The sequence below is a fragment of the Dactylosporangium salmoneum genome (assembly GCF_039532525.1).
GTDB classification, from domain to species: Bacteria; Actinomycetota; Actinomycetes; order Mycobacteriales; family Micromonosporaceae; genus Dactylosporangium; species Dactylosporangium salmoneum.
The window spans coordinates 24944-135902 of sequence record NZ_BAAARV010000093.1 but is presented as its reverse complement, the minus strand read 5'-3'; the positions used below and the strand labels follow the sequence as shown (position 1 = coordinate 135902).

At 72.9% G+C, this 110959-nt stretch carries 111 protein-coding genes and 4 pseudogenes (1 of these 115 only partly in view); 52 read left to right on the top strand and 63 right to left on the bottom strand.

The window, feature by feature from the left end:
• Together ABD352_RS46505 and ABD352_RS46500 are read left to right on the top strand one after the other, a co-directional pair.
• Window positions 1–1286 carry the 3' portion of a sensor histidine kinase gene (locus ABD352_RS46505; protein WP_344619040.1) on the top strand. The gene continues 301 nt to the left of window position 1, outside the view, so the window shows 1286 of its 1587 coding nt (coding positions 302–1587); the start codon falls outside the window, past its left edge; the stop codon is at window positions 1284–1286.
• Complete coding sequence (locus tag ABD352_RS46500) at window positions 1283–1936, top strand: response regulator transcription factor (RefSeq protein ID WP_344619039.1); 654 nt, start codon at window positions 1283–1285, stop codon at window positions 1934–1936. Before ABD352_RS46505 ends, ABD352_RS46500 begins: the two co-directional genes overlap by 4 nt.
• A gap of 30 nt (window positions 1937–1966) precedes the next feature.
• Here ABD352_RS46500 and ABD352_RS46495 read toward each other — a convergent pair whose 3' ends face one another.
• The 5 genes from ABD352_RS46495 to ABD352_RS46475 form a co-directional block, all read right to left on the bottom strand.
• Window positions 1967–3193, bottom strand: coding sequence for an FAD-dependent oxidoreductase (locus ABD352_RS46495; RefSeq protein ID WP_344619038.1), 1227 nt, complete (start codon window positions 3191–3193; stop codon window positions 1967–1969).
• 62 nt (window positions 3194–3255) lie between these two features.
• Window positions 3256–3864 carry a PadR family transcriptional regulator gene (locus ABD352_RS46490; protein ID WP_344619037.1) on the bottom strand — a complete coding sequence of 203 codons (609 nt, stop codon included), beginning with the start codon at window positions 3862–3864 and terminating at the stop codon, window positions 3256–3258.
• A gap of 19 nt (window positions 3865–3883) precedes the next feature.
• Window positions 3884–4741, bottom strand: coding sequence for an oxidoreductase (locus ABD352_RS46485; protein WP_344619036.1), 858 nt, complete (start codon window positions 4739–4741; stop codon window positions 3884–3886).
• A 12-nt stretch (window positions 4742–4753) separates the two neighbouring features.
• Window positions 4754–5638, bottom strand: a complete 885-nt coding sequence (locus ABD352_RS46480; protein WP_344619035.1) for a diacylglycerol kinase catalytic domain-containing protein — start codon at window positions 5636–5638, stop codon at window positions 4754–4756.
• Complete coding sequence (locus ABD352_RS46475; protein ID WP_344619034.1) at window positions 5635–6660, bottom strand: SPFH domain-containing protein; 1026 nt, start codon at window positions 6658–6660, stop codon at window positions 5635–5637. Before ABD352_RS46475 ends, ABD352_RS46480 begins: the two co-directional genes overlap by 4 nt.
• An 80-nt stretch (window positions 6661–6740) precedes the next feature.
• Here ABD352_RS46475 and ABD352_RS46470 point away from each other — a divergent pair, with 80 nt between their 5' ends.
• Together ABD352_RS46470 and ABD352_RS46465 are read left to right on the top strand one after the other, a co-directional pair.
• A complete protein-coding gene (locus tag ABD352_RS46470) occupies window positions 6741–7457 on the top strand; it encodes an NUDIX hydrolase (protein WP_344619033.1) in 717 nt (238 codons plus the stop codon).
• A 55-nt stretch (window positions 7458–7512) separates the two neighbouring features.
• Window positions 7513–8085, top strand: a complete 573-nt coding sequence (locus ABD352_RS46465) for a hypothetical protein (RefSeq protein WP_344619032.1) — start codon at window positions 7513–7515, stop codon at window positions 8083–8085.
• A gap of 79 nt (window positions 8086–8164) precedes the next feature.
• On the opposite strand, the gene ABD352_RS46460 is transcribed toward ABD352_RS46465, so the two are convergent.
• Complete coding sequence (locus tag ABD352_RS46460) at window positions 8165–8332, bottom strand: hypothetical protein (RefSeq protein WP_344619031.1); 168 nt, start codon at window positions 8330–8332, stop codon at window positions 8165–8167.
• Window positions 8333–8401: 69 nt separating this feature from the next.
• On the opposite strand from ABD352_RS46460, the gene ABD352_RS46455 reads away from it, so the two are divergent.
• A complete protein-coding gene (locus ABD352_RS46455) occupies window positions 8402–8848 on the top strand; it encodes a MarR family winged helix-turn-helix transcriptional regulator (RefSeq protein ID WP_344619030.1) in 447 nt (148 codons plus the stop codon).
• Window positions 8849–8894: 46 nt separating this feature from the next.
• On the opposite strand, the gene ABD352_RS46450 is transcribed toward ABD352_RS46455, so the two are convergent.
• Entirely contained in the window at window positions 8895–9161 is a 267-nt protein-coding gene (locus ABD352_RS46450) for a DUF6289 family protein (RefSeq protein WP_344619029.1), read from the bottom strand.
• Window positions 9162–9217: 56 nt separating this feature from the next.
• Window positions 9218–10540 carry an FAD-dependent oxidoreductase gene (locus tag ABD352_RS46445; RefSeq protein ID WP_344619028.1) on the bottom strand — a complete coding sequence of 441 codons (1323 nt, stop codon included), beginning with the start codon at window positions 10538–10540 and terminating at the stop codon, window positions 9218–9220.
• A gap of 76 nt (window positions 10541–10616) precedes the next feature.
• On the opposite strand from ABD352_RS46445, the gene ABD352_RS46440 reads away from it, so the two are divergent.
• The gene (locus ABD352_RS46440) at window positions 10617–11075 is read left to right on the top strand and encodes a MarR family winged helix-turn-helix transcriptional regulator (protein WP_344619027.1); all 459 of its coding nucleotides are present in this window, start codon (window positions 10617–10619) and stop codon (window positions 11073–11075) included.
• The gene (locus ABD352_RS46435) at window positions 11076–12083 is read left to right on the top strand and encodes a zinc-binding dehydrogenase (RefSeq protein ID WP_344619026.1); all 1008 of its coding nucleotides are present in this window, start codon (window positions 11076–11078) and stop codon (window positions 12081–12083) included.
• On the opposite strand, the gene ABD352_RS46430 is transcribed toward ABD352_RS46435, so the two are convergent.
• From ABD352_RS46430 to ABD352_RS46420, 3 genes are all read right to left on the bottom strand, one after another.
• Window positions 12073–12885, bottom strand: a complete 813-nt coding sequence (locus ABD352_RS46430) for a class I SAM-dependent methyltransferase (protein ID WP_344619025.1) — start codon at window positions 12883–12885, stop codon at window positions 12073–12075. The genes ABD352_RS46435 and ABD352_RS46430 overlap by 11 nt on opposite strands.
• Window positions 12886–12986: 101 nt before the next feature.
• Complete coding sequence (locus ABD352_RS46425) at window positions 12987–13658, bottom strand: phosphonatase-like hydrolase (protein ID WP_344619024.1); 672 nt, start codon at window positions 13656–13658, stop codon at window positions 12987–12989.
• Window positions 13652–14761: a TIGR03364 family FAD-dependent oxidoreductase gene (locus ABD352_RS46420; protein ID WP_344619023.1), complete on the bottom strand. Its 1110-nt coding sequence runs from the start codon at window positions 14759–14761 to the stop codon at window positions 13652–13654. Before ABD352_RS46420 ends, ABD352_RS46425 begins: the two co-directional genes overlap by 7 nt.
• Window positions 14762–14888: 127 nt before the next feature.
• On the opposite strand from ABD352_RS46420, the gene ABD352_RS46415 reads away from it, so the two are divergent.
• Both ABD352_RS46415 and ABD352_RS46410 read left to right on the top strand, forming a co-directional pair.
• Window positions 14889–15953, top strand: coding sequence for a serine hydrolase domain-containing protein (locus ABD352_RS46415; protein ID WP_344619022.1), 1065 nt, complete (start codon window positions 14889–14891; stop codon window positions 15951–15953).
• A gap of 245 nt (window positions 15954–16198) precedes the next feature.
• A complete protein-coding gene (locus ABD352_RS46410; protein ID WP_344619021.1) occupies window positions 16199–16912 on the top strand; it encodes a hypothetical protein in 714 nt (237 codons plus the stop codon).
• A gap of 20 nt (window positions 16913–16932) precedes the next feature.
• Here the strand turns inward: ABD352_RS46410 and ABD352_RS46405 are convergent, their stop codons facing one another.
• Genes ABD352_RS46405 through ABD352_RS46395 form a run of 3 tightly spaced genes read right to left on the bottom strand, consistent with a single transcriptional unit; the run spans window position 16933 to window position 19629 of the window.
• Window positions 16933–17838: an NAD-dependent epimerase/dehydratase family protein gene (locus ABD352_RS46405; RefSeq protein ID WP_344619020.1), complete on the bottom strand. Its 906-nt coding sequence runs from the start codon at window positions 17836–17838 to the stop codon at window positions 16933–16935.
• Between the two features lie 19 nt (window positions 17839–17857).
• On the bottom strand, window positions 17858–18517 hold the full coding sequence (locus ABD352_RS46400) for a response regulator (RefSeq protein WP_344619019.1): 660 nt from the start codon (window positions 18515–18517) through the stop codon (window positions 17858–17860).
• The gene (locus tag ABD352_RS46395) at window positions 18514–19629 is read right to left on the bottom strand and encodes a sensor histidine kinase (RefSeq protein ID WP_344619018.1); all 1116 of its coding nucleotides are present in this window, start codon (window positions 19627–19629) and stop codon (window positions 18514–18516) included. Before ABD352_RS46395 ends, ABD352_RS46400 begins: the two co-directional genes overlap by 4 nt.
• Here ABD352_RS46395 and ABD352_RS57890 point away from each other — a divergent pair.
• From ABD352_RS57890 to ABD352_RS46375, 4 genes are read left to right on the top strand one after another with little or no spacing between them, the layout of a single operon-like run.
• Window positions 19543–20184 (top strand): DUF6223 family protein, encoded by a 642-nt coding sequence (locus tag ABD352_RS57890; protein ID WP_425553927.1) that lies wholly within the window; start codon window positions 19543–19545, stop codon window positions 20182–20184. The genes ABD352_RS46395 and ABD352_RS57890 overlap by 87 nt on opposite strands.
• A 43-nt stretch (window positions 20185–20227) precedes the next feature.
• Window positions 20228–20989 (top strand): arsenate reductase/protein-tyrosine-phosphatase family protein, encoded by a 762-nt coding sequence (locus ABD352_RS46385; protein ID WP_344619016.1) that lies wholly within the window; start codon window positions 20228–20230, stop codon window positions 20987–20989.
• A gap of 13 nt (window positions 20990–21002) precedes the next feature.
• Complete coding sequence (gene chrA, locus ABD352_RS46380) at window positions 21003–22196, top strand: chromate efflux transporter (protein WP_344619015.1); 1194 nt, start codon at window positions 21003–21005, stop codon at window positions 22194–22196.
• Window positions 22197–22247: 51 nt separating this feature from the next.
• Complete coding sequence (locus tag ABD352_RS46375; protein ID WP_344619014.1) at window positions 22248–22715, top strand: group II truncated hemoglobin; 468 nt, start codon at window positions 22248–22250, stop codon at window positions 22713–22715.
• An 8-nt stretch (window positions 22716–22723) separates the two neighbouring features.
• Here the strand turns inward: ABD352_RS46375 and ABD352_RS46370 are convergent, their stop codons facing one another.
• From ABD352_RS46370 to ABD352_RS46355, 4 genes are all read right to left on the bottom strand, one after another.
• Window positions 22724–23527, bottom strand: coding sequence for a sensor histidine kinase (locus ABD352_RS46370; protein ID WP_344619013.1), 804 nt, complete (start codon window positions 23525–23527; stop codon window positions 22724–22726).
• Window positions 23524–24642, bottom strand: coding sequence for a DUF418 domain-containing protein (locus ABD352_RS46365; RefSeq protein ID WP_344619012.1), 1119 nt, complete (start codon window positions 24640–24642; stop codon window positions 23524–23526). Before ABD352_RS46365 ends, ABD352_RS46370 begins: the two co-directional genes overlap by 4 nt.
• A 66-nt stretch (window positions 24643–24708) precedes the next feature.
• Window positions 24709–25359: a response regulator transcription factor gene (locus tag ABD352_RS46360; protein WP_344619011.1), complete on the bottom strand. Its 651-nt coding sequence runs from the start codon at window positions 25357–25359 to the stop codon at window positions 24709–24711.
• Between the two features lie 4 nt (window positions 25360–25363).
• A complete protein-coding gene (locus tag ABD352_RS46355) occupies window positions 25364–25927 on the bottom strand; it encodes a TetR/AcrR family transcriptional regulator (RefSeq protein ID WP_344619010.1) in 564 nt (187 codons plus the stop codon).
• An 87-nt stretch (window positions 25928–26014) separates the two neighbouring features.
• Between ABD352_RS46355 and ABD352_RS46350 the strand changes: the two genes are divergently transcribed.
• The 4 genes and pseudogenes from ABD352_RS46350 to ABD352_RS57885 form a co-directional block, all read left to right on the top strand.
• Complete coding sequence (locus ABD352_RS46350; RefSeq protein WP_344619009.1) at window positions 26015–26710, top strand: SDR family oxidoreductase; 696 nt, start codon at window positions 26015–26017, stop codon at window positions 26708–26710.
• A 5-nt stretch (window positions 26711–26715) separates the two neighbouring features.
• Window positions 26716–26886 (top strand): annotated as a pseudogene (locus ABD352_RS46345) (glutathione S-transferase family protein); the annotation flags it as partial.
• A 5-nt stretch (window positions 26887–26891) separates the two neighbouring features.
• Window positions 26892–27623 (top strand): glucose 1-dehydrogenase, encoded by a 732-nt coding sequence (locus ABD352_RS46340; protein ID WP_344619008.1) that lies wholly within the window; start codon window positions 26892–26894, stop codon window positions 27621–27623.
• A gap of 167 nt (window positions 27624–27790) precedes the next feature.
• Window positions 27791–28012: pseudogene (locus ABD352_RS57885) on the top strand (hypothetical protein); the annotation flags it as partial.
• Here ABD352_RS57885 and ABD352_RS46335 read toward each other — a convergent pair.
• The 3 genes from ABD352_RS46335 to ABD352_RS46325 all read right to left on the bottom strand — a co-directional run bounded on the left by ABD352_RS46335 (window position 27981) and on the right by ABD352_RS46325 (window position 31873).
• Window positions 27981–28526, bottom strand: coding sequence for a hypothetical protein (locus tag ABD352_RS46335; protein ID WP_344619007.1), 546 nt, complete (start codon window positions 28524–28526; stop codon window positions 27981–27983). The pseudogene ABD352_RS57885 and the gene ABD352_RS46335 sit on opposite strands and share 32 nt — an antisense overlap.
• 69 nt (window positions 28527–28595) lie before the next feature.
• Window positions 28596–30305, bottom strand: coding sequence for an ABC transporter ATP-binding protein (locus ABD352_RS46330; protein WP_344619006.1), 1710 nt, complete (start codon window positions 30303–30305; stop codon window positions 28596–28598).
• On the bottom strand, window positions 30302–31873 hold the full coding sequence (locus ABD352_RS46325) for an ABC transporter transmembrane domain-containing protein (protein ID WP_344619005.1): 1572 nt from the start codon (window positions 31871–31873) through the stop codon (window positions 30302–30304). Before ABD352_RS46325 ends, ABD352_RS46330 begins: the two co-directional genes overlap by 4 nt.
• Before the next feature lie 318 nt (window positions 31874–32191).
• Here ABD352_RS46325 and ABD352_RS46320 point away from each other — a divergent pair, with 318 nt between their 5' ends.
• Together ABD352_RS46320 and ABD352_RS46315 are read left to right on the top strand one after the other, a co-directional pair.
• Window positions 32192–33292, top strand: a complete 1101-nt coding sequence (locus ABD352_RS46320; protein WP_344619004.1) for a DNA glycosylase AlkZ-like family protein — start codon at window positions 32192–32194, stop codon at window positions 33290–33292.
• Between the two features lie 50 nt (window positions 33293–33342).
• Complete coding sequence (locus ABD352_RS46315; protein ID WP_344619003.1) at window positions 33343–33786, top strand: TetR/AcrR family transcriptional regulator C-terminal domain-containing protein; 444 nt, start codon at window positions 33343–33345, stop codon at window positions 33784–33786.
• A gap of 23 nt (window positions 33787–33809) precedes the next feature.
• Here ABD352_RS46315 and ABD352_RS46310 read toward each other — a convergent pair whose 3' ends face one another.
• Window positions 33810–34535: a TetR/AcrR family transcriptional regulator gene (locus ABD352_RS46310; RefSeq protein WP_344619002.1), complete on the bottom strand. Its 726-nt coding sequence runs from the start codon at window positions 34533–34535 to the stop codon at window positions 33810–33812.
• Between the two features lie 24 nt (window positions 34536–34559).
• Between ABD352_RS46310 and ABD352_RS46305 the strand changes: the two genes are divergently transcribed.
• Window positions 34560–35690, top strand: coding sequence for an FAD-dependent oxidoreductase (locus ABD352_RS46305; protein ID WP_344619001.1), 1131 nt, complete (start codon window positions 34560–34562; stop codon window positions 35688–35690).
• A gap of 64 nt (window positions 35691–35754) precedes the next feature.
• Window positions 35755–36750 carry a zinc-dependent alcohol dehydrogenase family protein gene (locus ABD352_RS46300; RefSeq protein ID WP_344619000.1) on the top strand — a complete coding sequence of 332 codons (996 nt, stop codon included), beginning with the start codon at window positions 35755–35757 and terminating at the stop codon, window positions 36748–36750.
• Here the strand turns inward: ABD352_RS46300 and ABD352_RS46295 are convergent.
• The gene (locus tag ABD352_RS46295) at window positions 36737–39424 is read right to left on the bottom strand and encodes a tetratricopeptide repeat protein (protein WP_344618999.1); all 2688 of its coding nucleotides are present in this window, start codon (window positions 39422–39424) and stop codon (window positions 36737–36739) included. The two genes, ABD352_RS46300 and ABD352_RS46295, sit on opposite strands and share 14 nt — an antisense overlap.
• Entirely contained in the window at window positions 39421–39996 is a 576-nt protein-coding gene (locus ABD352_RS46290; RefSeq protein WP_344618998.1) for a hypothetical protein, read from the bottom strand. The genes ABD352_RS46295 and ABD352_RS46290 overlap by 4 nt, the downstream gene beginning before the upstream one ends.
• A gap of 48 nt (window positions 39997–40044) precedes the next feature.
• Between ABD352_RS46290 and ABD352_RS46285 the strand changes: the two genes are divergently transcribed.
• Window positions 40045–40455, top strand: coding sequence for a nitroreductase family deazaflavin-dependent oxidoreductase (locus tag ABD352_RS46285; RefSeq protein WP_344618997.1), 411 nt, complete (start codon window positions 40045–40047; stop codon window positions 40453–40455).
• Window positions 40456–40461: 6 nt separating this feature from the next.
• Window positions 40462–40815, top strand: coding sequence for a VOC family protein (locus ABD352_RS46280; RefSeq protein ID WP_344618996.1), 354 nt, complete (start codon window positions 40462–40464; stop codon window positions 40813–40815).
• A gap of 1 nt (window position 40816) precedes the next feature.
• On the opposite strand, the gene ABD352_RS46275 is transcribed toward ABD352_RS46280, so the two are convergent.
• Complete coding sequence (locus ABD352_RS46275) at window positions 40817–41440, bottom strand: CPBP family intramembrane glutamic endopeptidase (protein ID WP_344618995.1); 624 nt, start codon at window positions 41438–41440, stop codon at window positions 40817–40819.
• 52 nt (window positions 41441–41492) lie between these two features.
• Between ABD352_RS46275 and ABD352_RS46270 the strand changes: the two genes are divergently transcribed.
• From ABD352_RS46270 to ABD352_RS46255, 4 genes are all read left to right on the top strand, one after another.
• Window positions 41493–42590, top strand: coding sequence for an endonuclease/exonuclease/phosphatase family protein (locus ABD352_RS46270; RefSeq protein WP_344618994.1), 1098 nt, complete (start codon window positions 41493–41495; stop codon window positions 42588–42590).
• Between the two features lie 109 nt (window positions 42591–42699).
• On the top strand, window positions 42700–43674 hold the full coding sequence (locus tag ABD352_RS46265; protein WP_344618993.1) for a hypothetical protein: 975 nt from the start codon (window positions 42700–42702) through the stop codon (window positions 43672–43674).
• The gene (locus tag ABD352_RS46260) at window positions 43671–44162 is read left to right on the top strand and encodes a hypothetical protein (RefSeq protein WP_344618992.1); all 492 of its coding nucleotides are present in this window, start codon (window positions 43671–43673) and stop codon (window positions 44160–44162) included. The genes ABD352_RS46265 and ABD352_RS46260 overlap by 4 nt, the downstream gene beginning before the upstream one ends.
• Complete coding sequence (locus ABD352_RS46255; protein WP_344618991.1) at window positions 44159–46057, top strand: DNA recombination protein RecN; 1899 nt, start codon at window positions 44159–44161, stop codon at window positions 46055–46057. The genes ABD352_RS46260 and ABD352_RS46255 overlap by 4 nt, the downstream gene beginning before the upstream one ends.
• Here the strand turns inward: ABD352_RS46255 and ABD352_RS46250 are convergent.
• On the bottom strand, window positions 46030–47697 hold the full coding sequence (locus ABD352_RS46250; protein WP_344618990.1) for an outer membrane protein assembly factor BamB family protein: 1668 nt from the start codon (window positions 47695–47697) through the stop codon (window positions 46030–46032). The genes ABD352_RS46255 and ABD352_RS46250 overlap by 28 nt on opposite strands.
• An 82-nt stretch (window positions 47698–47779) precedes the next feature.
• Window positions 47780–48202 (bottom strand): MarR family transcriptional regulator, encoded by a 423-nt coding sequence (locus tag ABD352_RS46245; RefSeq protein ID WP_344618989.1) that lies wholly within the window; start codon window positions 48200–48202, stop codon window positions 47780–47782.
• Window positions 48203–48258: 56 nt separating this feature from the next.
• Here ABD352_RS46245 and ABD352_RS46240 point away from each other — a divergent pair, with 56 nt between their 5' ends.
• Window positions 48259–49032 (top strand): alpha/beta fold hydrolase, encoded by a 774-nt coding sequence (locus tag ABD352_RS46240; RefSeq protein ID WP_344618988.1) that lies wholly within the window; start codon window positions 48259–48261, stop codon window positions 49030–49032.
• Window positions 49033–49040: 8 nt separating this feature from the next.
• Here ABD352_RS46240 and ABD352_RS46235 read toward each other — a convergent pair whose 3' ends face one another.
• Window positions 49041–49790, bottom strand: a complete 750-nt coding sequence (locus tag ABD352_RS46235; protein WP_344618987.1) for an alpha/beta fold hydrolase — start codon at window positions 49788–49790, stop codon at window positions 49041–49043.
• A 50-nt stretch (window positions 49791–49840) separates the two neighbouring features.
• Window positions 49841–50515, bottom strand: a complete 675-nt coding sequence (locus tag ABD352_RS46230; RefSeq protein WP_344618986.1) for a hypothetical protein — start codon at window positions 50513–50515, stop codon at window positions 49841–49843.
• A gap of 217 nt (window positions 50516–50732) precedes the next feature.
• Here ABD352_RS46230 and ABD352_RS46225 point away from each other — a divergent pair, with 217 nt between their 5' ends.
• On the top strand, window positions 50733–54068 hold the full coding sequence (locus ABD352_RS46225; protein ID WP_344618985.1) for a glycoside hydrolase family 3 C-terminal domain-containing protein: 3336 nt from the start codon (window positions 50733–50735) through the stop codon (window positions 54066–54068).
• Window positions 54069–54122: 54 nt separating this feature from the next.
• Here ABD352_RS46225 and ABD352_RS46220 read toward each other — a convergent pair whose 3' ends face one another.
• The 3 genes from ABD352_RS46220 to ABD352_RS46210 form a co-directional block, all read right to left on the bottom strand.
• The gene (locus ABD352_RS46220) at window positions 54123–55364 is read right to left on the bottom strand and encodes a L,D-transpeptidase (RefSeq protein WP_344618984.1); all 1242 of its coding nucleotides are present in this window, start codon (window positions 55362–55364) and stop codon (window positions 54123–54125) included.
• A 157-nt stretch (window positions 55365–55521) separates the two neighbouring features.
• Window positions 55522–55899, bottom strand: a complete 378-nt coding sequence (locus ABD352_RS46215) for a DUF427 domain-containing protein (RefSeq protein ID WP_344618983.1) — start codon at window positions 55897–55899, stop codon at window positions 55522–55524.
• A gap of 10 nt (window positions 55900–55909) precedes the next feature.
• Window positions 55910–56464, bottom strand: a complete 555-nt coding sequence (locus ABD352_RS46210) for a TetR/AcrR family transcriptional regulator (protein WP_344618982.1) — start codon at window positions 56462–56464, stop codon at window positions 55910–55912.
• Window positions 56465–56564: 100 nt separating this feature from the next.
• On the opposite strand from ABD352_RS46210, the gene ABD352_RS46205 reads away from it, so the two are divergent.
• From ABD352_RS46205 to ABD352_RS46175, 7 genes are all read left to right on the top strand, one after another.
• Window positions 56565–57782: an MFS transporter gene (locus ABD352_RS46205; RefSeq protein WP_344618981.1), complete on the top strand. Its 1218-nt coding sequence runs from the start codon at window positions 56565–56567 to the stop codon at window positions 57780–57782.
• 67 nt (window positions 57783–57849) lie between these two features.
• Window positions 57850–58032: a hypothetical protein gene (locus tag ABD352_RS46200; RefSeq protein ID WP_344618980.1), complete on the top strand. Its 183-nt coding sequence runs from the start codon at window positions 57850–57852 to the stop codon at window positions 58030–58032.
• A gap of 4 nt (window positions 58033–58036) precedes the next feature.
• Entirely contained in the window at window positions 58037–58669 is a 633-nt protein-coding gene (locus ABD352_RS46195) for a VOC family protein (protein WP_344618979.1), read from the top strand.
• A gap of 32 nt (window positions 58670–58701) precedes the next feature.
• Entirely contained in the window at window positions 58702–59019 is a 318-nt protein-coding gene (locus ABD352_RS46190; RefSeq protein ID WP_344618978.1) for a PadR family transcriptional regulator, read from the top strand.
• Window positions 59016–59645, top strand: coding sequence for a permease prefix domain 1-containing protein (locus ABD352_RS46185; RefSeq protein ID WP_344618977.1), 630 nt, complete (start codon window positions 59016–59018; stop codon window positions 59643–59645). The genes ABD352_RS46190 and ABD352_RS46185 overlap by 4 nt, the downstream gene beginning before the upstream one ends.
• Window positions 59646–59739: 94 nt before the next feature.
• The gene (gene gsmA / locus ABD352_RS46180; RefSeq protein ID WP_344618976.1) at window positions 59740–60417 is read left to right on the top strand and encodes a sporangiospore maturation cell wall hydrolase GsmA; all 678 of its coding nucleotides are present in this window, start codon (window positions 59740–59742) and stop codon (window positions 60415–60417) included.
• 111 nt (window positions 60418–60528) lie between these two features.
• Entirely contained in the window at window positions 60529–60708 is a 180-nt protein-coding gene (locus tag ABD352_RS46175; protein WP_344618975.1) for a hypothetical protein, read from the top strand.
• A 76-nt stretch (window positions 60709–60784) separates the two neighbouring features.
• Here the strand turns inward: ABD352_RS46175 and ABD352_RS46170 are convergent, their stop codons facing one another.
• On the bottom strand, window positions 60785–62245 hold the full coding sequence (locus ABD352_RS46170) for an arabinofuranosidase catalytic domain-containing protein (RefSeq protein WP_344618974.1): 1461 nt from the start codon (window positions 62243–62245) through the stop codon (window positions 60785–60787).
• Window positions 62246–62380: 135 nt separating this feature from the next.
• Complete coding sequence (locus tag ABD352_RS46165; RefSeq protein WP_344618973.1) at window positions 62381–62548, bottom strand: hypothetical protein; 168 nt, start codon at window positions 62546–62548, stop codon at window positions 62381–62383.
• A 118-nt stretch (window positions 62549–62666) separates the two neighbouring features.
• Here ABD352_RS46165 and ABD352_RS46160 point away from each other — a divergent pair, with 118 nt between their 5' ends.
• Complete coding sequence (locus tag ABD352_RS46160) at window positions 62667–62861, top strand: hypothetical protein (protein ID WP_344618972.1); 195 nt, start codon at window positions 62667–62669, stop codon at window positions 62859–62861.
• Window positions 62862–62920: 59 nt separating this feature from the next.
• On the opposite strand, the gene ABD352_RS46155 is transcribed toward ABD352_RS46160, so the two are convergent.
• The 3 genes from ABD352_RS46155 to ABD352_RS46145 are packed head-to-tail and all read right to left on the bottom strand — an operon-like array spanning window position 62921 to window position 65375.
• Window positions 62921–63682, bottom strand: coding sequence for an ABC transporter permease (locus ABD352_RS46155; RefSeq protein ID WP_344618971.1), 762 nt, complete (start codon window positions 63680–63682; stop codon window positions 62921–62923).
• Complete coding sequence (locus tag ABD352_RS46150; protein ID WP_344618970.1) at window positions 63679–64455, bottom strand: ABC transporter permease; 777 nt, start codon at window positions 64453–64455, stop codon at window positions 63679–63681. The genes ABD352_RS46155 and ABD352_RS46150 overlap by 4 nt, the downstream gene beginning before the upstream one ends.
• Entirely contained in the window at window positions 64452–65375 is a 924-nt protein-coding gene (locus tag ABD352_RS46145) for an ABC transporter ATP-binding protein (protein ID WP_344618969.1), read from the bottom strand. Before ABD352_RS46145 ends, ABD352_RS46150 begins: the two co-directional genes overlap by 4 nt.
• Window positions 65376–65703: 328 nt before the next feature.
• Here ABD352_RS46145 and ABD352_RS46140 point away from each other — a divergent pair, with 328 nt between their 5' ends.
• The 5 genes from ABD352_RS46140 (at window position 65704) to ABD352_RS46120 (ending at window position 72039) form a co-directional block, all read left to right on the top strand.
• Complete coding sequence (locus ABD352_RS46140; protein WP_344618968.1) at window positions 65704–66552, top strand: alpha/beta hydrolase; 849 nt, start codon at window positions 65704–65706, stop codon at window positions 66550–66552.
• A gap of 99 nt (window positions 66553–66651) precedes the next feature.
• The gene (locus tag ABD352_RS46135) at window positions 66652–67866 is read left to right on the top strand and encodes an SPFH domain-containing protein (protein WP_344618967.1); all 1215 of its coding nucleotides are present in this window, start codon (window positions 66652–66654) and stop codon (window positions 67864–67866) included.
• 8 nt (window positions 67867–67874) lie between these two features.
• Window positions 67875–68945, top strand: coding sequence for a hypothetical protein (locus ABD352_RS46130; protein ID WP_344618966.1), 1071 nt, complete (start codon window positions 67875–67877; stop codon window positions 68943–68945).
• A gap of 74 nt (window positions 68946–69019) precedes the next feature.
• Window positions 69020–69934 carry an ROK family protein gene (locus ABD352_RS46125; RefSeq protein ID WP_344618965.1) on the top strand — a complete coding sequence of 305 codons (915 nt, stop codon included), beginning with the start codon at window positions 69020–69022 and terminating at the stop codon, window positions 69932–69934.
• Complete coding sequence (locus ABD352_RS46120; protein WP_344618964.1) at window positions 69934–72039, top strand: alpha-galactosidase; 2106 nt, start codon at window positions 69934–69936, stop codon at window positions 72037–72039. Before ABD352_RS46125 ends, ABD352_RS46120 begins: the two co-directional genes overlap by 1 nt.
• Window positions 72040–72117: 78 nt before the next feature.
• On the opposite strand, the pseudogene ABD352_RS57880 reads toward ABD352_RS46120, so the two are convergent.
• Window positions 72118–72186 (bottom strand): annotated as a pseudogene (locus ABD352_RS57880) (DUF6334 family protein); the annotation flags it as partial.
• Window positions 72187–72384: 198 nt separating this feature from the next.
• Here ABD352_RS57880 and ABD352_RS46115 point away from each other — a divergent pair.
• Together ABD352_RS46115 and ABD352_RS46110 are read left to right on the top strand one after the other, a co-directional pair.
• On the top strand, window positions 72385–73131 hold the full coding sequence (locus ABD352_RS46115; RefSeq protein WP_344618963.1) for a tyrosine-protein phosphatase: 747 nt from the start codon (window positions 72385–72387) through the stop codon (window positions 73129–73131).
• A gap of 343 nt (window positions 73132–73474) precedes the next feature.
• Window positions 73475–75601 carry a hypothetical protein gene (locus tag ABD352_RS46110; RefSeq protein ID WP_344618962.1) on the top strand — a complete coding sequence of 709 codons (2127 nt, stop codon included), beginning with the start codon at window positions 73475–73477 and terminating at the stop codon, window positions 75599–75601.
• A gap of 369 nt (window positions 75602–75970) precedes the next feature.
• Here the strand turns inward: ABD352_RS46110 and ABD352_RS46105 are convergent, their stop codons facing one another.
• The 7 genes and pseudogenes from ABD352_RS46105 to ABD352_RS46075 all read right to left on the bottom strand — a co-directional run.
• Window positions 75971–76567 carry a hypothetical protein gene (locus ABD352_RS46105; RefSeq protein WP_344618961.1) on the bottom strand — a complete coding sequence of 199 codons (597 nt, stop codon included), beginning with the start codon at window positions 76565–76567 and terminating at the stop codon, window positions 75971–75973.
• Window positions 76567–77466 carry a hypothetical protein gene (locus tag ABD352_RS46100; RefSeq protein WP_344618960.1) on the bottom strand — a complete coding sequence of 300 codons (900 nt, stop codon included), beginning with the start codon at window positions 77464–77466 and terminating at the stop codon, window positions 76567–76569. Before ABD352_RS46100 ends, ABD352_RS46105 begins: the two co-directional genes overlap by 1 nt.
• Window positions 77463–78317, bottom strand: a complete 855-nt coding sequence (locus tag ABD352_RS46095) for an ATP-binding cassette domain-containing protein (protein ID WP_344618959.1) — start codon at window positions 78315–78317, stop codon at window positions 77463–77465. The genes ABD352_RS46100 and ABD352_RS46095 overlap by 4 nt, the downstream gene beginning before the upstream one ends.
• Window positions 78314–79132, bottom strand: a complete 819-nt coding sequence (locus tag ABD352_RS46090) for an anti-sigma factor family protein (RefSeq protein ID WP_344618958.1) — start codon at window positions 79130–79132, stop codon at window positions 78314–78316. The genes ABD352_RS46095 and ABD352_RS46090 overlap by 4 nt, the downstream gene beginning before the upstream one ends.
• Window positions 79129–79683 (bottom strand): RNA polymerase sigma factor, encoded by a 555-nt coding sequence (locus ABD352_RS46085; protein ID WP_344618957.1) that lies wholly within the window; start codon window positions 79681–79683, stop codon window positions 79129–79131. The genes ABD352_RS46090 and ABD352_RS46085 overlap by 4 nt, the downstream gene beginning before the upstream one ends.
• A 790-nt stretch (window positions 79684–80473) precedes the next feature.
• Window positions 80474–81442 carry a DUF1707 domain-containing protein gene (locus ABD352_RS46080; RefSeq protein WP_344618956.1) on the bottom strand — a complete coding sequence of 323 codons (969 nt, stop codon included), beginning with the start codon at window positions 81440–81442 and terminating at the stop codon, window positions 80474–80476.
• Between the two features lie 376 nt (window positions 81443–81818).
• A pseudogene (locus tag ABD352_RS46075) lies at window positions 81819–81956 on the bottom strand (DNA-binding response regulator); the annotation flags it as partial.
• A gap of 101 nt (window positions 81957–82057) precedes the next feature.
• On the opposite strand from ABD352_RS46075, the gene ABD352_RS46070 reads away from it, so the two are divergent.
• Window positions 82058–82948 carry a DUF2716 domain-containing protein gene (locus ABD352_RS46070; protein ID WP_344619071.1) on the top strand — a complete coding sequence of 297 codons (891 nt, stop codon included), beginning with the start codon at window positions 82058–82060 and terminating at the stop codon, window positions 82946–82948.
• Window positions 82949–83281: 333 nt separating this feature from the next.
• Here ABD352_RS46070 and ABD352_RS46065 read toward each other — a convergent pair whose 3' ends face one another.
• From ABD352_RS46065 to ABD352_RS46055, 3 genes are all read right to left on the bottom strand, one after another.
• A complete protein-coding gene (locus ABD352_RS46065) occupies window positions 83282–83833 on the bottom strand; it encodes a DUF4304 domain-containing protein (protein WP_344618955.1) in 552 nt (183 codons plus the stop codon).
• Between the two features lie 373 nt (window positions 83834–84206).
• Complete coding sequence (locus ABD352_RS46060; protein WP_344618954.1) at window positions 84207–84857, bottom strand: response regulator; 651 nt, start codon at window positions 84855–84857, stop codon at window positions 84207–84209.
• The gene (locus ABD352_RS46055) at window positions 84845–86053 is read right to left on the bottom strand and encodes a sensor histidine kinase (protein ID WP_344618953.1); all 1209 of its coding nucleotides are present in this window, start codon (window positions 86051–86053) and stop codon (window positions 84845–84847) included. Before ABD352_RS46055 ends, ABD352_RS46060 begins: the two co-directional genes overlap by 13 nt.
• A gap of 83 nt (window positions 86054–86136) precedes the next feature.
• Between ABD352_RS46055 and ABD352_RS46050 the strand changes: the two genes are divergently transcribed.
• The 3 genes from ABD352_RS46050 to ABD352_RS46040 are packed head-to-tail and all read left to right on the top strand — an operon-like array spanning window position 86137 to window position 89311.
• Entirely contained in the window at window positions 86137–86310 is a 174-nt protein-coding gene (locus ABD352_RS46050) for a hypothetical protein (RefSeq protein WP_344618952.1), read from the top strand.
• Window positions 86307–87023 (top strand): ABC transporter ATP-binding protein, encoded by a 717-nt coding sequence (locus ABD352_RS46045; protein WP_344618951.1) that lies wholly within the window; start codon window positions 86307–86309, stop codon window positions 87021–87023. Before ABD352_RS46050 ends, ABD352_RS46045 begins: the two co-directional genes overlap by 4 nt.
• Window positions 87024–87025: 2 nt before the next feature.
• Window positions 87026–89311, top strand: coding sequence for an FtsX-like permease family protein (locus ABD352_RS46040; protein WP_344618950.1), 2286 nt, complete (start codon window positions 87026–87028; stop codon window positions 89309–89311).
• Window positions 89312–89494: 183 nt separating this feature from the next.
• Here the strand turns inward: ABD352_RS46040 and ABD352_RS46035 are convergent, their stop codons facing one another.
• From ABD352_RS46035 to ABD352_RS46015, 5 genes are read right to left on the bottom strand one after another with little or no spacing between them, the layout of a single operon-like run.
• The gene (locus tag ABD352_RS46035) at window positions 89495–90337 is read right to left on the bottom strand and encodes a sugar phosphate isomerase/epimerase family protein (RefSeq protein ID WP_344618949.1); all 843 of its coding nucleotides are present in this window, start codon (window positions 90335–90337) and stop codon (window positions 89495–89497) included.
• 3 nt (window positions 90338–90340) lie between these two features.
• Window positions 90341–91420 carry a Gfo/Idh/MocA family protein gene (locus ABD352_RS46030; RefSeq protein ID WP_344618948.1) on the bottom strand — a complete coding sequence of 360 codons (1080 nt, stop codon included), beginning with the start codon at window positions 91418–91420 and terminating at the stop codon, window positions 90341–90343.
• Window positions 91417–92274 carry a carbohydrate ABC transporter permease gene (locus ABD352_RS46025; protein WP_344618947.1) on the bottom strand — a complete coding sequence of 286 codons (858 nt, stop codon included), beginning with the start codon at window positions 92272–92274 and terminating at the stop codon, window positions 91417–91419. Before ABD352_RS46025 ends, ABD352_RS46030 begins: the two co-directional genes overlap by 4 nt.
• Window positions 92264–93148: a carbohydrate ABC transporter permease gene (locus ABD352_RS46020; protein ID WP_344618946.1), complete on the bottom strand. Its 885-nt coding sequence runs from the start codon at window positions 93146–93148 to the stop codon at window positions 92264–92266. The genes ABD352_RS46025 and ABD352_RS46020 overlap by 11 nt, the downstream gene beginning before the upstream one ends.
• Window positions 93145–94482, bottom strand: coding sequence for an ABC transporter substrate-binding protein (locus tag ABD352_RS46015; protein WP_344618945.1), 1338 nt, complete (start codon window positions 94480–94482; stop codon window positions 93145–93147). Before ABD352_RS46015 ends, ABD352_RS46020 begins: the two co-directional genes overlap by 4 nt.
• 165 nt (window positions 94483–94647) lie before the next feature.
• Here ABD352_RS46015 and ABD352_RS46010 point away from each other — a divergent pair, with 165 nt between their 5' ends.
• Window positions 94648–95676 carry a LacI family DNA-binding transcriptional regulator gene (locus ABD352_RS46010; protein ID WP_344618944.1) on the top strand — a complete coding sequence of 343 codons (1029 nt, stop codon included), beginning with the start codon at window positions 94648–94650 and terminating at the stop codon, window positions 95674–95676.
• 16 nt (window positions 95677–95692) lie between these two features.
• Here ABD352_RS46010 and ABD352_RS46005 read toward each other — a convergent pair whose 3' ends face one another.
• The 7 genes from ABD352_RS46005 to ABD352_RS45975 form a co-directional block, all read right to left on the bottom strand.
• On the bottom strand, window positions 95693–96625 hold the full coding sequence (locus ABD352_RS46005) for an aldo/keto reductase (protein ID WP_344618943.1): 933 nt from the start codon (window positions 96623–96625) through the stop codon (window positions 95693–95695).
• A gap of 70 nt (window positions 96626–96695) precedes the next feature.
• A complete protein-coding gene (locus ABD352_RS46000; protein ID WP_344618942.1) occupies window positions 96696–97517 on the bottom strand; it encodes an SAM-dependent methyltransferase in 822 nt (273 codons plus the stop codon).
• Window positions 97518–97544: 27 nt separating this feature from the next.
• On the bottom strand, window positions 97545–98366 hold the full coding sequence (locus ABD352_RS45995; protein ID WP_344618941.1) for an ABC transporter permease: 822 nt from the start codon (window positions 98364–98366) through the stop codon (window positions 97545–97547).
• Entirely contained in the window at window positions 98326–99120 is a 795-nt protein-coding gene (locus ABD352_RS45990) for an ABC transporter ATP-binding protein (RefSeq protein ID WP_344618940.1), read from the bottom strand. The genes ABD352_RS45995 and ABD352_RS45990 overlap by 41 nt, the downstream gene beginning before the upstream one ends.
• Window positions 99117–99932 (bottom strand): MarR family winged helix-turn-helix transcriptional regulator, encoded by an 816-nt coding sequence (locus ABD352_RS45985; protein WP_344618939.1) that lies wholly within the window; start codon window positions 99930–99932, stop codon window positions 99117–99119. Before ABD352_RS45985 ends, ABD352_RS45990 begins: the two co-directional genes overlap by 4 nt.
• A 49-nt stretch (window positions 99933–99981) precedes the next feature.
• Window positions 99982–100605, bottom strand: coding sequence for a hypothetical protein (locus ABD352_RS45980; protein ID WP_344618938.1), 624 nt, complete (start codon window positions 100603–100605; stop codon window positions 99982–99984).
• Window positions 100602–100940 carry a MazG nucleotide pyrophosphohydrolase domain-containing protein gene (locus ABD352_RS45975; protein WP_344618937.1) on the bottom strand — a complete coding sequence of 113 codons (339 nt, stop codon included), beginning with the start codon at window positions 100938–100940 and terminating at the stop codon, window positions 100602–100604. Before ABD352_RS45975 ends, ABD352_RS45980 begins: the two co-directional genes overlap by 4 nt.
• Here ABD352_RS45975 and ABD352_RS45970 point away from each other — a divergent pair.
• Window positions 100939–101532 carry a DUF4291 domain-containing protein gene (locus ABD352_RS45970; RefSeq protein ID WP_344618936.1) on the top strand — a complete coding sequence of 198 codons (594 nt, stop codon included), beginning with the start codon at window positions 100939–100941 and terminating at the stop codon, window positions 101530–101532. The genes ABD352_RS45975 and ABD352_RS45970 overlap by 2 nt on opposite strands.
• A gap of 101 nt (window positions 101533–101633) precedes the next feature.
• Window positions 101634–102743: a ricin-type beta-trefoil lectin domain protein gene (locus ABD352_RS45965; RefSeq protein ID WP_344618935.1), complete on the top strand. Its 1110-nt coding sequence runs from the start codon at window positions 101634–101636 to the stop codon at window positions 102741–102743.
• A gap of 52 nt (window positions 102744–102795) precedes the next feature.
• Here ABD352_RS45965 and ABD352_RS45960 read toward each other — a convergent pair whose 3' ends face one another.
• Window positions 102796–103464, bottom strand: a complete 669-nt coding sequence (locus ABD352_RS45960; protein WP_344618934.1) for a copper homeostasis protein CutC — start codon at window positions 103462–103464, stop codon at window positions 102796–102798.
• An 87-nt stretch (window positions 103465–103551) separates the two neighbouring features.
• Here ABD352_RS45960 and ABD352_RS45955 point away from each other — a divergent pair, with 87 nt between their 5' ends.
• Window positions 103552–104532 (top strand): fatty acid desaturase family protein, encoded by a 981-nt coding sequence (locus tag ABD352_RS45955; protein WP_344618933.1) that lies wholly within the window; start codon window positions 103552–103554, stop codon window positions 104530–104532.
• Window positions 104533–104553: 21 nt separating this feature from the next.
• On the opposite strand, the gene ABD352_RS45950 is transcribed toward ABD352_RS45955, so the two are convergent.
• Both ABD352_RS45950 and ABD352_RS45945 read right to left on the bottom strand, forming a co-directional pair.
• Window positions 104554–104955 (bottom strand): hypothetical protein, encoded by a 402-nt coding sequence (locus ABD352_RS45950; RefSeq protein ID WP_344618932.1) that lies wholly within the window; start codon window positions 104953–104955, stop codon window positions 104554–104556.
• A gap of 32 nt (window positions 104956–104987) precedes the next feature.
• Window positions 104988–110924 carry an RHS repeat-associated core domain-containing protein gene (locus tag ABD352_RS45945; protein WP_344618931.1) on the bottom strand — a complete coding sequence of 1979 codons (5937 nt, stop codon included), beginning with the start codon at window positions 110922–110924 and terminating at the stop codon, window positions 104988–104990.
• Window positions 110925–110959: the final 35 nt, after the last annotated feature.

Here is a 110959-nt window from a genome sequence, read left to right as displayed (position 1 = left end):
TCGGGCGCCTGCAGGGCCGGCTGGACCGGGCGACCGCCCTGGCCGGGTACCTGTTCTGGCCGGCGGCCCTGCTGGCCTGGTGGCTCGTGCCGGGGCACCCGCCGGGGATCGGGGGCCTGCTGGAGGTGCGCGCGCTGGCCTATCCCGTGGTCGGGGCCGCGCTGCTGCTGTTCCTGCTGCGGCGGTACCGCATGGCCAGTCCTGTCTACCGCAACGCCTACACCCCGTTCTGGATCGCGAACCTGCTCGACGTCGCCGCGACCGCGGTCGTCAGCGCCGGCTGGTACGTGCCCGGCGCCGCGACGCAGATCGTCTACTACGCGGGCAGTGCGGCCGTCCCGGTCGGGGCGGCGCTCAGCCTCGCCCGCAGCCAGCCCCCGCCGCCGGCGATCCGCTCGCTGGTCGCGGCCCTCGGCGCCGCGGCGGCCGGCCCGGCGGCGCTGCGCGACGCGCTGCGGGCCGGCCTGGGCGACCCGACCCTCGAGGTGCTGGGCCCGGGCGAGGCGCCGCCGGCCGGCACGGTGCTCACGCCGCTGCGCCACGCCGGGCGGGAGGTGGGCGCGCTGGCCCACGACCCGGCGCTGGCCGCCTCCCCCGATGTGCTGCACGCGGTCCTGCGGATGGCCGCCCTCGTCCTGGACCACCGCGACCAGCTGGCCGAGGTGCGCCGCTCCCGCCTCCGGATCGTCGAGGCCGCCGACGCCGAGCGCCGCCGCATCGAGCGCAACATCCACGACGGCGTGCAGCAGCGCCTCATCGCCGCCTCCCTGCTGCTGCGCCGGGCCGAACGCGCCGGCGGCGACGGGCCGCTGCTGCGCCAGGGCCTGAGCGAGCTGGACACCGCCGTGGCGGAGCTGCGCGAGATCGCCCGCGGCATGAACCCGCCGGCGCTGGTCCTGCACGGCCTCGCCGGCGCGCTGGAGTCCCTCGCCGAGCGGTCCCGGGTGGCCGTGCACGTCGACGACCGCGTCGGCGGCGCGGCGCTCGGCGAGGAGACGGCGGCGACCGCGTACTACGTCGCCCTGGAGGCGGTCACCAACGCCGAGAAGCACGCCGGCGCCGACGCGGTCGAGCTGACCCTGACCGCCGGCGAGACGGACCTGGTCCTGCGGGTCCGCGACACCGGCGCCGGCGGGGCCGCGTTCGTGCCCGGCGGCGGCCTGGAGGGCCTGCGCGACCGGGTCGAGGCCGGCGGCGGCACCCTGTCGCTGCACAGCCCGCCCGGCGGCGGCACCCGCCTGGAGGCCCGCCTGCCGCTCGTCTTCGCCGGAAAGGACACGCCGTGACCGCCCGCCTGGTGCTCGCCGACGACTCGCTGCTGCTGCGGGCCGGCCTCGAGCGGCTGCTGGCCGCCGAGGGCTTCGAGATCGCCGCCTCCGTCGGCGACGCCACCGAGCTGTCCGGCCTGGTCGCCGACACGCGCCCGGACGCGGTCATCGTCGACATCCGCATGCCGCCGACGTTCACCGACGAGGGCCTCAAGGCGGCGCTGCGCCTGCGCCGGGAGGCGCCGGGGCTGGCCATCCTGCTGCTGTCGCAGTACATCGAGACCCGCGACGTGGTGACCATCCTGGAGCAGGGCGAGGCCGGCGTCGGCTACCTGCTCAAGGACCGCATCACCGACATCGACCGGTTCCTGGCCGACATCCGCCGCGTCCTGGCCGGGGGCACCGCGATCGACCCGCTCGTGGTGGAGCGCGTGATGCGCCGCCCCCGCCGCCGCGGCGAGGGCCTGGACGCCCTGTCCGACCGCGAGCGGGAGATCCTGGCCCTGATGGCCGAGGGCCTGTCCAACGTGGCCATCTCCGAGCAGCTGTTCCTGGCCGAGCGCACGGTGGAGGCCCACATCCGCAGCATCTTCGTCAAGCTGGGCCTGCCGGCCCTGCCCGACGTCAACCGGCGGGTCCTCGCCGTGCTGACCCTCCTGCGCTCCTGATCTCACCGGGCCAGGCCGGCTCCGGGGAGGTCAGGCCGGCAAGGCGACGCCCTCGGGCGCGGCGACCCGGGCCGCCCAGTCGATCGGGTGGTCGAACTGCCAGGTGAACTTGGCGGGGTCGACGAAGCGCATCGCCAGCGGCATGAGCAGGTCGCGCAGCACCCGCGCGACCGGCCCGGCGGCCTTGTCGCTGTTGGTCCGGGCGGCCATCTTGATGATCCGCTCCACCCGCTCCCGGCGCAGGCCCTCGTAGGCGGCGAACGCCTGCGCCACGGGCAGGTCGCGCAGGCAGCGGGCCAGCTGCACGCCGCTCTCCATGGCAAGGGAGGCGCCCTGGCCCGAGCTCGGGGACGTCGGGTGGGCGGCGTCTCCGAGCAGGACGACCCGGCCGGAGTGCCACACGGGGACGCTCGGGATGTCCTCCATCCCGCCCGTGATGACCAGGTCCTCGGGGGCGGTGTGGCGGATCATCCGCGCCGCCGGGGTGCGGTCCTCGGCGAACACCTCGGCCAGGCGGCGCAGCCACTCCTGCGCCCCGACGGCCTTCGCCTCGGCGGCGCTCATCGGGGTCTTGTGCGGGAGGTTGGCGAACCAGCCGCTCTCGTCGGGCGCGACGACGTAGCCGAAGAAGGCGCGCTTGCCGAAGACCATGTGCATCTTGCCCGCCGTGTCCTCAAGGCCCTCGCCGCCGGAGCGGGCGCCGAAGCCGAGCAGGCCGGCGTAGCGGGGCTGCGGGGCGGACGGGTCGATGAGGCCGCGCACGGTGGAGCGGATGCCGTCGGCGCCGACGAGGACGTCCCCGGCGGCGGTGGTGCCGTCGGCGAAGCGGGCCACGACCCGGCCTTCGGCGGCGTCGTCGGTCAGGCCGGTCAGGCGCTTGCCGTGCTCGATGCGGACCCCGCGCCGCACGGCCTCGGCGTAGAGGGTGCGGTACAGGTCGGAGCGCCACACCAGCAGCTGCCCGGGCAGGCCGGGGAGGTCGCCGAACTCGCCGAGCCGCTTGCCGGTCCAGCTCTGCATGACCATCCCGCGCATCGGCCGGCCGGCCGCGGCCACCGCCGCCTCCAGCTCGGCGTCGATCGCGGCGAGGGCGGTGCGGCCGTTCGGGGCGATGCTCAGGGCGCCGCCGACCCCGTCCGCCGTGCCGTCGTACGCCTCGTAGACCGTCGCCTCGATGCCCGCCTTCTGCAGCGCCATCGCGGCCACCGGCCCGCCGATTCCGCCCCCGATGACGATCGCGTTGTGGATCCCGGCCATGGTCAGCCCCGCTCTCTGGAGTAGTTGAGAACAACTATCCAGGAGCGATTAGTCAGAGTCAACTATTCGGTTTTGAACTCCACCCCGTGCGCGGTCGCCCACATGGGGCCCCAGCCCTCCTCCGGGTCGCAGATCTTGCCGATGAACTCCTCGACGAAGGACCGCTCGGCGTCGAGCAGGCGCAGGCGGTACGACTCCTCGACCAGGAACAGCGGGTGCACCCCTTCCGCCTGGGACTTCTCGATGACCCCGGCGGCCTCGGCCCGCTGCGCCTCCAGGCCGGCCAGCCGCTCCCGCAGCAGCGTGACCACCTCGCCCGGGGTCAGCGCGGCCACCATCGACAGCGCGGAGACGAACGCCGGATACTCGTGCTGCGGCTGCCCGACCAGCTCGCGCAGCCAGTCGTGCAGCTCCGCGCGGCCGGCGTCGGTGATGCCGTAGACGGTGCGCTCCGGCCGCGCCCCCTCCCGGTTGACCTCCTGCTCGGCCACGAAGCCGGCCTTGGCCAGCTGCTGCACCACCATGTACAGCGACCCGTGGTTGAACTTGATGCTGCGCTCGTCGCCGTAGCTGCGCAGCGTCTTGGACAGCTCATACGGGTGCATCGGCGCGCGGCTCAGATACGCCAGCACGGCCAGGGCCAGCAGGTTGGATACCTGACGCCGCGTCACTTGGCCACCCGACGCCGCTTCACGCCCTTACCGCCGGCAGGGCCAGGGCGGCCCGGGCCTCATCGTCCAGCGCGAGCCGGCCGGCGGCCACGTTCTCCTCCAGGTGCTCCAGCGACGCCGTGCCCGGGATGAGCAGCGTGTTGGGCGCGACGGCGAGCACCCAGGCCAGCGCCACCTGGGCCGGCGTGGCGTCCAGCCGCGCGGCGATCGCCTTCACCTGCGGGTGGCCGAGCACCCGCTCCCGCCCGAACGCCGCCCCCAGCGGGAAGAACGGCACGAAGGCGATGCCGCGCCGCAGGCACAGGTCCAGCACCGGCCGGGACTGCTGGTCGACCAGGTTGAACGGGTTCTGCACGCAGACGATCTCGGTGCGCTCGAGGGCCTGGCGCAGCTGCTCCTCGTCGACGTTGCTCATCCCGATGCCCGCGATGAGCCCCTCGTCGCGCATCGCGACCATGGCGTCGAGCTGCTCGGCGAGCACCTCGGGCGCGGACTTCGAGTGGATGCGCAGGTTGACCGCGTGCAGCCGCTCGACGCCCAGGGACCGCAGGTTGTCCAGCACCCCGGCGCGCAGCTCCTCCGGGGTCTGCGCGGGCAGCCACCCGCCCTTGTCGTCGCGCTTCGCGCCGACCTTGCTGACGAGCACGAGCTGGCTCGGGTACGGGTACAGGGCGCTGCGCAGGATCTCGTTGGAGACGTCCGGCCCGTAGTACTGCGCCGTGTCGATGTGGTCGACGCCCAGGTCAACCGCGCGGCGCACCACCGCGAGGGCCTCCGCCCGGTCGCGGGGCGGGCCGAAGGCGCCACGGCCGGGCAGCTGCATGGCGCCGAACCCGACGCGATGAACCTTGCGCTTGCCGAGCGGGAACGTGTTCACGCGTTCACTGTTTCACACGACGAGATTGAGCCGTCGGCCCGCGACCCCGATCGTCACTCGCTGCCCCCAGGACAACTCCAGTCGGTCACCCTCGAGCCCGTCGGCGAACACCACCAGCCGGTCGCCCTCGCACGACAGCTCCAGCTCCTCGCCCGCCCCCAGCCGCCCGCTGGTCAGCGACACGCCCGTGGCCGGGGACGGCCAGGCCTCGCGGACGAACCAGCACAGCGCCGCCTCGCGCGGGCCGGGCAGGCCGGGCGCGCCGGCCCGCTCGCGGGCGATCGACGAGCACCAGCCGGTGGCGCCGGTGCCGGTGCCGGCCACGACGCCGGAGGAGGACTGCCGCTCGCGGGCGCCCTCGGGGGTGGACAGCGTGTAGCGGGCCGACTGGTGGCTGACGTGGCCGAAGTACACCTCGTTGAGCCCCAGCAGCTCCTGCCCGTCGTCGAGGCGGGCCGACACCATCGTGCGCTCCTCGGTGGCGCGCGGCCGGCGCAGCAGCCGGTGCAGCGCGGCCGCCTCGTGACGCACCAGCACGCCCGGGTTGCGCCCCGGCTCGGGGTCGATGCCGATGACCGGCTGCCCGTCGAGGTACTTGGCGACGTTGGCCACCAGCCCGTCCTGGCCGACGGCGATCACCAGGTCCTCCGGCCCGAACAGGAACCGGGGCAGGTCCTCCCGGTCGATGTGCCCGCGCCGCCAGTCGGCCGGGATGGCCGCCCCCGCCGCGGTCAGCGCGGCCTGCAGGGCGGCGTGCCGGGCCGCGACCTCCCCCAGGTCGCGGCCCCGCTGGCGCAGGTAGTAGTCGGCCGCGGCCCGGGTGCCGTGCCGCGCCAGCAGCTCGTCGAGCTCGCTGCGGCGCGACACCAGTACCGCCCGCGGGGCGAGGGTGCTCACTTCCCGAGCCGGTTGAGCAGCCCGGTGACCACGTCCGGGGTGATCGTGAGCTGGCCGATCTCGGGCAGCTGCCCGGCCAGCTCACGCAGGGCGAGGGCCTGCAGCACGGCGGGCGGCAGGTCCCGGTACGCGGCCAGCTTCGCCGCCTCCGCCTCGCCCTCGGCCAGGCCGAGCGCCCGCACGCCGGCCGCCCGCGCCTCGGCCCGCACCCGGTCGGTCTCGGCCTCCGCGGCCGCCGCCACCCGCGCGCGCTCGGCCTCCGCCTGCGCCGCGACCAGCGCCGCCGCCGCGTCCAGCTCCGCCTGGCGCTGGTCGTTGGCGCCCTTCTGCTCGACCAGCTGCTGCTCCCGGCGGGCCAGCTCGATCTTGTTCTGCAGCTCGTTCTCGGCGATCGCCCGCTCCTGCTCCACGGCCCGCGCCCGGCGCGCGTACGTCGCCCGGTCGGCCTCCTGCTGTACCGCCTCGCGGGTCGGGGTCTGCAGCGCCCGCTCGAGGTCCGGCTCCGGCCGGATCGCCACGACCCGGGCGCTCACCACGCTCACCCCGGTGTCGGTGAGGCGCGGATCGCTGCCCAGCGCGGCGGAGACGGCCTCCCGCACGGGCGCGATGCCGGCGGTCAGCGCCTCGGTCAGCGGCAGCCGGGCCAGCAGGTCCAGCGCCGGCTGCTGGGCCAGCTCGGCCAGCAGCGTCGCCACCTGGTCGAGCGGCTGCCCCCGCCACTGCCCGCCGGCCGGGTCGAGGGAGAAGTCGAGCCGCTCGGCCGCCACCTCCGGCGCGCTGATCCGGTAGGTCACGGTCGCCTGCACGGTGACGTCGGCGAAGTCGCTGGTCCGCGCGTGGAAGAGCAGCGGCAGCTCGCGGTCGTCGACGGGCACCTCGGACAGGACGGCGGTCAACGGGCGGTACCAGAACGACTGCCCGATCCCCTCGTGGCGCACCTTCCCGTTACTGCGGTGGCGAATCCAGCTGGTGGGTGTGCCGCGCAGGTGCCGCCAGAAGAAGCGGCGAGTCACGTCCGCCATAGCTCGTGCCCTCCCCATGAGTTATCGTCACGATGACGATATAAACGCCCGGCCTTTCTCGTCAATGTGGTGATAAAAACATGACATTCACCGTGACCGTCGACCTCGTGGTGCTCACGATCCGCGATGCCGCGTTATCGGTACTGCTCATCCGCCGCGCCGTCCCGCCGTTCGAGGGCGACTACGCCCTCCCCGGCGGCTTCGTCCTGGAGCACGAGGACCTCCTCGACGCGGCCGTGCGCGAACTGCAGGAGGAGACGGGCGTGGGCGGCGCCGGCCACCTGGAGCAGCTGGGCACCTACGGAACCCCGGACCGCGACCCGCGCGGCCGCGTGGTCACGGTCGCCTACCTGGCCCTGCTCCCCGACGCCCCGGCCCCGCAGGCCGGCAGCGACGCCGCCGCGGCCGAGTGGCGCCCGTTCGCGTCCCTGCCGCCGCTGGCCTTCGACCACGCGCGGATCCTGGCCGACGGGGTGGAGCGGGCCCGGGCCAAGCTGGAGTACTCCCCGCTGGCCACCGCCTTCTGCCCGCCGGAGTTCACCATCGCCGAGCTGCGCCAGGTCTACGAGGCGGTGTGGGCCACCCCGCTCGACCTGCGCAACTTCCACCGCAAGGTCAGCAAGACCCCGGGCTTCGTCACTCCGACGGGCCGCACGACGGCGGGCGAGCGAGGCCGCCCGGCCCGCCTCTTCACCCGCGGCCCGGCCGAGTTCCTCGTCCCCCCGATGCTGCGCATCGGCCCGGATGACCACATCGGCCCGGGGCACCACATCGGCCCAGAGGACCACGAGGACTGACCGACGGCCCGGGGCGGGTGACGGGATTGGTGCGGCACCGCTACGGTCTACGGGCATGAGCGCACCGCAGGAGGCCGCTGCCGGGCCGGCCGAGGAGCCCGTCGCGCCGGTGGCTCAGGCCTCCACCGCCGGGATCGGCAGCCGGGTGGTGGCGCTCGCCGGGGCGCTCGCGGCGTTGTTCGCGCTGGCGTTGCCCTGGGCGCGAGAGGACAACACAGTCACCGTGGCCACCGATGTCGGTGGCACCGCCACGCTGCTGCAGCGCGGCGGCGACCAGTGGAGCGGGTGGGCGTTGCACGGGGCCAGCCACCTCGACGGGCACCGGCCCGTCACCGTGGCGATGGCGATGCTGCTCATCACGTCCACGGCGGTGCTCGCCGGCGGTGCCTGGGCGACGTTCGAGCGGCCCCGGTCCGTCTGGATCGCGCCAACCATGGCGGCGGTGGCGATCCTGACGCTGCTCGTGAGCATTCCGGGGCTGGACGGGGTCGCGAGACGGTTCGGCGCCGGGCACGTCACGACCGTGGAGTACGGGGTCACGGTGTGGCGCATCGCGCTCGCCGTCGTCGCCGTCGGGGCCGCCCGGCTGGCGCTGCTGCAGGAGGCCGCCCGGCGCCGGCAGCGGTAGCCGCGCCGCGCGGACCGCGCCCTCACCACACCCGGCCGGCGCGGACGCGGCGAGGCCGGCGCGGCCGGCGGCGCCGGGATCAGGAAGAGCGGCGCTGGGCGGCGCGCATCTGCTTGTACTGGTCCTGCGCCTCCCGGCTCCACCCCTGGATGGCCCCCTCGACGGTGGCCGGGCCGAAGATCCGGAAGAAGAAGTTGCCCACGCGGTCCTCCTTGGCGCGCTTGGCGCGACGCTTGAACCCGAACACGGCCACCCTCCTCGTTAGTGGTCCAATCGTTGGTGTACCAACCATTGGGGTATCGCTAGTATGGCACACGTGCCCGAGAACGCAGCACCCACCGACCCGCTCGCGCTGGAGCAGCAGGTCTGCTTCGCCCTGGCGGTGGCATCGCGCAACGTGATCGCGCTCTATCGGCCGCTGCTGGAGCCGATGGGGCTGACGCACCCGCAGTACCTCGTGATGCTCGCGCTGTGGCAGCACTCGTCGCTGTCGGTCAAGGACCTCAGCCGGCTCCTGCAGCTCGACCCGGGCACGTTGTCGCCGCTGCTCAAGCGGCTCGAGTCCGCGGGGTACATCGACCGGCGCCGGGCACCGCACGACGAGCGGGTGCTCGAGGTCACCCTCACCGAGGCGGGGAAGCTGCTGCGAGCCGACGCCGAGCGCATCCCGCCGGCCGTCGTGGAGCGGCTCGGCATGCCGGTGGAGGAGCTGCTCCACCTGCACGCCGAGCTCACCAAGGTGATCGAGAAGACGACGACCTGAGGGTTCCGTGCCCGTCCCGTCAGCAGGCTCCCCCAGGATGGGGACGTCACACCGGGCCGGGGCCGTCCCCGCAGCCCTGCACGATGTAGGTGGAGTAGCCGGCCTTGATGCCCCAGTCGAGGACGACACCCTGACAGTTCGTGGTGTGCCCGCCCTGCTGGTGGGTGCGCGCGGCGTCGGAGAAGTAGAGCCAGCCACACATCGTGCCGGCCGGACACGCACTGTACGCGGCGGCCGGTGTGACCGGCGCGAGCACGAGCGCGCCTACGCCGACCGCGGAGGCGAGCGCGAAGCGACGGAGCAGCGAAGTCATGTAATGATGGTTGCCAATGTATTGCCGAAGCGCAAGAGTCCGGGACCCTGGCCGCTTCACGGAGAAGCCACTGCACCGCGCGTGTCGTACAGCTGCGCCTCGAAGCGCCGCTTCAGCGACGGGATGCGGTCGGTGGCGCGCAGGAAGGTGCGGGTCGCGGCCAGGGCGGCCCGGCCGATGACCGGCCGGTGCACGAGCTGGTCGCCGCCGGTCTGCTTCTTGGAGGCCTCGACGGCGGCGAAGCCGTACTCGAGCATGTCGCGCTCATAATCGCGCACCGCGTCGAGCAGCGGGCGGCCGCTCGTCAGCGCCAGCACGAGGTTGTGCGCGTCGCGCAGGGCCGTGTTGGCGCCGACCCCCTGGCCCGGGGTCATCGTGTGGATGGCGTCGCCGAGCAGCGTCACGTTGTCGGTGGGCCACGGGTCGACGCGGACCGACGTGCGGATGTTGATGGGGAAGCACGTGCTCGGATCGGTGAGCGCGAAGAGCCGATGCAGCCGCGGGTCCCACCGCGGCGTCATGCGGATGGCCAGGTCCACCAGCGAGGCGCCGCCGCGGGACATGACGTCGGCCGGGAACTTGCCGGTCGCGGCCGACAGGCCCCAGTTCAGGTAGTCGCGGGTGTTGTCGTAGAGCAGGCCGGGCCACGCCGCGACGAGGGCGGCGTCGTTGCCGCCGATGCCCTCCTTCGGGCGGCCGTCCGCGCCCCACGGGAACTCCATCCAGTGCAGGATGCAGGCCATCCCGCGCGGGGCGAGCACCATGCCGATGCCGGGGAACAGGCCCGCCGGCAGCGTCGCGACGCTCTCCGGGGTGACCGGCACCTTCGCCGCGATCGCGATGATGCCGGCATCCTCCAGCCGGGCGTGCGGCAGCCGCTGCTGACGGACCGGCGAGTTGACGCCGTCGGCGCCGACCAGCAGATCACCCGTGTCGCTGGTGCCGTCGGCGAAGTGCGCGGTGACCCGGCCGCCGGGCTCGTGCGAGTACCGGACAAAGGTCCTGGAGAAATGCAGGACGTCCTCCATGCCGGTGAAGAGGACCTGCCGCAGCGTCATGCGGCTCACCGATTTCTCGTCGTTGACGTCGTCGGCCGGCTCACGCAGCGTGATGGACAGGGTCCGCCGGAGGCGCTCGTCCAGGAAGGCGAAGCGCTCCGGCGGGCGGGCGCAGGTGGCGACGAAGGTGCGGTACAACTCGGGCGGCAGGCAGGCCTTGAGCGCTCGTGATCCGTGCGGGTCGATGCCGACCCGGTATCCGTGCAGGCCGCTGGCGCGGGTGCGGTCGCGCTCGTGCACGGCGACGTCGATCCCGGCACGCCGCAGGCCGTGCGCCAGGCACATGCCGCCGGTCCCCGCACCGATGATGATGACCTTCACTTCCGGTTACCTCGCAGATCTAGTCGCTAGAACTTCTAGTTACTTAGCGTACGAGCGATCCGGTAGCATCGCAAGGGTGGGTTCCGAGGAGCTGGTCGGCGCGTTCGGCCGGGCGATGCAGGCGTACCAGCGCGCGGTGGACACGCTGGACCAGCAGGCGGCGGACCGGCTCGGGCTGAACCGGACCGACCTGCGCTGCCTGGAGATGCTGTTCGGGCCGGAGGCGGCCCCGATGTCGCCGGGCGAGCTGGCCACGGCGGCGGGCATGACCACCGGCGGCGTCACCACCGCCATCGACCGGCTGGAGCGGGCCGGCTACGTGACCCGCGAGCGCGACTCCGGCGACCGCCGCCGGGTGACCGTCCGCCCGACCGAGCTCGCGCTGCGCAGGGCCGGCGAGATCTACGGCCCGGTCGTGCGGGAGGGCACCGCGTTCCTGCGCCGGTACGACGACCAGGCCCTCGCCGCCATGATCGAGGTGCTGGAGTTCGCCACGAGGCAGCACCTCGACCACGCCGCGCGACTGGCCCCCTGAGTGCGCGCGCTGGCGGTCGAGGGCCGCGCACTCGCCCTGCGCGACGGGCCCGACCCGGTGCCCGCGGCCGGGGAGCTGCTCGTCGAGGCGGTCGCCCTGGGCATCTGCGCCACCGACCGCGAGATCGTCGCCGACGGCCGGGTCGAGGGGCTGATCCTGGGTCACGAGTCGCTCGGCCGCGTGGCCGGCACCGGCGAGCTCGTCGTCGGCCGGGTGCGCCACCCGGACCCGGAGCCGTGCGGCGCCTGCGCCCGCGGCCAGCAGGACATGTGCCGCAACGGCGGCTACACCGAGCGCGGCATCAGGGGCCTCGACGGCTTCGGCAGCACACTGTGGACGAGCCATTTCCTGGACGTCACCCACCTCGCGCCCGAGCTGGGCCGCGACGACATCGGCGTGCTGGTCGAGCCGTGCAGCATCGCGGTCAAGGCCTGGGAGCAGGTCCGCCGCATCGGCGCCCGCGCCTGGTTCGAGCCCGGCACCGTGCTGGTGACCGGTGCCGGGCCGATCGGGCAGCTGGCCGCGCTGCTGTGCCGGCAGTTCGAGCTGGACGTGCACGTGCTGGACCGCCACGCCGGCGGGGTGAAGGCCCGGCTGGTCCGCGAGCTCGGCGCCACGTACCACCACGACCCGGCCGACGAGGTGCTGCGCCGCCTGCGCCCGGACGTGGTGATCGAGACGACGGGCGACCCCGGCGTGGTCCTGGCTGCCCTGACCGGCACGGCGGCCTTCGGCGTCGTGTGCCTGACCGGCGTCCCGCGCGACGGCCGGGACCTGACGTTCGACGCCGCCGCGGCCGCCCGCGAGCTGGTGCTGCGAAACGTCGCCGTGGTCGGCTCGGTGAACGCCGGCGAGGCCCACTACGCCGAGGCGGCCGCCGCGCTGCAGGCGGCGGACCCGGACTGGCTGGCCGGCCTGATCACCCGGCGGGTCCCGCTGGCGCGGGCCGCCGCCGAGGCCCTGGAGCCGCCCGGCCCGGACGACGTGAAGACGATCGTCACCTTCTGAGCGTGCCGCGCGTGATCCAGGTCAGGTTGGACGGCCGCAGCGCGTCGTCGCGATCGCCCAGCAGCTGTTCCTGCGAGACGTGGTCCGTGGCGAAGCCGGACAGCACCCCGGCCATGTCGGCCGGCGAGAAGAACGACACCCAGGGCTCGCCGTGCGAGGCGTTGACCGGGCCGACCGCCTCGACGTAGGCGCTGGCGGCCGCGTCGCGGTCGGCCTCGGGCACCATGTGGTCGAGCACCAGGATGCTGCCGGGGGCGAGCCGGGCGACGGCGGCGACGGTCCGCGCCACCGACGACGGGGTGAGGTACATGGTCACGCCGAGCCAGGCCACGACCGCGGGCAGCGCCGGGTCGAACCCGTGCGCCGTGAGGCGCGCGACGAGGTCGTCCCGCTCGAAGTCGACGGCGACGTACTCCACGGCGCCGCCGAGCCCGGCCGACCGGACCGCGTCCCGCTTGTACTCCTGGGTGGCGGCCCGGTCGACCTCGAACACCCGCACCGCCGAGCCGCCGGCCCGGTGGGCGTAGCTGTCGAGGCCTGCGCCGAGCAGCACGTACTGGGTGTGCCCGGACGCGTGCAGCGTGTCCTCGGCGAAGCGGCTGCGGCACACCACCTGGGCCCGCGCCCCGGCCAGCACCGGGTGCTCCCCGTGCAGGCGGTGGTAGGCGAGCAGCTCCTCGGCCCGCTCCCCGAGCAGCGGCGCGGCGAGCGGGTCCGAGAACACGTAAGGCTGGTCGTCGACGATGAGATGGGCGGCGCGGGCGGCGGCGGCCATGAGCGCCGTGCGGCTGATGTCGGTCACCCGGTCACGCTATGTCGGCGATTCGGACATCATATCACATATATGAATATTTATCCAGTGCCTCACCGGTCGACCTTGCAGTACAGATGGGTGACGTTGTTTCAGAGACCGATTGCCGCCGGGAGGTCCCGCACGGACGCGAGCACGTGGGTGGCGCCCGCCGCGCGCAGGGCCGCCTCGTCGTGGGCGCCGGTGAGCACGCCCGCGGCGATCCCGGCGCCGGCGCGCAGGCCGCACAGCACGTCGTACGTCGTGTCGCCCGCCGTCGCCACCGTCCGCACGTCCTCGATGTCGAGGCGGAGCACCGCGGCGAGCACGAGGTCCGGGAAGGGGCGGCCGCGACCGGCCTCGGACGGCACGAGGGTCAGGTCGGCGATGTCCTTCCAGCCCAGGGCGGCGAGGATGCGGTCCGCGGTGTCCCGGGAGAAGCCGGTGGTCAGGGCGACCTTGATGCCGGCCGCGCGCAGGGCGCCGATGACCTCGGCGGCGCCCTCGATCGGGGCGCAGTGACCCTCGTCGACCAGTCCGGCGTACGCGCGCTCGAAGGCGGCGTTCCCGGCCCGGGCGGCCGCCTCGTCGCCGCCCAGCAGGTGACGGAACACGCTGATCTTCGACTCGCCCATGGTGGCCCGCACGTGCGCGAGCATGGCGTCGTACGCCGGGTCGCCGGGGTGCACCCCCTGCTCGCCGATGGCGGCGGTGAACGCGCGCTCCACGAGGCCGCCGTCCTGCACGGTGGTGCCGGCCATGTCCAGGACTACGAGACTTACCACGACAGCTCCTCGGCGGTCTGCTCGGCGATGGCGGGGGAACAGGTCATGCCGCGGCCGCCCGGGCCGGTCACCAGGTGCACACCCGGCGCGACCTCGCGGCGGTAGGCCACCGCGGCGGGGTCGAGGCACTGGGCGTACACCCCGTTCCAGCGCCGCTCGATGCGCGGCAGTGGGCGGCCCAGCAGGGCGGAGGCGACCTCGACGAGGTGGTCGTACGGCGCCTCGACCTCGTCGAACGGGAACGGCTCGGCGTAGGCGTGGGTGTCGCCGATGGTCAGCCCGCCGTCGAGGCGCTGGACCATGAGCAGCTGCATGCCGTGCTCGGCGGCGACCGGCGGCTGCGGCTGCTCGGTCCGGAGGCTTTCCGTGTCGTACGCCGGGTAGTACCGGAAGCTGTCGGCGTCCGCGACGGAGGTGGCGAGCGGCTCGCCCAGCGGCGCCGTCTGGGCCATCTGCAGCCAGACCCGGCGCACCGGGACCGGCCCGGCCAGCTCCTTCACCAGGCCGCCCAGCGCGGCCCCGGTGGCCAGCACGACCGCGTCGGCGCCGTGGACCTCGCCGGTGTCGTCGCGCACCGAACCGGTGCCGGCGGCGCGCACCTCGCGGCCGGGCAGCCAGGTGTAGCGGCCGGTCGGCGCGAGCGCGGCGCGCAGGGCGGGCAGCGCGACCCGGGACTCCACGGCGCCGTCGAGCGTGCAGTGCAGGCCGCCGAGGAAGTCCCCGCGCAGGGCGGGGTTGACCGCGCGGACCTGCTCGGCGTCCAGCAGCCGCCAGCCGCGCTCGGCGGCGTCGGGGGCGGCGGCCGCCGCCTCGGCCACGAGCCACTCGGCCTTGGTGCGCACCAGGGTCAGCGAGCCGTTGCCGCGGAAGCCCACGCCCGGGACCTCGGCGCCGATCTCCTCCCACAGCTGCCGGGCCCGCAGCGCGGTGGCCAGCTCCGGCCCGCCCGATCGGCCGGAGACCCAGACGAGGCCGAAGTTGCGCACCGAGGCGCCGCGGGCCTCGGCCTCGCGCTCCAGGTGGACGACGTCGTGGCCGCGCCGCACGGCGTGCCAGGCGTGCATGGTGCCGAGCACCCCGCCGCCGACGATGACGATCCTCACGGACCCTCCGCTACGTGAATTGGTTCGGACCTTTAACCTAGCCGCAACATCCCACGAAGCCAAGACGCGGTCCGATGTGTTCATTTTCCGTTGGTACTGGGCCAGGTGGCCGGTACTGTGACGCCCCGTGGACGACCTCGTACAGGGCACCGTGGCCCCCGGCTTCGAACCGGTCCTGGAGACCTTCCGCGGCCTCATCGAGTCCGGCGAGGAGACCGGCGCGGCGGTCGCCGCCTACGCCGGCGGGCGGCTCGTCGCCGACCTGTGGGGCGGCTGGGCCGACGCGGCCCGCACCCGGCCCTGGGCCCGCGACACGCTCGTCACCGTCTTCTCCGCCGGCAAGCCGGCGGCCGCCCTGGCCGTGCTGACCCGGATCGCCGACGGCCGGATCGGCCTCGACGAGCCGGTGGCCCGCTACTGGCCGGCCTTCGCCGACCCGGACGGCACCGTGCGGCACGCCCTCGCGCACCAGCTCGGGCTGCCCGCCATCGCCGAGCCGCTCACCCCCGCCGAGGCGCTGGACTGGCCGCGCTGCACCGCCGCCGTCTTCGCGAGCCCGCTGGAGTGGGCACCGGGGACCGCGGTCGGCGAGCACGCCCTGACGTACGGCAACATCCTCGGCGCGATCCTGCGCGGCGCGACCGGCGAGACGGTCGGCGAGGTGGTCCGCAGCCTCGGCCACGACGTCCACTTCGGACTGTCCACCGAGGACACCGCCCGCTGCGCCGAGGTCGAGCACGGCACCCCGGACTGGGCGCAGCAGGCGGTACACGGCCACGGCGAGCTGTGGGCCCGGGCGCTGGGCAACCCGGCCGGCCTGCTCGACCCCGCGGTGCTCAACGGCGACGCCTGGCGCCGCGGCGAGCTGCCGGCCGTGAACCTGCACACCACCGCGCGCGGGCTGGCCGGGCTGTACCAGGCGCTGCCCGCCCTGCTGCCCGCGGACCTGCTCGCCGAGGCGCTGGGCCCGCAGGCCGTCGGCCTCGACCGGCTGCTCGAGGAGGACGCCGTGTGGACGCTGGGCTGGCGGCGCGACGGGGAATGGATCGGCATGGGCGGCATCGGCGGCTCCTCGGCCGGCGGACTGCTCGCCGACCCGGACGGCTACCGGATGGCCTACGTGACCCGCCGCCTGGCCAACCACGACCGCGGCGACGCCCTCTACGACGCCGTGGAGGCCTGCGTGGCCTGACCGCCAGCCCAGGGCTGGCCCTGTCGGCGTACAAGCCGTGATCGTCGACGGCCGGATCGTGCAGCGCGACGGCCGCCTGACCGCCTTGGACCTGCCCAAGCTGCGCGCTCAGGCAGCGTTCCTGGCTACGCGGCCGATCAAACGCTGAAGGGGCTGGGTGTCGGGATGACGACCCGGCGGCGGTATCAGCGGCGGCAAGCGGGCGTCTCTCATGCGACCGAATCGGCGCAGAGAAGGAGAGGCACATGCCCGTCTTCGAGACGATCACCGGCAGGGACGGCAAGCAGTACCAGCTCGTCGAGACCGACATCAGCGGCACGGAGCGGTACCTCGCGCGGCCCGTCGACAAGACCAAGCCGGACATCGACTTCAGCGACTTCGACAATCCGGTGTGGCGGACCTGGTCGGACAAGACCGGGGCGGCCGCGCGGGACGAGGTGCCGTCCTCGACCGCGTCCATCCCGGCCACGCTCTTCAAGAAGGTGCAGGTCAAGCACCTCGACAGCATCGCCACCGAGGGGCTGGTCTCCACGCCGGAGCGGGTGACCTTCTACGGGTTCTCGGCGGGCACGACCTACGCCACGCGCGACCGGGCCCTCGCGGCGATCTGGCTGAGCACGAACGGCAAGCCCGGGGAGCTGATGAAGCCCGACCACGGAGTGTGGATCGACCTGGAGATCAAGGTTTCGCCGATGTTCGCCACGCTGTTCCTGCGCGACGTCAACGCGGTGCTCAACGAGGACGACCGCACCCCCAGCGACACGGTCCTGTCCTTCGGCCCGATCCCGCCGGCCGCGATCTGGCTGCGGCTGCCGGCGGCGACGATCAAGCAGATCGAGCCGTACTACGAGGGATCGGTGCCGACGACGGCCCGTCCGCTGGCCCGGGTTCCCGGCTACGAGCTGCGGGCGCTCTCCGTCGCGATGACCAAGGCCGTCGAGGAGCGCAAGGAGAAGTAGTGGTAGAGCACGCCCATCGGTCAGGCGAAGGTCTCGCGGATGACGTCGTCCAGCGGGCGGCCGGTGGGCGGGTCGACGTACAGGTCGGCGGTCAGCAGGGCGCCCAGGTGGCGCAGGTTCAGCCCGGACTCCTTGCGGGCCAGGGACTGCGAGACGTCGGCCAGGCGCAGGGTCGCGCCCAGGGCCGCGGCGGGCAGGCGGCCCGCGCGGCGGGGGCGGCCGGTGGCGGCGGCGATGCGGGTCATCAGGTCGCGCCAGGCGATGTTCTCGTCGGCGACCGCGATGTCGGCCCCGCTCGCCTGCTCCAGGGCGTCGGCAGCGGCCTCCCCCACGGCGCGGGCCGACGTGGCCGCGGTGCCCCCGGGCGGGGCGAGCAGCGGGGAACGCGAGCGGGCCCAGCGGTCCAGCGGTCCGGCCCAGTTGGGCAGCCGGTCGCCGGCCCGGCCGAAGACGAACGGCAGCTCCAGGACGGCGACCGGCAGGCCCGGGCCGGCCGCCGCCCGTGCCTCGTCGGCCTGCTCCAGGCGGCAGCGCACGTACGTGTGGCGGGCCGGAAGGTCCCACTCGGGGTGCTTGCGGTGGAAGTAGGTGTAGTACGACCCCATGACCACGCCGCGGGTGAGGCCCTCGGCGCGGGCGGCGGTGAACAGGCGCACCACCGGCTCGACCATGTCACGGCGCAGCACCGGGTGGATCGGCTTGCGCAGCGGGCGCTGCTCCTCGGTGCGGGCGGCGAAGACGACGCCGTCGTGGCCGGCCAGCAGCGGGCGCAGCTCGTCCACGGGGGCGGGCCCGAGGTCCAGGGCGTGGTCGACGCCCGGCCCCTTCGCGCGGGCGGTGGACGTCACCTCGTGGCCGCGCTCGCGGAGCACGGCCGCGACATGCGCGCCGATGAGACCGGTGCCGCCCACGACAAGAATTCTCACCCGTGGATATTAACCAGGATCAGCGCCGCTGCGGGGTGACGAGCCCGCCTTCGTAGGCGATGACGACGAGCTGGGCGCGGTCTCTGGCGTGCAGCTTGGTCATGGCCCTGTTGATGTGGGTCTTCGCGGTCACCGGGCTGATGCTCATGCGGGTGGCGATGTCGCCGTTGGACAGCCCGTACGCGACGAGCGTGACGGCTTCGCGTTCGCGGGCGGTCAGTTCGCTCAGCGCGGGGGCGCCGGTGTGGGGTGGGTGGGTGACGTACCGGTCGATGAGCTTGCGGGTGATCGACGGCGCGAGCAGCGCGTCGCCGCGGGCGGCGACGCGGACGGCGTGCAGGAAGTCCTCCGGGAGGATGTCCTTGACGAGGAAGCCGGCCGCGCCCGCGCGAAGCGCCTCGAAGACGTACTCGTCGAGGCCGTAGTTGGTCAGCACGACGACGTGCACGCGCTCGAGGGCGGGGTCGGCCGCGATGCGCCGGGTCGCCTCGATGCCGTCGACGACGGGCATGCGGATGTCGACGAGGACGACGTCGGGCAGGTGCCGGCGGGCCAGGGCGAGGCCCTCGTCGCCGTCGCCGGCCTCGCCGACGACGCTGATGTCGTCCTCGGCGTCGAGCAGCGCGCGGAACCCGCTGCGGATCAGCGGCTGGTCGTCGACGAGCAGCACCCGGATCACGGGGCGGCATCCGCGGGAAGCTCGGCGTGGACGGTGAAGCCGCCGCCCGGTCGGGGCTCGGCGCGCAGGCGGCCGCCGAGGGCGCTGACCCGTTCCCGCATCCCGAGCAGCCCGACGCCGGGGGTCGGCGGCCGGTCGGGGGTGGCGGTGCCGTCGTCGTCGACCTGGACGACGACCGCGCCGGAGCGGTAGCCGACGTGGACGGCGGCGGTGGTCGCGGCGGCGTGCCGGGCGACGTTGGTGAGCGCCTCCTGCACGATCCGGTAGGCGGTCCGGCCGACCACGACCGGGGCCGGCGTGGGATCTCCGTCGATCGTCAGCGTCGCGTGCAGGCCGCTCGCCCGGGCCCGCGCCACGAGGCCGGGGATGTGGTCGAGGCCGTGCGGCGGGGCGTGGTCGTCGTCGCGGAGGGCTTCGAGGGTGGTCCGCAGCTCGCGGGCGGCCTCGCGGCCGGCGTCGCGGATCGCGAGCAGCGCATCGGGCACGGCTTCGCCGCGCTTCTGGGCCAGGTGTACCGCGGCCTCGGCCTGCACCTTGATCACGGAGATCTGGTGGGTGAGGGTGTCGTGCAGCTCGCGGGCGATGTGCAGGCGCTCCTCGCCGGCGCGGCGCCGCGCGGTCTCCTCGCGGGTGCGCTCCGCCTCGTCGGCGCGGCGTTCGGCCTGGCGCAGCGCCTCGCCGGCCGTGGCGGCGGCGATCAGCCAGGCCAGCTCGAGCACGCCCCGGGCCTGCGCGAGCGCCGCGCCGGTGTCGTGCTGGCCGGAGGCGATCGCCGCGAACGGCAGCGCCGCCAGCATCGCCACGCTCACGACCGCGGTGGCGATGCGATGCCCGGCGCGCATCGCGGCGTAGACGGCGACGAGGTAGCCGACGGCGAACACGTTGAACCCGGCCGCCTGGTAGCCCGCCGCGCACGCTCCGGTGACGACGAGCACCGCGACCGGGGCCCGGCGGCGCACGGCGAGCGCCAGCCCGCCGGCCGCGAGCAGCGCGTAGCCGACCGGCTCGAGCCCGGCCGGCGCGCGATGCTCGGACAGGCCGGCGACCACCAGCACCGCGGCCACGCCGACGGCGATCGCGCAGTCCTGGACCCCGATCCGCGCACCGCTCATCCGGGCACCTTAGCCGCCCGGGCGCCGCGACGACTCGTCCTGCGGCAGCGCATCCGGCTACTACGCCCGCAGTACCCGGCCGGGTCCTGCCACGCCCGCAGCAGCGCAACTGCGCGTCCGCGGCACCGCGGAATGCCGACGCCGGCACGACGACGGACGGGGGTGCGGGCGGACAGGATCACAAGCGTTCAGACCCCGTGGAGACGAGGAGCACGTCATGTCGAAAGGTTTCCTGCTGCTGGCGGCCGACGTCGGCGCGTACACCCTGACCGCCGACCGGGTGGTGGCCAGCGTGGCCGCGCTGGTGGCGCTGGCCGCCGTGTCGTCGGCGGCCTCGCGGTCGCGCGCCCCGGCCGGGTCGGCCGAGGGGGGTCCACCGCCGTGCTCGCGGCGGGGATCGCCGCAGCGGTCGTCGGCGCGCTCGTGCTGGCCACCGCCGACGGCGGACCCGGCACCGGCAACGGCGTGGTGGGCGCCGGCATGGCCGTGGTGCTCGGGCTGGCAGCGGTCGTCCTCGGCTGGCTCGCGCTGACCCGCGCCCGCCGTACCGCCTGAGCCTCGATTTTACATCAAATCGATTTGATGTATTGTCGGGGACGTGGGCCGGGCTCGGAGTACAGGCGGTGCGGACCTGCCGGCGTTCCTGCAGGCGGCGGGGCATCCGGTGCGATGGCGGCTGCTCGGCGAGCTCGCCCGCAGCGACCGGCAGGTGCATGAGCTCACCGCCCTGCTGGGCGAGCAGCAGAGCCTGGTGTCGTACCACCTGGGCCTGCTGCGCAAGGCCGACCTCGTGCGCACCCGGCGCAGCGCCGCCGACGCCCGCGACATCTACTACCGCCTCGACCTCACCCGGTGCGGGCACCTGCTGGCCACGGCCGGCGCCGCGCTGCACCCGGCGCTGCACTACACGCCACCGGCAGCACCCGCGCCGACGCCGGCGCGGGTGCTGTTCCTGTGCACCGGCAACAGCTCCCGGTCGCAGATGGCCGAGGCCCTCCTGCGCCGGCGCTCCGGCGGCGCCGTCGAGGCGTTCAGCGCCGGCAGCAAGCCCAAGCCGATCCACCCGGACGCCGTCGCCGTCCTGGCCGAGCGCGGCATCGACCTGAGCGCCGCCCGCCCGAAGCACCTCGCCGAGTTCACCGGCGAGCGGTTCGACCGGGTGATCACGCTGTGCGACCGGGTCCGGGAGGTCTGCCCCGAGTTCCCCGGCCATCCGGTCGCCGCGCACTGGAGCATGCCCGACCCGGCCGCCGACCCCGCCGGCCGCCCGGCCTTCGACCGCGCCGCCGACGAGCTCACCGAGCGCATCGAGTTCCTGCTGCACGCCCTCGCCGCCGGACCCGACCTGGAGACGTCATGACCGGAGGCACCGCGTGAGCGGCGAACCGCGCGCGGCCGCCGCACCGGCCGTCGACCGGCCGGTGGTGAGCCTGGCCACCGTGCTCAAGGAGTGGGGGCGGATCGGCTGCGTCGGCTTCGGCGGCCCGCCGGTCCACATCGCCCTGCTGCGCAAGCTGTGCGTCGAGGACCGCAAGTGGCTCGACCCGCAGGAGTTCGAGGACGCCATCGCGGCCTGCAACCTGCTGCCCGGGCCCGCCTCGACCCAGCTGGCGATCTTCTGCGCCTGGCGGGTCCGGGGCAGGGTCGGCGCGCTGGTCGGCGGGGCCGCGTTCATCGTGCCGGGGCTGATCGTCATCCTCGGCCTCGCCGTGCTGTTCCTGGGCGACCCGCCGGTCTGGGTGAAGGCCGCCGGGGCCGGCGCCGGTGCGGCCGTGGCCGCGGTCGCCGTGCAGGCCGGGGTGAGCCTGATGCCCGCCGGCTGGCAGCGTGCGCCGCAGCAGAGCAACCGCTGGCGGTGGGTGCTGTATCTACTGCTGGGGACGGTGGCGGCGGCGACGATCGGGCCGTGGCTGGTGCTGCTGCTCGTCGCCTGCGGCATCGCCGAGGCGATCGCGCAGCGCGTCCCGCCCCCGGCGCGGCGCGGCGCGGCCCGCGGGCTGCCGATGCTCGCCGCGGCGGGGCTGGGCGGCGGGGTGCTGCTGTCGGTCGCGTGGGTGGCGATCAAGGTCGGCGCCCTGTCGTACGGCGGCGGCTTCGTCATCATCCCGCTCATGCGCGCCGACGCCGTCGACAACTACCACTGGATGACCGGCGAACAGTTCCTCAACGCCGTCGCGCTCGGCCAGATCACCCCCGGCCCGGTCGTGCAGACCGTCGCCGTGGTCGGCTACGCGGCGGCCGGCATCGGCGGTGGCCTGCTCGCCTCCGCCGTCGCGTTCAGCCCGTCGTTCGCGTTCGTCCTGCTCGGCGCGCACCGCTTCGACCGCCTCCGCGACAACCGGGCCGTCCGGGCGTTCCTCGACGGCGCCGGCCCGGCCGCGATCGGCGCGATCCTCGGCTCCGCCATCCCGCTCGCCCTGACGCTCACGCAGGTCTGGCAGTACTGCGTCCTCGCCGGCGCCGCCGTCCTCATGCTCGCCCTGCGCCGCGGCCCGGTCCTGACCCTGCTGACCGCCGCCGCCGCGGGCGTCGTCATCGTCCTCGCCGGCGGCGCCCTGCCCCACTGACCGCCGCCGCCCCGGCCGCCAGCTGTAATCATGTAATGGTGTAATCAAGGCATGGCCGATAGCGAGACACCAACGCTGTTCGACTGGGCCGGCGGGACGCCCGCGATCCGCCGCCTCATCGATCGCTTCTACGACCGCGTCGAGCACGACGACCTGATCAGCCCGCTGTTCCCCGGCGGCGTCAGCGAGCAGCACCGCGCCCACGTCACCATTTGGTGGAGCGAGGTCTTCGGCGGCCCGCCCGCCTACACCGAGCTGGGCGGCTACGAGCGGATGCTCGCCCACCACCGCAACCTCGGCATCACGCCCGAGCAGCGGTACCGCTTCGCGTCCCTGATGAGCCTCGCCGCCGACGACGCCGAGCTGCCCGCCGACCCCGAGTTCCGCGCCGCGCTCGTCGGCTACCTGGAATGGGGCACCCGCATCGCGCTGTCGAACTCGCAGCCCGGGGCGAACCCGCCGCCGCACGCGCCCGTCCCGCATTGGGGCTGGGGCGTCGCGCCGCCCTATCAGCCGTGACCGTCCCGCTATCCGACTCCGGCCAGCGGGAGCCGCAACGTCACGCGGGTCGGGCCGCCCGCGGGGCTGTGCACGCGCAGGGTGCCGTCGACGGCGTCGAGGCGCTCGGCGATGCCGCGCAGGCCGGTGCCGGACGACGCGTCGGCGCCGCCCTTGCCGTCGTCCTCGACCTCGATGCGCAGGGTCCCGGCGGACACCGCGAAGGCGACCGAGGCGCGGGTGGCGGCGCTGTGCTTGACGACGTTGCCGAGGCATTCGGCGACGGCGAAGTACGCGGCCGTCGCCACCGCGGCCGGCAGCGAGGCCGGCGGGGCGCCGGTCACCGTGACCGGCACGGCGAGGTCCAGGGCCAGCGCGCGGACGGCATCGCCGAGGCCCCGGTCGGCGAGCACGGGCGGGTGGATGCTGTGCATGACGGACCGCAGGTCGTCCAGGGCCGCGACGGCGGTGGTACGGGCCTCCTCGACGAGCTTCGCGGCGGCGTCGGGGTCGTTGCGCAGCAGGCTGCCGGCCAGGCCCAGGGTCAGCGACAGGGAGGCCAGCCGGGCCTGGGCGCCGTCGTGCAGGTCCCGCTCGACCCGCTCCAGCTCGGCCGCCTGCCGGTCCACGGCTCCCCGCCGGGAACGCACCAGGGCACTGATGCGCTCCCGCCGGTCCAGCCACAGGTGCCCGGCGAACAGCAGCGACATGCCGAGCATGGTCCAGGCCGGCCAGAAGTAGCCGCCGCCGGTGACCGCGTACACGGTCAGGTCGGCGGCGGCCACCACCGCGCAGGCCACGCCGGTCTGCACGGGCCGGAACGGCAGCCTCATCGGTAGGCGAACTTCCGCAGCAGGGTCTCGGCGGGACCGCGGCCGCGCATCGCGTGGGCGGCCAGGGCGGACACGACCCACACCGCCACCGCGGCCAGGATCGCCGTCCACGTGCCGGTGAGGTGCAGCGCCCACGGGGAGAACAGCGTGACCCAGCAGATCGACTGGAAGAGGTACCCGCTGAGGGAACGCCGGCCGAGCGCCACCACCGGCGCCAGGAAGCGCGGCACGCTCGAGACGAGGCCGAACAGCGCGACGTAGCCGACGCCGCCGTATTCGCCGGTCACCGCGTGAAGTCTGGCCATGGCCTCGACGGTACCGGGGTCGGCGTGCACCATGCCCGCGCACATCAGGGCGTAGGGCAGCGCGCCGAGCGTGGAGATGCCGAGCGACCACGCGGCGGCGCGCACCAGCAGGCGGCGGTGGGCGGCCGGGTCCTCCAGCACGCGGCGGCGGCCGGCCCAGATGCCGAGCCAGACGATGACGACGAAGCCGAGCACGGTGGCGGTGTGCAGCGGCCACTCGGCCAGCCTGTCGAGGATCGAGCGGGCGTAGGAGTGCGCGGCCAGCGACGGGTTCGGGCTGTTGACGATCCCGGCGGTACCGCCGCGCCAGCCGATCGCCGCGGTGACGGCCAGGAAGGCGGCGTACGCCGTCTGGTAGGCCCAGAGCCAGAGCACGACCTTGTGGAAGCGGTCGCCGCGGCGGACGAGCAGCAGGGTGGCGACGATCCCGACGATGCCGTACGCGCCGAGGAAGTCGCCGAAGTACAGCAGCGTGGCGTGCACGGCCCCGAAGGCGATCAGCAGAGCGTTGCGGCGCAGCAGGACCCGGTTCGGGTTGCGCCGGGCCAGCTGGACCAGGCCGTAGCCGAACATGACGGCGAAGACCGGGTAGGCCCGGCTGTCGACGAACGTGGCCATGAGGAAGTTGGCGATCCGCTGCAGGCCGTGCGGCGCCGGGTCGAGGCCGGGCTGGCCGGCGAAGGCGAAGTTTGCCGCGTTGGCCAGGGCGATGAACAGCAGCATGGCGCCGCGGGCGAGGTCGGGGGCGAGGGCCCGCTCGCCGTTGCGAACCGGGCCGGGGGCCGGCGTTTCGAGGACCGTCGTTGTCATGCCCTCAGCCTGGCCGGGCGCGGTGGCGGTTTCGAGGACGCTGCTATCCCACCAGTGGGGGTACTACTACCCCTCTCCCTCGAGGTAGGCCAGCACGGCGAGGACGCGGCGGTTGTCGTCCTCGGAGGACTGCAGGCCGAGCTTGGCGAAGATGTTGTTGGTGTGCTTGGCCACGGCCTTCTCGGTGATGAACAGCGCGGTGCCGATGGCGGCGTTGGAGCGGCCCTCGGCCATGTGGGCGAGGACCTCGCGCTCCCGCGCGGTGAGCCGGTCCAGCGGCAGCACCCGCTCGCGGCTGTCGAGCAGCCGGGCCACGACGGTCGGGTCGAGCGCGGTGCCGCCGGCCGCGACCCGGCGCACGGCGTCGACGAAGTCGCCGACGTCGGAGACGCGGTCCTTGAGCAGGTAGCCGATGCCGCCCCGGCCGTCGGCGAGCAGCTCGCGGGCGTAGAGGCGCTCGACGTACTGCGACAGGACGAGCACCGGCAGGCCGGGCACCTGCGACCGGGCGGCGAGCGCGGCCCGCAGGCCCTCGTCGGTGTGCGTCGGCGGGAGCCGCACGTCGACCACGGCGACGTCGGGCGGGTCGTCGGTGAGCGCGCGCAGCAGGTCGGGGCCGGTCTCGACGGCCGCGACGACGTCGAAGCCGTGCGCCTGCAGCAGCCGGATCAGCCCATCTCGCAACAAGGCCAGATCCTCGGCCACCACCACCCGCACCGGGTCACCCTACAGCGGCGTCGAGGAGGGCGTCGGCCGCGCGGACCGCGAGGCCGTGCAGCGGCTCGGCCCGCATGACGGCGCGCACGGCCGAGCCGTCGAAGAGCATCGTGAGCTGGGCGGCCAGGAAGTCCGGGTCGGGGGCGCCGAGCGTCGTCGCGTGCTGCTGGAAGTACGCCTCCAGGAGCTTTTTGAAGTGCAGTGCGACGGCGGCGGCGGGGTGGCCGGGGTCGTGCAGCTCGATGGCGGTGTTGACGAACGGGCAGCCGTGGAACGCCGGGGTGCCGGCCAGCTCCTCCAAGCGGGCGAAGACGTGCAGGATGCGCTCGCGCGGCGGCATGTCCGCGGCCGGGTCGGGGAAGTAGCTCGCGACGGCCGCCGGGCCGTGCGTGCGCAGGCTCTCCGCGATGACGTCGTCCTTCGTCGCGAAGAGCTGGTACATCGAGCGCTTCGACACGCCGGCGGTCTGGCACAGCCGCTCCACGCCGACGGCGGCCGGGCCCTCGGCGTAGAAGAGGTCGGCGGCCGCCCGCAGCAGGCGCTCGCGGGGCGGGGCGATGGAGGTCACAGGAGCAGGTTAGCGCGCGGCTCGACAGGTGGAAACCGAGCGGTTTACCGTGGTGGAAACCGAACGGTTTCCAAGAGAGGAACTCCCATGCAGATCGACGACGCGGTGGTCCTGGTCACGGGCGGCAACCGGGGCCTGGGCAAGGCATTCGTGCAGGAGGCGCTGGCCCGCGGCGCCCGCAAGGTCTACGCGGCGGCCCGCGACGCGCGTTCGGTGGACACGCCCGGCGCCACGCCGCTGGCCCTCGACGTCACGGATCCGGAGTCGGTACGGCGGGCCGCCGCCGAGGCCAGCGACGTGACCCTGGTGATCAACAACGCCGGCATCAGCGCCCGGGCCAGCATGCTCGACGGCGACCTGGGAGACATCCGCCGCGAGTTCGAGACCAACTTCTACGGCACCGTGAACGTGACCCGCGCGTTCGCCCCGGTGCTCGCGGCCAACGGCGGCGGCCACCTGCTCAACGTGCACTCGGTGCTGTCCTGGATCAGCCAGGGCACCTCGTACAGCGCCAGCAAGGCGGCCGTGTGGCAGGCCACCAACGCGTTCCGGCTGGAGCTGGCGCCGCAGGGCACCGGGGTGACCGGGCTGCACGTGGGGTACATCGACACCGACATGACCACCGGCATCGACGGGCCGAAGGTCTCCGCCGCGGAGGTCGCCCGCCAGGCCCTCGACGGCGTGGAGACGGGCGCCTTCGAGGTGCTCGCCGACGAGGTCACCCGCACCGTGAAGCGTGGCCTGTCCGCCGACCCCGCCGCGCTGTACCCGCAGCTGGTCTAATGGGACCGGTGCTGTGGGAGTACGCCCGCCGCCTGTTCCAGACCCCGGGCTTCGGCGACACCGTCGACTTCGACCACATCAAGCGCCACTACTACGTGGTGCACCGCGATATCAACCCGTCGGGCATCGTGCCCGTGGGACCGGACCTCGCGGGCTGGCTCGCTCCGCTAGGTTGATCCGCGTGGACAACGTGACGATCGTGACCGGCGGCAGCAGGGGAATCGGCGCTGCGACGTGCGTGCGGCTCGCGCGTGACGGCCACCGGGTGGTGGTCGGCTACCGCAGCGCCGCCCACGCCGCCCACCAGGTCGTCGACGCCGTCGCCGGCGCCGGCGGCCAGGCCGTCGCCGTGCAGGCCGACACCGCCGTGGAGGACGAGGTGGTCGCCCTGTTCGCCACGGCCGCCGACCAGCTCGGCCCGGTCACCGGCCTGGTCAACAACGCCGGCATCGCCGCCCCGCTGACCCGCCTGGCCGACGTCGACACGGCCGACCTGCGCCGCGTGATGGACGTCAACGTCATCGGCGCCTTCCTCTGCGCCCGCCAGGCCGCCCGGGTGATGACCGCGGGAGGCGCGATCGTCAACGTCTCCTCCACGGCCGCCACCCTGGGCAGCCCCGGCAACTACATCCACTACGCCGCCAGCAAGGCCGCCGTCGACGCCCTCACCCTGGGCCTGGCCAAGGAGCTCGCGGCCGACGGCATCCGGGTCAACGGCGTGGCCCCCGGCTTCGTGCACACCGAGATCCACGAGCAGACCGGCGACCCGGACCGCGCCGCGAACGTGGTCTCCCGCATCCCGGTCGGCCGGCTCGGCAACCCGGAGGAGATCGCCGAGGCCATCGCCTGGCTGCTGAGCCCCGCCGCCTCCTACACCACCGGCGCGACCCTGCGGGTGGCCGGCGGCCTGTAGGCGTTCACCGGGTCAGGAACGGCCGGCCAGCTCCCGCCGCAGCAGCGGCGCCAGCTGGTCCATGGCCGTGCCGAGCCAGTCGATGAGCCCGTCCGGCAGGGTGTCGTGCACCCACACCAGCCGGCTGCCCGTTCACGAACGCCGCCGCGGAGTACCCGGACCCGTCCCACCCGGTCCGCCAGACCATCGCCGACTACCACCGCTGGAACCGCACGCTGTTCCGCGACCTGCTGGCCGCCGCCGCCCACCCGGCCCCGGAACCCACCGCCACGATCCTGATGGCGCTGCGCGACGGCATCGTGATCGGCGGCTCCCTGGACGACCCGGCCGAGCTGCAGCCCCACATCCGCACGACGGTCACCGCAACGGGATCGTGCCGTCGACCGTGAGGACCCGGTAGCCGGCGGCGCGGGCCTGGGTGGCGATCAGGCGGGCAAAGGCGGCGTCGCGCCGCATCCAGCGGTCGAAGGACGCGTCCGGGTCGGGGGTCGCGGCGAGCAGGGCGCGGGCCCAGGGGCGGCGGGCGTAGTACCGGCGCTGGAAGGGCTCGGTGGGCACGATCCACACGGCGTGGGTGGCGGGGACCTTGTGGGCGGCCAGCAGCTCCGGCAGCAGGGCCGCGCCCTCGGCGAGGACCGGACCGGGCACGGCCGCCAGGTCGCGCAGGATGAGCGGGAACTCGTCGCGGTACAACTGCAGCACGTCGGCGACCTGGACCTCGACGGGCTGGGCGAGCCGCGCCGCCACGCCCATGGCGGCGACCTTCGCGAACGCCGGGCCGGCCGCGTGCCGCTCGAAGGCGTCGTCGCACGAGTACAGCGTCGCGCCCCTCGCCGCCGCGAGCAGCCCCGCGACCGTGCTCTTGCCCGAGCACGGCGAACCGCCGATCCACCAGCTCGTCATGCGCGGCTCCTTCCCTTCCTCGACGGCCTCGGCCATGGCGGCCGAGATCGCGCGCGGGACGTCGAGGACCTAGCCGTGCCACTGTCGCCAGAGTTTGGCGTACGGGCCGCCGTGGGTGATCAGGTCGTCGTGGGTGCCCAACTCGATGATCCTGCCCGCGTCCATCACCGCGATCCGGTCCGCGTCGTGGGCCGTCTGCAGGCGGTGGGCGATGGCGATCACCGTGCGGTTGTGCAGCACGGCGGCCAGCGCCCGCTCCGCCACCCGGGCCGCGCGCGGGTCCAGCAGCGCGGTCGCTTCGTCGAGGATCACCGTGTGCGGGTCGGCCAGCAATACCCGGGCCAGTGCGAGCTGCTGCGCCTGGGCACCGGTCAGCGGGTGCTCGCCGAGGTCGGTGTCCAGGTCCCGGGCCCAGTCCGCGCCGACCGTGCGCAGCGCCTCGGCCAGGCGGTCGTCCGACGCCGGCACCATGAGGTTGTCCCGGACCGTCTCGCGGAAGACGTGGTGCTCCTGTGTCACCAGGACCACCTGCCGGCGCAGCAGATCCGGCGGAAGCTCGGCCACTGCGACGCCGCCGACGGTGACCGCGCCGGTGTGCGGCCGGTCCACGCCGGCCAGCAGCCGGCCGAGGGTGGACTTGCCGGCCCCGGAGAGGCCGACGATCGCCAGCCGCTCGCCGGGCTGGACCGTGAGATCCACGTCGTGCAGCACGTCCGGCCCGCCGGGGTAGGCGTAGCGGACGCCTTTCACCTCGATGCGGTCGCTTCCCGGGGCGGCCGTGGCCGTCGCCGGGGCGGCCGGCACGGCGGCCAGCCCCTCGACCCGGGCGAACGATGCGCTGCTGCTCTGCAACTGCTCCAGCCAGATCAGGATGGTGTCCATCGGTCCGATCAGCTGACGCAGGTACAGGGCGGCCGCGACGACCGTGCCGAGCGTGATCCGGTCGCCGCGGTAGAGCAGGCCGCCGATCAGGAGCACCAGGACGACCGGGATGTTGTACGAGCCTTCGGCCACCGGGAAGTACACCGACCTCAGCCGCAGCGTAGCCAGCCGGCTGCGCCTGGTCCGGGCGATGGCGGCCCGGCCCACCGCCAGCCGGGACCGATGCAGCCGGAAGGCCTCGATGGTGCGCGCCCCGGCGGCGGTCGCCGCCAGCTCCTCCGCCAGTTCGGAGTTCGCGGCGCCCTCCTCCAGGTAGGCGTTGCGGGCCCGGCGCAGGTACCAGCGGCCGGTGATCACGATGCCGAACAGCCCGAGGAGGCCGGACAGCCCGAGCAGCGGGTCGAGCACGAGCACCGCCGCGAGCAGGAACACCAGATGGATGCCGGCCACGAACGCGCCTGGCAGCACATCGCGCAGCGTGCCGGCGATCGCGTCCACATCGGTCGTGCCACGGGCGGCCAGGTCGCCCGGCGGCACCCGCTCGATCACCGAGGCGGGCAGGCTCAGCGCGCGGCTCAGGAAGCCGATCCGGATGCGGGCCGCGGTGCGCTCGCCGAACCGGTATCCGAGCAGCAACGCCCACCGGGCGAGCAGCGTCTGGGCCAGCGCGCACAGCAGCACCGCGCCGGCCAGCAGGTCGATCCGGGCGGCGGCGCGGGGTCCGGTGACCGCGTCGATGATCCGGCCCAGCAGGTACGGCGCGCCCAGGGCGGCCACCGCGGCCAGCACGTTCAGCAGGAGGATGGCGGCCGCGGCCCGCCTGTCGGCGGCGATCAGCCGGCCGGCTGCCCGGGCGACCTGACGGGTGTCCGCGATCGGCAGCGTCGGGGTGCTCACAACGCCTCCTGCGCCGCGGTGAACGTCCGGCTCACCAGGTCGCGGTACCCGGGCTCGCGTTCCAGCAGCTCGCGGTGCGTCCCGGAGGCGGCGACCCGGCCGTCGACCAGGTAGATCACGACGTCGGCCCGGTCCAGCAGCACCGGCGAGGTCGTGGACAGCAGGGTGCCCCGTCCGGCGCGGGCCGCGGTCAGCCGCTCGGCGATGGCCGCCTCGGTGTGCGCGTCCACCGCCGAGGTCGGCTCAGCCGCGAGCAGCATCTCCGGGTCGGCGGCCAGCGCCCGGGCCAACCGGACCCGTTGCCGCTGGCCGCCGGAGAGGTTTCGGCCGTCGCGTTCGATGCGGTGGTCGAGCCCGGCGATGTCGGTTGCCACCGCGGACCTGATTGCCTGCCGTACCGCGTCGTCGCCGACGTCGGCACGGCCCGCGACCACCTCCCGCAGCGTCCCGGCGAACAGGTCCGCCTCGTGGTCGGCCACCAGAATGCGCTCGCGTACCGCCGGTTTGGCGACCTCGGCGATCCTGTGCGGGCCCCAGGCGGCGGCGGTCTCCCCGTACCGGCCGAGCCGGTCGATGATCGCGGCCGCATCGCCGGGGCGCCTCGAGACCAGCATGGTCAGCCGGCCCGGTTCGGCGACGACGCCGGACTCCGGGTCGCGCAGGGTCGCCGGGCCGTGTGGGGCCGTGCCACTGCCCGGCTCCTCGACGGGTAACCGCAGGAATGCGATGATCCGCCGGGCAGCGATCACCCCGCGGCTGGCATCGCCGGCGCTGAAGATCAGCATCCAGGTGGGCACGACGAGGATCGCCACCTCCCCGTACACCGCGACCAGTTCGCCTGCGGTGAGGTCGCCGCGGACCGCCAGGCGCGCGGCCAGCCAGGTAACCCCGGCCAGAAAGATCGTCGGAAGGCCGTCGCCCAGCGCGGTGATCCAGCTCAGCGCCCCGCCCATCCGGTAGCCCTCAGCCCGGACTCCGTCCGACTGGGCGGCGAACCGGCGCAGGTGGGCTTCCTTGCCGCCCAGGCCGTTGAGGATGCGCAGCCCGCCGAGCACGTCGACCAGCCGCGCGGCCAGCCGACCCTGCCGCTCCCGGTACTCCCCGCCGGCGCTGTTGAGCCGGTGCAGCAGCGGTCCGAGCACCACCGCCAGCACCGTGACCCCGGCCGCCACCACCAGCGCGAGCATCCCGGACACCCGCGCGAGCAGGGTCATCACGACCGCGTATGCGACGACCGCGCCCACACCCGGCCCCGTCACGGTGAGCGCCCGCGCGACCAGCCACACGTCCCCGATGCCGATGGTGACCACCTCACCCGCGGTGATCCGGCGGGGAAGCGCGGCGCCCAACTCCACGCCATGGGCCATGACCGCGTCAGCCGTGCGCAGCGCGCCGTCCAACCGGATTTTCGTCATGGTCCGGTGCCGGAGGATGCCGAGCACCGCGTTCGCCACACCCACCACAAAGATCGCGCCGACCCAGGCGACCAGCGGTCCAACCCGCCGCGGGTGCAGGCCCCGATCGATGGCCTGGGAAATCAGGTACGGCGTGACCGCCAGACTGATCATCCAGAGCGAACTCCACAGCGCGCCGAAGGCGATCCGCCGTTTCTGTTGCCACACCAGCCAACCCAGATATCGTCCCGGCCCCCGTGTCCGCATCCACTCATCATCTCCGATGAGCACCCCGCGGCCGAACCGCTATTTCGCCGGCCCGGCGCGCGGCGTTGTCCGTGAGTGAGTTGCTGTCATGGCGGATGGAGCGACTCCGGGCCGCGAGGTTGTGGACCCGGTCTACAGGACGACCCTGTTCGCCACGAGACGGCTCTGACCCACCCGTCGTCCGGGACGCCGATTATTGTCGTACCCTCCGCCTAGTCTCGGTTCGTGACTGTGCGCACGCTGTCCCGCACCGACGCCCGCCGCCTTGCCGTGCGCGCCCAGCTGCTGGACGCCCACCGCCCGCATGGGATGTTCGACGCTGTACGGCGGTTGACGCTGCTGCAGAACGATCCGACCGCGGCCGTCGCACCCAACGCCGACCTCGTCCTGTGGAGCCGTCTCGGCTCCGGCTACTCCCCCACGCAGCTGCGCGACGCCATCGACGAGCAGGCCCTGCTGGAGCTGCGCGGCCTGATCCGGCCGCCGGAAGACCTCGCGCTGTATCGGGCGGACATGGCCGAGTGGCCGGGCCGTCCTCCGCTTCGTGACTGGCAGGAGAGCGTGCGGGGCTGGGTGGATGCCAACAATGGCTGCCGGCTGGACATCCTCGCCCGGCTCCGCGCCGACGGGCCGCTGCCCGCGCATGAGCTGCCGGACACGTGCGTGATCCCGTGGCGCTCCTCGGGCTGGTCCAACGATCGCAACGTCCTGAGGATGATCGACTTCCTCGTGCAGCGCGGCGAGGTCGCGGCCGCCGGCCGGCGCGGCGCCCACCGGCTGTGGGACCTCGCCGAGCGGGTGTACCCGGACGACGTGGTGCCCTACGAGGACGCGGTGCGGATCCGTGACGAACGCCGGCTGCGCGCGCTGGGCATCGCGCGCGCCCGCGCCCCGGAGAACCCGGTCGAGCCGATGGACGTACGGGCCGCGGGCAAGCCGGCGGTGGTCGAGGGCGTGAAGGGCGAATGGCGCATCGACCCCGAGCTGCTGGACCGGACGTTCACCGGCCGCGCCGCGTTGCTGTCCCCGCTGGACCGGCTCGTCTACGACCGCAAGCGGATGACCGAGCTGTTCGAGTACGACTACCAGCTGGAGATGTACAAGCCGGCCGCCAAGCGCCGGTGGGGCTACTGGGCGCTGCCGATCCTGTACGGCGACCGGCTGGTCGGCAAGCTCGACGCCACCGCCGACCGCAAGGCCGGTGTGCTTCGGGTGGACGCCGTCCACCAGGACGTACCGTTCAGCAAGGCGATGACCGCTGCGTTGCAGTACGAGATCCATGACCTGGCGGACTGGCTCCACCTGACCCTGGCCTCGACGACCTGAACACTTGCCGGCGGCTGCTCGACCTGATGGCGCAGGAGCTTCAGGCATCCATGCCTACGAGCCCGCCGCGCGACGACGAGTCCTGGTCGCAGTGGACCGCCCGGCGCGCCCGGGAGCGCCGCCAGCTGCTGCTGTCCCGCCGCGACGGGGCGCGACTGGTCGTCGGCACGCGACCCGGGCCGGCCATCGCCCGGCAGGCCGAAGCGGAACTGCGGCCCCTCGTCGGCGCCGGGTTCACACCCGCCCAGGCGCTCCGCTCGATCACCGCCATCGGCCACTACGTCACGGGGTTCGTCATGGAGGAGCAGTCCGCGCGACACCGGCCCGAGCCGGACCCGCCGGCATCACCAGGCCTGGCGATCCAGGACACCCCCACCCTGGTGGCGGCCATCCGCGAAGGCGGACCACCCGAGAGCAACGAAGCGTTCGAGCAAGGCGTCGCGATGCTGATCGACGGCATGCAGGCGCTGCTGCAACGCACCACCGGCCGGTAGCGCCGGCCGCCACGAGCGGCAGGTCACGCGTGGGGATGACCGGTGACGCCGTCCAGGATGGCGATCAGGTTGTGGTCGAAGGTTTCCTCGGCGTCGAGGTGAGCGCCGTCGATGACGAGCCGGGCGACGGTGGGAAAGTGGCCCGTGTCGAGCATGCGTGTCAGGTAGGGCCCGAGGGCGGCCTGCCAATCGGACACGTCGGTGCCGGTCGAACGGGCGGTGCGTCGCTCGGTGATCTCCCTGCGGAGCGCCCCGACCATGAACGCGTTGAGGGCACCCAAGGCCCGCTGGAGATCGTCGATATCGCGGACGCCAGGGGCCTGGCTGAGCGCCGCCGCGGTCGATTCGCCCACGGCGAGCGCATGAGGTCCCAGGTGCGGCCTCGCGCCGAGCAGGTCGGCGAACCACTCGTGAGCAAGAGCGGCATCGCGGGTCCGGTGCACGATGGCCAGCACCGTGGCGCGCCACTCGGAGTGCTGGCCGGCCTCCGCGATCTGGGCATACACGGCGTCGACCATCAGATCGAGCAGTTCGGATCTGTTGGTCACGTAGTCGTAGAGCCGCATCGGACCGACGCCGAGCTCTTTGGCGATCTTGCGTACCGATAGCGCCTCGAGGCCGTCCGCGTCGGCGAGCCGGATCGCCGTGGCGGCGATCTTCGCGCGGCTCAGCGACACCGGCGCCGCCCGCGGCTGCGGCTCGGGCCGTTCCCAGACGGGCAGAGGTGCGCTACCGTACGGTGTATCCATGAGATACAGCGTACGGTAACGGAGATGAAGATGCGAATCGCCATCGCCGGCGGTGGCCTCGGCGGCCTGACGCTGGCCCGAATCCTGCACCGGCACGGCATCGGCGCGGTGGTGTACGAACGCGAGGCAAGCCGATCCGCGCGGTCCCAGGGCGGCATGCTCGACCTGCACCCGGAGTCCGGGCAACAGGCCCTGGCCGATGCGGGACTCACCGCCCGATTCCGGTCCGAGGCACGGCCGGAGGGCGAGGAGCATCGCATCCTCGACCCGGCCGGACGCACCCTCGTGCACCACAAGCCACAACCCGGCAACTTCTCCGGGCGCCCCGAGATCGACCGCGCCGCGCTGCGCGATCTTCTGCTCGATTCGCTCCCCGCCGACGCTGTCGTGTGGCAGCGCCGGCTCGTCGCGGCGACGCCACGACCCGGCGGAGGCTTCGGGCTGACATTCGACGGCGGCCACAGCGCCGGCTGCGACGTCCTCATCGGCGCCGACGGCGCGCGCTCGGTCGTCCGGTCGCTGCTGACCGACGCGACACTGTCGTACGTCGGCACCTTGGTGGAGCTCAGCATCAGCGACGCCGACCGGCGCCACCCGGACCTCGCCGAGCTGGTCGGCCCCGGAAACTTCTGGTGCATCGGCGTGAACCAGATCCTGGCAGCACAACGCCTCGCCGACGGCGGCATCCGAGTCGGGATCTCCCTGCGCGCGGAGGATCGGCACCCGGACACCTACCGCAGCAAGCGCGCCCTGCTGGACATGTTCGATGGCTGGAACCCCAGGCTCACCGCACTCATCGAAGCCGGCGACGGCCCGCCAGCCCCACGCAGGATCGAGGCGATGCCCGCCGATACCCGCTGGGACCACCAGCCGGGCATCACCCTCATCGGTGACGCCGCGCACCTCATGCCGCCGGTCGGCGAGGGCGCCAACCAGGCCATGCTCGACGCCGCCGAACTCGCCGCCGAGATCGCCACCAACCCAGCCGACCCCGACTCGGCGATCCGGGCGTACGAGGAGGCGATGTTCACGAGAATCCACCCGATCGCCGAGATGTCCGCACGAATCCAGGCGATGATGCTGTCCCCCACCGCGGCCGACGACATCGTCCGCTTCTTCACGCCGCGGCCCACCGAGCCGGCCCCCGCGGACTGATACCACCTGACGAAGGCAGGTGGTTCCCTCAACGCAGCCGAATGATGCGGCGGAGGCGGGGCACATGCCGGCCATGTCGCAGCTACTCGTCACGTCGTACGGCGACCCGCGCGAGTCCGTATCGCTGGCGCCGGGGTCCGATTCGGTGCTGGGGACCGACGACATCCTCGTCGAGATGGAGGCCGCGCCGGTCAACCCGTCCGACTTCCTGCTCGTGCGGGGTGACTACGGGGTGCGGCCGCCGCTGCCGAGCCCGCTCGGCGGCGAGGGAGTCGGGCGGGTGATCGACGCCGGTGTGGGCGCGGGTCGGCAGCTCGTCGGGCGGAGGGTGGTCATCCTGCCCAACTACGAGCAGGGGACCTGGGCGGACCGGGTGGCGACGTCGTACCGCAACGTCGTGCCGATCCGCGACGACGGCGACCCGCTGCAACTCGCCATGCTGCCGATCAATCCGGCGACCGCGTACCTGTTGCTGCACAGGTTCGCCAAGCTGGCCCCCGGCGACTGGGTCGGCCTGAACGCCGCCAACTCTGCCGTCGGCCTGTGCATCATCGCCCTCGCCCGGCTGCAGGGCCTCCAGACGCTCAACATCGTGCGGCGCGAGGCCGCGGCCCAGACGGTGCGTGACGCCGGCGGGGACCGCGTGATCGTCGCCGGGGACGACCTGCCCACCCAGATCGCCGACGCGCTGGACGGTGCGCAGCTCGCCCTGGCGCTGGATGCCACGGCCGGCCCGGTCGTCGCCGACCTCGCTGCGGCGCTGAGGTTCCGGGGCACGATCGTCAGCTACGCCTACGTGACCGACGCGCCACCGGCCGTCCGCGCCCACGACGTCATCTTCAAGGAAGTGACGCACACCGGGTTCTGGCTGCTCAACTGGCTGCGCCACGCCCCGCGCACCGAGATCGAGCAGACCTACCACGCACTCAACGACCTCGTCGCCAGCGGCGAGCTGGCCGTCCCGGTCGACGCGACCTACCGCCTCGACCACTACCACGAGGCGATCGAACACGCGATGACGCCGGGACGCAGCGGCAAGATCCTGTTCACGTTCTCCTGACGCCCGTTTGGAGGCTGCCCTCGATCTGCGTGACGAGGCCGGCGCAGGTCCGCGCGTACATGCCGTACATCTGCTCGTCGCGCTGGCTGAGCCAGTGGAAGATCTCGGCGGCCTCGCGGGCCGCGGCGAGCGCCTTCGCGGGCTCGAGACCGCGGTCGTGCCGGATCTTCGCCGCGTACCCGAGGGAAAGCGCGAGGTCGGGCAGGTTGGCGGGCTGCCGCTCGACAAGGCTGCGGAAGTGTGCGGCCGACTCCTCGGCCCACCGCAGCGCCGACAGATGGTCGGACATCTGGTTCTGGGCGAGCGCGAGCTGGTAGCACGAGCGCCCCGCCTGTTCGTCCCTGGCCGGGCCCGTGAGCTTCCGCGCCTCGGCGACGGCCTCTTCGCACGCCGTGACCGCCTCCGGAAGCCGCCCGGCCGCTGCCGCCCGCTTGCCCGCGACCCGCAGCGCGTCGGCGAACTGGGAGCGGTACAGACCGGGATTGGCCCGCACCAGCGGCCGGTAGAGCGCGACGGCCTCTTCGGCGGCGGCCAGCGAGCCGGCGTGGTCGCGCCGCCGGTCCAGGTCTTCGCTGCGCGAGACCAGTAGGTTGGCGAGCGCCGGGAGATAGCGGGCCGGATCGGTGCGGGCGAGCTCCCGCAGCTGTGCCTCGCTGTGCGAGGACTCCTCGGCGCTCTGGTCGGACCGGCCCGCCATCCGGTGGATGTACGCGATGGTCTCCGTGGCCGACGCCTCCTGCGCGGCGTAGCGCGCGGGGTCCCGGCGGAAGAGGGCCAGCGCCTCCTGCGCGCGGTTGAGGGCCTCGTCGAGCCGGTCGAGGCGGGCCATGATGACGGCCTGCCGGATCAGCAGGTTGCCGAAGGTGCCGGCGTAGAGGTGGGCCGGCAGGTTCGGCAGCACCGCCAGCAGCGTGCGGTAGCGCTCGACGGCCTCGTCGACGTAGGGCAGCGCCTCGGCCGGGCGTCCGAGGGAGTCAAGGCGCGCGGCGACGCCGCTGAGCGCTGCGGCGAGATCGGGCAGGGCCTCCGCGCGGTCGCCGGCGAAGGCGCGCCAGTGTCGCAGCGCCTCGGTGGCCACGTCGAGCGCCTCGTGGTCCTCGCCGACGTACGCGAGCCGCACGGCGAGCATGCTGAGCGCGCGGGCGTTCTCCCGAGGGTCGTCCCGGGTCGCCACCAGGTGGGGCGTGATCTTGCGAAGGACCGCCACCGCGCCGACGTCGAGGTCGATGTGCGGCCGCTCGGGGGTGGGCAGCCGGGACGCGACCGCCTCCAGGACGGCCATGTCCACGTCGGGGATCGAGGCCAGCGCCGTCAGCGCGGCGCTGCCGGCGTCGACGGCGATCCGCGGATCGCGGCGCAGGACCGGGAACAGCGAGGCCGGGCCGAGGTGCGGCCAGCGACGTGCGGCCTCCGCGAGGAAGGTCACGGGGCGCGCCGGAGCGACGTGGGCCAGCACCGTCGCGGCCATGCCGGCGGCCCAGTGCTGCGCGGGATAGTCGGCGGTGTGCCCGGTCGTGGTCAAGGCGAGGAAGTCCTCGGCGAGCCGGTCCGGGTACAGCGGTTCGAGCACCGTCGAGTCGTCTCCGCCGAGGGACGGATAGCAGCGGCGGTGGTCGTCGAGGATGCCGTCGCGGCGCTCGCCGAGGCCGACGCGATCCAGCACGGCCGACCCGGCTGCCCGGTTCACCGCCCCGGTGAGCGCCGCGGCGAAGACCGCGCGGCCCATCGTCGCCGGCGGCGTCGCGTAGTGCTCCGCGCCCGGCCCGGTGCGGCTGGTGCCGTCGTTGTAGAGGTTGGCCCAGTGCAGGTGCTCGCGGTCGAGCAGGTAGATCGTCAGCCCGGCCATGTCGCCCGGCGGCGGCTTCCCCCGGCTGTACGCGTCGACCGCGACCAGCGCGGCCATGTGCAGGCCCAGCGTCAGCCCCATGTCGGGGTCGTCCAAGGACGCGGGTGGAGCGATGGCACTCCCGTCGGGCAGCCCGTACCGGTCGGCGAAGCCGTCGCGGGCGGCGCCGAACATCTCCGCCCGCCGCTCGCCGGTGGCCGGCAGCGGCTCCAGCGCCTGGCCCGACGTGCCGGCCTGATAGTTGGCGAGGGCGGCACGCACGGCCGGCCAGCCGTCGGCGGAGCGCGCAAGAAGCAGGACCCGGACCGGCAGCTCCGGGCGGTGCAGCAGGGCGTTGCTCAGCAGCCAGGTCAGGTGCGACAGCGGCCAGCGGTCGGCGTAGTCGACGATCAGCACCAGCCCGCGATGGCCCTCGGTACGCAGGTCCTGGCTGCCCGGCGGCGGCAGCACGCTGCCCGGGCCGTGCACGGCGACGACCGCCAGCCAGCCGTCCTGCTGTGCCTCGGCCGCGAACTGCGCCGCGAGGCGGCTCTTCCCGGCGCCGCCCGGGCCGTGCAGCCAGCGGACGGCCAGCCGGGGACCCGTGGTGCGCCACTGGCGCAACTGGGCCAGCTCCGCCTCCCGGCCGGTGAACTCGACGAGCGCGTACCTCGCGTTGAGCATCCGGCTCGGCAGCTCTCTGAGCCACTCGGCGTCGGCCTCCGGGGCGGGCTGCCAACGCTGCAGGACGTAGAGCGGGGTGCCGTCGCCGAAGACGTGGATGTCGGCACCGATCGCGCCGTACGCGAACCCCGCGGTGGACGTGATGTTCTGCTGCGGCGCGCTCACGGATTGCCGGGGTGGTTGATGATGTTGCCGAACATGACGCCCTGCGCCGTCGCGCCCTGCGCCGAGGCGTTGATGTTCTGGATGTACTGCTGCTGCGGCGCGGGCAGGGCCTCTCGCACCCGCGTCGTCAGGCCCTGCAGCTCCTCGGCCGCCTCCGGGTATTCGGCGAGCAGGTCGGCCAGCCGCGTCTGCCAGGTGCTCGCCAGCCGCTGCCGCAGCTCGTCCCGCGCGACGCCGTCGGCCGCCGTGATCGCCGCGGCGTCCTCGTCGAGCCAGCCCGACACGAGCGTCGCGCGGCGCTCGCCGGCGTGCCTGAAGAGCCTCGCGATGCCGTCGCGGGCCACGTTCCAGACGTCGGTGGCGACCGCGGTCATCAGCGTCGTGCCGCCCGTCGTGACAATCGGCAACAACCAATCGGCAACCATGCCATCCCCCTCCGTGTCGCACGGATCCAACACCGAACCGCCTGGCCGCACAAGGCCGGTCCCGGCGACCCGGCCGACCACAGTGGACACCTGACCAGGGTTAGCCCAGGTGCGCTCACCCCGATGCACCGACGCGACGGCGGTCACCTCGCCGTGTTCCGGCGCCGCGGCCGGAGCCCTGGAATGATGGATCGTATGAGTGACTGGAATGACAAGATCATCGAGGAGTTTCGCGCCAACGAGGGGCAGGTGGGCGGCCAGTTCGCGGGCGCGCCGCTGCTGCTGTTGCACACCGTGGGCGCCAGGAGCGGGCAGCCGCGGGTGAACCCGATGATGTACCAGAAGATCGACGACGGCTACGCGGTCTTCGCCTCCAAGGCCGGGGGGCCGACCAACCCCGACTGGTACCACAACGTGCTCGCCCACCCGTCCGTGCGCGCCGAGATCGGGGCCGGCGAGGTCGACCTCGTCGCCCGGGTCGCCACCGGCGAGGAGCGGGAGCGCATCTGGAGCGCGCAGAAGGCGGCGTACCCGGGCTTCGCCGACTACGAGCGCAAGACCGACCGCCAGATCCCGGTCGTCATCCTCGAACCCGCCGGAGCCTGAGCCGCCATGCGCGCGATCCGGATCATGCCGAACCTGCGGGTGGACGACGTCGAGGCGGCAAAGGGGTTCTACACCGGGTTTCTCGGCCTGAGCACCGAGGAGTTCAACATGGGCTGGGTGGCGCGCTACACCTCACCCGAGACCGGCGCCATCGTGCAGCTCGTCACCCGGGACCAGACGTCGCCGGAGGATGCCGCGATCTCGATCCACACGCCCGACGTCGAGGCGGCCTACGCCGAGGCACAGCGGCTCGGCTACGAGATCGTGCACCCGCTGACCACGGAGGAGTGGGGCGTGCACCGCTTCCTGGTGCGCGCCCCCGACGGCACCGTGGTCAACATCGTGGGGCACGACTCGTAGGTCAGGACGCGAAGTGGGTGCCGTGGTAGAAGAAGCGGCCCAGGCCCACGGTGAAGATGAGCAGGCCGTAGGCGGCGTGTTCGACGCAGACGGTGAACAGCGAGCGGGTCTGCTGGTAGCGGCGGGCGAAGAGCCAGCCGCCCAGCAGGGTCAGGATCACCGCGATCGGGTTGCCGAACAGCAGGTGGGCCAGGCCGAAGGAGACGGCGCTGGCCCCTGCGGCGATCTTCTCGTTGCGCAGCAGCGGGGCGTAGCGGTGCAGCAGGAACGCGCGGAAGAGCAGCTCCTGCGGGTAGACGGAGACCACGGGGTACGCCACCACGATCAACGCCCACAGGGCCGGGTTGTGCCGCGGCAGGTCGAACAGGTGCGCACGGTCGAAGAGGAACACGGCGGCGACGGCGAGGACCGCCGCGACGGCCCAGAGGCGCAGGATCCGCGGCCACGCGGGGCGCAGGGCCGAGGCGCGCCAGAGATCACGGCGGTCGAAGTCCGAGACCCGGCGGAAGTACCACACCACGCCGATCGTCAGCACCAGCAGGATCGGGATCGGGCCGCCCGGCACGTGCACGAAGGCGAACGTCACGGGAAGCGCGACGAACAGCAGGATGAACTCGGCCGCCATCCGGGGGACGGTGTCACCCACAGGTGACGATCTGCTTCTAATCTCGTGGACGATGCGCATCGCGAGCTACAACGTCGAGAACCTGTTCAACCGGGCCAAGGCGCTGGATCAGCGCACGTGGGCGGCCGGGCGCCCGGTGCTGGAGGCGTTCGCGCGGGCCGGAGAGCTGCTCGAGGAGTCCGTCTACACCGACGAGGTCAAGCGGGAGATCCTGCGCGAGCTGGCCCGGCTCGGGCTTCGCAACGGGGACCTGGCCAAGTTCGCGCGGCTGCGGCAGAACCGGGGCCGGCTGCTGAGGCGGGCCCGGGACGGGCGGGTCGAGGTGGTGGCCGGCGGGCGGGCCGACTGGATCGGGTGGGTGGAGCTGACCACCGACCGGTGCGACGAGCAGGCGCTGCTCAACACCGCCCGGGTGATCCTCGACGTGCGCGCCGACGTGCTCGGCGTGATCGAGGCGGAGAGCCGCCACGCGTTGAAGCGGTTCACCGAGGGCGGCCTGCGCGGGCTGTACCACCACATCATGGTCATGGATGGCAACGACGAGCGGGGCATCGACGTCGGGGTGATGTCCACTGGGGACTTCCCGCTGGTCGGGCAGCGGACCCACGTCGACGACGCGGACGAGCGCGGAAGGGTCTTCAGCCGCGACTGCCCGGAGTACCACTTCGACATCGGCCGGACCGAGCACCTGGTCGTGCTGGTGAACCACCTCAAGAGCAAGGGCTACGGCGGCAAGGTCGCCTCGGACGCGACCCGGCGCCGGCAGGCGGCCCACGTGAAGCGGATCTACGAGGCGCAGCGCTCGCCCTACGTGGTGGTGCTCGGGGACCTCAACGACACGCCGGAGAGCGATCCCCTCGCCCCGCTGCTGCGCGAGACCGACCTGCGCGACATCTCGGCCCACCCGGGCTTTTCCGACGGCGGGCGGCCCGGGACGTACGGCTACTGCACCGCCCGCAACAAGCTCGACTACGTGCTGCTCTCCCCCGCCCTGTTCGACGCCGCGACCGGCGGCGGGATCGAGCGCAAGGGCGTGTGGGGCGGCCGCAACGGGGTGCTGTGGCCCATCTACGACACCATGACGAGGGCGGTGCACGCGGGCTCCGACCACGCCGCGATCTATGCGGACATCGATCTGAACGAACTGTGATCCCACATACGGTGAAATTTGCGCTCAGAGTAGCCGTAACATCGCCCCGCGTGAAACTCTTGACTGCAGGTGAAGATCACACCAGCCGGGGGTCGGAAGCGGAGGGGAGATGACGGCGACTGCGGCCACCACCAGCCTCGCCTCTGGCGAGCCGCCGATCAACTTCGCCGCGCACCAGCTGCGGGCCGGCAACCTCGCCGGCGCGCGCGACGACTTCGAGCAGATGCTGGCCATGCTGCTCGCGGCGATCTACCCCGGCGCCCGGGCGATCAGCGCCAATCCCGGCGACTGGGGCATCGACATCCTCCTCGGCGAGCTGTCCGGGCTCGTGGTGATCTGGCAGTCGAAGTACTTCTGGCCGATCGTGACCCGCTCGCACCAGGGCCAGATCCGCGAGTCCTTCGACTCCGCGGTCGCCGCCGCCACGCGCAACGGCTACCGGCTGGCCCAGTGGGTGCTGTGCGTGCCGGCGAGCATGGACGCGCCGACCGCGCAGTGGTGGGACAACTGGCGGGCCCGCCGGCACCGCGAGACCGGCGTGCAGATCGAGCTGTGGCACGAGAACGCGCTGCGCAACCTGCTGATCAAGCCGGACTGCGCGCACGTGCGCCGACACTTCTACGACCCCTACGCGGCGCCGGCGGGGCCGGTCCAGCCTCCGCGCGTACCGCTGCACGACCTCGCCGCCGAGGACGCCGACACGCTCGAGCCCGCGCTGTTCGTGCGGCAGCTGCGCGCGGCCGGGCACCTGGAGGTCGGGGCGGCCAAGCGGGAGTACTTCAACGCCGACCTCCTGGCCCGCGAGATCCTCGACAAGCGGGTCCCGGCGGAGCTGGAGGCCCTCGACGAGGCCGACGGCGTGGTGCACGGCATCTGGGAGGCCGACTTCAACGCGCACGTGACCCGGCACCCCGGCAACCAGCTGCTGCCCGGCCTGCACGCCTCGGTGATGCACGAGATCCGGGAGACGGGCGCGTTCCCGGCGGGGCTGCGGGCCGGGCCGGTGCACCGCTGCGGGCTCATGCACCGGGTGGTCGAGCAGCGCCGGGCCGGCTGGGTGACGCACTGGCGGGAGCTGCTGTGACGCCCGACGATCTCACCCGCTTCCGGCAGGCGCGGCTGCTGCTCGTGCTGGCTTGCGCGGGCGAGCCGATCGACGCCGAGCGGCTGGGCGTCTACGAGTTCCTCGCCGGGCACCCGCTGCTGCTGGCCCGGGCCGACGACGACCCGGACCGCACGGCGCTGCGGCTGGCCGGGTTCGACGACCGGACGGTCGGCTACGCCAGCCCCGCGCAGCGCTTCGCCACCGCCCAGCTGCACCTGGGCCGCGACCTCGGCGCGCTGGTCGCCCGCGGGCTGGTCGACGTGGCCGCCGCCGGGCGGGTGACCTACGGGCTCACCGAAGAGGGAGCGATCATAGCCGGACGATTCACGGCGATGTATGCTCAGTCATACATCACAGCGGTACGCATCGTCATCCGGCGGCTCCGCCGCCTCAGTGGTCGTAAACTTCGGGAGGGCCTGCGCATCTGGCTCGTCCCGGTCATTCTCCCCATCGAGGATCGGCCATGATTGGTCTGCGCACCCACGGCATCCGGATCAGGCGGCTGCGCCTGCACGGCGACGACCGCGGCTACGACGTCGACTTCCGCGCCCCCGACGATGCGCCCCGCCCCCTGTCGATCCTCGCCGGGGCGTTCAGCACCGGCAAGACCACGATCCTCGAGTTCGTCGACTACTGCCTCGGCGCGGGCGACCACCCGCGGCACCCGGAGATCACGCCCAAGGTCAAGTCGGCCACGCTCGAGGTGGAGCTGTCCGGCTCGCCGTACCTCATCGAGCGCGCCGTCGGCGAGCCGTCGATGTTCGCCTACGTGCGGGCCGGCCGCCTCGACGAGCCCGGCGCCGCGCCGCGGGTGCGCCGGCCGCTGCGCCCCGCCGGCCACCCCGAGAGCCTCTCCAGCCTGCTGCTGTCGCACTGCAAGCTGCAGGGCGTGCGGCTGTCCCACGACGTCGACGACCCGCTGAGCTTCCGCGACCTCATGTGGCTGTGCCTGCTGCCCAACGAGCGCCTCGACGGCAAGGACCTGCTGTTCGAGAGCGTGCCGATGAAGCACCTCAAGCTGCGCCAGGTCGTCGACGTGGTCTTCGACGTGCACGACGACCACACCGTGGAGATCGGCCGGCGCATCCGCGCGGTCGAGGCCGAGCTGGCAACGGCCCGCACCGCCTACCGCGCGGCCGAGCAGCTCGTCGACGAGCAGCACGTCGGCACCCGGGACGACCTGGAGACCCTGCACCACTGGGCCAAGGAGGAGCTGGCCGCCTGCGCGGAGGCCCTCGCCGGCCTCGACGCCCGGGCCCGCGCCGCCACCGGCTTCGCCGCCGAGCTGCGCGAGCGGCACCGGGAGGCGGCCCGCGCCGCCCAGCGGGCCGACCACGAGCTGCGCGACCGCGAGACGCAGCTGCAGCGGATGATCCCACTGCGCGGCAGCTACGCCGACGACGTGAGCAAGTGGACCATGATGAGCGAGGCCGACCGGCTCTTCGAGACCGGGGCGAGCGCCTGCCTGAGCTGCCAGGCCCCGCTGGCCGCGACCGACGAGCGCTGCCCCGCCTGCCGGTTCCCGGTCGGCCCGGTCGACGTCTCCGGTGAGCTGCGCGCGGCCAAGACCCGCCTCGGCGAGCTGACCCGGCACCTGGAGGAGCTGGAACGGGAGATCCCGCGGCTGCGCTCGGCCGCCTCCCGGGCCCAGGAGGCCGAGTCGCGGGCCGCCGCCGAGGTCGACGCGGCTACCGCCCACGCGGTCACGCCGTTACTGGCCGAACGCGACGCCATCGCCCGCCGCCGCGAGGAGGCCGCGGCCACCCTGCAGCGCACCGTGAGCGGCCTGCGGCTGGTGCAGGGCCTGGAGCGGCGGGCCCAGGGCATCCTGCAGATGATGGACCAGATCGCGGCCGACCGGGGGGAGCTGGCCGCGGGCGGCACGCAGGCCCGCCGGGCCGACCGGTCGGCGGTCGTGCGCCGGGTCGGCGAGCGCTACCGCGCGATCCTGGCCGAGTTCCGCTACCCGAAGCTCGCCGACGCCTACCTGGCCGAGGACCTGACGCCGTACGTGCGCGGCGAGCCGTACACGGCCGCGTCCTCCGGCGGGCGCACCCTCATCGCGCTGGCCTGGCAGCTGGCGATGTTCGAGACGGCGTGGGAGTTGCGCTCGTCGCACCCCGGGTTCCTGCTGCTGGACAGCCCGCAGAAGAACCTGGGCGCGCTCGGCGACCTCGAGGACGGCGAGACCATCGAGCGCATCTACCGGCACATCGAGGACTGGCTGGCCGGCCGGGGCGTCGGCGCGCAGGTGGTGGTGGCCGACAACGCGCCCCCGCCGACCGCCGCCGACGACGTGATCGTGCGCTACTCGCGCCGCCCCGACCAGCCGCCCTACGGCCTCATCGACGACGACTTCTGAGGGGTCACCGCCACCACCACGGTGCCGAAGCGCTTCGCGTCGGCGTTGCCCATCATGCGGTACCGCTGGATCGCCTGCGCCTCGTCGGTCCCGGCCCACAGGACGTCGACCCGCAGCGTGGTCTTCGGCGACGAGAGGGTGCACGTGGCGTCGCCGTCGCGCTGGGCGGTGACGGGCTTGCCGGCGAAGCGGTCCCGCAGCTCGGCCGGGGGCAGCACCTTGCACGGGTCGGGGCGCTGCGCGGCGCCGCCGAGGTAGCCGGCCGGGCGGGGCACCGGGCGGATGCGGTACCAGGCCAGCTCCCCGCCGTCGCGGACCAGCAGCGCCGAGCCCGGCTGCGCCGTGGCGGTCGCCGGCAGCGCCGTGGCGTAGGACGCCGACGGCCCGTCCTCGGCGACGCCGCTCACGGCCATGAAGGGCACGGGCGCGGGGGCGGGGCCGACGGCGTACAGCCGGCCACCCTCGCGCACGAGGACCCGGACGGTCCGCTCGGCCCGCCACCGCTGCTTGCCGTCGGAGAGCGCGAACGCCTCGAGGGCGCCGTCGGTGTGGTCGCTCGCGCCGCCGGACTGGGCCACGACCGCGACGCCGCCCTCCACGGCCAGGTCGCAGAACTCGGCGCAGCCGTCGCCGGACCGCTCGACGAGGCGCTTGCCGCCGGGGCCGAAGACGCTGAACGTGCGGGTGCCGCGGACCAGGGTGGCGCCGTCGCGGACCAGCAGGCCCAGGCCGCCGTCGTCGGCCTCCGGGTCCAGCTCGGCGGCGGCCCGCAGCTTGCCGCCGCGGGCCTCGCGCAGCTCCAGGCGGTCGCCGTCGGCGCAGGCCAGGCGCACGGCCACGGTCCGGCCGTCGCCGGCGGCGGCGCGCAGGTCGCAGCCGTCGGGGAGCTCGGCGCTCCACAGGCGGCCCCCGTCGCCGGCCGCGAGCGCGTTGATCGTGCCGGGGGTAGGTGTGGTGCGGGCGGCCGCCTCGGCGCCGTCGTCCCCCGCTCCGAGCCTGGCCCTTCCGGGCTGCGCGCGCGGTGGCGCCGCCTGCGGCCCGAAGACCATGCGGTCCGGGCGTCCGGCCCGCGGCTTCGGCGTTTCCGGCTTGTCGGCCTTGTCCGGGGCGGTCGCCCACCGCATCGGGGATGCCTGTTGCGCCGGCTCGGCGACCAGCACGGCCGGGCCGGCCGCCATGGCGGTGGTGCGCGTGGTCAGCGGCATCCGCCAGCGCACCTCGCCGGTGCGGGTGGACAGCGCGGTGAGCTCCCCGGCCTTGGTGTCCCTGTGGAACGTGTTCACGAGCACCGAGCCGCCGCTCAGGTCGGACTGGGCCCACAGCACCGTGCCCAGCGCCCCGCCCGCATCCAGCGGACGCCGCCACCGCTGGGCGCCGGTGTGCGCGTCCAGACCGGCCAGTTCGGTCCTGGCCTGCGGCTGGGCGACGAGGACGTCCGCGGCCGGGTCGTACCCGACCACGTCCGGCATCGACGCCCCGAAGGCGGCGCCGCGCACCAGGTCGCCCGGGCGAGGCGCGCGCTCGGCCGTCGCCGGCCCGGTGGGCGGCGTGGGCGCCGGTTCCGGATGCGCGGCCACGCTGGCGGTGAGCACCGCCGCCGGAACGACCAGCAGCCCCGCCGCGACCAACGGCCTCCTCAAGACGCCTCCCCGTGTCTTCGGCCATGTCCGACATAACGCTAATTCCGGACATATCGGAAGGCACGCAGCGACATGCGCCGGTTCAGCCGGACGAGGGCACGAGGTGCCGATACAGGGTTTCGAGCGCCCGCTGTACGTCGGGCAGCGCCCGCGGATCATCCAGCGCCTCGAGCAGCGCATCGTCGGCCGGCTCACTGCCGATCACGAGGAACCCGCCGCGCGGGTCGGGCGCGGGCCGCACGAGCGTCCGCCGCCGGTCCCGCGGATCGGCCTCGGCGACGAGCAGCCCCTGCTCCTGCAGCCGGGCGATGGAGGCCGACACGTGACTCTGCGGAAACCCGGTCCGCGCCGCGACCTCCCCCACCGAGCTGTCCGGATGGTGGTGCACGTCGACGAGCACCGACCGCACGCTGGCCGGCAACCCCTCGGCCCCGAGCGAGGGCATGGCGGTCCCGGCCAGCTTGACGAGCGTCCGCCCGAGCACGAGCAACTGCAGTCCGTTCACGATCCAACAATACAGCATTCTTGATGCATCAGAACTGATGGTTTAACGTCGGCCCCATGCACACGTCCATCCACGGCACCGGCCCCCACCACCTCGTGATCGTCCAGCCCGGCGACGGCGACGCGGACGCGAGCGCCGCCCTCGTCCAAGAGCTCGTGGCCACGGGCGAGTTCACCGTGCTCACCTACGACCGCCGCGGCCTGTCCCGCAGCCCGGCCGGCGACGACCCCGTCACCATCGAGTCCCACACCGACGACCTGGCCCTGCTCCTGGCCAAGCACGCCTGGCCGCCGGCGGACTTCCTGGGGATGAGCATCGGCGCGCTGATCGGGCTGGACCTGGCGGCGCGGTACCCGGCGCTGGTGCGCACCCTGATCGCCCACGAGCCCCCGCTGACCCAGGTCCTGCCCGACCCGGCGCCGTTCGTCGCCCGCCAGCGAGCGGTCGAGGAGGCCTTCGCCGCCGAGGGCCTCCCGGCCGCCATGCGGCAGTTCCTCGCCCTGACCGCCCTGGACCTGGGCGACCGCGAGCCGGACGCGCAGATCCCCCGCCCCGGCCCGGAGCGAGCCGCCAACCTGACGTTCTTCCTGACCCACGATGCCCCGGCCGCCCGCCGCTTCCGCCTCTACCTGGAGCCGTTGCTGTCGGGCCCTCCCCCGCGGGTCCTGCCGGCGGTGGGCACGAGCACCTCCACGCGCCCGCACGCGGAGCCGGCGCACGCCCTCGCCCGCCTGCTGGGCACCGCGGCGGTCGAGTTCCCGGGCGGCCACTCGGCCCACGTCCTGCGCCCGAAGGCCTTCGCCGCCCGGCTGCTGGAGGTCCTGCGGTAGGCCTCAGCTCAGCAGTACGCCTCGAGCAGTTCCAGGCACTGCCGCGGGCTTTCCACGTGGGCGTTGTGGCCCAGCCCGGCGAGCGTGACGGCCGGAACCCCCAGCCGCGCGAGCTGCTCGTCGGTGTTCATGGGGTCGCGCTCGCCCCGGGCCAGGACGACCGGCGACCGCGACCCCGCCAGGAGGCCGGCCATGTCGGGCGCGCCCACCCCGAACGCGGCCGGGTCCAGCGCGAGCCGCCACCGGCCGTCCTCTTCGCGGATGCCGTCCCGCACCGCACCGTCCCGGTCGGCGAGGAGACCCGCCAGCCCGGACACCCGCAGGTGCCGGGCGGTGGCCTCCTCCTGCGAGCCGAACCAGGCCACCGGACGCCGGGCCAGCGCCTGCGCGCGGTCCAGCTCCTCGTCGCTCCAGGCGACCTTGATGCCCAGCCCGACGACCGCCGCCGCCGGGAACCGGGCGGCCAGCGCCAGTGCGACCACGCCGCCGAGCGAGTGCCCCAGCACGACCGTGCGGCCGGCCGACTCCACCAGCGGGCGCACCGCCTCCGCGAGACCATCGAACGTGTACTCGGACAGCGCCGCCGACCGGCCGTGACCGGGCAGATCCGGCGCCAGCCAGCGGCCGGGCCAGCGCTGCGCCAGGACCGGCTCCCACCCGGACCACACCGCACCGGTCGCGCCCAGCCCGTGCAGCAACAGCAGCAACGGGTCGCCCTCGCCGCCGCCGCGCACCCGGAGCTCCTGGTCCTGGTTCATTCCTGGAGTCTGCCATCCCGCAGGGTGCGAAGCCGCGCCGCGGCGAGTCCCTACGGCTCGTCCAGCACGATTTCGATACGCGTGGCCAGCACGATGTCCATCACGCCTTCGATCTGGACGCAGACCGCGGTGCTGCCCGGCGATCGGGCCAGGCGGACCGTCAGGGCCGGCGTGCCCGCGAGGGGGTACTCGAACCAGCCGTCGGCGCGCTCGTCGCTGGTGTTGTCGAGCGCACCGGTCAGTGCCGCCTCGTCCAGGTCGTCGTAGCGGTAACCGATGCAGGCACTGAAATGCCGGAGCGCCGGTACGAGGCGATCCTCGTCAACCCGACCGGCAACCCGCGTCACAAGCTCCGGCACACCGGCGTCCGCGGCTCCCGGGCGGGGCGGCGTCAGCCGATCAGATTGCGGGTCGTACACGTCGAGCCCATACGCACCGGCGACCAAGGGCAGCGCGGTGACGGCATCCCACCCGTAGGACAGCGTCAGCGTGATGAAGCGATCCGCGAGATCGGTTCGCCCCCACGGCTGCCGCCAGCCCAGGTCGTGGTGCCACGGCGCGATGTGGTCCGCCAGTTCGGGCCAGCGACGCAGGAGCTCGGCGCGCAACGCCAGCACCCGCGCATCCGGCGCCAGTCCCTTCGCCCGTTCATCCGCGAGCCGTCCGGCCAGCCGACGAGGATTCCTCGCCGCTCCGGACGGCCAGAAGTACAGATCGAAGCTCACCGGAAGCAGTCTAAAAGGGGCCCGTCGCCAGCCGAATCCCGAGGCGCTGGGCTCGCCGGCGCTCGTCGCGGGATGTCCTCGGATAGACGGGCTTGACAGTGGCCGCGGGGCGGGCAAAGCTTCTCGGAGAGCGCTCTCCCACGCCCGGCCACCGCCATCGTCCGGGCTACACACCCCCTTTCCGGCGGCCGCCGCGCGGCCGCACGATCGGAGCCTCATGCTGTCCCGCAGACGTGTGCTGTTCAGTGCTGCCCTGGCGGCGGTGCTGACCGGCGGCCTGGTCGTCGGCGTCCGCGCCGCCGACGCCGCCGACCAACCGTGGCGCGATGCCACCCAGACCCCCGCGCAGCGAGCCGACGAGCTGCTCGCCGCGATGACCCAGGCCGAGAAGCTCACCATGCTGCACGGCGGCGCCAGCTGCGGCTTCGCCGGCTGCGTCGACGCGAACACCCGGCTCGGCATCCCGCAGATCCGGTTGCAGGACGGGCCGGTCGGCGCCGGCGACGGGTTCACCGGCGTCACGCAGCTGCCCGCCCCCGTCGCCGGCGCGGCGAGCTGGGACACTGCGCTCATCCGCCAGTACGGCGAGGTCCTGGGCGCCGAGCAGTGGGGCAAGGGCACCAACGTGGTGCTGGCCCCGACGGTCAACATCGTGCGCGACCCGCGCTGGGGCCGGGCGTTCGAGTCCTTCGGCGAGGACCCGTACCTGGCCGGGCAGAGCGCCGCCGCCGACATCCAGGGCATCCAGAGCCAGGGCCCGATGGCCCAGGTGAAGCACTACGCCGCGTACAACCAGGAGACCAACCGCAACACCATCGCCGACAACGCGGTCGTCGCCGCGCGCACCGAGCGCGAGATCTACCTGCCGGCGTTCGAGGCGGCCGTCAAGCAGGGCCAGGTGGACTCGGCCATGTGCTCCTACTCGGCGATCAACGGCGCCTTCGCCTGCGAGAACGGGCCGCTGCAGAACGACGTGCTCAAGCGCGACCTCGGCTTCACCGGCTTCATCACCTCGGACTGGGGCGCCACCCACTCGACGGTCGCCTCGGCCAACAACGGCCTGGACATGGAGATGCCCGGCAGCCAGTACTACGGCTCCGCCCTGACCACCGCCGTGGGCAACGGCCAGGTGTCGGCGGCCACCATCGACGACCACGTGCGGCGGATCCTGGTCTCGATGTTCAGGCGCGGGCTCTTCGACAAGACCCAGACCGTCGACACCGCCGCCGTGGTCACCACCGCGGCCCACGCCGACGTGGCCAAGCGGGTCGCCCAGGAGGGCTCGGTCCTGCTGAAGAACGCCGGCAACGCGCTGCCCATCGCCGGGGGCGCGTCCGTCGCGGTGATCGGCCCCGGCGGCGGCACCCGGGCCATGGTGCAGGGCGGCGGCAGCGCGGCGGTCAACGCCCCCTACCTCGTCACCCCCTACGACGCGATCCACGCGCGCAACGCCTCGGCCACCTACGCGCCCGGCATCGCGTCCGCCGACGGGGCGCTCCCGCCGGTGCCCGCCGCCGCGTTCACCGGCCTGCAGGCGTCGTACTACAACAACACCGGCATGACCGGCACGCCGGTGCTGACCCGGGCCGAGTCGAACATCGACAAGGTGTGGGGCGGCGCGTCGCCGGCCGCCGGGGTGGCCACGACCAACTGGTCGGCGAAGTACACCGCCACGCTGCACCCGAGCGTCACCGGCACCTACCAGTTCTCGCTGACCAGCGACGACGGCAGCCGGCTCATCGTCAACGGCCAGCAGGTCATCAACAACTGGTTCAGCCAGGGCAGCACGACCCGCACCGGCAGCATCGCGCTGACCGCCGGGCAGAACGTGAGCCTCGAGGTCGACTACTTCCAGGGCGGCGGCGCGAGCAACCTCACCCTCGGCTGGAGCGTGCCCGGCCAGACCGTCCACGACCAGGCGATCGCGGCCGCCCGCGCCGCCACGACGGCCGTGGTCTTCGTCGACAACTTCGAGAGCGAGGGCTCGGACCTCGCGGGCATCGACCTGTCCGCCGCGCAGAACCAGCTCGTCGCCGACGTCGCGGCGGCCAACCCCAACACCGTCGTGGTCGTCAACAGCGGCTCCGCGGTGACCATGCCGTGGGTGGGCTCCGTCAAGGCCGTGATCGAGGGGTGGTACCCGGGCCAGGAGGACGGCAACGCGATCGCCTCGCTGCTCTACGGCGACGTCAACTTCAGCGGCAAGCTGCCGGTGACCTTCCCGCAGCGCCTCGCCGACGGGCCGGTGACCACCGCGGCCCAGTGGCCGGGGCAGAACGGGCAGGTGCAGTACTCAGAGGCGCTCAAGGTCGGCTACCGGTGGTACGACAGCCAGAACATCGCGCCGCTGTTCCCGTTCGGCCACGGCCTGTCGTACACCACGTTCGGCTACGCCAACCTGGCCGTCGGCGCCCCGGACGCGGCGGGCAACGTCACCGTCGCCTTCGACGTGACCAACACCGGCACCCGCGCCGGCACCGAGGTCGCGCAGGTCTACGTCGGGCAGCCGGCGGCGACCGGCGAGCCGCCGAAGAACCTGCGCGGGTTCTCCCGGGTCACGCTCGCCGCGGGGCAGACCCAGCGGGTCAGCGTCACGCTGGACGCGCGCAGCTTCCAGTACTGGACCAACGCCTGGACGACGGCGAACGGCACCCACCAGATCTACGTCGGCTCGTCCTCGCGCGACGTGCGCCTCACGGGTCAGGCCACCATCAACGGCGGCAGCACGCAGAACCCGGCCGAGACGCCGCTGCCCCGCACCGGCTGGACGGTGACGGCGTCGTCCACCGCCGGCGCCGACGTCCCGGCCCGCACCATCGACGGCGACACCGCCACCCGCTGGAGCACGGGCACCCCGATGGCCAGCGGCCAGTGGCTGACCATCGACCTGGGCTCGGCCCAGACCTTCGACCAGCTGCGGATGGACTCCGCGGGCAGCGCCAACGACTACGCCCGCGGCTACCAGATCCTGACGTCGAACGACGGCACCACCTGGAGCGCCCCGGTCGCCAGCGGCACCGGCACCGCGGCCCTGGTCACCGCCACGTTCCCGGCCCAGACCGCCCGCTACGTCCGCGTGGTGCAGACCGGCACCTCCACCAGCTGGTGGTCGGTCGCCGAGCTGAACCTGGACACCGCCGGCACGGTCCAGACGGGCGGCCCGCTGCCCCGGACCGGCTGGACGGCCACGGCCTCGGCCACGGGCGGCACGGACGTCCCGGCCCGCGTCCTGGACGGCGACACCGGCACCCGGTGGAGCACAGGCACCCCGATGGCCAGCGGCCAGTGGCTGACCGTCGACCTGGGCGCCCCGAAGACGTTCAAGCAGCTGCGGATGGACTCCGCGGGCAGCGCCAACGACTACGCCCGCGGCTACCAGATCCTGACGTCGAACGACGGCACCACCTGGAGCGCCCCGGTGGCCACCGGGACCGGCACGGCGGCCCTGATCACGGTCGCGTTCCCGGCCCAGACCGCCCGCTACGTCCGGGTCGTGCAGACCGGCACGTCCACCAGCTGGTGGTCGATCGCCGAGCTCAACCTGGACAACTGACGGCAAGAGGGGGTGGGCCGGCGATCCCGGCCCACCCCCTCTCGGCGGTCGTGCTTACCAGGAGCCCCAGGCCACGTTCCAGTCGCCGAGGCCGTCGGTCAGCGGGAGCTGCTTCGGCGTGTTGCGCACCTCGACGACGTCGCCGGTGTCGAAGGTGTCGTAGAACCACTGGGCGTTGGCCGGGGCCACGTTGATGCAGCCGTGGGAGGTGTTGGCCTTGCCCTGCGAGGGGATGTTCCAGTCGGCCAGGTGCACGTACTCGCCGGAGAGCGAGATGCGGCAGGCCAGCTTGACCTGCTCCTCGTAGTAGTTCGGGTTCTTCTTGTCCGTGATGCCGTAGGTGGCCGAGCCCATCGTGACGACCGGCTCCTTGGTCATGAGCACGTGCACGCCGGAGCGGGTGAAGAAGTCGATGGTCTCGCCCTTGGAGCCGGTGGTCGTGCCGCCCTTGCCCATGCTGATCGGGATCTGCTTCACCATCTGGCCGTCGATGAAGCACTGCATCTGGTGCGTGTTGGAGTCGGCGATGGCGATCCGGGACGGGCCGATGGAGAAGCTGGCGCTGGAGTTGCCGCCGCCGTAGACGCCGCCGCCCAGGTCGACGCCGAGGACGTTGACGCTGACCTTGACCTGCGTGCCCTTGGCCCAGTACTTCTCCGGCCGCCAGTGCGCGCTCTGGTTGGTGACCCAGTGCCACTTGCCCTCGACCTCGGGCGAGGTGGTGACCTTCATCGCCTTCTCGGCGGCGGCCTGGTCCTTGATGGCCTTGTTGAAGAACACGATGACCGGCTGGCCGACGCCGTAGACGGCGCCGTTCTTCAGCGCGAGCATCGGGTTGGCCTGGAAGGTGACCGACGCGACCGAGGCCGGCTTCAGCGTGGTGAAGCTGCTGCTCTCGTTGACGTCCTTGCCGCCGCCGTCCTGCCCGGCCACGGTGACGGTGTACGTCTGGCCGTACGACAGCGTCCCGCTCGACGTCCACGTCTTCTTGTCGTCGGAGAGCTTGCCGTCGAGGTTCTTGCCACCCGCGGCGACGGTGACGGTACTGAGGGTGCCGTTCTCGATCGCGACGGTGACCTCGCTGCCCGGCGAGACGTCCTTGCTGTCCGCGGCCGGCTGGATGGTGACCTTGGCGGCCGCGCCGCCGCCACCCTCGCCGCCCCCGCCCTGGGCGCCGGGCGAGCCGGAGCCGTTGGACGACCACTTGCTCTTCTGGTCGCCCTTGTCACACGCGGCGAGCGAAGCCGCCGCGGCGACTCCGACTCCGGCGGCCAGCATTCTGCGACGACTCAACATGTCTGTGCCCTCCCCGTTCGCGAACGGTACTCACTTCGAGCGGCTGCGCAAAACCCCCAGCCGGTATTGCGAGCTTTGTCCGTTCGTGTCGCTCCACTGCAGGTCCGCAGCTTAGACGGGGAGAAGGCCCGGCCGGGTTGACCGTCCGGGCCGTCGGTTACTGGACAGAGACAACCGTGATTTCGAGCTTGTCCGGGTAGAAGGCGACCCGGTTCGCGATCGGCGCCACGGCCTGGTACGGCTCCTCGTAGCTCCACACCGCGTTGTCGAGGGTGCCCTCGGGCGTCACCACGGAGTAGTACGACGCGTCGCCCTTGTACGGGCAGTACGTGGCGTGGTCGGTGCGCTGCAGCAGGCTCTGGTCGACGTCGGCGAGCGGCACGTAGTACGCGACGGGATAGGTGGCTTCCTGCAGCGCGAGGGCGTCGGTGGTGTCGGCGACGACGCGCTCGCCGGCGCGGACCACGACCCGCACGCCGGACGGCTCGACCGTGATCGGGTGGTCGGGCCCGGGAATCAGCTGTGGACGACTCATGCGCTCCACGCTATTGCGGCAGCAGCCGGTCGACCAGCCGGGTGGCCAGGTCCGCGTCGAGGGTCCACGGCAGGAAGATGGCCCGGTACACGATCGGGGCGATCAGCCCGTCGATCACCTCGTCGGCGCCGACCGGGCTCGCACCGTCGTTGGCCTGCCTGACCCGCTCGACGATGAGCAGCGCCTCGGCCCGCCGGTTGCGCAGGCAGTCGGTCTCCTGCTCGCCGGCCATGGCCGAGCCGCCGCGCAGGATGGAGGCGTTGAGCGGCTTGCGGTAGTGCTCGACGATCTCGGCGGCCCAGGCGGCCAGGTCGGCCCGCAGGTCGCCGGAGTCCGGCAGCGGCCGCTCGGGGTCCAGCCGGTACGTCGCGATGTCGTTGAGCAGCGCCGGCGCGTCGCCCCAGCGGCGGTAGATGCTCGTCGGGTTGACCCCGGCCCGCTCGGCGACCATCGGGATCGTCACCTTCTCCGCCCCGCGCTCGCGGACGAGATCCTCCACGGCGTACCGGATCGCGGAGAGCACGGCGGCGCTGCGACCGCCGGTGCGGCGCGCTGGGGCAGACATGGTGTGACCATCCTTACTAAAGCAATGATTTTTGCTTTAACGGCGTTGTGTCGGCGTACCTTCAGCGTAACGCAAAGATCGTTGCTTTAGGAGTCGCGCAGTGTCTACCGCAACACTCGAGCGCCCGATCGCCGCCGCCGGCCGGCGCACCCTCTCCCCGGGCGTCGCGTTCGCCGGCGCCGCGCTGGCCTTCGCCTCGCTCTACCTCGCCGCCGGCGCGCCCACCCCGCTGCTCGTGCTCTTCCAGCGCGAGTGGGGCTTCGCGCCGTGGGTGCTCACCGTGGCCTTCGCCGCCTACGCCTTCGGCCTGCTCGCCTCGCTGGTGGTGGCCGGCTCCCTGTCCGACCACGTCGGCCGCCGCCCGGTCCTCATCGGCGCCCTCGCCGTGGAGCTGGCCGCCATGCTCATGTTCGTCTTCGCCCCCGGCATCGGCTGGGTGATCGCCGCCCGGATCGTGCAGGGCGTCGCCACCGGCGCGGCCAGCAGCGCCTTCACCGCCGCCCTCGTCGAGCTCGCCCCGCCGGCCCACAAGCGGCTGGGCGGCATCCTGGGCGCGGTCGCCCCGGCCGGCGGCCTCGGCCTCGGCGCCCTGCTGACCGGCGCCGCGGTGCAGTTCACCCACGAGGCCAATCTCATCGTCTTCACCAGCCTCGCCGTGGTCATGGCGCTGGGCACGCTGACCGCAGCGCTGTCGGCCGAGACGGTGACCCGCACGCCGGGCGGCCTGGCCGCGCTGCGCCCGCGGGTCTCGGTGCCGCGCGCCGCCCGGGCCGACTTCCTCGCCCACGCCCCGGCCCACCTGGCCTCGTGGATGCTGGCCGGCCTGTTCATGGGGCTGTCGCCGATCATCCTGCGCGACGTGTTCCACCACAGCAGCGGCCTGCTGGGCGGCGCGACCGCCTTCGTGCCGCCGGCCACCGCTGCCACCGCCGCCTACCTGCTCAGCCGCTACCCGGCGCGGGGCGTGGTGCGGTACGGCACCCTGGGGGTCCTCATCGGCACCGCCGTGGTGCTGCTGGGCATCGGCACCGGCACCCTGCCCCTGCTGTGGGTGGGCGGCCTGATCGGCGGGGCCGGCTTCGGCTCCACCTTCTCCGGCGCGCTGCGCGCCGTCGGCCCGCTCGCCGAGGCCCACCAGCGGGCGGGGCTGTTCGCCGCGGTGTTCCTGGTGGCGTACCTCTCCTTCGGGGTCCCGGCGATCGTCGCCGGCCAGCTGGTGGCGCCGCTGGGCCTGCTGAGCACCGTCATGTGGTACGGCGCCGCCATCATCCTCGCCGCGCTGGCCGCCCTGGCCGCGCAGTCGCGCCTGGCGAGGTAACCCTCACGGACGCGGTCCCCTTGCCGATGGCAGGGGGACCGCTTCGCTTCGAGGAAGGGCCACCGTCATGCGCATCGGCGACAGCGTCACGTTCAGCGTCCCCGCCGCCGGCACCCCGGTCGACCCGGCCACCCGCCAGGCCCAGGTCAACGCCCAGGCCGACACCCTGTCCCAGCTGATGGGGACCAAGCACAACCTCCAGGTCGCCGCCAACGTCTCCGACGGCAAGGGCGTCGACCTGTATATGTGAGCGGGTGAGCACTCACCTCTTCCAGGCCGCCGTGGCCGGCCTCGGCTGGCGCTACGTCCTGGGCACCCTGCGCACCACCGTCGCCGTGACCTCCCTCGCCGAGGCCGCCCGCGCCGCCGCGGCGTGCGCCGCCGTGACCGGCGACGCCCGGCTCGACCTGCGCCCCGACCGGCTGGTGCTGACGATCGAGCCGTGCACGCCGGAGACGGTGTCGCTGGCCGGCCGGCTGACCGAGGCCATCCGCGGGCTGGATCTGGAGACGGCACCGGCACAGACCCAGCGCATCGAGGTCGGCGTCGACGCCCTCGACATCCCGGCGGTGCGCCCGTTCTGGAAGGCGGCCCTCGCCTACGTCGACACGCCGGAGGGCCCGGACGCGCACGGCGCCCCGCTGATCGACCCCCTGGACCTCGCCCCGGCGGTGTGGTTCCAGCAGATGGACGCCCCGCGCCCGCAGCGCAACCGCCTGCACCTGGACGTCTCCGTCCCGCACGACGAGGCCGAGTCCCGCCTGCAAGCCGCCCTGGCCGCCGGCGGCACCCTGGTCTCGGCCGCCCACGCCCCGGCCTTCTGGGTCCTCGCCGACCCGGAGGGCAACGAACTGTGCATCACCACCTGGCAGGGCCGCGACGGTTGACGCCCACCGGCCCAATACCTAGATTCCTAGGTATGGACCTTCGGGGGCACCTGGACCTGTTACTTCTCGTCACGCTCCAGCGGGCCGGACCCGTGCACGGCTACGCGCTCATCGCCGCCCTGCGCGAGGGGTCGGAGGGGGCGTTCGACCTGCCGGAGGGCACCGTGTACCCGGCGCTGCACCGCCTCGAGCGCGACGGGCTGGTGCACAGCGAGTGGAGCCAGGAGGCGGGGCGACGGCGGCGGGTGTACCGGCTGACCGACGCCGGGGGCGCCGCGATCCCCGTGAAGCGGCAGGAGTGGAGCGTCTTCCAGCAGGGTGTGCGAGCCGTCGTGGAGGGGTGGGCGTGAACGAGATCGACCGCTATCTGGATGACCTGTTCGACCGCCTGGCCGGGCAGGGTGCGGCCGGCCGGCGCATGCTCGAGGAGGCCGAGGGCCACCTGCGCCAGACCGTGGCCGGCAAGGTGGCGGCCGGGCTCTCCCAGGAGCAGGCCGAGCGCGAGGCCGTGGCCCAGTTCGGCGAGGCCGGCCACGTCGCCGGCCTCCTCGAGGACGTGCACGGCGGCGGGCGCCTGTCCGCGGCCGTCGCGGTCGCCGGCCGGGCCCTGCTGATGCTCGGCGCCATCTATCTCATCGCCGCCGGTGCGCTCGCCGCCTGGGGCAGCAGCGGGCCGATCATGCGCCAGACGACGACCATCGGCGCCGTCTTCGTGGTAAGCGCCGCGGTGGTACTGGTGACAGCCCGCCATTCCCGGCCGCCCCTCGCGTGGCTCGCAGCGGCCGCCGTCGCGCTCGCCGGGGTGATCGCGCTGATCGACCTGCCGCTCGTGGTCGGGCTGGCCTTCGGCGAGACGAAGCTGCACCGGCAGGCGGCCGTGCTCATCACGGCGCTGGCCGTCGCGAACCTCGCCGTGTCCGCGGCCGGGAGCGCCATCGCCGTGCGCCGGGAACGGCGGGCCGTGGCGACGGCCTGAGCAACGCGTTCGCACCGCCCCGGGCAACCGGGGCGCTCCCCGGCCCGCGGACCTTGGTCAGTGCCATGGGCCACCGACCGGGGAGCGAACGACCATGCCGTACCGCACGATCAAGCGCGCGCTGGCCGCCACGCTGACGGCGGTCGCCGGCAGCATGGCCCTGCTCGCGGCGGCCGGACCCGCCGCCGCGAGCCACGCCGGCGGACCCGACGGCCTGCTGTCCTGCCGCGCCCGGGGCGCCGCCTGCGCCCGGCCCGACGTGCCGGTGGCCGCGCTGCCCGAGCCCAGCGGGACCATGAGCAACGCCGAGTTCATCGCCGCCGCGGCGCCCGGGGCGCAGCGCAGCCAGCGCGAGTACGGCGTGCCCACCTCGGTCACGATCGCGCAGGCCATCCTCGAGTCCGGCTGGGGGCGCAGCGCCCTGGCCACCGTCGACCGGAACTTCTTCGGCATGAAGTGCTTCGGCGTCGGCTCGTTCGCCGTCGGCTGCAGCGAGCACTCCACCAGCGAGTGCACCGCGGCCGGGCAGTGCTTCCCGGCGACCGCGTCGTTCCGCACGTACGCGAGCGCCGCCGACTCCTTCCGCGACCACGGCGCCACCCTCGCCGGCAACGCCCGTTACGCCGCCGCCTTCGCCTACCGCAACGCCCCCGACCTCTTCATCGCCGAGGTCGCCAAGGCCGGCTACGCCACCGATCCGCAGTACACCGCGAAGGTCACCGCCATCATGACGAAGTTCAACCTGTACCAGTACGACCTGACGGCCTCATGATCGACGGCGGCCGGCCTCGACGCCGGTCAAGTGCCTTCGCGAGCGAAGCATCGGCTTGCGGTTCGGGACATCTTCACAACAGGCTCACGATCGTCGAATAATTTGCCCGGCATGCCCGCTGTGAAGAGGTTCGGGGCGGTCCTCGCCGCCGCGCTCACCGTGCCCCTGGTCGCGCCCGCCGCCGCGGTCGCGGCGACCGTGCTGCCCACCGCCGACGGCGCGGTGCTGCACGCCCTGGACGTCTCGCCGCTGTACTACGTCAACTTCCGCGGCCTGCGCCCGCCTGCCTGACGAACCGGGCGCCCGGCGAGCACCGCCGGGCGCCCGGGTTGGCGGTGCGGGCGCCCGGCGGTGGTCGAGGGGCCGGCTACGCGGCGATCGCCCAGAGCTGGCAGGTGTTGTTGAGCCACATCCACATCTGCACCTTGGTGCCGTTGGCGGTGCCGCAGTTCTGGTCGTCCAGCACCATCCCGCTGTTCTCCACCACCAGCTCGTACCGGCCGTTGCCGGCGGGGATGACGGCCCACTGCTGGCACGTGTTGCCCAGCGACTGCCAGAGGTCCGTGGCGGTGCCGAGCGCGAGGCCGCAGTTGACGGCGTCGAGCACCTTGCCGGCGTTGACGTTCGTCAGGGTCCACTTGTTGGCGCCGACGCTGTTGAACCGCCACTGCTGGCACGTGTTGCCCAGCGCCTGCCAGACGTCCAGGGCCGTGCCGTTGGCCGTGCCGCAGTTGACGGCGTCGAGGACCTTGCCGCTGGCGAGGTTCGTCAGGCGGTACGTCGAACCGTTCACCGGGAACGTGACGCTCTTGCTGTAGCCGACCGAGACGATGTTGGCCTGCACCGAGTTGTCGGTCGCGTCGCTGGGGTAGCCGCTGGTCATGACGCCCTCGAAGAAGGAGCCGACCGAGCCGTTGCTGTTGTCGCCGCCGATGCCCAGGATGATCGCGCCCTGCTTGGTCATCGGGCGGTAGCCGGACTGGCTGGGCAGGGCTCCGTTGTAGCGCGTGGCCAGGCTGCCGGACTGCGCGTCGCCGTCCTTGATGGCGTACGTCGTGGTGCCGTTGTTCTTCAGCATCGCCGTCACGAACGCGGTGCTGCGGCCGGTGTTCGCGGTCCAGGAGCCGTCGCCGCCGGCGAACAGGCCGTTCTCCAGGTCCGCGGCGACCCGGGGCCCGCCCGCGCACGGGGAGAACCAGCACAGCGTGCCGAAGTAGATGGCGTCCATGTCGCCGTTGCCGGTGTCGTTGTTGCTGGTCTCGGCGTTGCCGTAGTCGAAGCAGCAGCGGTCGTTGTGGTGCGTGCCCTCGGTGACCATGTAGAGGCCCTCGGGCTGGCTGCCGGTGGCCACGCCGTTGGTGGCGTTGTTGCGGTACCCGTTGCCGGCGGACATGTAGATGCCGTACACCCTGTGCCCGCCCGCGGTCACCGGCAGGGCCGCCGCGTTGGCGCCCTGGTCGCCGGTCGGGTTGGCGCCGCCGCCGGGGGCGATCGTCAGGTCGTTGTGGTGCGAGGTCTGGTCGTAGATGCGCACGATCGTGCAGTACGTCCCGGAGCAGAACGAGTCCTGAGTGGCCGCGTTGGCGTAGCCGCCGGCGCTCAGCACGCCGATGTTCGACGTCGCCCCGTCCGACCAGCGCCGCACCTGGTACAGCGACCCGCTGTACGACCCGAAGAGCGCCCGGGTGGTGCTGTGCGCGGCGACGCAGGGTGTGCCACCGCTGGCGTAGATGTCACAGGGCAGCGTCCCGGCCGCCTGCGCCGTGCCCGGGAGGGCGACCAGCGCGGCGGCGGCGAGCAGTGCGGCTGCGATGGCGGATCGCAACATACAGTGCACCTTTCGGAGGATGAGAATGTTAGCGTTCACATAGCGCCGCTAACGACGCGATGGCGGTCGCGTGTCAGCCGAGTGTTATCGCTCACATCGACGCTGTCAAGATGGCCGTCCGCCAGGCGGCAGGGCTCAGTCGTCCACGCGCGGCCGGACGACGACGAAGAGCGTGGCGAGCGGCCCGAACAGCAGCGACCAGAGCCACCAGACGAGCCCGCTGCGCCCCTTGGCCTGCGCGAGCCCGGCGTTGACCAACGACAGGGTGGCCCAGAACACTCCCCACGACACGTGGTCGTCCACCGGTGCTCCTCCTCGGTTCGGCGCTCGGCCGCGCCAGCGTAGCGGTGCCGATCAACCGGCCTCGGGCGATCCGGAATGCCTCGGATGCTCCGGCGCGAACATCGGCGGTTCGCGGCTCGTGCCGATTGCATGGCCGCCGACCCGCGCAACACCGCGATGGTCACCTCGGCCTCCACAGTGGACGGGCGACACCGCCTGGGCCTGCGCACCGCACACCGAGGAGACCCTCTTCGCCGTGCGCGGCGCGTTCATCGCCGTCGAGGACGGCCAGGGCCTCGGCCAGTTCCTCAGGCTGCGACGCCGCGCTCGCTGATGTCCCCGGCCAAACCGTGCCACCAGCGCGAACGGCCCGTCCTCCCCCGCGAAGGTGGGCTAGGCCAGCAGCGTGCGGCGCAGCCGGGGCAGGGCGACGGCGAGGGACAGCGCGCCGAACGCCAGCAGGTACGCCAGCGACGGCAGCAGGGCGGGCCCGACGTGGCCGAGCGCCGGTTCCCGCAGGAGCTGGATCGCGTGGTACAGCGGCAGGCACTCCACGAACACCTGCACCGGCCGCGGGTAGACGCTCACCGGGAAGAACGTGGTCGCGAACAGGAACATCGGCAGCATGACCAGCTGGATCAGCTGGAAGTCGTGGGTGCTGCGCAGGAAGGTGGCCACGGCCAGCCCGGCGGCGGCGAACGCGAAGCCGACGACGGCGGCGCCGGGGACGGCCAGCAGGATCCACGGGGAGCGGGCATAGCCGAGCACGGCCACGACGGCGAGGAAGCCGCCGCTGGCGATCGCGCCGCGCAGCAGCGCCCACGCCGTCTCGCCGAGGGCGATGTCGCGCACCGTCAGCGGGGTGGCGACCATCGTGTCGTAGATGCGGTCGAAGCGGAGCTTGAAGAACGCGCCGAAGGAGGTCTCGTTCATGGCGCCGTTCATCGCCGAGGTGGCCAGCAGCGCGGGCGCGACGAACTGGGCGTAGGAGATGCCCGGGTCGTCGAGGCCGGGCACGCTGCCGACCAGGGCGCCGACGCCGACGCCGATCGAGAGCAGGTACAGCACCGGCTCGACCACCTCGGCGGCGAGCAGCGCCCAGGTGTGCCGGTAGATCATCAGGTTTCGCTCGACGAGGAGCAGGGCGCGGGTCATGCGAACAACCGCCGTCGGTAGGTGCGGCGGGCCAGCGCGAGGCCCAGGACAGTGAGCGCGGCAAGGTAGGCGGTGTGCCCGAGGACGGCCGCCTGGCTCGCGTTGCCGAGGTAGAGGCCGCGGCACAGCTCGGTGCCGTGCCACAGCGGGGTGGCGTAGACGACTGCCCGCAGTACCACCGGGATCTGATCGACCGGGAAGAACACTCCGGAGAACATGTACATCGGCATGATCACGAACCGGAAGACGTTGTTCATCGGCTGCCGGTTCTCCAGGGTGACGGACCAGGCGGCCAGCGGCGCGGCGAAGGCCAGGCCGGTGAGCAGGGCGGCCGGGGCAAGCCACAGCAGGCCGATCGTGCGCAGGTCCGGGAAGCACAGCAGCGCGGCGACGAAGCACAGCGCCGAGGTGGCGATCCGGAAGGCCATGAAGAGCATGTGCCCGGCGAGCACGTCGTCGGTGCCGAGCGGGCCGGCGGTGCCGCTGCGGTAGCTGCCACCGGGGCCGGCCGCCAGGAACACCGAGCCGGTCGACACCGTGACGGCGTTCTGCATGGTGGCCGCGGCCAGCAGCCCGGGGGCGAAGAAGGCCAGGAACGTCACGCCGTGCAGGGTGTCGGGGCCCGTGTGCCGGTCCACCAGCCGCCCCAGCCCGGCCCCCATGGCCAGCAGGAACAGCAGCGGGTTGAGCACGTTGACGACGATGGTTCCCCGCCAGTTCCGGCGGTAGTGCACCATCCAGTACGAGAACTCGCGCAGCGCCAGAAGGTTCATTCGACCAGCGACCGTCCGGTGAGGCGCAGGAAGACGTCCTCCAGGGTGGCCCGGCGGACCAGCGCGGTGATCGGTTCGGCCCCGTCGGCGTGGACCTTGGCCAGCGCACCCTCGCCGTCGTCGGTGTAGAGCAGCACCCGGTCGGGCAGCTCCTCGACCCGCTCGACGACCGCCCCGGCCTGCGGCAGCGGCGCGCCGTCCGGGAGGCGCAGCTCGAGCACCTCGCGGGTCACGTACCGCTCGATGAGCTCCCGCGGCGAGCCCTCCGCCGCGATGACGCCCTTGTCCATGACCACGAGCCGGTCGCACAGCTGCTCGGCCTCGTCCATGTAGTGCGTGGTGAGGATCAGCGTCACGCCGTCCTGCTTGAGCCGGAACAGCCGGTCCCACAACACGTGCCGGGCCTGCGGGTCCAGCCCCGTCGTGGGCTCGTCCAGCAGCAGGATCTCCGGATCGTTGACCAGCGACCGGGCGATCGTGAGCCGCCGCCGCATCCCGCCGGACAACGCCGAGACCTTGGCCCCGGCCTTGTCGCTCAGCTGCGCGAACTCCAGCAGCTGTACCGCCTTGTCGCGGGCCTGCCGCCGGGAGAGCCCGAAGTACCGGCCGTAGATGAGCAGGTTCTCCTCGACGGACAGCTCGGAGTCGAGGGCGTCGTCCTGCGGTACCACGCCGATGCGGGCCCGGATCGCCGAGCCGTCGCGGACGGTGTCGCGCCCGAGCACCGTCAAGCGCCCGCCGGAGGGCGGCGAGACGCAGGCGATCATGCGCATGGTCGTCGACTTCCCGGCGCCGTTGGGGCCGAGGAAGCCGAACGCCTCGCCCCGGCTGATCCGGAACGCGATGCCGTCGACCGCCCGCACGTCGCCCGAACGGTGCACTTTTGCCAGGCCCTCGGCCTCGACCAGTACGTCAGCCATCCCGCCTCCCCGTCGGCCGTTTACATGGAGCCGAAAAACTAGCACGGCTCAATGCAACTTTCTGACCGATTTACTGGCGGCGGTTGATCTGACGGCACGCCCGACGTTGTCGGAGTTTGCAGCACCGCCAGCAGCGCGAGCCCGGCGGCGCCGAGCGGCAGCCCCACGAGCATCGGCCGGTGCGGCCCGCGGGACCGGTTCAGCCGCCCGCCCCACCACGTGCCGGGGAGGGTGGCCGCGGTCATCGGGACCAGCGCGAGACCGGCGGCGAGGGCGCCGTACCCGGCCGCCTGCTGGAACCAGAACCCGGTCGCGGTATACCTACCGTGTGACGATCTTCGCCGACGCCGCCATCGAGCGGTTCGTGCTGGACTCGCGGGTCGCGGGGCCGCCGCTCAGCGTCGCGCAGCTGCGGCAGGGGTCGCGCGACCGGGCGCACCTGCGGCCGAAGGGCCCGGCGATGCCGGCGCGGGACGAGGTGGCCGGCGGGGTCGCGGTCCGCGTCTTCGAGCAGGAGAGCAAGACCAGGCTGGTGTACCTCCACGGCGGCGGCTTCGTGCTGGGCGGCCTCGACACCCACGACGCGCTGTGCCGGCGCATCGCCGCCGCGACGCGCACCACCGTCGTGGCGGTGGACTACCGGCTCGCGCCGGAGCACCCGTACCCGGCGGCGGTGGACGACGCGCTCGCCGTCATCGACTGGGCGGCAGGGCTCGGGCCGGTGGCGGTCGGCGGGGACTCGGCCGGGGCGTTCGTGGCCGTGCTGGCCGCCCGGCGCAGCCCGGCCCCGCTGACCGCGCAGATCCTGCTGTGCCCGCTGCTGGACGTGACGTTCGACCAGCCGAGCGCCGAGGAGTTCGGCTCCGGGTTCACGCTGGACATGCCGGCGCACCGGGACTGGGTGGCGGCGTGGGCGGGCGAGGCTCACGCCGTACCGAATCCGCTGCTCTTCGACCTTGACGGAATGCCGCCGGCGCTGATCGTGGCGGCCGAGCTCGACCCGCTCCGGGACAGCGCGACGCGCTACGCTGCGCGACTGGCGGACCACGGCATCGACGCCACGTACCGGGTCGAACCGGGCATGGTCCACAACTTTTCGACCATCGTGCACCTTTCCGCGGCGGCCGCGGCGGCAGATGCCCGGTTCCTGACTGACACGGTTGCACTCATACGCTGAAATAGCCAGCAAGCGTCTTCCCGACAACACTTGTCTTCCTCACGGAGAAGGTTGCTAGGGTCTGCGACGCTCGATGATCCTGACGCAAGGAGACCGACTGTGGGACTGTGGGACAAGGTCAAGGGCGAGTTCATCGATATCATCGAGTGGCTCGACGACAGCCGGGACACGATCGTCTGGCGGTTCCCGCGCTACCAGAACGAGATCAAGATGGGCGCCAAGCTCGTCGTGCGCGAGTCGCAGGTCGCGGTCTTCGTCAACGAGGGCCAGGTCGCCGACGTGTTCGTGCCGGGCACCTACACGCTGCAGACGCAGAACATGCCGATCCTGTCCACGCTGAAGGGCTGGAAGTACGGCTTCGACTCGCCGTGGAAGGCCGAGGTCTACTACGTCAACACCCGGCAGTTCACCGACTTCAAGTGGGGCACCCAGAACCCGATCATGATGCGCGACGCCGAGTTCGGCATGGTGCGCATCCGGGCCTTCGGTGCCTACGCGCTGCGGGTCGTGCACCCGGAGAACCTGCTCAAGCAGCTCGTCGGCACCGACCCGCAGTTCCGCACCGAGGAAGTCTCGGAGTTCCTGCGCCAGCTCATCGTCGGCCACCTCGGCCCCTCCCTGGCCGCCGCGCAGGTGCCGGTGCTCGACCTCGTCTCCCAGCAGCTGCTCATCGGCCAGAAGCTCGCCGGGGTGCTCACCCAGGAGCTCGCCGAGTACGGCATCCAGATCCCCAAGTTCATCATCGAGAACATCTCGCTGCCGCCGGAGGTCGAGGAGGCCATCGACAAGCGCACCTCGATGGGTGCGCTGGGCAACCTGGACCAGTACACGAAGTTCCAGGCGGCCAACGCCATGGAGGCGGCGGCCAACAACCAGGGCGGCGCGGGCGAGGGCTTCGGCCTGGGCCTGGGCATGGCGGCCGCGCAGCAGGTGGCCGCCTCGATGAACGCCGCACAGCGGCCGCAGCAGCCCCAGTACCCCCAGCAGCCCGGCTACCCGCAGCAGCCCGGCTACCCGGCCCAGCAGCCCGGGTACGCGCCGCAGCAGCCGGGGTACGCGCCGCAGCAGCCGCAGATGCCGGCCGCCGCGCCCCCGCCGATCCCGCAGCCGGAGCAGTGGTTCGCCGCCATCAACGGCGCGCAGGCCGGCCCGTTCGACCGCAACGCCCTCGCCGGCCAGGTGCAGGCGGGCGCGATCAGCCGCGACACGCTGGTGTGGAAGAACGGCATGGCCGCCTGGACCGCCGCCGCGCAGGTCCCCGAGCTCGGCGCGCTCTTCGGCGCCGTTCCCCCGCCGCTTCCTCCGATGGGCTGATTGGAACCATGTCGCAAAGTCAGTACCCCTGCGCCGGGTGCGGCGCCAACGTCGAGTTCGCCCCCGGCGCCAACGCGCTCAAGTGCCCGTACTGCGGGCACACGACCGTCCTGGAGACCACCGGGGCGCGCGTGCGCGAGCACGACTACCTCAGCTTCGTCAGCCTGCCCCGCAAGCCGGTGGCGTCGCTGGCCAAGTACGTCTTCGTGTGCCGCAACTGCGGCGCGCAGACGGAGAGCGACGCGATCTCCGACCGGTGCCGCTTCTGCAGTGCCCCGGTGGTCGCCGAGGTCAGCGCCCAGGACCTGGTCGTGCCGGAGGCGGTGCTGCCCTTCACGGTCGACAAGCGGCAGCTGCGCGAGGCGCTGGGCGCGTGGGCCAAGTCGCGCTGGTTCGCCCCGTCCGGCCTGAAGAAGGTGTCGGAGGCGGAGACGGCCAAGAGCATGTACCTGCCGCACTGGACGTACGACTCCAACACGGTGACCGACTACGAGGGTCAGCGCGGCGAGCACTACTGGGTCACCGAGACGTACACCGAGAACGGTGAGACGAAGACCCGCGAGGTGCAGAAGACGCGGTGGTACTACGCCTCCGGCACCGTCGCCCGCACGTTCGACGACGTGCTGGTGACCGGGACCACCAGGGTCCCGCAGAAGCACCTCGAGACGCTGGATCCGTGGCCGCTGCCGGACGCGCAGCCGTACCGGCCGGAGTACCTCGCCGGCCACGAGACGCTGCGCTACGACGTCGAGCCGGAGTCCGGCCTCGACTCGGCCAAGCACAAGATGCAGCCCATCATCGAGCACGACTGCCGCGACGACATCGGCGGCGACGAGCAGCGCGTCGACCGGATGCACACGCAGTACAACGACGTGACCTTCAAGCTCATGCTGCTGCCGGTCTGGATCGCCGCGTACCTCTACGCCGGCAAGACCTACAACATCCAGGTCAACGGCGTCACCGGCGAGGTCGCCGGCGAGCGGCCGTACAGCGCCGGCAAGATCGCCCTGGCCATCATCAGCGCCGTGGTGGTCATCGCCCTCATCATCGTGCTCTTCAGCCTCGGCAAGCACCACTGACGTCACCCGGCGGGCGTTGCGCGGTCGGTACCGATCCCGCAACGCCCGCAAGGGCGTGCGATACCGTTACCGGCGTGCAGTCCACCGTTTCCGCTTCCCACCCCGTGCGGGTGCTCGAGATCGGTGGCAGCCACGTCACCGCCGGCTCCGTCGAGTTCACGGGCTCCGGTCACCGCATCCTCGACCGCCAGCGGCACCCGCTGGATCCGGCCCAGGACGCGCACACCATCGTCGGGGCCCTCGCGGACGCGGCGAAACGGTTGCTGCCCGGCCCCGCCGACCGCTGGGCGGTGGCCTTCCCGGGCCCGTTCGACTACGTCGCCGGCGTCTCCCTGCACGAGGGCGTCAGCAAGTTCGACCAGCTGCACGGCGTGAACCTGCGCGAGGCCCTCGCCGCGGCGATCCCGGCCGAGCCGTCCGCGTTCACGTTCGTCAACGACGCCGACGCGTTCCTGCTCGGCGAGTGGGTCGACGGCGCGGCCGCCGGCACCCGCCGGGCCGTGGCCATCACGCTCGGCACCGGCATCGGCTCGTCCTGGCTGGCCGACGGCGAGGTCGTCTCCACCGGCCCCGACGTCCCGCTGGACGGCGAGATCCACTTCTGTGACGTGGACGGCGTGCCCATCGAGGACCTGGTGTCCGACCGCGCCCTGGTGCGCGGCTACCTGGCCCGCACCGGCACCACGGTCGACGGCATGCGCGAGCTGGCCGCCCGGGCCCGCGGCGGCGACCGCGACGCCCGCGAGGTGGTCGACGCCGCGTTCGGCATCCTGGGCCGGCTGCTCACCGAGTGGCTGGGCCGCTTCGGCGCCGAGATGGTCGTCGTCGGCGGCTCGATGACCGGCGCCTGGGACCTCATCGAGCCGGCCCTCGCGCTGCCGGTGCCGGCCCGCCCGGTCAGCGACACGGAGCGTTCGGCGCTGCTCGGCGCCGCCTTCGCCGGGCTCGGGTCTCGACCCGACGCCGGTAAGGATGCTACGAACGTCTGATGGCCTTACCGCACGTCGCCGAGCCGGCGCCCGGGGTGTGGGTGCTGCGCACCCCGCGCAGCGCGTACGTCATCTCCCTCGGCATCTCCCTCGGCGGCGAGGACGTGCCGCTCGCCGTGCACTGGGGCGCCCCGGTCGACGACGAGACGGCGGTCGCCCTGGCCGCGGTGCCGGCCGACCCGCAGCGCGGCAGCTGGGAGAGCCACGTCGACGGGCGCGAGGAGTACCCGTCCGACACGGGAATGCGCTTCGTCGAACCGGCCCTCGCCCTGCGCTTCCCGGACGGCAGCCGCACGGTCCGCTGGGTCTTCGACGGCGCGGAGACCGGCGAGGGCCACCTGCGGCTGCGCTACACCGAGCTGACCCGCCCGCTGCGGCTGACCCTGCACTACCGCGTCGCCGACGGCCACGACGTCATCGAGCGCTGGGCCGAGCTCGCCTCGGACGAGCCGGTCGAGGTGCTGCGGGCCGACAGCGCGGCCTGGTGCCCGCCGCCGCGCGAAGGCTACCGGCTGGGCACCCTGCACGGCCGGTGGGGCGCCGACAGCCGCGTCGAGCGGACCGCCCTGCCCGACGGCGTCGTGCGCCTCGGCAGCAGGCGCACCACCACCAGCCCGATGGCCAACCCGTGGATCGCCCTCGACGACGGCACCGCCACGGAGACGGCCGGCGAGGTCTGGACGGCGGCGCTGGCGTGGTCCGGCACCTGGCGCATCGACGTGCAGCGGCTGCCGGGCGGGCGGGTGGTGGCCAACGTCGGCGCCGGGCACGAGGAGCCGGTGGCGGTGCTTGCCCGCGGTACGACATATGAAGCTCCGAAATCGTGCGGACTGTGGACCGACGCCGGCTTCGGGGCGGCCAGCCGGGCCTGGCACCGCTATGTGCGCGCCTGTGTCCTGCCGCACGGCGACGAGCTACGCCCGGTGCTCTACAACTCCTGGGAGGCGACCGGCTTCCTGCTCGACGAGGCCAACCAGATGGCCCTGGCCGAGCGGGCCGCGGCGCTGGGCTGCGAGCTGTTCGTCATGGACGACGGCTGGTTCGGCGCGCGCCTGTCCGACAACGCCGGGCTGGGCGACTGGCTGCCCAACCCCACCCGCTTCCCCAACGGCCTGGGCCCCCTCGTCAAGCGCGTCACCGACCTCGGCATGCGCTTCGGCATCTGGGTCGAGCCGGAGGCGGTCAACCCGGACAGCGACCTGTACCGCGCCCACCCCGACTGGGTCTACGCCTCCCCCGGCTACCCCCGCCACGAGCTGCGCCACCAGCTCGTGCTCGACCTGGGCCGGCCGGAGGTCGCGGCCTGGGTCCACGGCTGGCTCGACGCGCTGCTCACCGAGCACGACATCGCCTTCGTCAAGTGGGACATGAACCGCCCGGTGACCGACCCCGGCCCCCGCGGGCCACTGCTGTGGTCCACCGCCCACGCCCGCAACCTCTACGCCGTCCTCGACCGGCTCCGCCGCGACCACCCGGGCGTCCGCTTCGAGTCCTGCGCCTCGGGTGGCGGCCGCGTCGACCTCGGCATCCTGGCCCGCACCGACCAGGTGTGGCCGAGCGACAACACCGACGCCAGCGACCGGCTGCACATCCAGGAGGGGTTCTCCCAGCTGTACCCCGCCCGCGCCATGACCGCCTGGGTGACCGACGCCCCGAACTTCCTGACCGGCAACCGCCTGCCGCTGCGCTTCCGCTTCCACGTGGCCATGGCCGGCGTCCTCGGCATCGGCGGCGACCTGCCACGGTGGACCCTCGACGAGCAGGCGACGGCGGCCTCGCTCATCGCGCAGTACAAGCGCATCCGCCCGATCGTCCAGCACGGCGAGCTGTACCGGCTGCGCTCCCCCGCCACGTCGAGCGCCCCGGCCCTGGCCTACCTGTCCGCCCCCGCCTCCGCCTACGAGGCGGCGGTGTTCCAGTTTCTCGACGGCCATCGCTACGGCGAGCCGGCGCCCCCGGCCCGCCTGCCGTTCCTGCCGCCGGGCACCTGGGAGGACGCCGACAGCGGGGAACGGCACACCTCGGGCTTCCTCGCCACCCACGGCCTGTCCGCCGGCCTGTCGCGCAACCACGACAGCGCCGTCACCCACCTGCGCCGCCTCTAGCTCGATCTCGAACCCGAGGCTGCTGTCTACGGACTGGTACGTCGTTGACGTGCTTGCGATGGCCAACGTCGTGATTGACTACGGCGCGCTCAGATCGATCTGGAACGCGTCCTCGTACCCTTGCCGATTGCGGAGCACCCACCCCGCTGCGCGACGACTTCGTGGCCGGCATCAGCCGCCGGCTGGACCACCGGATGCGGCTCGTCGCCGGCCAGCTCTGAGGTGACGGCCTTTCGGGACGCCGCGCGCATGGTCGGCGGCACGAGCGTGCGCCGTACTCTGTTGATCCTAGCGTGACCAAGCGCCCATATGAACGGCATGGAAGTCGTTTGAGCGGAGGCGATGATGGACGTGTTGCACTGGTCGGGTGGCCGGAACGTGCGCGACCTGGGTGGTCGAGCGTTGCGCGTCGGCGGCTGCACGCCGTTCGGGAAGGTGTTCCGTTCGGCGGCGCCAGAGCACCTGACCGATGAAGGGTGGGCTGCGGCGAAGGCGGCGGGCGTGCGCACGGTGGTAGACCTGCGGAACGCACCGGCTGAGACGCAGCGTCGAGCAGAACATCCGATCATCAGCGCCGAGTCGCTGCAGGGCCTGGTCTTCGTGCCGGCGCCGACCGAAGACCCTGACGACACCGAGTTCCTCCGGGTCTGCGGGCCGTTCCTGGATCATCCGCGCTGCTGGGCCGACAATGCCCGGCTTGCCCCCGACCGCATCTCCGCCGCTCTGCGCGCGGTCGCCCGGGCAGACGGGGCAGTGCTCGTGCACTGCGCGGGAGGCCGGGACCGCACCGGCATGATCTCCGCGATGCTGTTGCACATCGCCGGCGCGACGGACCACGCCATCATCGATGACTACGCGGCCGGGTGGCGCGGCGCAGCGGCGCATGCCGGGCACGCCTGGGTCTACGACCCCGACCAGGGCAACTGGCGCGAGCACCAGCAGGAGCCGACAGTCGCGGAGGACGTGGAACGTCAGTTGGCGGACAGGACGCCCGCTCTCCGCGAGTGGATCGCGACGTTCGACGCGACCGACCTGCTGGCACCCGCCGAGCTGCGCGCGATCAGAGCGCTGCTGACTCCTGCTGCTCCGTAGGCGGCGCACGGCATACAGGCATGATTGCCACCCACGTACCGTGCGATCGCTACGCGGCCAGCAACAGCGCACGAGTGCAAAGATCGGATGCCCGCTCATCGGCTACGAGCGCGCATGCGTCAAGCAGATCGATAGCGCGCAGAGCGGCTTGCGCCCGGCGACGGCGGGAGGAATTCTCGTTCGTGCGCCGCTGGATCGCCGTTCGCGTTCATGGCGCTGGATTCGCAGGCGACGGGCTGCTCGTGGCATTGGCGCTCGACGCCGCGGCGCGAGCCTGGAGTCGGGTTTGCGCCGACCAGCGCCAGTTGTTCGACGCGGTGTGGTCGTACTCTAGAGTTCCGCTGTGTTCGACCGGCTGGACGAGATCAACTGGGCGGTACTCAACCACGCGTACGGCAATGCCGACGACGTACCACGCCTGCTACGGGCGGCAGCCGGTCCCGATGAGCACGAGGCGGGTGCGGCGGTCGGGGAGTTGTACTCCAGCCTGTTTCACCAGGGCAGTGTCTACCCGGCGACGGCCGCCGCGGTGCCGTTTCTGATCCGGCTGGCGGTTGCGGCGCCGTGGCACCGCGCCGGTCTGGTGTTGCTGGTTGGTGGGCTGGCCGATCCGTATCAGGCGCACGGGCCGACGGCCGGCTCGGTGCGGGGAGCGGTCGTGGCAGGCGGAGCGGCGCTCGTACCGCTGCTGGCCGATGCAGATCCTGGTGTGCGGGCCGCGGCTGCGTACGCGGTCGCGCAAACTGACGGACCGGCCGAGGTGCTGCTGGATCGTTGGCGGGTCGAGGACGACGAGCGGGCCCGGGCGTCGCTTGCCCTGGCCATCGGTCTGCGCGATCCCGCGGGGTCGGCGACGTCGCTGCGCGCTGCGGTGCTTGATCCGCCGTTATCGGTACTCGCTGCTGCCGCGGTTGCGTTGGTGCGCAACGGCATCGGATGGCCGGCCGGCGCGATCGGGCGGGTCGCCGAAGTGCTTGAGGATGCGGTGGAGCTCGACCACCCGTGGCAGCGCCAGTACGCGGAGGTGTCCGAGGAACTCGCGGTCTGCGCCGACGACGGTCTCGCCGACGAGTTGCTCGGTACGTTGGTCAGGGCCGAGTCGTCGGCGCAGCGCGAAATCGGTGCCTGGATGATCGGGCGGCGGTGCGCCGTGTACCGGTCGGCGCCGGCTCGTCTCGTGCCACTGCTTGGCCCACTGTTGCACGATCCGGCTCAGCCGGTGCGGCTCGCCGCCGTCGCGGCGCTGCGGGATGCCGGTGCTGCCGCCGACAGTTACGCCGACGACCTGGCCCACATCGCGGCCGGCTTCCCAGCGGTGGCCGGCGCTGCCGCAAGTACACCTGAAGCGGTTGCCATCGTGGCGTTGATGCGTGCTGGCGATCCGCGCTGGCTGACCCCGGTCGGTGCCGCGTGGGCGGCCGGGCACAAGGCGTTCCCGCCGCACAACGGGATCCCTTTCGACCCGCGGGTATTGGCAGCAGCCCGCCAGCGGTTACGGGCCCTCGTCGCAGCTGGCGCACCGGGCGGTGAGCTCGACGGGCTCGTCACGCTCATTGGCTGGTGGCGCGGTCAGGCCCGCGAAGCTGACGAGGATCTGCGCGCTGCCCGGAGTCTCGCTGCAGATTCGGTACGCGACGCGCTGGATCGAATCGGTGCGGCGACCCCGGAGCCGAGCGTGGAGCAGTTGCGGCACTGGGCGAAGGGCGGGCACGTCCGCTCGGCGGTCGAGGTCTGGCAGCGTACCGGCGACGCCACCGAACTCGTCAGCATTCTGCAGCCACGGGTGGCCGAACCGGACTCCGACCTTGATGCGGCGCTGCGGCAGGCAGCCGATGCCGGTCCGGCCCTCGGGTTGTTGGTCCCCGGGCTGCAGCGATACGTGCACGGCAAGGCCGCACGCAACAGGTTCAGCCGCGACCTCCAGGTCGCGGCCGCTCGGATCATCTGGCGGGCTACCGGCGACGCGGCTCGGGTGCTGCCGACCGTCACCGCCCTGCTCGCCGCCGGTCGCCAGCCCGCCGTGGCAGCGGTGGACCTCGCGCAGGAACTGATCGCCGGCGCACCGGAACTCGCCGCAGCCGTCGCCGACCCGGCGGCGCACACGGACTCGCCAGTCACCGATCTGATCGCCGCGCTCCGCGGCCTGGTCGATCCCGCCGCCGACGCCCTGGTGCCGGCGGCGCGGCTGCTGGCCGGAATCGGCACCCCGATTGCCGACCTCGTACCCGCGCTCGTCGCCGTCATCGAGGCCGACGAACTGTACTGCGCCGAGGCGCTCGAGCTCATCGTCGATCTCCACGCGACCGACGCGCTGCCGGCACTGACCACTCTCGCCGAACGCGACCGGCGGATCGCGACCCATGGCAGCAATGGCGTCGTCCGCCATGACGAACAACTCCAACAGGACCTACGCGCCGCTGTGGCCCGCCTGGCGTCAGTTCCACGCCGCGATCGGCCACCTGCGCGCTGATCGAGGTTGCCGAACTGCTCGCCGCCGCGCTTCCGCAGACGGACTGCGTGGCCGGCCTCCCCGGGTACTGGATTGGACGGTTGCCCTGGATGCGCGCACATCGGCATGTCCGCGAACTGTCGTGACGGCGCGCCGTGACGCTCCGTCGCGATCGGATCGCGGCATGTGCGGACATTGTTCAGCCCGTTGTCGCGTGCGGATTATTGGCCAACCCGCGCCCTGCAGAAGCTCGGTGACGCCATGAAAGACGACGTCGGGGTTCCTGGTCGCGCAGGGCTGGGCGCTCAGATCCTTCGCGGCAATCGGCGTGCGGACCCAGCGCGAGCTGGCGATGATCCTCGGCCCCGACCTGCCGGCCCCGCCGTAGCGTCAGGGCCGGCCGTCCCGCAGTAGGGTGGCGGCGAGCGCGAGGGCGGCCGCCCCGCCGGCGACGGCCCAGCCGGTGCTGCTGACGGTCCAGTTGCCGTAGTCGCCGCCGAAGGCGTAGGGGAACACCGGAACGTGCTGTTCCAGCGGCCGGACGAGGGCCCAGGCGGTGACCGTCGGAACGACGGTCACCGCCCACCGCTGGCCCGGGGTGGCCTCACCGGCCGCGCGGCGCCAGGTGACCCAGGCGGCCGCGACCGCCGCGGCGGCCAGGCCCTGGGCGAACACCGCCCAGGGGTGGCCGTAGAGCTCGGCCCGGGCCCACCAGACGGCCGCGGCCCAGGCGGCCAGCAGCACGGCGATGCCGCTGCCGCGGGCGATCGTGCGCCAGGCCAGTCCCCGGGGTGCCGGGTCGACGACGGCGGCTGCCGGTTCGTCGAGACACCAGCCGACCGCGCCGGCGAGCAGCCCGACGGCTGTGCCCTGCAGGGGCCAGAGCGTCCAGTTGTCGTACCGCACCGCCTCGAACAGCCCGAACAGCAGCAGCGAGGCCATCGCGACCAGGGTCCACGGGACCGCCCGGGCGGCGTGGCGCAGCATCAGCCGCTGGCTCCCACGATCGAGTTGGCGACCGCTTCGGGCAGGCCGAGCGTCATCGTGAGCACGAGCGCCAGCACCGCGACGGTGACGGTCGCACCGATCGCCAGGCGCAGTCGGGTCCGGTTGGACTCCGGGTCGTGGTAGAGCGTGCCGAGAACGCCGAGCGCGCACACCGCGAGCAGATAGGCGATCCACGCCTCAGGCGAGCCGGGCAGCGCCATCCACTGCCCGGTGCCGGTGTTCCAGCCGACCGGGCCGTACCAGTACGTCCACGGCCAGACCACCCGCCAGTGCCACGTCGCCTGGAAGTTGCCCTGCATGAGGATGGTGACCAGCACGACCAGCACGACCGCGAGCGGCGTCACCCCGCGGCCGGGCAGCCAGCGGGCCAGGAGCAGCCCGAGGATCGGGCCGCTCACCGCCGGCACCACGCCGAGCGCGAACATCACGGCGAACACGTGGCCGTCGGTCATGGGCCCGAACGGGACGGTCGACGGCGCGGGCGGATGGATGTGGTACTGCGCCAGGGCCGCGGCGTACCACAGCAACGCGACGCCGAGGGGCACGACCGCGGCCGTCGCCAGCGCCAGGGTCCGGGTGCGTTCGGGCACGGCGACCGACCCGGCGGCGGCCGCGGCCCGGTCGGATCGCCGGGCCAGGCCGGCCATGACGATGAGGCCGAGGACGCCGAGCAGGGCGGACGGGGCGATCATGCCCATGGCCGAGGACGAGTAGTCGTCGGCGCCGTTGGTCGCGTCCGGGTTGAGGAAGTCGGCCACGCAGACGGCGACGAGCAGGGCCGCGCCGAGCCAGAAGAGCTTGGCGCCGAGGTAGTGGCGGATCTCCTGCCGGGCCAGAACGCCGAGCATCGAGGCGGCGGGTCGCGCGGTCGTGGTCATGCCGCAGCTCCTTCGGGAGTGGCGCTTCTGAGTAGGAGGTAGGCGTCCTCGACCGTCGGCTCGACGGCGGAGGCGCCGGGCCCGGGCTGCCCGCCGACGGACCGGATGAGCCCGGTTCCGGTCTTCCAGGTCTGCACGGCGCCGGGGCTGGCGGTGGCGCCCTGGTGCACGCGGCCGGCGGCGCTGGCGAGCAACTCCGGCACGCTGCCGTCGAAGCGGACCCGGCCGCCGTCCAGCACGACGACGCGGTCGCACAGCGCCGACACGTCCTCGGTCTGGTGGGTCGAGATCAGTACGGTGCCCGGCCGGCCGGAGAGCAGGCCGCGCAGCGACGCCCGCTGCTCGGGGTCCAGGCCGGTGGTGGGCTCGTCGAGGATCAGCAGCGCGGGGTCGCCGAGCAGCGCCTGGGCGATCGCCAGGCGCCGCCGCTGCCCGCCGGACAGCGCGCGCACCTTGACCGTGGCCCGTTCGGCCAGGCCGACCAGGGCGAGCACCCGGCGTACCTCCGCGTGCCTTCGCTCGGTGTCGCCCCACTCCTTGAGCACGGCGATGTAGTCGAGGAACCCGAACGAGGTCATGCCGCGGGGAAAGGTGACCTCCTGCGGCAGGTAGCCGATCCGGCGGCGGGCCTCGGTGCGCTCGGCCTGGGTGCCGGTGACCTCGTGCCCGGCCACGGTGACCGTGCCGGTGCTCGGGGCCAGGGCACTGGACAGGATGCGCAGCAGCGTCGTCTTGCCCGCGCCGTTGGGCCCGAGCAGGCCGATCACGCCGGCGTCGAGGCGCAACGTGGTCGGGTGTAGCGCGGCCGTACGGCCGAATGTCTTGGAAACGGCGTCCAGGGTGGCGGTCATCGGGCGACCCTCCGGGCGTGTCGGGAGTTGGTGAGGTGAACGAGCACGAGGCCGAGGACGATCACAGCGAGGGCAAACCCGGCCTGGCCGGCGGGGGTGGCGACGGCGCCGATGCCGCCGGTCCCGGCAGCGGCCGCCTCGGCGACGAGCCAGCCGGCACCGACGACTGCGCTGGCGATCCAGGCGGTGAGCCAGGTCAGCAGGATCAGCGTGGCGACGGTGAGCGCCAGCCCCGGCAGCAGCCAGATGGCGAAGTAGCCGTGCAGGGCCGGCACGACCAGGGCGACCGCCACGGTCAGCGGGACCGCCGCGGTGAGCGCGGCGACGGTGCGCAGCAGCGCCAGGCGCAGCTTGGAGAAGGGTGTGGTACTGGTGACCTCGCGGAACGGGTCGGTGGCGTCGTACGTCGCCACCACGGCCAGCATCGGGATCAGCGGCGCAAGCATGAGGAACAGCGCCGGCGGCCCTCCGGGCAGGTGCACTGGCGCCATGCCGGTGACGACGGCGCACAGGACAGCGGCGCCGACCGCGACCGACCAGGACAGCAGCAGGTCGCGGGCGGCACCCACGACGACCAGGTCGGTCTCCGGGACGCCGAGACGGGCGAGGATTCGGTACGGCCAGGGCCGCCGCGGCCGGGTGATCTCCGCGTGCACCGCCCGCCAGAGCGGCTCCACGTCCCGCACCAGCGCGCGGGCGGCCCCCCGGCACTGCGGGCAGGACGTCACGTGCTGCTCCACGGCCGCCTCGGCCACCGGGTCGAGCCGCCCGTCCGCGTAGCGCCGCCAGGTCACCTCGTCGACGTGCCAGCTCATGCCAGTCCCCCCATCAGCAGCTGCCGCATCCGGGCCTTGGCCAGGCGCACCCGGCTCTTCACGGTCCCCTGCGGCACCCCGAGCAACAGCGCGGCTTCCTTGGTACTGAGCCCGTCGAGCACGGTCACCTGCAGCGCCTGGCGCAGCTCCGGCGACAGCCCGAGCAGGGCCGCCGCGAGGTCCCCGTGCTCGACCGCGACCAGCAGCTCGTCCTCGGCGCTGCGCAGGCTGGGCGACAGGGCGGCGATCACCTGCTGGCTGACCGGCGTCGCGCCCTGCCGCTGCCGCAACCGCGACACGAGCTGCCGGATCGCGATGCCCCACAGCCACGCGCCGACGTCACCGTCCCCGCGATACCGCCCGGCATTGCGCCACACGGCGACGAACGTGTCCTGCACCGCCGAGGCGGCCAGCTCCTCGTCGGGCGTGCGCCGCCGCAACCGCAGCAGCAGCCAGGCCGAGTGCCGCCCGACCAGCTCCCGCAGCGCATGTTCGTCACCGGCGCCGACCCGCGCCAGCAGGTCGGCGTCGCTCGGCGGTGGCTCTTCCATGCCTCCACTGTCGCGGGCAACGCCCGGATCGGATCACCGTCCGCCCGACCATTTTCCAGCGCGACGGTTGGGTGCCCCAGTGGTTCTCGTGGCGGGCCAGGTCCAGCGGCCAGCGGCGGCGCCAGCCGTGGCGTTCCAGGTCGGGCACCACCTGCAGCTCGCGCACCAGGGGAGAAAGCCAGCCGGCGCGTCTACGGCTACCCGCCGCCCGCCGGGGCACCTCGTCATGCGACACCGCGTTGCGGGAGACGAGCGCACGCCCTGCATCCGGGACTGCCGGTCGCGGGTGGATGGGTGGCGCTGGGGCCGCGGTCCGGGAGACGGGCGGCGGACTTGATCCGGTGCGCGCTCATCGGCGTGACAGGAAGCCTCGGCCGGCGGTCACCACTTGAACGGCCTCGTACTGACCGTGGCGGATTCCCATGGACGGCGCACTCGCCTCGCGGCAGAAGCGGGCGCCAGCAGTGCCGGGCTCGGCGGCATCGTCGGGCGTGGCCTACTCAGCCAGCATCCACTTCGGCTGGTCCGACCCCGCCCCTGACCTGGTGCACCGGTATAGAGCGCCGGCGTCCGATCGGCCGTACATGCCTTCGTCGGCCTTCTTGCAGAACGCGCCCGGCGTCACGCCGAGCTGGGTGCGCGCCGGGACAGGGGGAACGTCGGTCTGTGTTGTGGCGGGCTGTGCCGCGGTCGGCGACTGCGCACCGGGTGTGGAGTGCGCAGGGCTGGACGGGGTCGCCGTCAGCGGCTGCGTGACCGATGGGGGAGGCGGAGACATCGAGCGGGCCAGTTAGGGCTTGCAGATCACCACCGCTGCGTTGGTCATGTGTTCCGCGGCGCTGCGTTGATTGTGGGAGTTCGAGCGGGCGTACGAAGAAGCATCGGAGCCGACGTACGTGACGGCGTAGCGAACTTCTCTGGCCGCGATGGGGTTGGCCGACACGGGGAGTCGTTCAGCGGCGAGCACTGCCGGTCTGATGTCGAGCGGGCCGACCTTCAGGGAGCCGTCGGCGTTGCTGTAGGTCGTGCACCATTCGGACCAGGAGGCGATCCTCGGCCCGGTGGATGGTGTTTCCGGCGGGGCAACGGCCGCGGCGACGGGAACGGCGATGGCCCACGTGAGGAACCCGAACCCCACGGTTTTCCACACTCTCGAACCGCGCGCCCGCCGCCACGTCCACACCGCGACAGCTGCGATGATCGACAGGGATCCGAGGAATGCTGCGCCGAACTCCTGAGCAACCCCACCGGCGACCATGAGCAGGACGCCGAGCGTGGCCGCAACGATTGGAACTCGTCGCTTCCACCGTACCGAAATGGGCTCCAGAGCGGCCTTGAGCGGGCCGAACGTCTCCAACGGCACGCCGACGACGGCGGCGAGTTCGCCCCGTGTCCTTGCCGCGCCGATGGCGAGCGTCAGGTCAGCAAGCTGGTCCAGCTTGTCGTTCGTGATCGCACCGTCGGAAGACAGGCGCCGCGTGACAGCGTCAACCGCGGCTCGGCGATCATCATCCCTGACCGGAAGCCGCGCGGTGTGGTCATGGGCAGCGCGTGCACGGGCGGACGCTTCGCTCTCATCGTTCGACAGGCGTGACCGTCGCCCGGCAGCGCGATCTGCCTCGTCTACCCGCCGGTTCGCCTGGGAAAGGAAAAGGAACAGCCAGACCACGACGAAAATAGATGCCGCGTACGGCCACCACAGCAGTATCAGCAAGATGTCAACGCCGGGCTTGCCCGTCAGCCGGAACATCGCGCGCATACGCGTCATGGTTCGCGGCCGCTGGGGGTGAAAAGCAGACCTGGCATCTGCTGGGACATCGGTGGGCTCCTGCTCATGGTTTCAACGAACACTGCCGACGGTCAGGTTGTGTCGGCCGGCCGGCGAGCAGAGCCGAGCATAAGATGAAGATCAACACCGTGGCATGGGCCGTACGGATGATCGACCCGTGCTGACACCGCCCCCACGAACCCACCTTCGCTGTCGTGAAATGACGTCGGGCGTCGAGGCAACAAGCGTTGGTGAGATCGGACACCCCGAGCGGTGACATCATCGATCCGTCCCGCCCGGGATTCGCCGGGATCAGCCGGGGTCGATATCCGACGCGCTGAAGGTCAAAACTCGGGCTGGACGCCGCTCAGCGGGCGCCTTCCAGGTAGCGCAGCACCGCCGTCACGCGCCGGTCGACCCGGTCCGTCGGGAGCAGGTCCAGCTTGGCGAAGATGCTGCGGATGTGCTTGTGGACCGCACCCTCGGTGACGAGGAGGCGCTCGGCGCCGGCCACTCGTGGTCACCGGGCGCGAACGTCAAGTCCCTGATCGCGGCCAATGCGTGCGCCGCGACGTCCCGCGATACTGCATGATCGGCAGTGTGGACATGGACGCGCAGGTCGATCTGGCTGGGCTCACTCCGGTCGAACGGGAACTGCTTCGGCTCGGCGTCATGCAGTGGACGCGCCTGGAAGGCAGCAAGGATGTGGTCACCGGGCTGCTCGACTATTCCGATCGCTCCGAACTGCGATCGGACGTTGCCCGGCTGGCCGGTCTCATAGCCACGGCGAGCCCTATGTCGCGCCGTGATTGCCGACGACTGCTGCTCGCGACCGAACTCGCCTTCGCGAGCGAAACGCTGGGATGGTCGCGGGACTGGTCGCCCGACACCGGCTTCGCGGACCGCGACACCATCACCGTGCTTCGTTCCGTCCAGGAGAAGATCGCCGGCATCATCCACGGTGGCGACGACCGCGTCGCCGAACTCGGCCCGGCGGTACAGCCGGCCTGGAGCCCGATCTCCATGGACGCTGACGACGCGTACTGGACGCCGTTCCGCCAGCGATTCGATTTCCGGCCCAGCATGCATTCCTGGCCTGCCATCACCGAGCCAGCGCCGTCGGTCACCGTCGACCTCAGTCCCATCTTCGCCGCCCGCAGCCACCCGGAGTTCACCGCTGGCGTGGCCGCGGTCAACAGCCTCACCCTGCTCGCGCTGGCCCGCGTTCTCGAACCCGGTACTAGCCTCGTCGTGCTGGACTGGCAGCACCAGACATACCGGTTCTGGCCGCACCGGTTCGCGTGCCAGCCGGATCCGCAGTGGCAGATGGACGTCTTCCCCAATGGCGACTACTACATCTTCCTCACCGAAGACATGAACACCGGCACGTTCGGCCACCCGTGGGAACAGACGCTCTGCGTCTTCGGCGAGCCTCTGGTGTCCACCCTGATCCCCATGCTCACCAGCTGGCTCCCCGTCCAACGCACCAACCGGTAGAAGAGCGCGACTCGACCAACCGGCAGTGCGGGAAGAGCCGCAGCACGGCTCAGAACCAACGGCCCGGCCATCGGCACGAACAGTGACGACCGCCGGCCACAGCCCGCACCTCGTGCCAGCGGCATGAGCGGAAACCAAGATCACCATCCAAAGATCGGTAGGCGCGATTGCGGTCCTACGAGCACGATCCTCGGCGCGACGGACCGGCTGCTGGGGGCGCACCGCTGCGCACTGCCTCCGGCAAGGTCGCCGCCAGCGAGGTAATCGTCGGACCGGGTGCGGCGGGTCGCGACCGTCGAGTCCTATGGCACGCGACCCTTACAGAGCACGTCGCTAGGGTGCCCGGCCGGCCCGCAGCCAGGCGAAGTAGTTGTCGAGGTGCTGCGGGTACATCATCCGGTTGACGACGCCGCGCCACCGCGGCGGCTCCTGGCCGGGCGTGCCGCGACCGGCCGCGACCTCCAGGGCCGCGTTGTACTCCAGGTGCGCCGCCAGCCGCGGGAACACTATCTCGTCGAACGTCCGGCACACCCCGGCGCCGTGCTCGGCCGCCGCCTCCGGCGTCCGCAGGATCCACATGTCGGCGCCAGGAGCGAAGGCGAGCTCCGGCGGCGGGTCGATGCGTCCGGACAGCTGCCCGAGGCCGGCCTCGACGCTGCCGCCGGAATACGCAATCCAGCGCTGCGTGCCCGCACCGAAATTGATGTAGTACGGCGCATGCCCGGGATAGTTGGAGTTCTGAAACCACAGGGAGGCCGCGCCGACGCCGTCGACGACGCGCAGGAAGTGCCCCTTCTTCTGGTCCTGGAATCCGTGCCCGCGCAGAAACGGCCCGACCTGCCCAGCCATCATCTGGTTGAACGCCCGCCGCACCTCCGACACCATGCAATCACGGTATATCGCGCGCACACCGAGGACGCGGACCCTGAACGGGGGCACGTCGCGTGTATCGATCTTGGGCGACCAGCGCTCATGCTCGTCGACAGGACCGAGCGCGGCAGCGTGATCGGTTCGGAAGACACAGAGGGTGACGGCGGCGGGCGAGGCCGGCGTGCGGCCTCAGCGGCATGGGCGGGTGGAGTGGGGGATCTTTCATTCGCGGCGAATGCGTTTGGGTAGCAGCAGCGCTGATGTCACATGATGATCGCGTGGGGAAGCACAGCTGGTCGGAGGGCAGGGTCGACATCGCCACCATGTGGCTCCTCAGCCGGGGTCGATATCCGACGCGCTGAAGGTCAAAACTCGGGCGGGACGCCGCTCAGCGGGCGCCTTCGAGGTAGCGCAGCACCGCCGTCACGCGCCGGTCGACCCGGTCCGTCGGGAGCAGGTCCAGCTTGGCGAAGATGCTGCGGATGTGCTTGTGGACCGCACCCTCGGTGACGAAGAGGCGCTCGGCGATCGCGGCGTTGCCCAGGCCCTCGGCCATGAGGGCGAGCACGTCGCGCTCGCGCGGGCTGAGCCGCTCGACCGGGTCCCCGGCCCGGGTGCGGGCGAAGAGCTGGCCGACCACCTCCGGGTCGATGGCGGTCCCGCCGGCGGCGACGCGGTGCAGGGCGTCGAGGAAGTCGCCGACCCGGCCGACCCGCTCCTTGAGCAGGTAGCCGAGGCCGGCCACGCCGCCGGCGAGCAGCTCGGTGGCGAAGGCCTGCTCGACGTACGCCGACAACACCAGGACGGCCAGTCCGGCCTGGCGGCGCCGGGCCTCCACCGCGGCGACCACGCCCTCGTCGGTGTGGGTGGGCGGCATCCGCACGTCCACCACCGCCACGTCCGGCCGGTGCTCGTCGACGGCGGCGAGGAAGTCGCCGGGCGTGCCGGTCGCGGCGACCACCTCGATGCCCTCGGCGCGCAGGAGCAGCGACAGCCCCTCGCGCAGCAGCGCGTCGTCCTCGGCGATCACGATCCGCACGGCAGTGCCACCTCCAGCTCGGTCGGCCCGCCGGGCGGGCTGGACAGCGCGAACGTGCCGTCGTGCGCGGCCACCCGGCGGCGGATGCCGTCCAGGCCGGACCCGGAGCCCTGGCCGGAGCTCGCCTGCTCGGCGCCGCCGTGTCCGTCGTCGCGGACGGTGACCGACAGCACATCCCCGGCCCGCAGCACGGAGACGACGGCCGCCGTCGCGCCGCTGTGCCTGGAGATGTTGGTGAGCGCCTCGGCGACCACGAAGTACGCGGTGGCCTCGACCGACGCCGGGCACCGCTGCGCCACGCGCACGTCGACGCGGCAGGGCACGCGGCAGCCGGCGGCCAGGCCCGCGAGGGCGCCGCCGAGGCCGCGGTCGGTGAGTACGGGCGGGAGGATGCCGCGGGCCACGCCGCGCAGCTCGGCCAGGGCGTCCTCCGCGGCCAGCTGCGCCCGCTCGAGGATCTCGTCGGCGATGGCCGGGTCGCGGGCCAGGGCCCGCCGGGCGGCGCCGAGCAGCACGGTCACGCCGACGAGCCGGTTCTGCGCGCCGTCGTGCAGTGAGCGCTCGATGCGGCGCAGCTCCGCCGCGTGCGCCTCCAGGGCGGCGGCGCGGGTGGCGGTCAGCTCGGTGACCCGCAGCGACAGGTCGACGTCGGCGCGGGCCGGCAGCAGCCGCCGGCCGGGCCACGCCTGCACGTCGGCGAGGCTGCGGCTGCCGAAGACGGCGACGGCGAGCCAGGCCACCCCGAGCAGAGACACCGAGACCGCGCCCGGCCAGGTTCGCACGATGACCACGCCGAGCGACGGGGCGGCCTCGCCGTCCGGCAGCGCCTTCCAGTACAGCGGGAACAGCAGGTCCCGCGCGGCGAGCAGCGGGGTGAGCACCCCGAGGAGGCCCACGACGTTGCCCAGCGTCGCGTGCGTGGCCAGCCAGGCCAGGTCACGGCCGTTCTGGGTGGTCGGATACGGGCTGTGCACCTCCGGCCCGGAGCGGCTGAGCCGGGCCCGCTCCCGGTCGGCCACCGCCCGGACGCCGCGCAGCGCCCGTGGCAGGAGCCACAGGCCGACCCCGGCGGCGACGAGCAGCCCGGAGATCGCCACGAGGACGAGCATGGCCAGCGCCGCGACGCCGGTCGCGAGCCCGCCGCCGAGCCGCTCCAGCGCGTCCACGGCGGCACGGATGCCCGAGACCCTGCGCACCGTTGCAAGGTACAGCCTGCTGTACCCCGGCTGGGCAGCGCGCGGGATCGTCGCCGCGCACCGCGGTTCGTAGCGTCACAGGCATGAATGCTGCGACTCGTACCGCGGTCTGGTCCGGGCTGGTCCTCAGCGCCGGCGCCAACGCCGTCACCTCGCTGTCCGGCCGCTCGGAGTGGCTCGCCGCCGGCTTCGGCCTGGTGACGCTCGTCTGCGCGATCGCGCTGACCACCGACTACATCAAGCGCAGGCGCGCATGACCAGGGTCGCGCTGCGCGAGGTCACGAAGGTGTACGACACCGGCGTCCGCGCCCTCGACGGCGTCACGCTCGACCTGCCCGAGGGCCGGCTCACCGCGGTCATGGGCCCGTCGGGCAGCGGCAAGAGCACCCTCATGCAGTGCGCGGCCGGCCTCGACACGCCCACCTCCGGCACCGTCACCATCGGCGGCACCGAGATCTCCCACCTGTCGGAGGCCGCCCGCACGAAGCTTCGCCGCGAGCGCATCGGCTTCGTGTTCCAGTCGTACAACCTGCTGCCCTCCCTCGACCTGCGGGACAACATCACGCTGCCGCTCCGCCTGGCCGGCCGCACCGCCGACCCGGCCCGCCTGACGCGCCTGGCCGCCCGCGTGGGCCTGGCCGACCGGCTGGGCCACCGCCCGGCGGAGCTGTCCGGCGGCCAGCAGCAGCGCGCCGCGATCATTCGCGCCCTCATCGCCGACCCGGACGTGGTCTTCGCCGACGAGCCCACCGGCGCGCTCGACCTGCGCAGCGCCGCCGAGGTGCTCGACCTGCTGAGGGAGCTCGTCGACGAGCTGGGCCAGACGGTGCTGATGGTCACCCACGACCCGAACGCCGCAGCCCGCGCCGACCAGGCCCTCGTCATGGCCGACGGCCGGGTCGTCGACGCCATCGAGGCGCCCACCGCCGACCGGCTCGCCCGCAACCTGACCCTGCTGAGTGGAGCCTGACGATGTGGCACATCGCCCTGCGCATGACCCGGCACCGCCTGGGCGCCCTCGTCGCCGTCTTCTGCGCCGTCCTCGGCGGCGCCGCGTTCGTCACCGCGACCGGCGTCCTCGCCGACACCGCGCTGCGCGGCCACGCCCCGGCGGGCCGCCTCGCCGCCGCCGACGTCGTGATCGCCGCCCCGCAGTCCGTGCCGGTCCCCGACGACCTGCCGGTCGCCCTGCCCGAGCGGGCCCGCCTCCCGGCCACGCTGGTCGAGCAGTTCCGCCGCCTGCCGGGCGTGACCCTGGCCGTCGGCGACGTCGGCTTCCCCGCCGCCGTCGAGGGCCGGGCGCCGGTCACCGCCCACGGATGGTCCTCGCTGGCGCTGTCCGAGGAACGCGTCACGGGTACCGCCCCCAGCGGGCCCACCGACATCGCCGCCCCCGCCCCGATCGGCACCCGGATCACGGTCACCGCCGCCGGACGGTCCGGCACCTACACGGTGACCGCGCGCACCGCGGCGGGCGTCTACTTCACCGACGACACCGCGCGGTCCCTGGCCACCCCCGGCAAGGTCGACCTGATCGGCGTCAAGGGCGGCGCCGCCGCGGCCCGCGCCAAGGCGACCGAGCTCGGCCTGATCGCCGCCACCGGCGAGGCCCGCGGCGACGCCGAGACCGCCGCGGACCGCGGCACCCTGCTCGCCCTGGCCGCCTCCCTGGCCGGCGTGGTCCTGATGGTCATCGGCTTCACCCTGGTCGGCGCGCTGACCGTGGCCGCCGCCGGCCAGCAGCACGAGCTGGCCTTGCTGCGCCTGGCCGGCGCCGTGCCGCGCCAGCTGCGCTCCCTGGCCGCCGCCCAGGCCACCGCGGCCGCCCTGCCCGCCCTGGTGCCGGGCGCGCTGCTCGGCTACCTGCTCGCGGGCGGCCTGCGCGACCTGCTCGTCGGCACGGGCGCCGTCTCCGGCGCCCTGCCCCTGGTCCGCGGCCCGCTGCCGGCCCTGGCCGCCGCCCTGCTGCTGCTCGCCGTGGTGCAGGTCGCCGGCCGCCTGGCCGCCCGCCGGCCACGGCTCGCCCCGGCCCGCCCGGCCGCCTGGCGCCCCCGCGCCGGCCTGCTCGTCATCGCGTTCGCCTCCGTCGCGTCCGCCGCCCCGCTCTTCACCCGCACCATCGCGGGCGCGGCCGCGACGAGCATGGCCGGCATGCTGGCGGCGGTCGGCCTGGCCGTCGCCGGCCCGGCCATCGTCAGCGCCGCCGGCGAGCGCCTGCCGTCCCCGTCCCGCCCCGCCGCCTGGCTGGCGCTGGCCAACTGCCGCGGCTACGCCGTGCGGGTCGCCGGCTCGGTCAGCACCCTGGCCATGTTCGTCGTCTTCACGCTCACCTATGCCTACGCCCAGACCACCATGCTGGCCGCCGCCGAGCGCGACACGGAGCAGGCGACGATCGCCGACTACGCCGTGACGGCCCCGGCGCTGGGCGCCCTGCCGGAGGGCCTGGCCGGGAAGGTCACAGGCCTGCCCGGGGTACGCGCACAGGCCCCGATCGGCACCACCAGCGTGCTCTGGCCCGACGCCCAGCCGGCCCTCATCCTGACCCCGCAGTCCACGGCCGTCCTCGACCTGGACGTGCGCGCCGGCACCCTGGCCGACCTGACCGGCGACACCATCGCGGTCAGCACCGACACGGCCCTCGTCCAGCGCGTCGGCGTCGGCGACCACCCGCAGCTGCGCCTCGGCGACGGCACGCTCATCCACCCGAGGGTCGTCGCGGTGTACACCCGCGGCCTGGCCTTCGGCGGCGTCGCCCTCTCCCGGGACCTGGCCACCGGCCACACCACCGGCCCGGTCGACCAGCAGCTGCTCGTCCGCGCCGAGCGCCCCCTCACCACCCTGCCGCCCGGCGTCACCGTCACCCCCGCCCACCTCCCCCACCCGGTCCCCGCCACCGTCTGGATCAACGTGGCGGTCCTGGCCGTCCTGCTCGGCTACGTCCTGCTGGGCGTCGCCAACAAGCTCGTCGCCGCCACCGCGCAGCGCCGGGACGAGTTCGCCGCCCTGCGCCTGATCGGCGCCACCCCGCGCCAGATCCGCTCGATGGTCCGCCGGGAGGCCGCGCTGATCGCCGCCATCGCGATCGTGGCGGGCCTCGTGGTGTCGGCGGTACCTCTGGCACTGCTCGGCCTGGGCTTCACCGCCCGCCCGTGGCCCACCGGCCCGTGGTGGCTCCCGCCCGCGGCCCTGGCCACCGTCGCCCTGCTGTCCTGGCTGTGCATGTCCATCCCGGCCCGCCGCGCCATGCGCGCAGGCTAGGAAACCTGTCCGCCACCTTCGCCCGACGTAGCGCCCAGAGCAGCGCCTTCAGGGAACGGCTCGCGGGCAGTCGCCGTCGGTCAGGCGCCAGCTCCAGCGGGTGGAACTGGTCGCGCCGACCGTTTCGAGGACCGGATCCGGTGTGGCACCGGCCGTCGCGGGCCGGTGCGCGGGCCGTCCGGGTCAGGTTGCCAGCTGGGCCTTGACGTAGGCGAGGTTGTCGCGGGTGCGCTCGGCGAGGGGTACGGCGGTGGAGAAGTCCTCCAGGGTGACCCAGCCGTCGTAGCCGTGCTCGCGCAGCGCCCGCAGGTAGGCGCCGACGTCGGCCTGGCCCTCGCGCAGGGTGGCCCAGTCGGCCTTCCAGGTCACGGTGCCGTCCGAGGCGGTGGCGACCGGGTGCCAGGCGACGTTCTTCACGTGGACGTGCTGCAGGTACTCCCCGAGCATCTGGAAGGCGGCGCGGTGGTCCTCGTGGCCCTCGTAGATGAGGTTGCCGAGGTCGTGGATGACGCCGATGGTGGCCGGGTCCAGGCCGTCGATCAGGCGCAGGGCGGCGGACGCGGACGAGGCGATGGTCTCGTGGTGCAGCTCGACGAGGACGGTGACGCCTTGGGCGGCCGCCTCGGCGGTGGCCCACTCGAGGTCCTTGCGGGCGCCGGCGAACAGGTCGCGGTAGTCGCCGGTCCTGAGCATGGGCATGGTGACGCGGACCCGGCCGGCGCCGAGGGTGGCGGTGGCGCGCAGCATGCGGGCGACGTCGTCGCGCTCGTAGCTGCGGGCGTAGCCGCCCAGGCCGGAGTACGCCAGGCCGGCGCCCCGGGTGACGCGGTCGATGTCGGGCAGGCTGGCCTCGAGGCCGGTCAGCGGCCAGGTGGCGCGGTTGCCGGCCCAGAAGCCGGGGGTGTCGGCGGCGTCCTGGTCGGTGATGCGCCACTCGATGCCGTCCCAGCCCTGCTCGGCCAGGTTGGCGGCGGCCTCCTCGGGGGTCCAGTCGGGGGTCGAGGCGGTGAAGACGGAGAACCTCACGTGCTACTCCTGGGTGGTGACGGTGACGTTGTCGTAGGCGCCGTCGAGGACCTGGCCGAAGTCGACGGGGCGGTGCAGCGTCGCGGAGACATAAACGGAGCGGACGAGGGCCAGGGCGAGCAGGCCGTCCTCGACGCGGACGCCCGGGGGGCGGCCGGTGTCGATGGCCTCGACGAGGTCGTCGTACTGGCGCAGGTGGCCCGTGACGAACCCGTCGGCGGGCTTCGGGGCGCCGAAGCGCTCTTCCTGCGGTACCGCGTCATCCAGAGCCGGCGAGCAGTACTCCAGCTGATCGTCGTGCAGCACGGCCGACCCGGCGGTGCCGTGCAGGGCGAGCCGGACGGGCAGGCCGGGGTGGGCCCCGGTGGTGGCGTGCAGCACGGCGAGCGCGCCGCTGGTGAACCGGATGGTGGCCACCGCCAGGTCCTCGACCTCGATGCCCTCGTGGCAGACCAGGGCGGTGCGGGCGTAGACCTCGTCGGGCCGGCCGAGCAGGGCCAGCATCTGGTCGACCAGGTGGATGCCCTGGTTGGCCACGGCCCCGCCGCCGTCGAAGGCCCAGGTGCCGCGCCAGTCGGCGGAGTCGTAGTACGCCTGGTCGCGCCACCACGGCATGGAGACCACGGCGGAGGTGATCCGGCCCAGGCGGCCCTCGCGCACGGCCCGGTGCACGGCGGCCATGGCGGGGTCGAAACGGTGCTGGCTGACCACGCCGCAGACCAGGCCGCGGGCCTCCGCCTCGGCGGCGACCTTGGCGAAGGCCCGGGCCTTGGCCAGGTCGGTGTCGAGGGGCTTCTCCACGAGCAGGTGCGCGCCGGCCCGCAGGGTCTGCTCGGCCGCCTCGACGTGCAGGCCGCTCGGGGTGCAGATGGCGACGAGGTCGATGTGCTGCGCCGCCAGCGCCTCCGCGAGCGTCAGGTGGCAGGCCGGCTCCCCGCCGAGCTTGGCGGCGAGCGCCTCCGCCACGTCGAGACGGGAGTCGACGAGCGCCGCCACCCGCAGCCGCGGATGGCGCGCGATCGCCTCGGCGTGGTTGGCGCCGATGATCCCGCTGCCGACGATCGCCACATTCAGCACAGTCATTTCACCCCTCCGGCCGTCAGGCCTCCGACCAGGAACCGCTGGAACACCAGGTACAAGACCACCACCGGCAGCGCGCACACCAGCGCGGAGGCCATCAGCTGCCCGTAGAGCGGGATGGCGCCGCCCTCCTGGGTCGCCCCGAACACCTGCAGCGCCACGGCGGCGGTGCGGGTGTCGGCGTTGGTGATGACCGAGGCGAACAGGACGTCGTTCCAGCCGAGCAGGAACGCGAAGATGGCGGAGACGACGAGGCCGGGCCAGCTGAGCGGGATCACGATCGAGCGCAGGATCCGCCACGACGAGGCGCCGTCGAGCCGGGCCGCCTCGTCCAGCTCCCTCGGCAGGCCGCGCAGGTAGGTGACCATCACCCAGGTGGAGAACGGCAGCGCGAAGGTCAGGTACGTGACGAACAGCGCCCAGCGGGTGCCGATGACGTCGATGCCGAGGACCCGGGCCAGGTTGGCGAAGAGCACGAAGACCGGCAGCAGCATGAGGGTGCCGGGGATGCTCTGCAGCGCCAGCAGCCCGCGCAGGACGAGGCCACGACCCAGGAAGGTGTACCGCACCAGCACGTACGCCGTAGCGACGGCGACCAGCGCCGAGACCACCGCCACCAGGCCGGCCACCAGGATGGAGTTCACGAGGCCGTCGCCGAGCTCGACGGTGTCCCAGATGTGCACGTAGTTGTCCGGGTGGAAGGCGCTGGGGAAGAAGTCCCCGCCGGCCACGGCCAGGTCGTCGTTGACGCTGGCGAAGAGCATGTACAGCACCGGCGTGAGCGCGAACACCAGCAGCACGGCGATCACCACCGCCTGCACCGGGCGGGGCAGCAGCCGCTGCACGTCAGTCTTCATCGCGGTTCAGCCTCACCGCTCGCAGGTACACCGACAGCGGGATGGCCACGAGCACCAGCGACAGCACGGCCATCGCGGCGCTGAGCCCGAACTTGAAGTTCTGGAAGCTCTCCACGTAGGTGAGCACCGGCAGCACCTCGACATCGTGCGGGGCGGGGACACCGAAGAGCACGTACGGCAGCGTGAAGCTGTTGAGCACGTGCAGGAACTCGATGACCATGCCCAGGCCGAGCACCCCGCGCAGGTGGGGCAGGATGACGTAGCGCAGCTTGGCCCACCACTCGGCGCCGTCGAGCGCGGCGGCCTCGTGCACGTCGTCGTTGATGCCCTGCAGGCCGGACAGCGCCAGGAGGTACAGCAGCGGCCACGACGTCCACAGCTGCGCGAGCACCAGGACCCAGTAGGCGCGCGGCCCGTTGAGCCACAGGTACTGCTCGCCGAGCAGCCCGTTCGCCGGCCCGCTCGGCAGGAGGATCGTGCGCCACACGGTGCCGACCACGAAGGCCGGCAGCACGTACGGGATCAGGAACGCCGAGCGCACCAGCCCCCGCCCGGCGAAGCGTTGCTGCGTGGCCAGCGCCGCGACCAGGCCCAGCGGCACCGCGGCCACCGTGACGATCACCGCGTAGCCGACGGTGACCCAGATGGCGTGCGGCAGCGCCGTCTCCTGCCACGCCTTCACGTAGTTGTCGAGGCCCACGCCGGGCGCGTCGGTCCACTGCCGCAAGGTGTACTGGTTGAGGTCCAGTGTGGACACCAGCACCGCCACCGCGAGCGGCAGGACGATCACCACGAGCAGCAGGACGCCACCCGGCGCCAGCATCCACAGTGGACGCTGACGCCGGCTGACGGCCCGGCGGGCAAGAGTCGTCACTTCGCCTCGTCGACGGCGCTCTGCGCATCCTTCTGGGCGGCGGACACCAGCGACTTCAGGTGCCCGTCGTCGACCTTGCCGGCCTTGAGGTCGGGGATCGACTGCACGACGACGTTGACCAGGGCCAGCTGCACCTTGCTCCAGCCGCCGTTGAACGGCGTCCCGGCCGACTTGCCGGCCGAGTCGACGATCGCCGCGAGCGCCGGGTCGGCCTGCAGCTCCTTGGCCGCGGCCGCGTTCGTGGGCAGGTCGCCGAACGTCTTGTAGTACGACTTCTGCTGCTCGGCGCTCGTGATCAGCTTGACGAAGGCCAGGGCGAGATCCTTGTTCTTGCTGTACTTGGCCACCACCAGGTTGTCGCCCGACAGGATGCTGGTCGCAGCCACGCCGCCCGACGGCAGACTGCTCTGCCCCGGCGGCACCGTCGGCATGACGGCGTACGCGTACTTGCCCGCCATCTGCGACTTGTCCAGGGTGACCTTGCTCGACGCAGACACCATCGGCAGGAACGCCGCCTTGCCCGCGCCGAACTCGGCGATCGCCTGGGCGTTCTTCCAGCCCACCGACGCCGGGTCGACGACCTTGTCGTTGGCCAGCCAGCCCAGGTACGTCTGGTAGGCCTTGAGCGTCGCCGGGTCGTCCAGCGACGCCTTCTTCCCGGCCACGAGCGGGTTGCCGGACTGGACGCTCATCGCCCAGATGAACTTCCACGGGTCGAAGCTGTCGGCGTAGGCGATCGCCATGCCGTAGGTGGAGCCGTTGGTGAGCTTCTTGGCCTGCTCGCGCAGCCCGTCCCAGGTGTCGGCCGGCTTGTCGATGCCGGCCGCCTTGAGCAGCTCGGTGTTGTACGCCATGACGAACGGGCGGCTGGCGAACGGGATGCCGACCTGGTGCTGCGCGTCGGGCCCGGAGATGCCGAACGTCGCCGGCAGGAAGTTGTCCTTGCCGCCGACCTTCTGCCAGTCGGCGTCCTGCAGCTCCACGAACGCCCCGGTGGCGTAGGCCGTCGGGGTGAACGTGGTGCCCAGCGCGTAGACGTCCGGGCCCTGCCCCGACACGACCGACGTCTGGATCTTGGTGAGCTCGTCGTTGGCCGACGCGAACGTCTCGAACTTCACCTCGGCGCCGGTCTGCGCCTTGAACGCGTTGCTGATGTCGGTGAACCACTGCTTCTGCTGCTGCGGGTAGATCGTGTTGGCGCCCATCAGGACGTTGAGCGTCTTGCCGGCGCCGTTGAGGCCGCCGCCGTTGTCGGAGGTCTTCGCGTCGTCGCCGCACCCGGCGAGCACGAGCGCCGCGGCCGCGCCGACGGCGATGAGGTTGCGTCTCTTCATAGGGTGTCCACTCCTCAGTGAGCGATGGGCCGCCGGGCGTGTGCTGGGGGTGTCGGCGGAACCCATCGATGCTGCTTGACCAGCGGATCGAGCGGACGCTATCAGCGTGGCAAAAGTCATGGCAATCGTTTGCCATCTTTTGCCAAATCTGCTTGGCTTTCCGCCATGCCGCCCCGCGGGAGAGACGGGACCCGCCCCGTCACCATCAACGACATCGCCGCGGCCACCGGCGTCGCCGCATCCACCGTCTCCCGCGCCCTGAACAACCCGGGCCGGGTCAACGCCGCCACCCGCGAGCGCATCGAGGCCGCCGCCCGCGAGCTGCGCTACGTCCCCAGCTCCCCCGCCCGCGCCCTGTCCTCCGGCCGCACCCGGGCCATCGCCGTGCTCGTCTCCGACGTGACCAACCCGTTCTACTTCGGCGTCATCCGCGGCACCCAGGAACAGCTCAAGGCGGCCGGCTACGCCCAGCTGCTCATCGACACCGAGGACACCGGCGAGCTCGAGGCCGAGATGCTGCACAAGATGCGCCGCTCCCTCGACGGCGCCATCCTCGCCGCCTCCCGCCTGCCCGACCGCGAGCTGGCCCGGCTGGCCGACGAGATCCCCCTCGTCACCATCAACCGCAACGTCCGCGGCGTGCCCAGCGCCATCATCGACACCCCGGCCGGCATCGGCCAGGCCGCCGAGCACCTACTGTCGCTGGGCCACCGCAACATCGCCTACGTCTCCGGCCCCCAGCGCTCCTGGCCCAACGAGGCCCGCTGGCACGCCATGCGCGCCGTCGCCGCCCGCCACCGCCTGACCTTCACCCGCGTCGGCCCGTTCCCCTCCGGCCGCGGCTCCGGCCCGGCCGCCGCCGACGCCGTGCTCAACACCGGCGCCACCGCCTGCATCGTCTTCAACGACCTGCTGGCCATCGGCATCCTGCAGCGCCTGCGCGAACGCCACGTCCGCGTCCCCGAGGACCTGAGCGTGGTCGGCTGCGACGACATCTTCGGCGCCGACTTCTGCCACCCGCCGCTGACCACCCTGACCGCCCCGATCGAGCAGGCCGGCCGCGTCGCCGTGTCGATGCTGCTGTCCCGGCTGGACCGCACCGCCGCCCCGTCCCCCACCACGCGCCAGCAGGTGATGCTCCCCGTCCACCTCACCGTCCGCGGCTCCACCGGCCCGGTGCCCACGAAGGCCTGACGCGCTACCGCGAGCGTCAGCCCGCCGAAACCGCCAGTGCGACGGCGTCGAGGGCCGCGAGCGTGGCGTCGTCGAGCTCGACGGCGCCGGCGGCGAGGTTGGCCGCGAGATGCTCGGTGTCCGCGGTGCCGGGGATCAGCAGGATGTTCGGGGCGTGCCGCAGCAGCCAGGCCAGACCGACCTGGGCGGGGGTGGCGTTCAGCGCCAGGGCCGCGGCGCGCACGACCGGCTCGTCGGCCACCTTGGGCATGTCGGCGAACGCGCTACCCAGGGGGTAGAAGGGCACCCAGGCGATGTGCTCGGTGCGGCAGACGTCGAGCACGTCCTCGTCGTCGCGGGCCAGCAGGCTGTAGGCGTTCTGCACGCACGCGACGCCGGCCGGGATCGCCCGGCGCAGTCCGTCGAGGGTCACACCGCTGAGCCCCAGCGCACCGATCTTGCCGTCGTCGCGCAGCGCGATCATCGCCGCGAGCTGGTCCTCGATCCCGACCACCTGCTCCGGCTCGACCGGGATCCGGGTCCCGGAGTCCAGGCGCCGCAGGTACACCACGGGAATCTGCTCGACTCCAAGGCTCCGCAGGTTGTCATCGACGCTCGCCCGGAGCTCCTCCGGCCGCTGCGCCGGACGCATCGGGAACGGGCCGCCCGGGGCCGGGTCGGCGCCGACCTTGCTGACCACCACGACGTCGTCGCCCGGGCGCAGCGCCTCGCGCAGCACGTCGTTGACGAAGCCGTCGCCGTAGAACTGGGCGGTGTCGACGTGGTCGACGCCCAGCTCGACCGCGCGGTGCACCACCGCGACGGCCGCGGCCCGGTCGTGATGCAGGCGACGCAGCTGCGCCGCCCCATAGCCGACGCGGGCGACCGTGTGGCCGGCGAGCAGCCCGGGGCCACCGGGGCGCGGACCACCCGTGGCCGTCTTGTCAGAGGGATCGGTACCGGGGAACATGTTCTTCCACTACCCCTGAACGGGCGGTCCTATCGCCGGTGCCCTGCTCATCCGGCCCGATCCGCGGTCGTTACGGGACGCGGGCGACGACGCCGTACATGGCGGCGTCGGCCAGCGGCGGGCGGTCCTCCTCCGGGACCGGGTTGCGCCACTCCACGATCGGCACGATGCCCGGCTCGACGATGTCCAGGCCCTCGAAGAACACGGCGAGCTCGGACTTCGAGCGGGGCACGGCGTCGACGCGCAGGCGGCCGGCGCGGATCTCGGCCTCGCCGTGGGCGCGCAGGACCGGGTCGACGAAGTCGGACGTGCCGTGGGTCATCACCACGTAGCTGCCCGACGGCAGGGCGTCGACCAGGCGGCGGACGGTCTCGCGCGGGTGGTGCTCGTCGAAGAGGAAGTGGACGATGGCGATCAGCATCAGGGCGATCGGCTCGTCGAAGTTCAGCGTCCGGCGGGCGCTCTCGTCGGCCAGGATCGTGCCGGGGTCGCGCAGGTCGGCGTCGATGTAGGCGGTGGCGCCCTGCGGGGTGCTGCTCAGCAGCGCCCGGGCGTGGGTCAGCACGATCGGGTCGTTGTCGACGTAGACGATGCGCGACTCCGGAGCGATCGACTGGGCGACCTCGTGGGTGTTGTCGGCGGTCGGGATGCCGGTGCCGACGTCCAGGAACTGGCGGATGCCGGCCTCCTTGGCCAGGTATTCCACCGCCCGCCGCAGGAAGGCCCGGTTCTCCAGGGCCGTGGTCCGGATCGCGGGGTAGATCTTGGCGATCGCGTCACCGGACTCCCGGTCGGCGGCGAAGTTGTCCTTGCCGCCCAGCCAGTAGTTGTACCGCCGGGCGGGGTGGGCAACGCTGGTGTCGATCCGCTCGAGGCCGCCGGGGTCGGTCATGGATACGCATCGTAGAGCACCACTGCCTCAGCGCGTGAGCCGTCCGAGCATCGCCGAGGCCACGAACACCGCGACCGCCGCCGATCCGACCAGCACCCCGAGATCCAGCAACAGGTGGGCTTGGGTGCCGATCAGCAGGCCGCGCAGGGCGTCGACCTCGTAACTCAGCGGATTGACGTGATTGAGGACGCGCAGCCAGCCCGGCATCACCGCCACCGGGTACAGCGCGTTCGACGCGAAGAACAGCGGCATCATGATGGCCTGACCGATTCCCATCATCCGGTCGCGCTTGAGCACCAGGCCGGCCAGGGTGATCGACAGGCAGCAGAAGAACGCCGAGCCCAGCACCAGCACCACCGCGGTGCCGAGCAGCCGCAGCGGGTTGGCGGTCAGCGAGACGCCGAGGACCGCGGCCAGCACGATCACCACCACGGCCTGCACCAGGGCGCGGATCCCGGCGGCGAAGGCCTTGCCGGTCACCAGCGCGGCGCGAGGGGTCGGCGTCACCATGAGCTTCGCCAGGACGCCCGCGTCCCGCTCCCAGATGATGTGGATGCCGTAGAAGATCGACACGAACAGCGCCGACTGGGCCAGGATGCCCGGCGCCAGGAAGTCCAGGTACGGGATGCCGCCCGTCGGAATGGCCCGCAGGTGCGTGAACGTCTGGCCAAAAATGATCAGCCACAGGGCCGGCTGGATGGCCCGGGTGATCACCTCGGTCCGGTCGCGGCGCAGCTTCTGCAGTTCCACGAGGCACATCGCCACGACGCGGGTCAGCAGCACCCGCACCGGGCCGGTGGCCCGCGTGTCAGCCGAGGCGGCGTGCGGTGCGGCGAGCTGCACGGACATCGCTGAACCCTCCCGAGTCGAGATCGTCGCCGGTGTACTCCCGGAAGACGTCGTCCAGGCTCTCCCCCGCCGCCGAGGCGATGAGCTCGAGCGGGGTGCCGAGCGCGCGGATCCGGCCGCGGTGCATCAGCGCCACGCGGTCGCAGAACTCCTCGGCCTCCTCCATGTAGTGCGTCGTGACCAGGACGGTCATCCCGGTCTCGGCCCGCACCTGGGTGATGCGCTCCCACACCCCGGACCGCGCCACCGGGTCCAGCCCGATCGTCGGCTCGTCGAGGACCAGCAGGCGCGGGGCGCTGACGAGGGCCTGGGCCAGCTCCAGCCGGCGGATCATGCCGCCCGAGTACGTCGACGCCGGCCGGTCCGCCGCCTCACGCAGCCCCATGGCCTCGATCGCGGCGTCGGCCCGGGCCCGGCGCTCGGCCCGCGGCACGTCGAAGAGCCGGGCGAACAGGGCGACGTTCTCGCGGCCACTGAGCGCGGCGTCGGCGGAGAGGGCCTGCGGCACGTACCCGATGAGCCGGCGCACCGCCATCCGGTTGCGCCGCACGTCGAACCCGAACACCGTGACCTCCCCGGCCTGCGGCGGCAGCAGCGTCGTGAGCACGCGGATCGTGGTCGTCTTCCCGGCGCCGTTCGGCCCGAGCAGCCCGAAGATCTCGGCCGGCCGCACGCTGAGCGACAGGTCGTCCACCGCCAGCGTCTCCTTGAACCGGTGCCGAAGCCCGGTGATCTCCACCGCCGCCGAGGTCATGCGCCCCCTCCCTCGTCACGCCCTGTAACGCTTCCTAGGAAACTAGGATCAAAACCAACCGCCGCATCGGTACCGCCACCAACCGACGAACCCGCCCTGCCCGACGACGGCGCCTCGCGGGCCGATGAGCCGATCGCCGGCGCGGACGACAGGTCATGCGGCAATGCCGAGCCACTCCCGCCGGCAGACGACGGCGTCTCGCGGACCGGCGAGCCGTTCTCAGCCCCGGGCGACGCCTCGTGCGGTGAGGCCGAGCCGCTCCCGCCGGCCGCAGACGACCGCGCCTCGTGCGGTGAGGCCGAGCCGCTCCCGCCCGCCGCGAGCGGCGGCGGGTGGGGCGGGGCCTGGTCGGCCGGGAGCAGGCCCGGGGCCGCGGAGGCCAGCACGTCGGTCAGGTGGGCCAGGGCCGGCACGGCGGCGGCCAGGGCGGCCCGCTCCCCCGGCTCCAGCGCCCCCAGCGCCGCGGACAGCAGGGCCATCCGCGCGGCCCGCCAGGCGGTCAGGCGGGTCACCGCGGCCGGGGTCAGGAACAGCTGGGCCGAGCGGCGGTCGGCCGGGTCGCGCTCGCGGCGCAGCAGGCCGGCCCCGATCAGCTGGTTGACCAGCGTGCTCACCGAGTTGCCGGCCAGCCGCAGCTGCTGGGCGGCGGCGCCCACCCCGATGCCGGGGGCCGACTCGACCAGGCGCAGCAACTCGACCTGGCTGCCCGTCAGCTCCTCGACGTCGAGGCCGGCCCGCACCCGCCGGCGCAGCACCCGGCGCACGCCGTTGAGCTGCGCGGACAGGGCCTCCGCCAACGCCTCGTGATCCACACTGCCAATATACCTCGTTAGCAGAGCTAATTACCAGCGGCGGCAGGGCTCAATCGGAGGGGAGATCCAGGCAGTACCGGTCGCCGGTCTTCTGGAAGCCCAGGCGGGCGTAGTACGGCGCGACCATCCCCTCCGGCGTGAGCACCCGCCGGAAGCCGTGGGCGGCGAGCTGGCCGCTGCGGCGGAAGACGAACTCGCCGGGGCTGACGTCGCGGTACCGCTGGGTGACGTAGTCCAGCTCGACCTGCGCCACCGACGGGTCCTGCGGGTCGGGGCGCAGCATGAGCACGCCCACCACCTCGTCGCCGTTGAGGGTCAGGAAGGCGAGGAGGTGCTCGTCGTCGAACCGGAAGGCCGGGTTGAACTTGGCGATGTCGGCCCAGTGCACCCGCAGCACGTGGGCCAGGAAGTTGTCGTCGGTGGCGACCTCGACGACCTGGTACTTGCGCTCGTCGTGGCGCGTGCGCACCAGGGAGTACAGCTGCCAGACATTGATGCCGGCCAGGGTGAGGTTGAGGCCGACCATCGGCCAGACCTGGACGCCGGCGTTGTACACGACCAGGATCAGCGAGCCGATCAGGTTGAACGCCCGCAGGCGCAGCAGGCGCCGCTGCAGCAGCGACCACACCAGCAGCGCGGATCCGGCCCACCCGACCGCTTCGAACCAGGTCATGACTCGCGCCAGCCGCGGGTGTACAGCACGCCGAGCTTGGCGGCGACGGCCCGCTCGACGTCGATGCCCATGGTGTGTGCGGTGACGAAGGCGGTGATGACCACGTCGGCCAGCTCGGCCTCCACGTCCTCGAAGGTGCCGGTGCGGCGGGCCAGGCCGTAGTAGCGGCGGACCGCGCCGACGAACTCGCCGGCCTCCTCGGCCAGGGCGAGCGCCTGGCGCAGGTGCGGCGCCTCGGTGAAGCCGGCCTCGGTCAGTTTCGCGGCCACGTCGGCCGCAGCCCGCGGTAAATCCTCGAGCGCGAAGGGGCGGGGGTTGTCCACAATGCTCAGCATGACGGAACCGGGCGCCGAAGTCCGCGCGGCGGTGGGGCACGTGAGCAGGCGCATCCGGGCCGCCCACTCCGCCACGACGATCACCGTCTATCAGGCGTACAACCCCGGAATCGCCCTTCCGGCGATCGCGGCGGGCGGCTTCACCGACGCCTTCCGGCGGGACCGGATGACGTGGATCAAACCGTCGTTCCTCTGGATGATGTACCGCAGCGGCTGGGCCACCAAGGAGGGCCAGGAGCACGTCCTCGCGGTCGAGCTCGGCCGCGAGGGGTTCGAGTGGGCCCTGGCGCGGGCCTGTCTGAGCCACTACGACCGGGACGTGCACGAGAACCGCGCGGCCTGGCAGCGGGAGCTGCGCCGCAGCCCGGTGCGCGTGCAGTGGGACCCCGAGCGCGACCTGCACCTGCGGCCGATCCCGGGCACCCGGTCGCTGCAGCTGGGGCTGTCCGGCGAGGCGGTGCGGCGCTACGCCGACGAGTGGATCGTGGGCATCACCGACGTCACCGGCCTGGCGCACCGCATCCACGCCCTGGTGCGGGCGGGAAGGGCCGACGAGGCGCGGGCGCTGCTGCCCGGCGAGCGAGAGTATTGACAGATATCTGTCAGTCAGGTTACCTATCCTTCAACCTTCGGCGGTTCCGTCCGCTCGCCGTTGGGAGACCGGTCCCCTCGAGTCTTCCTAGGAGCCTGCCCGTGACCAGGTACCGCCTCCCACTCATCGCGGTCGTGGCCGTGGCGCTGTCACTGACCGCCACCGCCGCGTTCGCCCTCACCACCTCCGGCAAGGCGGCGCTGGCCGCCGGGCCGACCGCGAGCCAGCTGCTGGCCAAGACCCAGACCTGCAGCCAGGTGTCCAACGGCAAGTACGCCACCGACGACGGCGGCGCGGCCACGGTCGCGATCTGCAAGAGCGGCTCGGCGTACTTCTGGACCGCCGACATGGACATCGACTGCGACGGCATCGGCACCTCGCACTGCAACGCCTCGACCGATCCCTGGTACCAGGCGCAGACCTCGTTCACCACGTCCACCGGCTCGTACTTCACCTCGGACGTGACCCGCTACTACGTCATCCCGCTGCCGAGCTCCCGCTTCGACTACGGGGCCAACGGCATCCGCCCCGGCGCCGTCGCGGCCGTCGTCTACAACAACCAGGTGGCGTACGCCGTCTTCGCCGACGAGGGCCCGGACAACATCATCGGCGAGGGCTCCTACGCGCTGGCCACGGCGCTGGGCATCGACCCGAACCCGGCCACCGGCGGCACGGCCGGCCCGGTCACCTTCATCGTCTTCCCGAGCAGCGTCCCCAGCCCGGTCGAGTCGAACACCGCCATCGACAACACCGGCTCCGCGGCCGCCAGCGCCTGGGTCGGCAGCAACCCGACGGGCGGCCCGACCACCCCGACCACCGGCCCGACGGGCAGCACGGGCCAGATCGTCGGCTACGGCAACAAGTGCGTGGACGTCGCCAACGCGAGCTCCGCCAACGGTACGGCGGTGCAGCTCTACGACTGCAACGGCAGCACCGCCCAGCGCTGGACCCGCGCCTCGGACAACACGCTGCGGGCGCTGGGCAAGTGCATGGACGTGACCTCGGCCGGCACCGCCAACGGCACCAAGGTCCAGCTGTACGACTGCAACGGCACCAACGCGCAGAAGTGGACGCGCAGCGGGCAGACGTACGTCAACGTCGGCTCGGGCAAGTGCCTGGACGCGACCGGGCCCAGCTCCGCCAACGGCACGCGGCTGCAGATCTGGTCGTGCGGCGGCGGCGCCAACCAGAACTGGTCCCTTCCCTCCTGACGCTCCACCGGGGGCCGGGCCCGCACGGGTCCGGCCCCCGGCTTCGGCCGGGTCAGCGGCAGCAGCCCTCGATGCGGTCCCGGAGGCGGCGGACCAGCGCCGGGGAGACCGGCGCGGACCAGTCGCCGTCCGGACGGACCGCGCTGCCGGAGTGAAACGCCCGCACCCCCGCCGCCGCCAGGGCGGGCAGGTGGGCGTCGCGCAGGCCGCCGCCGGCCAGCAGCAGGGCCCCGTGCGCCGCCGCCTCGCCGGTCAGCACGGCCAGCCCGCCGCCGCCGACGCCGGCCGGGGAGCCCGCGGTCAGCACCGCGTCCAGGCCTGGGCGGCCGGCGACGGCCTGCCAGGCGTCCGCGCGGGAGGCGGCGTGGTCGATGGCCCGATGGAAGGTCCACGGGGCGTCCCCGGGGGCCAGCTCGTCCAGCGCCGCGGTGTCGACGGCGCCGCGGGGGTCCAGGAAGCCCAGCACGAACTCGGTGGCACCGGCCGCGCGCAGCTCGCGGGCCGTGCGGCGCAGCGCCGGGAGGTCGGCGGCGAAACCGGGCGTCGTGCGCAGCATCACCCGCACCGGGATCGCGACGGCCGCGCGCACCGCGGCCACCGTCGCCGGGGCCGGGCTCAGGCCGCCGGTGGTCATGTCACTGACCAGTTCGACCCGGTCCGCGCCGCCGTCGGCGGCGTTGCGGGCGTCGGCGGCGTCCAGCGCGATGACCTCCAGGAGCATGCCGCAATCCTCGCAGGCCGCGGCCGAAGCAAAGCTTTCGTGAAGAAGTCACTCAGTGGTTTCCTTCGCCGGATTAGCGTGCGAAACATGGTCCGCCGTCAGTCCGCCCTGGCGATCACGCTGGTGGCCGCCGCGATCGCCGTCCTGCTGCTGCAACTCGTCGCGCTACCTCTCCTGCTGCTGCCGCACGATCTGCGGTGGGGCTGGCTGCTCGCTCCTCTCGCGCTCACCACCGTGCCGCTGTGGTCGCTCATCCACGAGGGGATCCACGGCACGCTGCTGCGCCACCGGGGCTGGAACGACCGGCTCGGGCGGACCCTCGCGGTCGGCTACGGCGGCCCGTTCACCCTGCTCAAGGCCGGGCACCTGCTGCACCACCGGTACAGCCGCACCCAGCGGGAGCGCACCGAGGTGTACGACCCGCAGCGCTCGTCCTGGCTGGCCGCCGCCCGCGCGTACTACCCGCGGCTGCTCGGCGGCCTGTACCTCGCCGAGCTCGCCTCCGTGGTGCTGGTCCTGCTGCCCGGCCCGGGCTGGCGGATGCTGGTGCGCAGGACGGACTCGCTGGACTCGGTGACGGGGCTGCTCTTGGAGCGGGTCGCCCGCCGCGACAACCTGCGCAGGTTCCGGCTGGAGGCGCTGGCGGTCATCGCGACGTACACCGGGACCACCGTCCTCTACGGCCGGCACGCCTGGATGCTGTGGAGCGCGGTCGGCGCCCGGGCCGTGATCGTGTCGCTGGCCGACAACGCGTACCACTACCGCACCCGCCTCGAGCGGCCCCTCGAGGCCATGAACCTGCGCCTGCCCCGGCCGCTGGAGCTCTTCGTGCTGGCGTTCAACCTGCACAACGTCCACCACCGCCACCCCGGCCTGCGCTGGCACGAGCTGCGGGCCGCGTTCGTGGCCGACCGCGACGAACTGCACCTCGGCTGGTTCGCGGCGGTCAGCCGGCAGCTGCGGGGCCCGATCCCGCTCACCGCGGACGAGGTGCGCCCGCTGCCGCCCGCCGACCCGGCGCCGCAGCGGCCGGCGCAGATGTCGGCCGCGCCCTCGACCGGCCGCTGATCTGGCGGGCCCGCCCGCCGCTCAGGCCTCGCCCTGCGGCGGCCGCGGCAGGGGCACCAGCAGGGCGAACGCCAGCTGGGCGAACGCGCTGACGATGCGCCCCTGCTCGTTGCCGGCGAAGACCAGCAGCGCCATGAGCAGCGCCGCGCACAGCAGGCGGGCCGGCCAGCGGTACCGCCGCAGCAGCCACACGAACGGCAGGACCGTCGCCGACCAGAGGCCGAAGAGCACCAGCCCCGGCGACGAGACCACCACGCCGGCGAGGGCAGGCCCCAGGCCGAAACCGCGGTGGTCCACCGAGACGTCCACCATGACCGCCACCGCGACAACGGCGGCGTACAGCAGCAGGCTCAGCGGATACCACCACACGAACGAGACCCCGCGCCGCGCGGGCGCGATCACGTCCGGTCCGGCCTGGGACATGCCCGTCACCTCACTTCCTCACTCGCGTCGGTTCACTTGTGCTGCAGGCACATCGGGGAGGTGCGGACCTCCCGGCAGAACTCGTGCTTCAGGGTGGTCAGCTGGTCGCTGGTGTCGTTGGACCCGAAGCCCTCGTTGTTGGTGTACGTCTCGTTGCGCCGCGGCGCCGAGGCCAGCAGGTCGATCAGCGGCCCGCTGCCGGTGATCTGCGGCGACTGCGCGAGGAACTTCGGCGCCCCCTGGTGGTTGTACTGGATCGTCTCCATGCTCGGGTAGGGATCGCCCTCGATGTGCACGACCGAGTTGCCCTTGTCGTCGAACTTCACCTCCATGCTCAGGTCCACGCTGGGGAACATGTTGGTGCTCGATGACGCCTTGACGTTGTACTTGAGCGAGCCCGAGTCGGAGGGCTGGATATCGATGCTGTTGTGAGCCGACACCTCATTGTCCTTCGTCGGGTCGCCGTGCGGAATGCACGCGCCGGCCGCGCAGCTCGGCGACACCATCACCGCCACCTCGCCGGTGTCGGTGTTCCAGGCGACGACCACCCGGTAGCCCGCGCCGACGTCGGTGGAGAAGCCGCGGCCGTCGCCCTCGCCGAACAGGTAGAACTTGTCGTCGGCGATGAAGAAGCGCATCACCACGATGCCGTGGCCGGGCGCGGTGTGGCTGGTCTTGATGAGCTTGAACTTGCCGCCCTTCGGGGTGTTCTTGCCCGAGAAGAAGTAGTCCTCCGCGTCCTCGTAGGGGTCCGCCGGCGACGAGGGCGGCGGCATCGTCTTGTCCCACTGGCACTCGGCCGGGGACTCGCCGCGGGCGCACGGGTTCGTGCCGTCCGGGTCACTCGCGGACGTGGGGTTGCCGTTGGCGTAGGTGTAGCCGTTCATCTGCTGCGGGCTGTCGATGTCCAGCACCGGGTCGACGCTGGTGAACCGGCCGGTCTCCGGGTCGTACTCGCGGGCGCCCAGGTGGGTCAGGCCGCTCGCGTCCTTGATGCCGCCGACGAACCCGCGGGCCAGCGGCCACGCCGGGTCGCCGCCTCGGGCGTTGCCGTACGGGTCGGTGCGCCGCTGGGTACGGGCCAGGGTTGCCGCGTCGAACACCAGGGCGGCGCTGCCCTGCTCGTCGGTCACGTGCCAACTCAGCGCCGCGCCGGTGCGGCTGGCCACGGTGCGCCCGCCCTCGGTGTACTGCCGGGTGCCGACCGTGCCGCCGGAGGTGGCCCGGTACTCGACGTTGCCGATGTACAGCGTCGTCGCCGCCGGCTCCTTGGTGAGCAGCCGGTCGCCATCGGCGGTGTAGAGGTACGACGTCGTCCCGCCGGTGTCGCTCACGCTGGCCATCCGGCCCTCGGCGTCGTAGCCGATGGTCTGGTCCGGGCGGCCGGAGCGCTTGCGGCTGGTCATCTTGCCGGCGTTGTCGTAGGTGTAGGAGTTGGTGCCGCTGGAGGTGCCGGTGGTGGTCACCGACGTGGCCGCGTGCGGGCGCACCGCGTTCGGCCCCGACGCGGCGTAGCCGAGCGACCGGGTCAGGTTGCCGGCCGAGGTGTGCTGCACCTCCGTGCTGCGGTTGCCCGCGGCGTCATGGCTCCAGGAGGTCCAGTAGGGTGACGGGCCGCCGAGGCCCGCGACGCTCGGCGCGGTGGCGCAGCTGCCGTTCGCCGGCGTCCACGCGTCGGCCAGCTGCCCGCGCGTGTCGTAGCCGAAGCACTGGGTGTCGTCGGGCGCGCCGCCGTACTGCGAGGTACGGTCGGCGATCGACTGCACGTTGCCGGCCGCGTCGTAGCCGTAGCGGGTGTCCGAGGCCACGATGTTCGCGCCGAAGTCGCCCAGCACCTGGTGCCGGGCCAGCCGCATGGTGCCCGGCTCGTAGTCCCAGTACTGCAGGATGTTCTTGCCGTTGCCGTTGGTGGTGTTCATCGAGCCGAGCTCACCGGTCTGCAGGTACTGCGTGTCGGTGACGTACGTGTTCAGCCCGGTGAGCGTGGCCGGCAGCCCCGAGTCGTTGTATCCGACGGCCAGCGTCTCGTCGCTCAGGCCGCCGAAGTTCGCCGTGCCGGTCTTGGCCGGCAACGACACGGTGTTGACCGAGCCGTCCGCGTTGTAGCTGGTAGACGTGGTGTACTCGCCGGCCAGCGCCGCGCCCGCGGCCGGTGGCACGGTGGTCTTCGTGCCGGTCGGCTGGTAGCGGCCGGTGTATCCGGTGACCGCGTCGATGTATTCGGCGCCGCCGGCGAACCGGCTGGTGGCGTCGAGGTGCCCCTTGGCGAGGCCGTCGTACGCCCACTTCGCCAGCTGCGTGGTGCCCTGGAACTCGCCGGTGCGGCGGTCCAGCTCGTCGTAGGCGTAGGTGATCGTGATGTCCCGGGCGTCCTTGGTGGTGAGCATCCGCCCGGCGTCATCGTACGTGTGCGTCGTCTTGCCCAGGTCCGGGTCGTTCTGCTCGATCGCCCGGCCGAGCTGGTCGTAGGTGTTCTTCCAGACGTTGCCGGCGGCGTCGGTGGCCGTGGCCAGGTGCCCGGCCGGCGTGTAGGTGCGCGTGGCGACGTCGTGCGTGCCGTTCACGGGATCGGCCACGTTGCCGCGGTACGTCCACAGCGCCGTCGACTGCCCGCGCGCGTCGCTCCACGTGGTGGTCGCGCTGCCGCCCGCCGGCGGGGAGACGTCGACGTGGTCGCCGCCGTAGCGGGTGGTGGTGCGCCACTTCTCGGCCGCCTGCACCTGCAGGATGTCGGCGGTCTTGCGCCCGGCCCCGTCGTAGACGGCCACGGTCTGGCTGGGGATCGCCGCGTCGCCCGACGGCATGAACAGCGTGCCGGCGGGGGCGATCGGGTTCGGGTAGGCGGCCCGGGTCTTGACGGTCAGGCCGCGGCTGTCGGTGAGCTGGTCGGTGATGATCCGCCCGCCACCGACACCCGGGGTCTGGGTCTGCCGCTTGCGCAGCCACCCGTCGTAGAGCACGTAGCCGGTGATGTAGCCGGTGCCCTGCCGGTTGATCTGCGACGACGTCACGACGTTGGGGCCGCCGCTGACGCGCAGGGTGTAGGCGTACTTGACGTCCGGCGTCTGGGTGGCCTTGTTCCGGCCGGGCAGCCAGACCGCCGTCAGCCGTCCGAGGCCGTCGTACTGCAGGTCGGTGCGGTTGAGGTTGACGTCGGCGGTCGACGTGGCCAGGCCCCAGCCCGGGTCCAGGTCGGTGGTGGTGGTCCAGCCCTTCGGGTTGGTGGTGACGGTCCGGGTCACCGGCCCGTCCGCGGGCGTGTAAGCCAGCGACGTCTTGCGGTTCAGGGCGTCGAACTGGTCCTTGGGCCGGCCGGCGGCGTCGTAGGTCGCCGCGCTGATCTGCACGTACTTCGGGTTGCCGCCGTTGTAGTCGCTGAGCTCGTCGACCTTCGTCACGTTGCCCGTGCTCAGCGTCGTGGACCAGGACTGGGCGCCGTCGTACCAGGTGCGCACGTCGGAGATGACGTCCTTGGAGCGGTCCGGCGTCGCCGAGCAACGCACCGCCACGGTCTCGGTCCGCGCGGGCAGGGCAATGAGCGTGCCGTCGGCGTTGCCGGCATACGTGGTGCGGGTGCACCGGTCGTCGGCCGCCGTCGACACGTCACCCTCGTCGTCGACCTGGGTGACGCGGCCGGAGCGGTCGGCGGCGTACGTGTTGGTGCTGCGGGTGGTGCGCCAGCCCCGCCCGTTGTCCAGCGCGGTCTTCTCCTGGGTGCTCAGGGTGCCGGTGACCCGCGCGGCAAGGGCGATGTCGTTGATGCCCTGGGTCGCCGTGGTGGCCGAGGCGTAGGGCGTGGTCAGCGTCTTGCTGACCACGGTGCCGGTGTTGCCCAGGTAGACGACCTTCTCGCGCTCCTGCCCGGCGAACCAGTTCGCGTCGGGGACGGTGCCGCCGTCGGAGTCCGGCACCGTGGCCGTGCGGGTCCCGGTCGCGGTCTTGTCGCCGTCCATGCCGCGGAAGTACATTGTCTCGCTCTTCGACTGGGTCCCGGTGCTGACCCCCTTGACGGTGCGCAGTTGCTGGTAGCCGCGCCAGCCGTCCCACGTGCGGCGGCTGGTCAGGGTGGTCGGGCTGGCGTCGTCGTAGTGCCACGCCGGGTTGCCCAGGTACGTGTACGCGGTGACCTGGTCGGCGTTGCCGCCCACGAGGTCGGCCTCGGCGACGGCGGTCACGACGTACTTGTGGAAGTACTCGAGCTTGGGGTTCTGCGCGCCCGGCGGCGTCCAGTACTGCGGGTAGCAGCGCAGCGTGTTGCTGTCCGGGCCGGCCGGCATCCGGGAGCCGGCCACGCAGTCCGGCGCCGAGTAGGTGATCGACAGCGCGCCGCCGCTCTCGTTGGTGATGGTGTTCATTCGGTACCGGACGATCGAGTTCGTCGTGCCGGCCATGTCGACCCGGTTGGACAGCTGCGTCGGCGCGAACGTCGTCGCGGGGGTGCAGGTGCTGTCGTCGGTGCCGCAGTGGTCGATGCCCTTGAGCCACAGGATCTTCTGGTTACCGTCGCCCGGGTTCTTGAACTCCTGGTTCAGGCGCCACTGCTCGACCCGCCGCCACGTCTTGGTGCCACTGGCCACCTCGGTGGTGATGGTGGACAGCTTCTTGGTGGCCGCGAACGTCGGGGAGTACTGGCCCGGGCAGGTGGTGCCGGTGCACAGGTAGTCGACCGGGACGTCGGGCCAGTTGGCCGCGTTCGCCTTGGTCGGTGTGCAGGTCGACCCGGGGGTGATGCAGCGGTCGGTGACGTCGAAGCGGACCCGCGCGGGCGCGGTGCCGGCGAAGACGGAGTCGACGCCGGCGACCTGCCGGGTGCCGTAGTCGATCTCCTTGACGTAGCCGGCGCTGGTGTAGGTGGAGACGCTCGCGTCGGTCTTGTTACGGGCGTACTTGTTCGTCTCCTGGGCGTAGAAATACGAGATCGTGTTGCCGTGCGGGTCGACGCTGTAGTCGAGGTTCCAGCGGTACGCCTGCTGGCACGACGACGCGGCGAAGCCGCCCGAGGGGGAGTTGCACGGCTCGCCGGCGTTGTTGCCGAAGACCGGCTCGGTGAAGACCGACTTCGTCTCGGGGCTACCGGACTGCCAGCCGGGCAGCCGGTTGCGGCCGAAGAAGTACTGCGTGCCGTCGGTCGTGGTGACCTTCCAGTACTCCCCGTCGTTGTCGCCGTTGTTCAGACTCCCGTCGGTGGTCCTTTCGATCTTGGAGCCGTCCTCGGTGACCGGCCTCCACAGGTTCGCGCCGGCGTCGTACACCAGCGCCGAGGCGTGCCCGTTGAGTGACAGGGTGGCGTTGTCGCCGGCCCAGCACAGGTCGCCGACGCCGCTCTGCCCGTCGTCATTGCAGCTGCGGTAGGAGCGCTCGATCGAGCCCGGCTGCAGCGTGAAGCCTTCGCCGACCCAGCTCGGCTGGGAGTTTGCCGCGGCGGTCATGCCGTCGACGGCCTGCGAGGAGTAGTCGATGGTCACCGACGGCGGGTCACCGGCCGGGCTGGGCGGCGTCCGCACGTCGTAGACCCAGCTGAAGTCGCCGGTACTGCCGCCCGCCGACCAGCTGCTGGAGGTCTTGAGGTCGGTGGCCTTGTAGTCGCCGCCGTCGGAGGACGCCTCGGACTGCAGCGCCACGAGGCTGCCCTGGGCGGCCGCGGCCGACAGCGACGCCGCCGACTGAGCCTGCGCCACGGACAGCGACTGCGCCGCGACCGGCACGGTGGCGGTGAGCGTCTGGCGCGCCGTGTCGTTGGTGGTCGCCAGCGGCGTGGCCCGGCACCCGGCGGCGTCCGGCGTGCTCAGCGCGCAGGCCGGCAGCGACACCAGGGTCAGCCGGCGGAACCAGTCGGCGCCGTAGGCGTCACGGAACCCGGAGTAGTCGACCGAGAGCGCGACCTGCCCGGTGGCGGTGCCGCCGTCGGCCCGGCCGACCCGGACCACCACGTCGCGCCCGGCCCGCTGAGCGGCGGCCCGGTCGAGCACGCTGACGACGACCGCCGCCGGGGTCGCCGCCGCGC

What these genes read in the sequence shown, in the direction of transcription:
- ABD352_RS46495 (WP_344619038.1), bottom strand. Translation starts at nt 3,193, where the DNA reads ATGGCCGGGATCCACAACGCGATCGTCATCGGGGGCGGAATCGGCGGG.
- ABD352_RS46475 (WP_344619034.1), bottom strand. Translation starts at nt 6,660, where the DNA reads ATGGCGGACGTGACTCGCCGCTTCTTCTGGCGGCACCTGCGCGGCACA.
- ABD352_RS46470 (WP_344619033.1), top strand. Translation starts at nt 6,741, where the DNA reads ATGACATTCACCGTGACCGTCGACCTCGTGGTGCTCACGATCCGCGAT.
- ABD352_RS46465 (WP_344619032.1), top strand. Translation starts at nt 7,513, where the DNA reads ATGAGCGCACCGCAGGAGGCCGCTGCCGGGCCGGCCGAGGAGCCCGTC.
- ABD352_RS46450 (WP_344619029.1), bottom strand. Translation starts at nt 9,161, where the DNA reads ATGACTTCGCTGCTCCGTCGCTTCGCGCTCGCCTCCGCGGTCGGCGTA.
- ABD352_RS46410 (WP_344619021.1), top strand. Translation starts at nt 16,199, where the DNA reads ATGCCCGTCTTCGAGACGATCACCGGCAGGGACGGCAAGCAGTACCAG.
- ABD352_RS57890 (WP_425553927.1), top strand. Translation starts at nt 19,543, where the DNA reads ATGCTCGGACAGGCCGGCGACCACCAGCACCGCGGCCACGCCGACGGC.
- ABD352_RS46395 (WP_344619018.1), bottom strand. Translation starts at nt 19,629, where the DNA reads ATGAGCGGTGCGCGGATCGGGGTCCAGGACTGCGCGATCGCCGTCGGC.
- ABD352_RS46375 (WP_344619014.1), top strand. Translation starts at nt 22,248, where the DNA reads ATGGCCGATAGCGAGACACCAACGCTGTTCGACTGGGCCGGCGGGACG.
- ABD352_RS46370 (WP_344619013.1), bottom strand. Translation starts at nt 23,527, where the DNA reads ATGAGGCTGCCGTTCCGGCCCGTGCAGACCGGCGTGGCCTGCGCGGTG.
- ABD352_RS46365 (WP_344619012.1), bottom strand. Translation starts at nt 24,642, where the DNA reads ATGACAACGACGGTCCTCGAAACGCCGGCCCCCGGCCCGGTTCGCAAC.
- ABD352_RS46350 (WP_344619009.1), top strand. Translation starts at nt 26,015, where the DNA reads ATGCAGATCGACGACGCGGTGGTCCTGGTCACGGGCGGCAACCGGGGC.
- ABD352_RS46335 (WP_344619007.1), bottom strand. Translation starts at nt 28,526, where the DNA reads ATGACGAGCTGGTGGATCGGCGGTTCGCCGTGCTCGGGCAAGAGCACG.
- ABD352_RS46325 (WP_344619005.1), bottom strand. Translation starts at nt 31,873, where the DNA reads ATGATCAGTCTGGCGGTCACGCCGTACCTGATTTCCCAGGCCATCGAT.
- ABD352_RS46315 (WP_344619003.1), top strand. Translation starts at nt 33,343, where the DNA reads ATGCCTACGAGCCCGCCGCGCGACGACGAGTCCTGGTCGCAGTGGACC.
- ABD352_RS46310 (WP_344619002.1), bottom strand. Translation starts at nt 34,535, where the DNA reads ATGGATACACCGTACGGTAGCGCACCTCTGCCCGTCTGGGAACGGCCC.
- ABD352_RS46305 (WP_344619001.1), top strand. Translation starts at nt 34,560, where the DNA reads ATGAAGATGCGAATCGCCATCGCCGGCGGTGGCCTCGGCGGCCTGACG.
- ABD352_RS46300 (WP_344619000.1), top strand. Translation starts at nt 35,755, where the DNA reads ATGCCGGCCATGTCGCAGCTACTCGTCACGTCGTACGGCGACCCGCGC.
- ABD352_RS46285 (WP_344618997.1), top strand. Translation starts at nt 40,045, where the DNA reads ATGAGTGACTGGAATGACAAGATCATCGAGGAGTTTCGCGCCAACGAG.
- ABD352_RS46280 (WP_344618996.1), top strand. Translation starts at nt 40,462, where the DNA reads ATGCGCGCGATCCGGATCATGCCGAACCTGCGGGTGGACGACGTCGAG.
- ABD352_RS46275 (WP_344618995.1), bottom strand. Translation starts at nt 41,440, where the DNA reads ATGGCGGCCGAGTTCATCCTGCTGTTCGTCGCGCTTCCCGTGACGTTC.
- ABD352_RS46270 (WP_344618994.1), top strand. Translation starts at nt 41,493, where the DNA reads ATGCGCATCGCGAGCTACAACGTCGAGAACCTGTTCAACCGGGCCAAG.
- ABD352_RS46265 (WP_344618993.1), top strand. Translation starts at nt 42,700, where the DNA reads ATGACGGCGACTGCGGCCACCACCAGCCTCGCCTCTGGCGAGCCGCCG.
- ABD352_RS46255 (WP_344618991.1), top strand. Translation starts at nt 44,159, where the DNA reads ATGATTGGTCTGCGCACCCACGGCATCCGGATCAGGCGGCTGCGCCTG.
- ABD352_RS46240 (WP_344618988.1), top strand. Translation starts at nt 48,259, where the DNA reads ATGCACACGTCCATCCACGGCACCGGCCCCCACCACCTCGTGATCGTC.
- ABD352_RS46235 (WP_344618987.1), bottom strand. Translation starts at nt 49,790, where the DNA reads ATGAACCAGGACCAGGAGCTCCGGGTGCGCGGCGGCGGCGAGGGCGAC.
- ABD352_RS46225 (WP_344618985.1), top strand. Translation starts at nt 50,733, where the DNA reads ATGCTGTCCCGCAGACGTGTGCTGTTCAGTGCTGCCCTGGCGGCGGTG.
- ABD352_RS46220 (WP_344618984.1), bottom strand. Translation starts at nt 55,364, where the DNA reads ATGTTGAGTCGTCGCAGAATGCTGGCCGCCGGAGTCGGAGTCGCCGCG.
- ABD352_RS46215 (WP_344618983.1), bottom strand. Translation starts at nt 55,899, where the DNA reads ATGAGTCGTCCACAGCTGATTCCCGGGCCCGACCACCCGATCACGGTC.
- ABD352_RS46210 (WP_344618982.1), bottom strand. Translation starts at nt 56,464, where the DNA reads ATGTCTGCCCCAGCGCGCCGCACCGGCGGTCGCAGCGCCGCCGTGCTC.
- ABD352_RS46200 (WP_344618980.1), top strand. Translation starts at nt 57,850, where the DNA reads ATGCGCATCGGCGACAGCGTCACGTTCAGCGTCCCCGCCGCCGGCACC.
- ABD352_RS46190 (WP_344618978.1), top strand. Translation starts at nt 58,702, where the DNA reads ATGGACCTTCGGGGGCACCTGGACCTGTTACTTCTCGTCACGCTCCAG.
- gsmA (WP_344618976.1), top strand. Translation starts at nt 59,740, where the DNA reads ATGCCGTACCGCACGATCAAGCGCGCGCTGGCCGCCACGCTGACGGCG.
- ABD352_RS46175 (WP_344618975.1), top strand. Translation starts at nt 60,529, where the DNA reads ATGCCCGCTGTGAAGAGGTTCGGGGCGGTCCTCGCCGCCGCGCTCACC.
- ABD352_RS46170 (WP_344618974.1), bottom strand. Translation starts at nt 62,245, where the DNA reads ATGTTGCGATCCGCCATCGCAGCCGCACTGCTCGCCGCCGCCGCGCTG.
- ABD352_RS46155 (WP_344618971.1), bottom strand. Translation starts at nt 63,682, where the DNA reads ATGACCCGCGCCCTGCTCCTCGTCGAGCGAAACCTGATGATCTACCGG.
- ABD352_RS46150 (WP_344618970.1), bottom strand. Translation starts at nt 64,455, where the DNA reads ATGAACCTTCTGGCGCTGCGCGAGTTCTCGTACTGGATGGTGCACTAC.
- ABD352_RS46145 (WP_344618969.1), bottom strand. Translation starts at nt 65,375, where the DNA reads ATGGCTGACGTACTGGTCGAGGCCGAGGGCCTGGCAAAAGTGCACCGT.
- ABD352_RS46130 (WP_344618966.1), top strand. Translation starts at nt 67,875, where the DNA reads ATGTCGCAAAGTCAGTACCCCTGCGCCGGGTGCGGCGCCAACGTCGAG.
- ABD352_RS46120 (WP_344618964.1), top strand. Translation starts at nt 69,934, where the DNA reads ATGGCCTTACCGCACGTCGCCGAGCCGGCGCCCGGGGTGTGGGTGCTG.
- ABD352_RS46115 (WP_344618963.1), top strand. Translation starts at nt 72,385, where the DNA reads ATGGACGTGTTGCACTGGTCGGGTGGCCGGAACGTGCGCGACCTGGGT.
- ABD352_RS46105 (WP_344618961.1), bottom strand. Translation starts at nt 76,567, where the DNA reads ATGCTGCGCCACGCCGCCCGGGCGGTCCCGTGGACCCTGGTCGCGATG.
- ABD352_RS46100 (WP_344618960.1), bottom strand. Translation starts at nt 77,466, where the DNA reads ATGACCACGACCGCGCGACCCGCCGCCTCGATGCTCGGCGTTCTGGCC.
- ABD352_RS46095 (WP_344618959.1), bottom strand. Translation starts at nt 78,317, where the DNA reads ATGACCGCCACCCTGGACGCCGTTTCCAAGACATTCGGCCGTACGGCC.
- ABD352_RS46090 (WP_344618958.1), bottom strand. Translation starts at nt 79,132, where the DNA reads ATGAGCTGGCACGTCGACGAGGTGACCTGGCGGCGCTACGCGGACGGG.
- ABD352_RS46085 (WP_344618957.1), bottom strand. Translation starts at nt 79,683, where the DNA reads ATGGAAGAGCCACCGCCGAGCGACGCCGACCTGCTGGCGCGGGTCGGC.
- ABD352_RS46080 (WP_344618956.1), bottom strand. Translation starts at nt 81,442, where the DNA reads ATGCGCGCGATGTTCCGGCTGACGGGCAAGCCCGGCGTTGACATCTTG.
- ABD352_RS46070 (WP_344619071.1), top strand. Translation starts at nt 82,058, where the DNA reads ATGGACGCGCAGGTCGATCTGGCTGGGCTCACTCCGGTCGAACGGGAA.
- ABD352_RS46065 (WP_344618955.1), bottom strand. Translation starts at nt 83,833, where the DNA reads ATGGTGTCGGAGGTGCGGCGGGCGTTCAACCAGATGATGGCTGGGCAG.
- ABD352_RS46050 (WP_344618952.1), top strand. Translation starts at nt 86,137, where the DNA reads ATGAATGCTGCGACTCGTACCGCGGTCTGGTCCGGGCTGGTCCTCAGC.
- ABD352_RS46045 (WP_344618951.1), top strand. Translation starts at nt 86,307, where the DNA reads ATGACCAGGGTCGCGCTGCGCGAGGTCACGAAGGTGTACGACACCGGC.
- ABD352_RS46040 (WP_344618950.1), top strand. Translation starts at nt 87,026, where the DNA reads ATGTGGCACATCGCCCTGCGCATGACCCGGCACCGCCTGGGCGCCCTC.
- ABD352_RS46030 (WP_344618948.1), bottom strand. Translation starts at nt 91,420, where the DNA reads ATGACTGTGCTGAATGTGGCGATCGTCGGCAGCGGGATCATCGGCGCC.
- ABD352_RS46025 (WP_344618947.1), bottom strand. Translation starts at nt 92,274, where the DNA reads ATGAAGACTGACGTGCAGCGGCTGCTGCCCCGCCCGGTGCAGGCGGTG.
- ABD352_RS46015 (WP_344618945.1), bottom strand. Translation starts at nt 94,482, where the DNA reads ATGAAGAGACGCAACCTCATCGCCGTCGGCGCGGCCGCGGCGCTCGTG.
- ABD352_RS46010 (WP_344618944.1), top strand. Translation starts at nt 94,648, where the DNA reads ATGCCGCCCCGCGGGAGAGACGGGACCCGCCCCGTCACCATCAACGAC.
- ABD352_RS46005 (WP_344618943.1), bottom strand. Translation starts at nt 96,625, where the DNA reads ATGTTCCCCGGTACCGATCCCTCTGACAAGACGGCCACGGGTGGTCCG.
- ABD352_RS46000 (WP_344618942.1), bottom strand. Translation starts at nt 97,517, where the DNA reads ATGACCGACCCCGGCGGCCTCGAGCGGATCGACACCAGCGTTGCCCAC.
- ABD352_RS45995 (WP_344618941.1), bottom strand. Translation starts at nt 98,366, where the DNA reads ATGTCCGTGCAGCTCGCCGCACCGCACGCCGCCTCGGCTGACACGCGG.
- ABD352_RS45990 (WP_344618940.1), bottom strand. Translation starts at nt 99,120, where the DNA reads ATGACCTCGGCGGCGGTGGAGATCACCGGGCTTCGGCACCGGTTCAAG.
- ABD352_RS45980 (WP_344618938.1), bottom strand. Translation starts at nt 100,605, where the DNA reads ATGACCTGGTTCGAAGCGGTCGGGTGGGCCGGATCCGCGCTGCTGGTG.
- ABD352_RS45970 (WP_344618936.1), top strand. Translation starts at nt 100,939, where the DNA reads ATGACGGAACCGGGCGCCGAAGTCCGCGCGGCGGTGGGGCACGTGAGC.
- ABD352_RS45975 (WP_344618937.1), bottom strand. Translation starts at nt 100,940, where the DNA reads ATGCTGAGCATTGTGGACAACCCCCGCCCCTTCGCGCTCGAGGATTTA.
- ABD352_RS45960 (WP_344618934.1), bottom strand. Translation starts at nt 103,464, where the DNA reads ATGCTCCTGGAGGTCATCGCGCTGGACGCCGCCGACGCCCGCAACGCC.
- ABD352_RS45955 (WP_344618933.1), top strand. Translation starts at nt 103,552, where the DNA reads ATGGTCCGCCGTCAGTCCGCCCTGGCGATCACGCTGGTGGCCGCCGCG.
- ABD352_RS45950 (WP_344618932.1), bottom strand. Translation starts at nt 104,955, where the DNA reads ATGTCCCAGGCCGGACCGGACGTGATCGCGCCCGCGCGGCGCGGGGTC.